Annotated in this window: 96 protein-coding genes and 2 pseudogenes; 49 read left to right on the top strand and 49 right to left on the bottom strand. The window is 70.2% G+C overall.

All coding sequences use genetic code 11. The features are described from left to right. Window positions 1-122: 122 nt before the first annotated feature. Complete coding sequence (locus tag LGR69_RS24085) at window positions 123-746, bottom strand: ribonuclease D (protein ID WP_230367584.1); 624 nt, start codon at window positions 744-746, stop codon at window positions 123-125. 77 nt (window positions 747-823) lie between these two features. Here LGR69_RS24085 and LGR69_RS24080 point away from each other — a divergent pair, with 77 nt between their 5' ends. Beyond that, on the top strand, window positions 824-1,252 hold the full coding sequence (locus LGR69_RS24080; protein WP_007567132.1) for a cupin domain-containing protein: 429 nt from the start codon (window positions 824-826) through the stop codon (window positions 1,250-1,252). Here LGR69_RS24080 and yddG read toward each other — a convergent pair. After that, window positions 1,249-2,163, bottom strand: coding sequence for an aromatic amino acid exporter YddG (gene yddG / locus LGR69_RS24075; protein ID WP_230367583.1), 915 nt, complete (start codon window positions 2,161-2,163; stop codon window positions 1,249-1,251). The two genes, LGR69_RS24080 and yddG, sit on opposite strands and share 4 nt — an antisense overlap. A 96-nt stretch (window positions 2,164-2,259) precedes the next feature. Between yddG and LGR69_RS24070 the strand changes: the two genes are divergently transcribed. Beyond that, complete coding sequence (locus LGR69_RS24070; protein ID WP_230367582.1) at window positions 2,260-3,486, top strand: glycerophosphodiester phosphodiesterase family protein; 1,227 nt, start codon at window positions 2,260-2,262, stop codon at window positions 3,484-3,486. A gap of 206 nt (window positions 3,487-3,692) precedes the next feature. Here LGR69_RS24070 and LGR69_RS24065 read toward each other — a convergent pair whose 3' ends face one another. The 5 genes from LGR69_RS24065 to LGR69_RS24045 all read right to left on the bottom strand — a co-directional run bounded on the left by LGR69_RS24065 (window position 3,693) and on the right by LGR69_RS24045 (window position 6,918). Continuing rightward, window positions 3,693-3,932, bottom strand: a complete 240-nt coding sequence (locus LGR69_RS24065) for a hypothetical protein (protein ID WP_122162258.1) — start codon at window positions 3,930-3,932, stop codon at window positions 3,693-3,695. A gap of 21 nt (window positions 3,933-3,953) precedes the next feature. Then, the gene (locus LGR69_RS24060) at window positions 3,954-4,247 is read right to left on the bottom strand and encodes a hypothetical protein (RefSeq protein ID WP_230367581.1); all 294 of its coding nucleotides are present in this window, start codon (window positions 4,245-4,247) and stop codon (window positions 3,954-3,956) included. A 9-nt stretch (window positions 4,248-4,256) separates the two neighbouring features. Continuing rightward, window positions 4,257-4,403 carry a hypothetical protein gene (locus LGR69_RS24055; RefSeq protein WP_230367580.1) on the bottom strand — a complete coding sequence of 49 codons (147 nt, stop codon included), beginning with the start codon at window positions 4,401-4,403 and terminating at the stop codon, window positions 4,257-4,259. A 485-nt stretch (window positions 4,404-4,888) separates the two neighbouring features. Then, window positions 4,889-5,617, bottom strand: coding sequence for an acetoacetyl-CoA reductase (phbB, locus tag LGR69_RS24050; RefSeq protein WP_007567122.1), 729 nt, complete (start codon window positions 5,615-5,617; stop codon window positions 4,889-4,891). A 116-nt stretch (window positions 5,618-5,733) separates the two neighbouring features. Further along, window positions 5,734-6,918 carry an acetyl-CoA C-acetyltransferase gene (locus LGR69_RS24045; RefSeq protein WP_007567120.1) on the bottom strand — a complete coding sequence of 395 codons (1,185 nt, stop codon included), beginning with the start codon at window positions 6,916-6,918 and terminating at the stop codon, window positions 5,734-5,736. A gap of 329 nt (window positions 6,919-7,247) precedes the next feature. Between LGR69_RS24045 and phaR the strand changes: the two genes are divergently transcribed. Next, window positions 7,248-7,850 carry a polyhydroxyalkanoate synthesis repressor PhaR gene (phaR, locus tag LGR69_RS24040; RefSeq protein WP_007567118.1) on the top strand — a complete coding sequence of 201 codons (603 nt, stop codon included), beginning with the start codon at window positions 7,248-7,250 and terminating at the stop codon, window positions 7,848-7,850. A 119-nt stretch (window positions 7,851-7,969) separates the two neighbouring features. Beyond that, window positions 7,970-8,284, top strand: a complete 315-nt coding sequence (locus LGR69_RS24035) for a hypothetical protein (RefSeq protein WP_007567115.1) — start codon at window positions 7,970-7,972, stop codon at window positions 8,282-8,284. A gap of 296 nt (window positions 8,285-8,580) precedes the next feature. Here LGR69_RS24035 and rpmF read toward each other — a convergent pair whose 3' ends face one another. Continuing rightward, window positions 8,581-8,769: a 50S ribosomal protein L32 gene (rpmF, locus tag LGR69_RS24030; protein WP_003601373.1), complete on the bottom strand. Its 189-nt coding sequence runs from the start codon at window positions 8,767-8,769 to the stop codon at window positions 8,581-8,583. A gap of 226 nt (window positions 8,770-8,995) precedes the next feature. Between rpmF and LGR69_RS24025 the strand changes: the two genes are divergently transcribed. Further along, the gene (locus LGR69_RS24025; protein WP_230367579.1) at window positions 8,996-9,355 is read left to right on the top strand and encodes a ComEA family DNA-binding protein; all 360 of its coding nucleotides are present in this window, start codon (window positions 8,996-8,998) and stop codon (window positions 9,353-9,355) included. 204 nt (window positions 9,356-9,559) lie between these two features. Here LGR69_RS24025 and LGR69_RS24020 read toward each other — a convergent pair whose 3' ends face one another. Then, window positions 9,560-10,183: a hypothetical protein gene (locus tag LGR69_RS24020; RefSeq protein ID WP_007567078.1), complete on the bottom strand. Its 624-nt coding sequence runs from the start codon at window positions 10,181-10,183 to the stop codon at window positions 9,560-9,562. Continuing rightward, a complete protein-coding gene (locus tag LGR69_RS24015; protein ID WP_007567076.1) occupies window positions 10,180-10,482 on the bottom strand; it encodes a hypothetical protein in 303 nt (100 codons plus the stop codon). The genes LGR69_RS24020 and LGR69_RS24015 overlap by 4 nt, the downstream gene beginning before the upstream one ends. A 107-nt stretch (window positions 10,483-10,589) precedes the next feature. Here LGR69_RS24015 and LGR69_RS24010 point away from each other — a divergent pair, with 107 nt between their 5' ends. Next, complete coding sequence (locus LGR69_RS24010; protein ID WP_230367578.1) at window positions 10,590-13,466, top strand: phosphoenolpyruvate carboxylase; 2,877 nt, start codon at window positions 10,590-10,592, stop codon at window positions 13,464-13,466. Window positions 13,467-13,783: 317 nt separating this feature from the next. After that, entirely contained in the window at window positions 13,784-14,167 is a 384-nt protein-coding gene (locus LGR69_RS24005) for a nuclear transport factor 2 family protein (protein ID WP_230367577.1), read from the top strand. A 173-nt stretch (window positions 14,168-14,340) separates the two neighbouring features. Here LGR69_RS24005 and LGR69_RS24000 read toward each other — a convergent pair whose 3' ends face one another. From LGR69_RS24000 to LGR69_RS23985, 4 genes are read right to left on the bottom strand one after another with little or no spacing between them, the layout of a single operon-like run. Further along, complete coding sequence (locus tag LGR69_RS24000; protein WP_230367576.1) at window positions 14,341-14,790, bottom strand: NfeD family protein; 450 nt, start codon at window positions 14,788-14,790, stop codon at window positions 14,341-14,343. Window positions 14,791-14,793: 3 nt separating this feature from the next. Then, window positions 14,794-15,768, bottom strand: coding sequence for an SPFH domain-containing protein (locus tag LGR69_RS23995; RefSeq protein WP_230367575.1), 975 nt, complete (start codon window positions 15,766-15,768; stop codon window positions 14,794-14,796). A 39-nt stretch (window positions 15,769-15,807) separates the two neighbouring features. Further along, window positions 15,808-16,548, bottom strand: a complete 741-nt coding sequence (locus tag LGR69_RS23990) for a molybdopterin-dependent oxidoreductase (protein WP_230367574.1) — start codon at window positions 16,546-16,548, stop codon at window positions 15,808-15,810. After that, a complete protein-coding gene (locus LGR69_RS23985; protein ID WP_230367573.1) occupies window positions 16,545-17,240 on the bottom strand; it encodes a cytochrome b/b6 domain-containing protein in 696 nt (231 codons plus the stop codon). The genes LGR69_RS23990 and LGR69_RS23985 overlap by 4 nt, the downstream gene beginning before the upstream one ends. 188 nt (window positions 17,241-17,428) lie before the next feature. On the opposite strand from LGR69_RS23985, the gene LGR69_RS23980 reads away from it, so the two are divergent. From LGR69_RS23980 to LGR69_RS23965, 4 genes are all read left to right on the top strand, one after another. After that, the gene (locus LGR69_RS23980; RefSeq protein ID WP_007567063.1) at window positions 17,429-18,523 is read left to right on the top strand and encodes a glycosyltransferase family 4 protein; all 1,095 of its coding nucleotides are present in this window, start codon (window positions 17,429-17,431) and stop codon (window positions 18,521-18,523) included. A 220-nt stretch (window positions 18,524-18,743) separates the two neighbouring features. Beyond that, window positions 18,744-19,838 (top strand): glycosyltransferase family 2 protein, encoded by a 1,095-nt coding sequence (locus tag LGR69_RS23975; RefSeq protein WP_230367572.1) that lies wholly within the window; start codon window positions 18,744-18,746, stop codon window positions 19,836-19,838. After that, window positions 19,835-20,878 carry a glycosyltransferase gene (locus LGR69_RS23970; protein ID WP_230367571.1) on the top strand — a complete coding sequence of 348 codons (1,044 nt, stop codon included), beginning with the start codon at window positions 19,835-19,837 and terminating at the stop codon, window positions 20,876-20,878. The genes LGR69_RS23975 and LGR69_RS23970 overlap by 4 nt, the downstream gene beginning before the upstream one ends. Before the next feature lie 251 nt (window positions 20,879-21,129). Continuing rightward, window positions 21,130-22,062: a MerR family transcriptional regulator gene (locus LGR69_RS23965; protein WP_230367570.1), complete on the top strand. Its 933-nt coding sequence runs from the start codon at window positions 21,130-21,132 to the stop codon at window positions 22,060-22,062. Between the two features lie 78 nt (window positions 22,063-22,140). On the opposite strand, the gene LGR69_RS23960 is transcribed toward LGR69_RS23965, so the two are convergent. Then, window positions 22,141-22,323, bottom strand: coding sequence for a hypothetical protein (locus LGR69_RS23960; protein WP_007567057.1), 183 nt, complete (start codon window positions 22,321-22,323; stop codon window positions 22,141-22,143). A 177-nt stretch (window positions 22,324-22,500) separates the two neighbouring features. Between LGR69_RS23960 and LGR69_RS23955 the strand changes: the two genes are divergently transcribed. The 5 genes from LGR69_RS23955 (at window position 22,501) to LGR69_RS23935 (ending at window position 28,645) form a co-directional block, all read left to right on the top strand. Beyond that, complete coding sequence (locus tag LGR69_RS23955; RefSeq protein ID WP_230367569.1) at window positions 22,501-23,811, top strand: efflux RND transporter periplasmic adaptor subunit; 1,311 nt, start codon at window positions 22,501-22,503, stop codon at window positions 23,809-23,811. Window positions 23,812-23,820: 9 nt separating this feature from the next. Then, entirely contained in the window at window positions 23,821-26,961 is a 3,141-nt protein-coding gene (locus LGR69_RS23950; protein WP_122162242.1) for an efflux RND transporter permease subunit, read from the top strand. Between the two features lie 85 nt (window positions 26,962-27,046). Beyond that, window positions 27,047-27,604, top strand: a complete 558-nt coding sequence (locus LGR69_RS23945; protein WP_007567051.1) for a DUF4337 domain-containing protein — start codon at window positions 27,047-27,049, stop codon at window positions 27,602-27,604. 117 nt (window positions 27,605-27,721) lie between these two features. After that, the gene (locus tag LGR69_RS23940; protein WP_007567050.1) at window positions 27,722-28,249 is read left to right on the top strand and encodes a phosphate-starvation-inducible PsiE family protein; all 528 of its coding nucleotides are present in this window, start codon (window positions 27,722-27,724) and stop codon (window positions 28,247-28,249) included. Window positions 28,250-28,315: 66 nt separating this feature from the next. Beyond that, a complete protein-coding gene (locus LGR69_RS23935) occupies window positions 28,316-28,645 on the top strand; it encodes a CCDC90 family protein (RefSeq protein ID WP_230367568.1) in 330 nt (109 codons plus the stop codon). 19 nt (window positions 28,646-28,664) lie between these two features. Here the strand turns inward: LGR69_RS23935 and LGR69_RS23930 are convergent, their stop codons facing one another. Then, entirely contained in the window at window positions 28,665-29,183 is a 519-nt protein-coding gene (locus LGR69_RS23930; protein WP_230367567.1) for a TspO/MBR family protein, read from the bottom strand. 138 nt (window positions 29,184-29,321) lie between these two features. Between LGR69_RS23930 and LGR69_RS23925 the strand changes: the two genes are divergently transcribed. The 4 genes from LGR69_RS23925 to LGR69_RS23910 all read left to right on the top strand — a co-directional run bounded on the left by LGR69_RS23925 (window position 29,322) and on the right by LGR69_RS23910 (window position 33,456). Continuing rightward, window positions 29,322-30,518: a trans-sulfuration enzyme family protein gene (locus tag LGR69_RS23925; RefSeq protein WP_230367566.1), complete on the top strand. Its 1,197-nt coding sequence runs from the start codon at window positions 29,322-29,324 to the stop codon at window positions 30,516-30,518. Window positions 30,519-30,608: 90 nt separating this feature from the next. Continuing rightward, on the top strand, window positions 30,609-31,094 hold the full coding sequence (locus LGR69_RS23920) for a hypothetical protein (protein WP_007567046.1): 486 nt from the start codon (window positions 30,609-30,611) through the stop codon (window positions 31,092-31,094). A gap of 94 nt (window positions 31,095-31,188) precedes the next feature. Further along, entirely contained in the window at window positions 31,189-32,118 is a 930-nt protein-coding gene (locus LGR69_RS23915; RefSeq protein ID WP_007567045.1) for an AEC family transporter, read from the top strand. 108 nt (window positions 32,119-32,226) lie between these two features. Next, window positions 32,227-33,456 carry an acyl-CoA dehydrogenase gene (locus tag LGR69_RS23910; protein WP_230367565.1) on the top strand — a complete coding sequence of 410 codons (1,230 nt, stop codon included), beginning with the start codon at window positions 32,227-32,229 and terminating at the stop codon, window positions 33,454-33,456. A 199-nt stretch (window positions 33,457-33,655) separates the two neighbouring features. Here LGR69_RS23910 and addB read toward each other — a convergent pair whose 3' ends face one another. The 4 genes and pseudogenes from addB to tcuA all read right to left on the bottom strand — a co-directional run bounded on the left by addB (window position 33,656) and on the right by tcuA (window position 45,720). Next, entirely contained in the window at window positions 33,656-36,832 is a 3,177-nt protein-coding gene (gene addB / locus LGR69_RS23905; protein ID WP_230367564.1) for a double-strand break repair protein AddB, read from the bottom strand. Window positions 36,833-37,131: 299 nt separating this feature from the next. Continuing rightward, window positions 37,132-43,479, bottom strand: a complete 6,348-nt coding sequence (locus tag LGR69_RS23900) for an autotransporter outer membrane beta-barrel domain-containing protein (RefSeq protein WP_230367563.1) — start codon at window positions 43,477-43,479, stop codon at window positions 37,132-37,134. Window positions 43,480-43,845: 366 nt separating this feature from the next. Next, window positions 43,846-44,125, bottom strand: a pseudogene (locus LGR69_RS23895) (hypothetical protein); the annotation flags it as partial. A gap of 98 nt (window positions 44,126-44,223) precedes the next feature. After that, window positions 44,224-45,720 (bottom strand): FAD-dependent tricarballylate dehydrogenase TcuA, encoded by a 1,497-nt coding sequence (gene tcuA / locus LGR69_RS23890; protein ID WP_230367562.1) that lies wholly within the window; start codon window positions 45,718-45,720, stop codon window positions 44,224-44,226. A 117-nt stretch (window positions 45,721-45,837) separates the two neighbouring features. Between tcuA and LGR69_RS23885 the strand changes: the two genes are divergently transcribed. After that, entirely contained in the window at window positions 45,838-46,491 is a 654-nt protein-coding gene (locus tag LGR69_RS23885; RefSeq protein WP_091858778.1) for a GntR family transcriptional regulator, read from the top strand. 224 nt (window positions 46,492-46,715) lie between these two features. Here LGR69_RS23885 and tcuC read toward each other — a convergent pair whose 3' ends face one another. From tcuC to LGR69_RS23840, 9 genes are all read right to left on the bottom strand, one after another. After that, window positions 46,716-48,023, bottom strand: coding sequence for an MFS transporter (gene tcuC / locus LGR69_RS23880; protein WP_230367561.1), 1,308 nt, complete (start codon window positions 48,021-48,023; stop codon window positions 46,716-46,718). Window positions 48,024-48,047: 24 nt separating this feature from the next. After that, window positions 48,048-49,430, bottom strand: a complete 1,383-nt coding sequence (locus tag LGR69_RS23875; protein WP_091858769.1) for a 2-hydroxycarboxylate transporter family protein — start codon at window positions 49,428-49,430, stop codon at window positions 48,048-48,050. A 271-nt stretch (window positions 49,431-49,701) separates the two neighbouring features. Next, window positions 49,702-51,303, bottom strand: a complete 1,602-nt coding sequence (locus LGR69_RS23870) for a porin (protein ID WP_230367560.1) — start codon at window positions 51,301-51,303, stop codon at window positions 49,702-49,704. A 508-nt stretch (window positions 51,304-51,811) separates the two neighbouring features. Continuing rightward, window positions 51,812-53,419: a porin gene (locus tag LGR69_RS23865; RefSeq protein ID WP_230367559.1), complete on the bottom strand. Its 1,608-nt coding sequence runs from the start codon at window positions 53,417-53,419 to the stop codon at window positions 51,812-51,814. A gap of 670 nt (window positions 53,420-54,089) precedes the next feature. Further along, window positions 54,090-55,706, bottom strand: coding sequence for a porin (locus tag LGR69_RS23860; RefSeq protein ID WP_230367558.1), 1,617 nt, complete (start codon window positions 55,704-55,706; stop codon window positions 54,090-54,092). A gap of 1,113 nt (window positions 55,707-56,819) precedes the next feature. Then, complete coding sequence (locus LGR69_RS23855) at window positions 56,820-58,469, bottom strand: porin (protein WP_230367557.1); 1,650 nt, start codon at window positions 58,467-58,469, stop codon at window positions 56,820-56,822. A gap of 407 nt (window positions 58,470-58,876) precedes the next feature. Next, window positions 58,877-59,557, bottom strand: coding sequence for a metal ABC transporter permease (locus LGR69_RS23850; RefSeq protein WP_230367556.1), 681 nt, complete (start codon window positions 59,555-59,557; stop codon window positions 58,877-58,879). A gap of 125 nt (window positions 59,558-59,682) precedes the next feature. Then, window positions 59,683-60,291 carry a HupE/UreJ family protein gene (locus LGR69_RS23845; protein ID WP_230367555.1) on the bottom strand — a complete coding sequence of 203 codons (609 nt, stop codon included), beginning with the start codon at window positions 60,289-60,291 and terminating at the stop codon, window positions 59,683-59,685. Between the two features lie 67 nt (window positions 60,292-60,358). After that, the gene (locus LGR69_RS23840) at window positions 60,359-60,931 is read right to left on the bottom strand and encodes a PilZ domain-containing protein (protein ID WP_230367554.1); all 573 of its coding nucleotides are present in this window, start codon (window positions 60,929-60,931) and stop codon (window positions 60,359-60,361) included. A gap of 378 nt (window positions 60,932-61,309) precedes the next feature. Between LGR69_RS23840 and LGR69_RS23835 the strand changes: the two genes are divergently transcribed. Then, window positions 61,310-62,911, top strand: a complete 1,602-nt coding sequence (locus LGR69_RS23835) for a gamma-glutamyltransferase family protein (RefSeq protein WP_230367553.1) — start codon at window positions 61,310-61,312, stop codon at window positions 62,909-62,911. 236 nt (window positions 62,912-63,147) lie between these two features. On the opposite strand, the gene prfB is transcribed toward LGR69_RS23835, so the two are convergent. Beyond that, window positions 63,148-64,276 (bottom strand): peptide chain release factor 2 gene (gene prfB / locus LGR69_RS23830; RefSeq protein WP_122162225.1). Its coding sequence is split into 2 segments (ribosomal slippage): window positions 63,148-64,206 and window positions 64,208-64,276, totalling 1,128 coding nucleotides; the frame shifts between segments, so codons are not numbered across the junction. Window positions 64,277-64,462: 186 nt separating this feature from the next. Between prfB and LGR69_RS23825 the strand changes: the two genes are divergently transcribed. Continuing rightward, entirely contained in the window at window positions 64,463-64,801 is a 339-nt protein-coding gene (locus tag LGR69_RS23825) for a DUF3140 domain-containing protein (protein ID WP_050734324.1), read from the top strand. A gap of 18 nt (window positions 64,802-64,819) precedes the next feature. Here LGR69_RS23825 and LGR69_RS23820 read toward each other — a convergent pair whose 3' ends face one another. The 4 genes from LGR69_RS23820 to LGR69_RS23805 all read right to left on the bottom strand — a co-directional run bounded on the left by LGR69_RS23820 (window position 64,820) and on the right by LGR69_RS23805 (window position 67,452). After that, on the bottom strand, window positions 64,820-65,173 hold the full coding sequence (locus LGR69_RS23820) for a hypothetical protein (protein ID WP_091858751.1): 354 nt from the start codon (window positions 65,171-65,173) through the stop codon (window positions 64,820-64,822). Between the two features lie 115 nt (window positions 65,174-65,288). Continuing rightward, a complete protein-coding gene (locus LGR69_RS23815; RefSeq protein ID WP_230367552.1) occupies window positions 65,289-65,501 on the bottom strand; it encodes a hypothetical protein in 213 nt (70 codons plus the stop codon). Window positions 65,502-65,708: 207 nt separating this feature from the next. Continuing rightward, a complete protein-coding gene (locus LGR69_RS23810) occupies window positions 65,709-66,926 on the bottom strand; it encodes an LL-diaminopimelate aminotransferase (RefSeq protein ID WP_039903877.1) in 1,218 nt (405 codons plus the stop codon). Window positions 66,927-67,050: 124 nt separating this feature from the next. Then, on the bottom strand, window positions 67,051-67,452 hold the full coding sequence (locus LGR69_RS23805; RefSeq protein ID WP_230367551.1) for a hypothetical protein: 402 nt from the start codon (window positions 67,450-67,452) through the stop codon (window positions 67,051-67,053). A gap of 234 nt (window positions 67,453-67,686) precedes the next feature. Between LGR69_RS23805 and phaC the strand changes: the two genes are divergently transcribed. After that, window positions 67,687-69,444: a class I poly(R)-hydroxyalkanoic acid synthase gene (gene phaC / locus LGR69_RS23800; protein ID WP_230367620.1), complete on the top strand. Its 1,758-nt coding sequence runs from the start codon at window positions 67,687-67,689 to the stop codon at window positions 69,442-69,444. A 298-nt stretch (window positions 69,445-69,742) separates the two neighbouring features. On the opposite strand, the gene LGR69_RS23795 is transcribed toward phaC, so the two are convergent. Next, window positions 69,743-71,056, bottom strand: a complete 1,314-nt coding sequence (locus LGR69_RS23795; RefSeq protein WP_230367550.1) for an OmpP1/FadL family transporter — start codon at window positions 71,054-71,056, stop codon at window positions 69,743-69,745. A gap of 414 nt (window positions 71,057-71,470) precedes the next feature. Between LGR69_RS23795 and LGR69_RS23790 the strand changes: the two genes are divergently transcribed. Both LGR69_RS23790 and bioB read left to right on the top strand, forming a co-directional pair. Next, a complete protein-coding gene (locus LGR69_RS23790) occupies window positions 71,471-72,355 on the top strand; it encodes a fumarylacetoacetate hydrolase family protein (RefSeq protein ID WP_091858742.1) in 885 nt (294 codons plus the stop codon). Window positions 72,356-72,439: 84 nt separating this feature from the next. Then, window positions 72,440-73,441: a biotin synthase BioB gene (bioB, locus tag LGR69_RS23785; protein ID WP_091858740.1), complete on the top strand. Its 1,002-nt coding sequence runs from the start codon at window positions 72,440-72,442 to the stop codon at window positions 73,439-73,441. A gap of 4 nt (window positions 73,442-73,445) precedes the next feature. On the opposite strand, the gene LGR69_RS23780 is transcribed toward bioB, so the two are convergent. The 4 genes from LGR69_RS23780 to mnmA form a co-directional block, all read right to left on the bottom strand. Further along, a complete protein-coding gene (locus LGR69_RS23780; RefSeq protein WP_370881398.1) occupies window positions 73,446-74,921 on the bottom strand; it encodes a sensor histidine kinase in 1,476 nt (491 codons plus the stop codon). Window positions 74,922-75,171: 250 nt separating this feature from the next. Further along, a complete protein-coding gene (locus LGR69_RS23775) occupies window positions 75,172-75,954 on the bottom strand; it encodes a TVP38/TMEM64 family protein (protein ID WP_091858737.1) in 783 nt (260 codons plus the stop codon). Continuing rightward, the gene (locus LGR69_RS23770; RefSeq protein WP_007569084.1) at window positions 75,951-76,604 is read right to left on the bottom strand and encodes a class I SAM-dependent methyltransferase; all 654 of its coding nucleotides are present in this window, start codon (window positions 76,602-76,604) and stop codon (window positions 75,951-75,953) included. The genes LGR69_RS23775 and LGR69_RS23770 overlap by 4 nt, the downstream gene beginning before the upstream one ends. 25 nt (window positions 76,605-76,629) lie before the next feature. After that, a complete protein-coding gene (gene mnmA, locus LGR69_RS23765) occupies window positions 76,630-77,784 on the bottom strand; it encodes a tRNA 2-thiouridine(34) synthase MnmA (RefSeq protein WP_091858733.1) in 1,155 nt (384 codons plus the stop codon). 722 nt (window positions 77,785-78,506) lie between these two features. Here mnmA and LGR69_RS23760 point away from each other — a divergent pair. The 8 genes from LGR69_RS23760 (at window position 78,507) to flbD (ending at window position 86,409) form a co-directional block, all read left to right on the top strand. Then, on the top strand, window positions 78,507-79,997 hold the full coding sequence (locus LGR69_RS23760; protein WP_230367548.1) for a flagellar hook-length control protein FliK: 1,491 nt from the start codon (window positions 78,507-78,509) through the stop codon (window positions 79,995-79,997). A gap of 72 nt (window positions 79,998-80,069) precedes the next feature. Continuing rightward, the gene (locus tag LGR69_RS23755; protein ID WP_091858726.1) at window positions 80,070-80,747 is read left to right on the top strand and encodes a flagellar hook assembly protein FlgD; all 678 of its coding nucleotides are present in this window, start codon (window positions 80,070-80,072) and stop codon (window positions 80,745-80,747) included. A 91-nt stretch (window positions 80,748-80,838) separates the two neighbouring features. Further along, window positions 80,839-81,114 (top strand): CtrA inhibitor SciP, encoded by a 276-nt coding sequence (sciP, locus tag LGR69_RS23750; protein ID WP_007569077.1) that lies wholly within the window; start codon window positions 80,839-80,841, stop codon window positions 81,112-81,114. A gap of 206 nt (window positions 81,115-81,320) precedes the next feature. Further along, complete coding sequence (gene fliF, locus LGR69_RS23745; protein ID WP_230367547.1) at window positions 81,321-82,946, top strand: flagellar basal-body MS-ring/collar protein FliF; 1,626 nt, start codon at window positions 81,321-81,323, stop codon at window positions 82,944-82,946. A gap of 24 nt (window positions 82,947-82,970) precedes the next feature. Next, window positions 82,971-84,017: a flagellar motor switch protein FliG gene (locus LGR69_RS23740; protein ID WP_007569072.1), complete on the top strand. Its 1,047-nt coding sequence runs from the start codon at window positions 82,971-82,973 to the stop codon at window positions 84,015-84,017. Then, window positions 84,014-84,625: a FliH/SctL family protein gene (locus LGR69_RS23735; RefSeq protein WP_230367546.1), complete on the top strand. Its 612-nt coding sequence runs from the start codon at window positions 84,014-84,016 to the stop codon at window positions 84,623-84,625. Before LGR69_RS23740 ends, LGR69_RS23735 begins: the two co-directional genes overlap by 4 nt. Window positions 84,626-84,634: 9 nt before the next feature. Continuing rightward, window positions 84,635-84,967: a flagellar motor switch protein FliN gene (gene fliN, locus LGR69_RS23730; RefSeq protein ID WP_007569068.1), complete on the top strand. Its 333-nt coding sequence runs from the start codon at window positions 84,635-84,637 to the stop codon at window positions 84,965-84,967. 80 nt (window positions 84,968-85,047) lie between these two features. Further along, window positions 85,048-86,409 carry a sigma-54-dependent transcriptional regulator FlbD gene (flbD, locus tag LGR69_RS23725; RefSeq protein WP_230367545.1) on the top strand — a complete coding sequence of 454 codons (1,362 nt, stop codon included), beginning with the start codon at window positions 85,048-85,050 and terminating at the stop codon, window positions 86,407-86,409. A gap of 158 nt (window positions 86,410-86,567) precedes the next feature. Here flbD and LGR69_RS23720 read toward each other — a convergent pair whose 3' ends face one another. Continuing rightward, complete coding sequence (locus LGR69_RS23720) at window positions 86,568-86,849, bottom strand: hypothetical protein (RefSeq protein WP_007569064.1); 282 nt, start codon at window positions 86,847-86,849, stop codon at window positions 86,568-86,570. A gap of 101 nt (window positions 86,850-86,950) precedes the next feature. Further along, on the bottom strand, window positions 86,951-88,264 hold the full coding sequence (locus LGR69_RS23715; protein WP_230367544.1) for a capsule biosynthesis protein: 1,314 nt from the start codon (window positions 88,262-88,264) through the stop codon (window positions 86,951-86,953). Between the two features lie 180 nt (window positions 88,265-88,444). Here LGR69_RS23715 and LGR69_RS23710 point away from each other — a divergent pair, with 180 nt between their 5' ends. From LGR69_RS23710 to LGR69_RS23685, 6 genes are all read left to right on the top strand, one after another. Next, window positions 88,445-88,894 carry a hypothetical protein gene (locus LGR69_RS23710; RefSeq protein WP_007569061.1) on the top strand — a complete coding sequence of 150 codons (450 nt, stop codon included), beginning with the start codon at window positions 88,445-88,447 and terminating at the stop codon, window positions 88,892-88,894. A 63-nt stretch (window positions 88,895-88,957) separates the two neighbouring features. Continuing rightward, the gene (locus tag LGR69_RS23705; RefSeq protein WP_230367543.1) at window positions 88,958-90,025 is read left to right on the top strand and encodes a flippase-like domain-containing protein; all 1,068 of its coding nucleotides are present in this window, start codon (window positions 88,958-88,960) and stop codon (window positions 90,023-90,025) included. A 5-nt stretch (window positions 90,026-90,030) separates the two neighbouring features. Further along, the gene (gene fliP / locus LGR69_RS23700; RefSeq protein ID WP_230367542.1) at window positions 90,031-90,801 is read left to right on the top strand and encodes a flagellar type III secretion system pore protein FliP; all 771 of its coding nucleotides are present in this window, start codon (window positions 90,031-90,033) and stop codon (window positions 90,799-90,801) included. A gap of 84 nt (window positions 90,802-90,885) precedes the next feature. Next, window positions 90,886-91,422, top strand: coding sequence for a TadE/TadG family type IV pilus assembly protein (locus LGR69_RS23695; protein ID WP_230367541.1), 537 nt, complete (start codon window positions 90,886-90,888; stop codon window positions 91,420-91,422). Beyond that, complete coding sequence (locus LGR69_RS23690; RefSeq protein WP_230367540.1) at window positions 91,422-92,204, top strand: TadE/TadG family type IV pilus assembly protein; 783 nt, start codon at window positions 91,422-91,424, stop codon at window positions 92,202-92,204. The genes LGR69_RS23695 and LGR69_RS23690 overlap by 1 nt, the downstream gene beginning before the upstream one ends. After that, window positions 92,189-93,637 (top strand): pilus assembly protein TadG-related protein, encoded by a 1,449-nt coding sequence (locus LGR69_RS23685; protein WP_230367539.1) that lies wholly within the window; start codon window positions 92,189-92,191, stop codon window positions 93,635-93,637. The genes LGR69_RS23690 and LGR69_RS23685 overlap by 16 nt, the downstream gene beginning before the upstream one ends. A 246-nt stretch (window positions 93,638-93,883) precedes the next feature. Here LGR69_RS23685 and LGR69_RS23680 read toward each other — a convergent pair. From LGR69_RS23680 to LGR69_RS23665, 4 genes and pseudogenes are all read right to left on the bottom strand, one after another. Beyond that, window positions 93,884-94,237: pseudogene (locus LGR69_RS23680) on the bottom strand (AAA family ATPase); the annotation flags it as partial. Window positions 94,238-94,244: 7 nt separating this feature from the next. Further along, window positions 94,245-97,589 carry a tetratricopeptide repeat protein gene (locus LGR69_RS23675; protein WP_230367619.1) on the bottom strand — a complete coding sequence of 1,115 codons (3,345 nt, stop codon included), beginning with the start codon at window positions 97,587-97,589 and terminating at the stop codon, window positions 94,245-94,247. A gap of 141 nt (window positions 97,590-97,730) precedes the next feature. Further along, window positions 97,731-98,402, bottom strand: coding sequence for an invasion associated locus B family protein (locus LGR69_RS23670; protein WP_230367538.1), 672 nt, complete (start codon window positions 98,400-98,402; stop codon window positions 97,731-97,733). A 102-nt stretch (window positions 98,403-98,504) separates the two neighbouring features. Beyond that, the gene (locus LGR69_RS23665) at window positions 98,505-98,681 is read right to left on the bottom strand and encodes a hypothetical protein (protein ID WP_163006179.1); all 177 of its coding nucleotides are present in this window, start codon (window positions 98,679-98,681) and stop codon (window positions 98,505-98,507) included. A 380-nt stretch (window positions 98,682-99,061) separates the two neighbouring features. Here LGR69_RS23665 and LGR69_RS23660 point away from each other — a divergent pair, with 380 nt between their 5' ends. Both LGR69_RS23660 and LGR69_RS23655 read left to right on the top strand, forming a co-directional pair. Further along, complete coding sequence (locus LGR69_RS23660) at window positions 99,062-100,507, top strand: homospermidine synthase (RefSeq protein WP_007569042.1); 1,446 nt, start codon at window positions 99,062-99,064, stop codon at window positions 100,505-100,507. A gap of 96 nt (window positions 100,508-100,603) precedes the next feature. Next, complete coding sequence (locus tag LGR69_RS23655) at window positions 100,604-100,927, top strand: TM2 domain-containing protein (protein WP_230367537.1); 324 nt, start codon at window positions 100,604-100,606, stop codon at window positions 100,925-100,927. Between the two features lie 12 nt (window positions 100,928-100,939). Here LGR69_RS23655 and LGR69_RS23650 read toward each other — a convergent pair whose 3' ends face one another. Together LGR69_RS23650 and LGR69_RS23645 are read right to left on the bottom strand one after the other, a co-directional pair. Then, entirely contained in the window at window positions 100,940-101,821 is an 882-nt protein-coding gene (locus LGR69_RS23650; RefSeq protein WP_230367536.1) for a transporter, read from the bottom strand. A gap of 173 nt (window positions 101,822-101,994) precedes the next feature. Continuing rightward, window positions 101,995-103,656 carry a Na+/H+ antiporter gene (locus LGR69_RS23645; RefSeq protein ID WP_230367535.1) on the bottom strand — a complete coding sequence of 554 codons (1,662 nt, stop codon included), beginning with the start codon at window positions 103,654-103,656 and terminating at the stop codon, window positions 101,995-101,997. A 440-nt stretch (window positions 103,657-104,096) separates the two neighbouring features. On the opposite strand from LGR69_RS23645, the gene LGR69_RS23640 reads away from it, so the two are divergent. Next, complete coding sequence (locus tag LGR69_RS23640) at window positions 104,097-106,619, top strand: PAS domain-containing protein (protein ID WP_230367534.1); 2,523 nt, start codon at window positions 104,097-104,099, stop codon at window positions 106,617-106,619. Here the strand turns inward: LGR69_RS23640 and LGR69_RS23635 are convergent. Together LGR69_RS23635 and LGR69_RS23630 are read right to left on the bottom strand one after the other, a co-directional pair. Then, complete coding sequence (locus LGR69_RS23635) at window positions 106,591-107,445, bottom strand: metallophosphoesterase (RefSeq protein WP_230367618.1); 855 nt, start codon at window positions 107,443-107,445, stop codon at window positions 106,591-106,593. The genes LGR69_RS23640 and LGR69_RS23635 overlap by 29 nt on opposite strands. 8 nt (window positions 107,446-107,453) lie before the next feature. Beyond that, the gene (locus LGR69_RS23630; RefSeq protein WP_007569030.1) at window positions 107,454-108,071 is read right to left on the bottom strand and encodes a cation transporter; all 618 of its coding nucleotides are present in this window, start codon (window positions 108,069-108,071) and stop codon (window positions 107,454-107,456) included. 178 nt (window positions 108,072-108,249) lie between these two features. Between LGR69_RS23630 and croR the strand changes: the two genes are divergently transcribed. The 6 genes from croR to LGR69_RS23600 all read left to right on the top strand — a co-directional run bounded on the left by croR (window position 108,250) and on the right by LGR69_RS23600 (window position 113,905). Beyond that, the gene (gene croR / locus LGR69_RS23625; RefSeq protein ID WP_007569029.1) at window positions 108,250-108,723 is read left to right on the top strand and encodes a 3-hydroxybutyryl-CoA dehydratase; all 474 of its coding nucleotides are present in this window, start codon (window positions 108,250-108,252) and stop codon (window positions 108,721-108,723) included. Window position 108,724: 1 nt separating this feature from the next. Next, window positions 108,725-109,570, top strand: a complete 846-nt coding sequence (locus tag LGR69_RS23620; RefSeq protein WP_230367533.1) for a TrmH family RNA methyltransferase — start codon at window positions 108,725-108,727, stop codon at window positions 109,568-109,570. A 115-nt stretch (window positions 109,571-109,685) separates the two neighbouring features. Further along, window positions 109,686-111,275: a phytoene desaturase family protein gene (gene crtI, locus LGR69_RS23615; protein WP_230367532.1), complete on the top strand. Its 1,590-nt coding sequence runs from the start codon at window positions 109,686-109,688 to the stop codon at window positions 111,273-111,275. Between the two features lie 71 nt (window positions 111,276-111,346). Further along, on the top strand, window positions 111,347-111,718 hold the full coding sequence (locus LGR69_RS23610) for a DUF2141 domain-containing protein (RefSeq protein ID WP_230367617.1): 372 nt from the start codon (window positions 111,347-111,349) through the stop codon (window positions 111,716-111,718). A gap of 4 nt (window positions 111,719-111,722) precedes the next feature. After that, window positions 111,723-112,703, top strand: a complete 981-nt coding sequence (locus tag LGR69_RS23605; protein WP_230367531.1) for an ABC transporter ATP-binding protein — start codon at window positions 111,723-111,725, stop codon at window positions 112,701-112,703. Beyond that, entirely contained in the window at window positions 112,700-113,905 is a 1,206-nt protein-coding gene (locus LGR69_RS23600) for an ABC transporter permease (protein ID WP_230367530.1), read from the top strand. The genes LGR69_RS23605 and LGR69_RS23600 overlap by 4 nt, the downstream gene beginning before the upstream one ends. The last annotated feature ends 319 nt before the right edge of the window (window positions 113,906-114,224 follow it).

The raw sequence follows: 114,224 nt of genomic DNA, 5'->3' as shown, positions 1-114,224 counted from the left end.
CGAGGAGGGCCTGGCCGGGACTCACAAGCCCCGGCGAAAGCAACCTAGCAGCGACCGTTCGCGCTGCGGTGACGGGAAAGTCTCAGGCCCTGCCGGAATCGCCCCGCGGCCGGCAACGTTGTTCACGTATGCGCGAAGATGTCGGTCTCGGGCCAACCGTCGAGGTCGAGCCGGGCGCGGGTGGGCAGGAAGGCGAAGCAGGCGGCGGCGAGATCGGTGCGGCCCTCCCGGGCCAGCATGGCGTCGAGCCGCTCCCGGGCGGCGTGGAGATAGAGCACGTCGGAGGCTGCGTAATCCTGCTGCGCCTGCGTCAGGGTCTCGGCCCCCCAGTCGGAGGATTGCTGCTGCTTCGACAGGTCGACACCCACGAGCTCGCGGACCACGTCCTTGAGCCCGTGACGGTCGGTGTAGGTGCGGGCGAGCTTCGAGGCGATCTTGGTGCAGTAGACCGGCCCCGGCATCACCCCGAACGCCTTGAACAGGACCGCCACGTCGAACCGGGCGAAATGGAAGATCTTCAGGATTTCGGGATCGGCGAGCACGCGCTTGAGCACGGCCGGCTCCGGGCCATCCTGGGGGATCTGGACCACGTCGGCCGTGCCGTCGCCGGTGGAGATCTGCACCACGCAGAGCCGGTCCCGGTGCGGATTGAGCCCCAGCGTCTCGGTGTCGATGGCCACGGCCCGCCCGGCGTCGTAATCGGCGGGCAGGTCGCCGCGGTGGAGGCGTACAATCGGGCTCGGCATTTTTTCGGGACCTTCCAACGATTTGGCCGGTACCATCGGCGCCGAGTGGCGGCAAGCGAAGGACGGAGACGCGAATGATGACGGCAGCCGAGGTGATCGCGACCCTGGGGCTGAAGCCCCATCCGGAGGGCGGGCATTACCGCGAGACCTTCCGCGACCCGCGCACGGTGGACGGCCGCTCGGTCGGCACCGCGATCTACTTCCTGCTCGATATCGGCGAGGCCTCCGCCTGGCACCGGGTCGACGCCACCGAGATCTGGCACTGGCACGCCGGCGCGCCGCTGGTGATCACGACCAGCCCGAACGGCCACGACGCCACCGCCCAGCATCTCGGGCCGGACCTCGCGGCCGGGCAGCGCCCGCAATGCGTGGTCCCGGCGGGGCACTGGCAGACCGCCACCAGCCTGGGCGCGTGGACGCTGGTCGGCTGCACGGTCTCGCCGGGCTTCGACTTCGCGGGCTTCGAGATGGCCCCGCCGGATTGGCGGCCGACTCCGCGGAGCTAGACCGCCTTCGGCGCCGCCCGCGAGGCGCGCACCGCCGTCAGCGCGCCGGCCACGATCAGCAGGCAGGCGAGCGCCAGAGCCGGCACGGGCTTGGCATAGCCGGTCGCCACCAGGATCAGGGTCGACAGGACCGGGGCCGCGTAGGCGGTGACGCCGAGCAGGCGGACATCGCCGCGCTTGCAGCCGATATCCCAGAGATAGAAGGCGGCCCCCACCGGCCCGATCCCGAGGAGCAGCACCGCGCCCCATTGGGTGGCGTCCGCGGGCCAGATCGTCGTCTCGAAGACGAGGTGGCAGGCCAGGCTCAGGGCCGCCGTGACCAGGCAGAAACCCGCGACGGCGTCGGTCGGTACCTCGCCGACCCGGGCGGACAACACCGAGTAGGCGGCCCACACGAAGGCCGCGGCCAGGGCGGCGGCGTAGCCCGGCAACGCCCCCGCGGCGAAATCGAGATTGCCCCGGCCGGCGAACAGGGCGGCCACGCCGGCCAGTCCCAGAGCCGCGCCCGCGACATGGCCCGCGCGCAGCCCGCCCGCCCCCGGCAGCCGGGCGGAGAACAGGACGATCAGCAGCGGCCAGAGATAGTTGATCAAGCCCGCCTCGGCCGGCGGGGCCAGACGCAGGGCGCTGAAATAGAGCGCGTGGTAGCCGAACAACCCGCCGACGCCGAGGAGCCAGACCGGCCAGGGCTGGAGCAGAGCCCGGGCCCGGGACGGCCGGGCGATCCAGGTGGCGCAGCCGCACAGGCCGCCGATCCAGAAGGTCATGGCGGCGAGCTGGAACGGCGGCACCGTGCCGGAGGCCGCGGCGAACAGGGCGAGCAGCGACCACAGCAGGATCGCCCCGAACCCCGCCACGGTCGCGGCCGAGCGCGCCCTGTCGCGGGCCGAAGATGACGCTGTCTGGCTCATGAATCGCAGCTATCATGCGCGCCTTGAGTCGGCGAGGCTGCTTCACGCCCCTGTCACGGTCGCGCTCTACGGGCGCTGCAACCGGGAGATCTGTCGATGCGCGCGATCCTTGCTGTCCTTGGGCTGCTGCTGACGGGAGGCTCGGCGCTCGCCGGCGAGGGCGTGCAGCTCGGACCGCGCCCGTTCTACCTCGTCGACCAGCTGAAGCCCGGGCCGCTGAAGGACCACCTGTCCGCCTGCGGCATCGACCGGCCCTACACGCCGAGAACCTTCTCGATCTCGCACCGGGGCGCGCCGCTGATGTTCCCCGAGCACACCAAGGAGGGGCTGCTCGCCGCCTATCGGATGGGCGTCGGGATCATCGAGTGCGATGTCGCCTTCACCAAGGACCGCCAGCTGGTCTGCCGGCACAGCCAGTGCGACCTGCACACGACCACCGACATCCTGGCCCGGCCGAACCTCGCCGCGAAATGCACCAAGGGGTTCGAGCCCGCCGACCCGGCCACCGGCCGCAAGGCGTCGGCCAAGTGCTGCACCAGCGACCTGACCTTGGCCGAGTTCAAGTCGCTCAACGGCAAGATGGACGCGGCCGACCCGGACGCAACCACGGTCGCGGCCTACATGAACGCGACGCCGCACTGGCGCACCGACCTCTACGCCACCACCGGCACGCTGATGTCCCACAAGGAATACATCGCCCTGGTGAGAGGGATGGGCCGCAAGTTCACCCCCGAGCTGAAGGCGCCCCAGGTGCCGATGCCGTTCGAGGGCAGCTACACCCAGGACCAATACGCCCAGCAGCTGATCGACGAGTACAAGCAGGCCGGGATCCCGGCTTCCGACGTCTATCCGCAGAGCTTCCAGCTCCGGGATATCCTGTACTGGCTGGAGAAGGACCCGGAATTCGGCCGCCAGGCGATCTTCCTCGACGACCGCGACGAGACCACCAAGGGCTTCGATCCGGAGAAGCCGGAGACCTGGAAGCCCGGCATGGCGGAGCTCGCCGCCAAGGGGGTCAAGATCCTGGCGCCGCCCCTGTGGATGCTGGTCCGTCCCGGTCCTGACGGTGCGATCGAGCCCTCGACCTATGCAAGGGAGGCGAAGAAGGCCGGGCTCGGCCTGATCGCCTGGTCGCTGGAGCGCTCTGGGCCGCTGAAAGAGGGCGGCGGATACTACTACCAGTCGATCAAACCGGTGGTAACCGGGGATGGCGACATCCTGCGGTTGCTGGACGTGCTGCACGGCCAGGTCGGCGTGCTCGGCGTGTTCTCGGACTGGCCGGCGACCACGACCTTCTACGCCAATTGCGTCGGCGCTCCGTAGCTCAGTCGGCCCAGAGGGCGACGAGCGAGAACAGGCCGGCCATCACGACGTTAACCAGGAGGACGCAGGCGAGCATCAGGGCGAGGGTCATGGCGATCTCGAGGGCGTGAATGCGGCGGCGATGATGCGGGCGTGACCGGCGAGCCTTCGACGGATTGGGCCGGTCGTCTCGGATTCCCTGCGCGTAGCCCGCGAAGGGAAGAGGATCAGTGCGGCGACAGCAGCCGCACCACTTCGAACAGGTCGTCGACCTTCAGCGGCTCCCAACCGAGCCAGCGCCGGACCAGCGCGTAACTGGCGGACAACAGGATCGCGCAGCCGAGGACGGCCAGGCAGAACAACCCGAAGTCGCCGGTCGCGAATCCGGTCGCGGCGCCGACCAGGGCGGTGGCGACGAAGATGAGCCGGCTCGGGTTCCGCGGGCCGCGGGCGATGAGATCGGACATAGGAGTCTCTCCGGATCGGGATCAGCGGGCGCGGCAGTTCGGGCCGAACCAGGTCATGGTCCGGCGGTCCATGCCGCCATCCGAGGCGGCGCCGCAGACGGGGAAGCGCGTGTCGCCGCTGCGCTGCAGGCTCATCTGCTTGTAGAGATCCTGCTGCGCCTCCCGGCGGCGGGTCTGCTCGGCGAAGTGGGACTGCCAGTACAGGTTCCGGTTGGCCTGGGTCAGCGCGCGCTGCTGGTGGAGATCCATCATGCACTGGGCGAAGGCGTCGGTGCGGGGCTCGAACCCGAACGCGTAGCACTGGTTGCCATCCATGGCGTGCCGCTACTGCGGGGTGACGCAGGCGGCGAGGCCGAGCGCGCAGGCGGCGGCAAGGCCGAGCTTGGCGAAGGTCGAGGCGCCACGCGCACGGATCTTCCGGTCGGCGGCAAGATCTTCACCGGCAGAGCGCATGGTGAATGTGGTGTTCATCGTGTCGGGGCCTTCGTCTGTGCTGGCGTGAACAACCACGCCCGGCTGGAACGAGACCTATCCGGGACCGCTCAAATTGTTCGTGCTCCGGAGCACCTGTGCGATTTCACGCGCCCGCTCCCGCAATGCACAGATCCACACGCATTCCGACAGGATCTACGGCGCAGGAACGGATTCGTCAGACTTGCGCGGCCTGCGAAGTCTTCTTTGCTCAATGGCGGCCATCGGCCGAACGGCTGGCTAAGGTTTTGCCTGCTCGGCGGGCTGTCCGGGATCGCGGTCGCTTCCGGAGTGCCCGTTCGGGGCCTCCGCTTCGCTTGGGTGCCCCTGGATGAGGGCGTTGGGGATCGGCCGTTTCGAAACTGAGCGGCGGCGCGCGACATCCAAAAAGAAACGCCGCGCGGCCCGGCGGGGCAACGCGGCGTCGGTGATGAGCACGGCGCCCCGGCGGAACCGGGCGCGCCCTGTACACCCTAAAAAAGCGGTCAGACGAAGTGCTGGCCGCCGTTCACGGTGAGCGTCGAGCCGTTGATGAAGCCCGCCTCGTCGCTCGCCAGATACTCGACCGCGTGGGCAATCTCCTCGGCCTTGCCGAGGCGGCCGGTCGGGATCGTGGCGATGATCTTGTTGCGGATCTCCTCCGGCACCGCCATCACCATGTCGGTGGCGATGTAGCCCGGTGCGATCACGTTGACCGTGATGCCCTTGGAGGCGCTCTCCTGGGCCAGCGCCTTGGCGAAACCGATCACGCCGGCCTTGGCGGCCGAGTAATTGGTCTGGCCGGCCTGGCCCTTCTGGCCGTTGATCGACGAGATGATGATGATCCGGCCGAAGCCGCGGTTGCGCATGCCCTCGATCAGCGGCCGGGTGCAGGTGAACATCGAGTCGAGGTTGGTCTTGATGACCGCCTGCCACTTGTCGAAGGTCATCTTGTGAAAGGCGCCGTCGCGGGTGATGCCGGCATTGTTGACCAGCACCTCGATCGGCCCGACCTCGGACTCGATCGCCTTGATGCCGGCCTCGCAGCTGGCCAGATCACCCACGTCGAACTTGAAGACCGGGATGCCGGTCTCGGCCTTGAAGGCCTGGGCCGCCTCGTCGTTGCCGCCGTAATTGGCCGCGACCTTGTAGCCCTTGGCCTGCAAGCCCTTCGAGATCGCGGCGCCGATACCGCGGGTGCCGCCCGTCACGAGTGCGACGCGTCCTTGAGCCATTGTTGTTTCCTCCTGTTCGCATCACGTGATGCCGCGTGCGGATGGCGTCCGCACGCGATTTTTTCTGAGTTAGGACTCAAGTCTATATTGGTGGACAGCCGGCCGTTACAAAAGGATCAGGGCCGCTCGACACACATCGCGACGCCCATGCCGCCGCCGATGCAGAGCGTGGCGAGGCCCTTCTTGGCGTCGCGGCGCTTCATCTCGTGCAGCAGGGTGACGAGCACCCGGGCGCCCGAGGCACCGATTGGGTGGCCGATGGCGATGGCGCCGCCGTTGACGTTCACCTTCGCATCGTCCCAGCCCATATCCTTGTTCACCGCCAGCGCCTGCGCCGCGAAGGCCTCGTTGGCCTCGATCAGGTCGAGGTCGGAGGGCTTCCAGCCGGCCTTCTCGAGGGCCTTGCGGGAGGCCGGGATCGGGCCGGTGCCCATCACCTTCGGGTCGACGCCCGCGGTCGCCCAGGACTTGATCTTGGCGAGGGGCGTGAGCCCGCGCTTCTCGGCCTCGGAGGCCGACATCAGCACGAGAGCGGCGGCGCCGTCGTTCAGGCCGGACGCGTTGGCAGCCGTCACCGTGCCCTCCTTGGAGAAGGCCGGCTTGAGCTTGGCCATCGCCTCAACGGTGGCGCCGTCGCGGATGTACTCGTCGGTGTCGACGACGGTGTCGCCCTTCTTGCCGGGGATCGTCACCGGCACGATCTCGTCCTTGAACCGGCCCTCCTTGCGAGCGGCCTCGGCCTTGTTCTGCGAGCGGGTGGCGAACTGGTCCTGCTGCTCGCGGGTGAGCTGGAAGGCCTGGGCCACGTTCTCGGCGGTCTGGCCCATGTGGTAGCCGTTGAAGGCGTCCCAGAGCCCGTCCTTGATCATCGTGTCGACGAGCTTGATGTCGCCCATCTTCTGGCCGCCGCGCAGGTACTGGGCGTGGGGCGACAGCGACATCGATTCCTGGCCGCCGGCCACGATCACGGTGGCGTCGCCGTTGGCGATCTGCTGCATGCCGATGGCGACGGTGCGCAGGCCCGAGCCGCAGACCTGATTGAGGCCCCAGGCGGTGGCCTTCTCGGGGATGCCGGCCTTGATGGCGGCCTGACGGGCCGGATTCTGGCCGGCGCCGGCGGTGAGCACCTGGCCGAAGATCACCTCGTCCACGTCCTCGGGGGACACGTTGGCGCGCTCCAGGGCGGCCTTGATCGCGGTGGCGCCGAGCTCGTGGGCCGGCACCGCCCCGAAGGCGCCGCCGAACGAGCCGACCGCCGTGCGCGCGGCCCCGACGATGACGATCTCTTCGCTGCCTGCCATGTGAACGTTCTCCTCTTACGAGCCGGCGCGCCTTCCTCGATCCGGGCGCGCTCTGAAGCCTGTCCCGCGATGAAGGGCCTCGGATCGGCGAAGTCAAGGATGACGCTCAAGCCTGAAAACGCCTCGATGACGCGGCTGAGAGACTAAAATGGTCTGTGCGCGGGCCCGCACCCGGCATTATTCTGCGTTGAAGAGGCGCAGTTTGCTGTTTTCTGCGCCCGTGGAAGGCTTTAAGGATCGTGTTGCGGGCGCGAAGACGATCCCCGCCGGGTCGCATCGCGCGAGCCTGAAACGCCCCTAGAGTCCCGAGTCCAGAAAGGCCGTTCCCGATGGCGGATACCGTCAAGGCCACCCAGACCGTCATCAAGAAATACGCCAACCGGCGCCTGTATCACACCGGCACCTCGACCTACGTGACGCTGGAAGACCTCGCCACGATGGTCCAGAACGGCGAGGATTTCGTCGTCTACGATGCGCGGGCGGGCGACGACATCACCCGCTCGGTGCTGACGCAGATCATCTTCGAGCAGGAGAACAAGGCCGGCGCCGAGAACCTGCTGCCGGTGGCGTTCCTGCGCCAGTTGATCCGCTTCTACGGCGACAGCATGCGCACCATGGTGCCGAGCTTCCTGGAATTCTCGATGGCGAACTTCGCCAAGGATCAGGACGGCCTGCGCGAGAAATTCGCCCACAGCTTCGGCCCGGCCGCGTTCCAGAACGCGATCGAGCAGTCGGTGCGGACCAACATGAACTTCTTCGGCGACGCCATGAAGATGTTCACCGGTTTCGCGCCGCCCGCCGGCGGGGCGCAGTCCCCGGCCCCGCAGGCGCCGCCGCAGGGCACGCCGGCCTATTCCGGCGGCGAGCTCGACGACCTCAAGCGGCAGATGCTGGAGATGCAGCAACGCCTCGAGGCGCTCGCCAAGAAGTGACATTGGCTGGCGAAAACCGGTCACGGGGGTGCGACTACGTGTTTCCGATAAGTTGACGAACCGTTAAGGCCAGTCCCACGTTGGCGACACGGGCACGGAAACGTGCGGAGGGTGTCGCCATGGCGCGGATCGAGAGAATCGGCCGGACCGGTGCAGCCTGGAGCGGGCCGGCCCACCCTGCGGCCGCCGCCAGCGGGTCGGTCGCGTCCACGGACGCGATCCCGCCGGTCCGGGCCCTGGTGGTTCTGGATGGAGGCCGGCCGGAGCCGCGCGCGACGATCATCCCGCCGGACCGATTCGGCACAGGTGGGGCGGCCGCGGGCTTCGTCACGCACCTGCTGACCGCCAGCGATCCGACCCTCAGGCCGTCGCGGCTGGAACGCACCCGGGCAGCCGCGGCGCGCTACGCGGAGGCCGCACGCCGGCTGGCGTGATGATTCTTGATCGCCTTGCCGTCATTTCGAGCGCAGCGAAGCAACCCGGCAGACCGCTACGGCCGCAGAGCGTGTGCCGCCCTGCATAGATGCGCTCGCGATCATGGTGCCGGGATGCGCGCGTCACGCACATCGCAAGCGTTCCCCTTGTCCTGAAGTGACCGCCTCAGCGGGCCTCGAGGGGGGCCAGGGATCTTTGTGTCTTCCGGAAGGATCTTCGAGGCGCCCGCTTCGCGCGCGCACCTCAGGATGAGGCCGAGACTGGGACGTCCCGGGCCCCGAATCGATCCCGAAGCTTACGCCTCGGCCGACTTCACCTTCAGCACCTGACGGCCGCGATACATGCCGGTCTTCAGGTCGATGTGGTGGGGACGGCGCAGCTCGCCCGAATCCTTGTCCTCGACATAGGTCGGCGCCTTGAGGGCGTCGGCCGAGCGGCGCATGCCGCGACGGGAGGGGGAAGTCTTTCGCTTCGGAACGGCCATGGCAGGGATCCTTCGTGATGCCGCGGGCAAAGCGGCGCGCGGGCGGCTCCTCGATCAAGGATCGCCTCGCACACCGCGGGATACGGATGAGGGCGCGCTTATAACGCCGGCGCCCGGCCGTGGCTAGAGGCGCAGCACCACAACCGTTAAGCCGGGGTTCAAGTCGCCGGGACCTAGATCCGGGCCACGGCACCGCGCAGCGGGCCGGCCCTTCGGGAGAACCGCCATGGCTTCCTCCAAAAAGACTTTTACCGCCCTCGCCCTGCTCTCGAGCCTGTTGGCGGCGCCCGCCTGGGCGCAGGCACCCCAGACGTCGAGCCCCGCGGCCCCGACCGCCCCCGCCAAGCCGACCGCCCCGAGCGCGCCCGTGGCCGGGTCGCCCAACGCCGCCAAGGGCGCCCTGCTCGACCTCAACAGCGCCAGCGCCGCCGAGCTCGATGCCCTGCCGGGCATCGGCGAGGCTCGCTCCGCCGCGATCATCAAGGGCCGGCCCTATCGCGGCAAGGACGAGCTGGTCTCCAAGAAGATTATCCCGAAGAACGTCTATGACGGGATCAAGGACAAGGTCATCGCCAAGCAGAAGTAGTTTTTCCGCGCGCGCCAACGGGTTGCGGCCGGCCAGCGGATGCGTTGTTCCAGGTTGACCGATGCCAGGCGCGACAGGCCCTCTCCCCCGTGCGGGAGAGGGTTGGGGTAAGGGACCGGCTCTCGCTGCGTCCCGTGCGACGGGGCAACCCGTGCCCCGTCCTGTAAGCACCATCCGCTGACAGCAAGAAGCCCCCTGCCCCGCCTACTCGGCGATCGCGCCCTGGGGCACGGAGAAGCCCGGGGGCGCCTTCTCGGCCGGCTTCGGGGCCGCGCGCTTGGCCGGGGCCTTCTTCTTGGCCTGGGGCTTCGGCGCGGCCTTGACCGCGGGGGGATCCTCGCAGGCGCGGAACGCCAGCTGCGCCAGGGTCGCCCCCTCCTCGGTGACGATGGCGATCGGGTCCGGCAGGGTCGGCAAGGCCGGTTGCCAGTGGATCGGCCCGCCCAGCATCGCCTCGATGGTGGCCGGGGCGGTGCCGCGCCGCAGGGTCGAGAAATCCGGCCCGTAGGCGGTGGCGACCTTGCCGGCGATCACGACCTGCAGGACCTCGTTCACCTCCGGGGTCAGGGGCCGGAGCGGATTGGTGGTGCGCACCTGCCCGGATCGGGTCACCACCATGGCGAACCCCTTGCCGCCCTCGTAGCGCGCCGCCCGGGCCCCGCAGGGCTGCTCCACCGGTGGGGCTGCGGCGGGAGCGGGCTCCGGCGCGGGCTCGGGCGGCGCGGGCGCCGTTTGGGCCGGAGGCTGCGCAGCCGGCGCCGACAGCGCCGCCGGGGCGGCCAGAAGGGCGAGCAGCAAGCCCGCCGCGCCGGGACGCACGGCCCTCATCGGCCCGATTCCGGCGCTTCGGGAGGCGGCGGCGCGATCCGCGCGGTCCGCTCGGGGGCTGGGATTGGTTTCAGGTCGAACGACTCCACATCCAGCAGGCGCGGGTCGAGCACCTCGGCCTCGCGGTCGATCAGGCTCTGCGACGGGCCGACCGTGCCGATCAGAAGGTGCTCGTCCTCGGCGTCGAGCTCGGAGCCCATGCGCAGCGGCGCGCGCCGGCTGCGGGCCGACATGCCGACCACCGCGACCCCGGCCACGACACAGATCAGCACGGCCAGGATGATCAGCAGGCGCTCCATGAGGCGGGAAGCTCTAGCCGCCCGCGGCGGCGCCGTCACCCCGTCATGCGTGGAACATGCCTTGCCTATAACAGTAGAGGCGAGACGACCGGAGCCGGGACGGATCCATGCAGCATGAGCCGAGCCGCGAGCCCGAGGAACTGGAGAGCCATCTCCTCGGCCTGATCGAGAGTGCCCGGGAGCAGGCCCGGGAGGACCCGTTCCGCAATCCGGTCCTGGCCGTGACGCTGGCGATCACCCGCCGGTTCGACCGCAACGAGATCGCGGCGGGGGACCTCGACGGCCTGTTCGTGCGGCTGCGCGCTGCGGCGCTCGCGGCCCGGGCCGAGCGGCTGCGCGCCTATGTCGGGCTCGAATCCGGGCCGGCCGACCCGCAAGCCGCGATCCCCGCGCGCCTGGTCGCCGCCGCCCCCGGCGGCCCGGACGGTCTCGCCGCCTTCGCGGCCTTCATCCACCGCACCGCCTTCGCGGTGGTGTTCACCGCGCACCCGACCTTCGGCATGCCGAAAGCCGTGGCGGGCCTTCTCGCCCAGGCCGCGAGCCTGGCGGACGCCGCCGCCCGCGCCGACCTGATCGCCCGCGCCGCCGCGCTCTCCACCCGGCCGGACGCGCCGATCACCCTGGATGCCGAGTTCGAGCAGGCCTGCGCGGCGGCCAATAACGGCCGCCTCGCCCTCGACGGGTTCAACGGCGCCCTGCTCGACGCCGCCCGCGCCCGCTGGCCCGAGCGCTGGACCGAGCTGACGCCCCGCCCCTTCGCCATCGCCAGCTGGGTCGGCTGCGACACCGACGGGCGCACCGATATCGGCTGGTGGGACACCCTGCGCTACCGGCTGATCTCCAAGCGCATGCAGTTCGACCGGGTGATGCGCGACCTGCCCGACAGCCCCGCCTGCCGGGAGGTCCGGGCGCTCGCCCAAGACGCGCTCGCCGCGGTCAACCGCCAGCTCGCGGTCGCCCCCCGGCTCGGCGACAAGCCGTCGCTGGAATCGGTCCACCGCTTCGCCCTGGCGCTGATCATCGAGCGCGAGCGCGCCCAGACCGATGCCGGCGCCCTGGTGGCCGGGCTCACCGCCGCCCTGGAAGCCGCCGACGAGGCCGACAAGCGGGCGATTGCGGTCCTGCGCTCGGGGGTCGCCACCCACGGCCTGTCGAACGCCCTGCCGCATTTCCGGCTCAACGCCAGCCAGATCCACAACGCCGTGCGCCGGGTGATCGACCTGGAGGGCGAGCCGACCGATTCCGCCCAGCGCCGCTCGCATCTGGCCACCATCCACACGCTCCTGAACGACGTCCGCCCGGTCGCGGTGGATTTCGGCGCGCTCGCCGCCGAGCGGGCCTCCGCCGCCCGGCTGATGATGACCATCGCCCAGATCCTCAAGCACGTGGACGGCACCCACCCGGTGCGCTTCCTCATCGCCGAGACCGAGACCGGCTACACCCTGCTCGCCGCCCTCTGGCTGGCGCGCCATTACGGCATTGCCGACAAGCTCGAGATCACGCCCCTGTTCGAGACCGCGAGCGCCCTGGAACAGGGCATCCGGGTGCTCGACGACGCCCTGCGCAACCCGCATTGGCGCCAGTACCTGAAGCGGATCGGCCGGCTCACCGTGCAATTCGGCTACTCGGATTCCGGCCGCTATGTCGGCCAGCTCGCCGCGACCTTCTGGATCGAGCGGCTGCGCCTGCGCATCACCGAGATGCTGGTCCAGAACGGCCTGGCCGATGTCGAGCTCGCGATCTTCGACACGCACGGGGAGTCGATCGGCCGGGGCGCCCACCCGACCTCGCTGCGCGACCGCCTCGCCTACCTGGCCCCCGAGGATGCCCGCGACCGCGCCCGCAAGGCCGGCCTGAAGGTGCGGCTCGAATCGAGCTTCCAGGGCACCGACGGCTACCTGCTCTACGGCACCGAGGCGCTGGCCCAGGCCAGCGTCGCCCGCATCGCCGAGCACGTCTACGCCCTCGACATCGCCGAGGACGACAGCTTTTCGGACTATGCCCTCAACGACAGCCAGCAGGGCCGCGACGCCAAGGACGACCCGATCTATTCGGAGCCGGATTTCGCCCTGGAATTCTTCACGGCCGCCCGCCAGGACATGGAGGCCCTGGTCGACGATGCCGGCTACGCCGCCCTGCTCGGCACCTTCGGCCCAAGCCTGATCGACCGCACCGGCTCCCGCCCGGTGGCGCGCCAGAGCGACACGGGCGGGCCGGCCCGGATCACCCATCCCCGCCAGATGCGGGCGATCCCCAACAACGCGATCCTGCACCAGCTCGGCTTCCTGGCGAATTCCCTCCACGGGATCGGCCGGGCCGCCCAGCGCGGCCCGGACCTGTTCCGCGACATGCGCCGGGATTCGGTGCGCTTCTCGCGGGCCTTCCGGCTGGTCCAGCACGCCGCCGCGGTGGGCGATCTCGACGTGCTGCGCGCCTATATCGACACTCTCGACCCGGCCGTCTGGCTGGAACGGGCCCGGCGCACCCAGAAGGACTTTCGCCGGGAGGAGCTGGTGGTGATCGCCGGCGCCCTGGAGCGCCTCGACCTCGCCGCCTCGTTACGCGGCCTGTTCGGCCGCCTGACCCGCGACTGGCTGGCGCTCACCACCGCCGCCCCCGACCTGCCCGGCATGTCGGCCCGGCTGACCCTGCTGCACGCCCTGCGGCTGGCGCTGATCCACCGGATCTGGTTCCTGGCAGTCCACATTCCGGGCTTCCGCCCGCAGGCCGGCATCTCCCGGGAGCAGCTGCTGGAGCGTTTCCTGCGCCTCGACATCGACGGCTGCCTGAAACTCCTCGACGAGATTTTCCCGGTCACCCCGGACCCGACGCTCGGCCTCAATTTCGGCGAGCCCGCCGGCCCCCGGGATGTCGGCACCTACGAGGCCGAGCACGCCAACCTGTTCCAGCCGATCCGCCGCCTGTTCGACCAGGTGCGGGAGATCTCGGGGATGATCCAGCATGAGGTCGGGGCGTTCGGGTAGAGTCTGTGAGTGGACGACAGCCTACCGCCCGGGCTCGACCGAGGAGTGTGGGACCGGGCGGTTCATCCATGCAGCGCGGCTGCTTGCAACGTTGGGTCGAGCCCTTACGCCGCAGGTTTCAGACGAGGTTGCTTTGGGTGGATTTCTGCCGGTCCGCTTTTGGACGGCGAATGCATCGAAGCCGACATCAACGCGAGGATTGCTCTCACCCATTGCAGGGGATAGAAACGTCCGCTTCCAAGCGCTTGGCTGCTCTCTCGCGGCGTGCTCCCTTTCATGAATAGCCGATGGCTTTCAGAGGGTTAAACGCAGACGGCATGCCAAATCTCGCACAGAACAAGGCGAACGTGATCGCGTTCTACGAGCTGATGTTCAACGATTGCCGTCCGCGCGAGGCTATCGAGCGTTATGCCGGCGCCACTTACATCCAGCACAACCCACACGTAGCCACAGGCAAGGATGGCTTCGTTGCCTATTTCGAGCGCATGTCGCGTGGGTGGCCGGGCAAGCGCGTAGACGTCAAGCGGGCAATTGCTGAGGGCGATCTGGTTGTATTGCACTCCCTTCAGCACTGGCCGGGTGATCATGACTATGCGGCCATCGATATTTTTCGCCTCGATGAGGACGGCCGGATCGTTGAGCACTGGGATATGCTGCAGATCCTGCCCGATGCCTCGGCCAATCCGAACGGGATGTTCTAGATCTCGGATGCCTCATGTGCGGCAGAAGTCCGCAATTTATTTCCCATCTTGAGCCGAAATTGCCGCAGGCCGGCGAATGGCTGCTTTAGAGAAGCGGCGACGGCGATCCGCGCGTCTGGGCTGGGCCGGGAGCAGTCCTCGACAAACCCACCCGGTAGCGCCCAGCGCGCCCCTCACACCGCCTCCACCCGCAGCACCGTCCCGGCGAGACCGATCACCCGCACGCGCGCACCGGCCGGCAGGTCCGGTCCTTCGATCCGCCACAGGGTGTCGTCGAAGCGGAGGCGGCCGGCGCCCTGGCGGATCGGCTCGGGCAGCACGGCCTCGCGGCCGATCAGGCCGCGGTCGGCGCGGTTGAGGGTGGCGTCGTGGCGTCCGGCGCGGCGGTGCAGGCGGGTGGCGAGACCGACCAGGACGACGGCGAGGGCGGCAAACAGCAGGGTCTGGCCCTGCCAGGGGATCGGGATCAGCGCCGTGGCGAGGCCGGTCGCGACGGCCGCGAGGCCGAACCAGATCAGGAACACGCCCGGCACGACGATCTCGGCGCCGGCCAGAACCAGGCCGGCGATCACCCAGCTCCAGGCCGGCCCGAGGGCCGCGAGGATCGCCAGCGGATCGGCCATGGGTCAGGCCCGCGGGGCGACATCGGGCGGCGAGCCCGTGCGCCGGGGCGGGGTCGCCTCGCCGAAGACCGCGCGTGTGAGCTCGCCGATGCCGCCCAAAGTGCCGGCGAGCGCCGCCGCCTCGATCGGCACCACCACGACGCGCTGGTTCGGCGCGGTGGCGAGCGCCCGCACCGCGTCGACGTATTTCTCCGCCACCAAAAAATTCGCCGCCGCGATGTCGCCCGCGACGATCGCGCGGCTGACCATCCCGGTCGCCGCCGCCTCGGCCTCGGCGGAGCGCTCGCGGGCCTCGGCGTCGCGGAACGCGGCCTCGCGGCGCCCTTCCGCCTCCAGGATCGCCGATTGCTTGCGCCCCTCTGCCCGCAGGATCTCGGCGGCGCGCTGGCCCTCCGCCTCAAGGATCGAGGCGCGCTTCTCGCGCTCGGCCTTCATCTGCCGGGCCATGGCGCCGGCGAGGTCGGCCGGGGGCACGATGTCCTTGATCTCGATGCGGTTGATCTTCACGCCCCAGGGCGCGGCCGCCGCGTCGAGCACCCGCAGGAGCCGCTCGTTGATCTCGTCCCGGTGGGCGAGGAGCTGGTCGAGATCCATCGAGCCGACCACGGTGCGGATGTTGGTCATGGTCAGGGTGGTCATGGCGAGGTCGAGGTTCGAGACCTCGTAGGAGGCCCGGGCCGCGTCGAGCACCTGGTAGAACACCACCGCGTCGATGGTGACGCCGGCATTGTCGCGCGTGAAGGCCTGCTGGCTCGGGACGTCGACCACCTGCTCCATCACGTTCACCCGCCGGCCGATGCGCTCGACGAACGGGATGATCAGGCCGAGGCCTGATTCGAGGGTGCGGGCGTAGCGGCCGAACCGCTCGACGGTGAAGACGTGGCCCTGCGGGATCATCTTCACCCCGGCCGCCAGCGTGATCACCGCCAGCGCCGCGGCGCCGATCGCGAACGTGCTCAGACCGATCGTGACATCCATGAGGCCCCCTCCCCGGCCGCATGGAGTCCCGCGGGCGGCTCAGATGCCAGCGTACCAGCTGAATCCGAGGCCCGCGACCATGCTGCCGCGGCCGTGGCCGATGCCGTCGACGCGATCCACAGCCTCGATGCTGGTGAGGTATTTCAAGGACTTATAGCCGAGCTGGCGCTCAACCCGCAGGCGAACCGGCGCGCCGTGGGCGACCGGCAGGTCGTCGCCGTTCATGCCGTAGGCCAGGATCGTCTGCGGGTGCAGGGCGTCGAACAGGTCGTAGCTGTCCCACCAGCCGTCGACGGTTCGGATCACCACGTAGCGCGCCTCCGGGCGCATCCCGGCGGCGGCGAGCACCCGGGAGAGCGGGACGCCTGTCCACTGGCCGATCGCCGACCAGCCCTGCTCGCAGGAATGGAGCGTGATCTGCGTGCGCGCCGGCATCGCCTTCAGCTCGGCCAGCGAGAACGACCCCGGCCGCGCGACGAGGCCGGTGACCGGCAGGCGCCAGTCGGAGAAGCCGAGCGCCTTCGAGCGGCGATAGGCCGGATCGTCCGGGTCGGTGGTGTTGATCGTCGGGAACACCGCCGAGATCGCTTCGGGGCCGAATTCCCGGGCGAGCGGCTGGCGCGCCAGCAGCAGGCGCTGCCCGGCGAAGGTCAGCCAGTCGCTCAACCCGTAGGGGTTGGGGCGCAGTTGCGGCGCGCCGGGCTCGCAGCCGCCGACGAGGCCGGCCGCGCCGAACCCGGCGGTCCCGAGGATCAGGCGGCGTCGGGTCAGCGCGCTCATGCGGTCTCCTCGCCCTTGCCGCCCGATCCCACGATCATGCCGCGCATGAGCGCCAAAGGCCGGTTGGCCAGCACCTGCCAGATGTGGATGGCGAGGAACGCGACCATCGCGAAGGCCGCCAGGAAATGGATCGTCCGGGCCGATTGCCGGCCGCCGAACAGGGTGAACAGCTCCGGCCAGGCAGCGGTGATCCCGGGCGACATGGTTAGGCCGGTGAGCAGCATCAGCGGCGCCAGCACCAAGAGGACGACCAGATAGGCGATCTTCTGCAGCGCGTTGTAGCGGCCGGTGGGCGGCGCCCCGCCGCGCAGGCGCAGATGCGCCCTTATCTCGCCGGCCAGCGCCCGCGGCCGGATCTCGGCCGGCTCCGGCAGGAGACGGCGGCGCAGGTGCCCGCGCAGCAGCGCGAGAGCGAGGTAGACGGCACCGTTCAGGACGAAAATCCAGGCGGCCAGGAAATGAAGGTTGCGGGCCCAGCCGGTCTGCTCGAGATCGACCGGAAGCGGCAGGGTGATCCAGGCCGGCGCGTCGTTGGCCCCGGTCTCGCCCCAGAACAGTTTCGGCAGGGCCAGCAGGATCCCGGTGCCGCTGACCATCAGCGCCAGGGTCGCGGCCGCGCCGGTCCAATGGGTCAGGCGTACCCAGGCCGGATGGCGCACCCGGCTGAATGGTCGACCTGTCGTCTCGATCATCATCGGTTCAGACCGCGGCCCGTATGGAGGTGGGAACGCGCTGCGTCCCTCGTCGCTCCCGGCCTCGATGACGCAACGCTTGATGAAGAAAAGATGGGCATGATACCCGCCACGCTCGCTGCGGACGAAAGTCCTCTCGCCCCGCTGCGGCCGGCAAAGATCCCCACACAACCGGATGCGGTGCGCGCGTGAAGATCGCTGTCCTGGCACATCTCAAGTACCCGATCGGCCAGCCCTATGCCGGCGGTCTGGAGATGCACACGCATCTCCTCACCGTCGCGCTGAAGCGGCACGGGCACGACGTGACCCTGTTCGCCAGCCGGGGCTCGGACCCGGCGCTCGATCCGGTGATGCTCTGCGACCCGACCGGCGACGCGCTGGCCGATCCCGAGCGCGAGGAGGCGATCGACAAGGCCGAGCACGACGCCTATCGGCGGATGATGGAGATGGTCGCGGCCGGCGGCTTCGACCTGGTGCACAACAATGCGCTGCACGCCCTGCCCCTGCAGCAGAGCGCCCGGCTCGGCCTGCCCTGGGTGACGGTGCTGCACACGCCGCCCTTCGACGCCCTGGTCTCCGGCGTGGAGGTGGCCGATCCCGACATGGCCTTCCTGGCGGTGTCGCCCTCGCTCGCCCAGGAATGGGCGACGCTCGTGCCCGGCGCCCAGGTCGTCGATAACGGCGTCGACCTCTCGACCTTCGCGTATTCCGATACGCCCGACGATCCGCCCTTCGCGTTCTGGTCCGGCCGGATCGTGCCCGAGAAGGGGCTGCACCTCGCCATCGACGCCGCCCGCGCGGCCGGGCTGCCGCTGCATTTCGCCGGGCCGAAGCTCAATCCGGGCTACTGGGCGGCAGAGATCGCGCCGCGGCTCGGGCCCGACCTGATCCATCTCGGTCATCTCTCGCACCGGGAGCTGGCGGAGCATATCGGCCGCGCCCGGGTGGCGATCGTCTCGCCGCGCTGGGAGGAGCCCTTCGGCCTGGTCGTCGCCGAGGCGCTGGCCTGCGGCACGCCGGTGGCGGCCTTCCGCCGGGGCGCCCTGCCCGACATCCTCGACGCGCAATGCGGCCGCCTGGCGCTGCCGGACGATTCGCAGGACCTGTCCGTGGCGATCCGCGAGGCCGCCGGCCTGTCGCGCCGCGCCTGCCGCGACCGGGCGGAGGCGCTCTACGACGCCGCCGCCATGACCGAGCGCTACCTGGAGACCTACGACGCCGTGATGGCGCGCTGCGCCGAGCGGGCGCGGCCGACCCTGCGGGTGGCGGGGGGACGGGCGTAAAGGACATCAGCGGACGCGGCCCTTCGCCGGTGGGTCCAGGATGGTCGCACCCCGCTTTGCCGGGGCCGCGACGCGCCCCCTCTCCCGAGCGGGAGAGGGGACCGCGCATCAGCTTGCGAACGTGTATGCGCGCCAAAACCCATAACGCTCGTTCCCTGGCGATAACGGGACAGACGCTGCGGCTCGTGTGTTCGCGACGATGAGGTTGAGAAGAACCGCTATGACCCTCGCAACCGCCGCCCCGCTCGCCCGGCCCTGCGTGGTCTGCATCCCCGCGCGGAACGAAGAGGAGCGGCTGCCGATCCTGCTCGCCTCGCTGGCCCAGCAGGAGGGATTCTCGGCTGAGGCACCGCTGCGGGTCGTGATTCTCGCCAACAACTGCACCGACGGCACGGTCCCGGCCATCTGCGCCCTGGAGGACGCGGGCGCGCTCGCGAGCCTAACGCTGCGGGTGATCGAGGCGGCGCTGGAGGGCACCGAGGCCCATGTCGGCACCGCCCGCCGCATGGCGCTCGATGCCGGCGCCGCCTGGCTCGAGGCCGAGGGCGCCCCGGACGGAATCCTGCTCACCACCGACGCCGATGCCCGCCTGCCGGCCGACTGGGTCGCGGCGAACCTGCGGGCGCTGCGGGCGGCCGACGTCGTCGGCGGCCGCCTGGTGATCGACGCGGATGGCGCCGCCGATCCGCGCCTCGCCGAGCTGCATGCACGGATCGAGCGCTACTGGGCCGGCGTGCGCCGCCTGGAGGACATCCTCGACCCGCCGCCCCACGATCCGGCCCCGCGCCACGGCGACCATACCGGCGCGAGCCTCGCTGTGCCGGTGGCGCTCTACCGCGCCGTCGGCGGCCTGCCGCCCCTGCCCTGCGGCGAGGACAACGCCCTCGTGAGCCTGCTTCGCGAGAGCGGCGCCCGCCTGCGCCACTGCCCGGACGTGCGCGTCATGGTCTCGGCCCGCCACCAGGGCCGGGTCTCGGGCGGCATGGCCACCGAGATGGCGCGCCGCGCCCGGGTGCTCGACGGCGAGCCCTACCTGCTGCCCGAAGCGGCGCATTGGCAGGGCCTGATCCTGCGCCGGGCCGCCCTGCGGCGGGCGTTCCACCTCGTCGGATCGGCCCGGGCCGAGGCCTGCGCGCGGCTCGGCCTCGGCCCCGACGCATGCGCCGCGCTCGAAACCTGCCCCAACGACATCGCCTTCGTGGAGCGGGCCGACCGCATCCTCGAATCGCGCAGCCCGCCGGCGCGGGAATGCCCCCTCGACCGGGCGCTCGCCGACCTCGACGCCCTCGCTCTGTCCCTGCGGGAGGCCGCGTGACCCGCGGGATCGGCTGGTACGTCCACCACCAGGGCGCGGGCCATCTGCAGCGCGCCCGCGCGGTCGCCGCCGCCCTGCCCCGGCCCTGTACCCTGATCGGCACCCTGGCGGCGTTCGACACGAATGGCCTCGACGCGCTCGACCTGCCCGACGACCGCCCGCTCGGCGGATCGGACTTCGACGGACGGGACGGCGAGGCGGAACGGCCGGAGGCGCTGCACTACGCGCCCCTGAACCATCCGGGCGTGCGCACCCGGATGGCGCGCATCGCCGAATGGGTCGAGCGGACCGACCCGGCGCTGATCGTTGTCGACGTCTCGGTAGAGGTCGCGCTGCTGGCCCGGCTCCTGTCGGTCCCGACCCTGGTGGTGCGCCTCGCCGGCACGCGGACCGACCAGCCGCATTGCGAAGCCTTCCGCAGCGCCACGCGCCTGCTCGCGCCCTTCCCCGAAGCCCTCGACGGCGCCGGCGTGCCGGACTGGGTCCGTGCCAAGACGCATTATGCCGGCTTCCTCGGCGCACCGGCGCAGATCGGCGCGGAGGTGGGGGACGCTATCGTCGTGGTGTTCGGCCGCGGCGGCGCGGGGGGTGATCTCGCCGACCTCGCCGCCGCAGCCCGCGCCGTGCCCGACCGGCCCTGGCACGTGCTGGGCCCCGTCTCGGGCACCGGCGAAGTCCCGAAAAACCTGCACCTGCACGGCTGGGTCGACGACGTCGAGGTCCGGATCGCCCGGGCGGCCCTGCTGGTCGGCGGGGGCGGCGACGGCCTCGTGGCGCTCGCCGCCGGTCAGGGCAAGCGCTTCCTGTGCCTGCCGGAGGAGCGAGCCTATGGCGAGCAGACCGAGAAGGCCGAAGCCCTGCAAAGGCTCGGCGCCGCGATCGTCCATCCGGGCTGGCCGGCCGCCGAATTGTGGCCCGGGCTGGTCGCCGCCGGCCTGGCCCTCGACCCATCGGTGATCGCCGGCCTGCACCGGCCGAGCGCGATCCCGGATTGCGCGGCCATGATCGAGGCGCTGGTTCGGCAGCTCGGACGCGCGTGAGGCGCGGCCGTTTCCAAGATCATCGCTCCGCCGACCAACCCGCTCCGTCATTGCGAGCGCAGCGAAGCAATCCAGAGTGGCGCGCGATCTCCTGAAGTGACGGATCCCTGGATTGCTTCGCTGCGCTCGGAATGACCGTGATGGTCGCCCGAAGGCCTTCACAATCCTCGGGCGCCGCGCTCGCGCCCCGATCCCGGGCAACTCGCATCGGCCTTGACCCTCCACTGGGTGGAAGCCGTAATCGAGTCGCCATGGGAGCGAAGACGTACACGATCGGCGATCTGGCGCGCCTCTCCGGGCAACCGGTGCGGCGGATCCGGTTCTATTCGGACAAGGGACTGCTGCCGCCAACCCTGCGATCCGCAGCGAACTACCGGGTCTACACCGACGAGGATGTCGCCAAGCTCGACCTCATCCACGCGCTGCGCGAGGCCGGGGTCGGGCTCGACATGATCCGGCGGTTACTGGCGCGTCGCCTTTCGCTGCACGAGGTGCTGCGGACCCGCCTGGAGATCCTCGAAGCCGAGATCGCGGCCAAGCACCGGGTGGCCACGATCCTTCGTGCCACGCTTCGCATCCCAAACCCTGCCGATGGTGATCTGAGGAGGATTTGGACCATGAGCATTTTGAGCAATCAGCAGATGAAGGATCTGGCAGAGCAGTTCGTCGACGCTATCGCGGCGGGGACGGCGCTCGAGGGGCCTTGGCGGCGGCAGATTCTCGCCATGAGCGTGCCGGAACTGCCGGAGGACCCTACGCCGGACCAGATCGCCGCGTGGGACGAACTCTCGCGGCTGCTGGCGGATCCGACCTTCATCCGCGAGGTGCAGGAGGGGACCAAGGCATTCTGGACCGACGCGTTGGATCCGGGCAAATACCAAGTGGCCTCGCGCCTGGCCTATGAGAAAGCGGCCGACGCAACCGCGAGGGATCTGTCGCCGCGGAGTCCCGAGGCCCAGGCCATCGCGCGCACCTGGCTCGCGGACTCGGCCCATGCTCTCGGACGAACGCCCGACTCCGCATTCCGGGATTGGCATGTCGCGCAATATGAGCGGAATGCCGGGCGCCTCGGTCGATACCGCGAACTTCTGGGCGTGCTGGGTAAGGACTTCCCTATCGCCTTCGACCGTATGGTTTGGCGCTGGCTGAACGATGCTCTTACTGCCCTTCAGCTTCTGCAATGATTGTCGCCGAGCGAGCATGAAAAAGGCGCCCGTCCTGCCGGACGAGCGCCGATCTGCTGGGGCCAGCGACCGGCTGACTTAGGAAATCAGGTCCAGCTTGGCCGCCTTGAGCCCGTTGGCGCGGATCGTATCCGGCAGGGCCGAGAAGTCGCGGTATCCGGCCTCGCGCGCCATGGCGTCGAGCGCCGTCTGCTCGTCGTCGGCCGCACCGGTCCAGATGACGGCGCCGCTCTTCGTCTGCTTGATCTGAAAGATGCTCATGGACCGCTCTCCGGTGGTACGAAGACCATCGTTCTAATAACGGCGTCTTGCGCGGTCGGTTGCAGGACAATGGACGTATACCCCGACTCTTTTGAATGACCTGCGACCTGCGGCCCACGGTCCGGCGACGGAACCGCGCCGAAGCGCTATGCTGGCTCCGTCGCCTCGGCCCGCGCCATGAAAACGCCGATCTGCCCAGCGACGGAGAGACAAGACCAATACAGGGCCGCCAGAGAGGCTTCCGTTTTGCCGACTTTTTCCGGGCGCGCGTCCCGCCTCTGCCTCCTATGCGGGTTTGCGATCCTCGCCGCTTCTCCCACGCGCGCCGTGGAGACGGCTGCGGTTCCTGATGCCGCCGCGATCGCGCCGGCCGTCACCGTGGTCCCGGCCGAGCGCCGCGAGATCGTGGAACGGGCCGTGGTCACCGGCACGCTGGTCCCGCGGGACGAGATCCTGGTCGCCCCCGAAGTCGAGGGCCTGCGCATCACCGAATTGCTGGTTGAGGAGGGGGACCGGGTCACCAAGGGTCAGGTGCTCGCGCGCCTGTCGCAGGAGATGATCGTCACCCAGGAGGCCTCGAACGTCGCCGCGGTCGCCCGGGCCGAGGCGGCCATCGTCCAGGCTAAGAGCCAGATCGTCCAGGCCGAGGCGGCCAATATTGAGGCCAAGCAGTCGCTGGAGCGCGCCCAGTCGCTCGCCAAGACCGGCAACGCCACCGCGGCCGTGCTGGAGCAGCGCGTCTCGGCGGCCCAGGGCGCCGAGGGCCGCCTGGCCGCGGCACGGGGCGGCCTGCAATCGGCCCAGGCCGATCTCGCCACCGCGCGGGCGGCCGGATCCGAGATCGCCCTGCGGCGCGCCCGCACCGATATCCGCGCCCCGGAGGCCGGCATCGTCAACCGCCGCACCGCCCGGGTCGGCGCCTCCGTCACGGCGGCGGGGGAGCCGCTGTTCCGGCTGATCGCCCGCGGCGAGATCGAGCTGGAGGGCGAGGTACCCGAGACCTCGCTGGCGCGCATCACGGTCGGCGACCCGGCGAGCCTCGATCTCGACGACGGCCGCCAGCTGCGCGGCAAGGTGCGCCGGGTCTACCCGGAGGTCGACCGGGCGACCCGGCTCGGCAAGATCCGCATCCGCCTCACCGACGATCCGGTCCTGCGCATCGGCGCCTTCGCCCGCGGCACCGTCGAGGTGGCGCGCCGCGAGGGCATCGCGGTCCCGGTCTCCAGCCTGCTCTACGCCGCGGACGGCCGGGCCAGCGTCCTGGTCGCCAAGGACGGGCGCGTCGAGGCACGCACCGTGACCACGGGCCTGTCATCCGAGGGATTCACGGAGATCCGCTCGGGCGTCGCCGCCGGCGAGACCGTCGTGGCCCGGGCCGGCAGCTTCCTGCGTGACGGCGACCGGGTGCGGGCCGTTCCCCGCCCGAGTGCCGGCACACCCATGAGCGCTCCCGCGAGCCCGCCCATGGCCGACGCGGCCCCGCGGTAGGACAGAGCCATGCGCCTCAACGTCTCCGCCTGGGCGATCCGGAAGCCGCTGCCTTCGGTGGTGCTGTTCCTGGTCCTGATGATCCTTGGCCTGGTCAGCTTCCGGGCCCTGCCGATCACTCGCTTCCCGAACATCGACATCCCGATCGTCTCGGTGACGATCACCCAGTCGGGCGCGGCGCCGGCCGAGTTGCAGACGCAGGTCACCAAGTGGGTCGAGGATTCGATCGCCGGGGTGAAGGGCGTCAAGCACATCCTCTCGACCATCACCGAGGGCATCTCGACCACGACGATCGAATTCCGCCTGGAGGTGAACCAGGATCGGGCGACCAACGACGTCAAGGACGCCATCGCCAAGATCCGCCAGAACCTGCCGCGCACCATCGACGAGCCGATCGTCTCCCGGGTCGAGATCGCCGGCCTGCCGATCATGATCTACGGCGCCTCCGCGCCCGCCATGACCCCCGAGGATCTGTCGTGGTTCGTGGACGACGTGGTCGCCCGCGGCCTGCAGAGCGTGAAGGGCGTTGGCGGCGTCGAGCGCCTGGGCGGCGTCGCCCGGGAGATCCGGGTCACGCTCAAGCCCGACCGGCTGCTGGCCCTCGGCATCACCGCGGCGGACGTGAACCGGCAGCTGCGCCTGACCTCCGCCGACATGGCGGGCGGGCGCGGCGAGGTCGGCGGGCAGGAGCAGTCGATCCGCGCGCTCGCCGCCTCGGCGAGCCTCGAGACGCTCGCCAAGACCTCGATCGTGGTGCCGGGCAACCGCAAGGTCCGGCTCGACGAGTTGGCGACCCTGTCGGACACGGCCGAGGAGCCGCGCACCTTCGCGCGCTTCAATGGCGAGCCGGTGGTGGCCTTCGCGGTCTCCCGGGCGAGCGGCGCCAGCGACGCCGACGTCTCGGTCGGGGTCGCCAAGAAGATTGCGGCGCTCCACGCGGCCAATCCGGACGTGCGCTTCGACCTGATCGACACGAGCGTCGTCAACACGATCGGCAATTACCACTCGGCCATGATGGGCCTGATCGAGGGCGCGGCGCTCGCGGTCGTCGTGGTGCTGCTGTTCCTGCGCGACTGGCGCGCGACCCTGATCGCCGCCGTGGCGCTGCCGCTCTCGGTGCTGCCGACCTTCTGGGTGATGAGCGCGCTCGGCTTCTCGCTCAACGCCGTGAGCCTGCTGGCGATCACCCTGGTCACCGGCATCCTGGTGGACGACGCGATCGTCGAGATCGAGAACATCGTCCGGCACATGCGGATGGGGAAATCGCCCTACCGCGCCTCGCTGGAGGCCGCCGACGAGATCGGGCTCGCGGTCATAGCCATCACGGCGACGATCATCGCGATCTTCTCGCCGGTCTCGTTCATGGGCGGCATCGCCGGCCAGTATTTCAAGCAGTTCGGCCTGACCATCGCGGCCGCGGTGTTCATGTCGCTGCTGGTGGCGCGGCTGATCACGCCTCTGCTCGCCGCCTATTTCCTGCGCGACCACGGCCCCGACCACACCAAGGACGGGCTCGTGATGCGCGGCTACACCCGGCTGGTGGCCTGGTCGGTCAGGCACAAGTTCATCACGCTGATCCTCGGCATCGCGTGCTTTGCCGCCTCGATCGCCTCCACGGGCCTGCTGCCCGCGGGCTTCCTGCCGGCGGAGGACCAGGCGCGCACGCTGTTCGTGCTGGAACTGCCCCCGGGGGCCCGGCTCCCGGATACGGTGAAGCTCAGCGACACGATCGAGCACAAGATCCGGGCGCTGCCCGAAGTGAAGAGCGTCTTCGTCGATGGCGGGCGGCAATTGCCCGGCAAGAAGGAGGTGCGGCTCGCGACGCTGACCATCAACCTCACGCCGAAGAACGCCCGCACGCGCACCCAGAAGCAGGTCGATGCCGAGGTCGCCGCGATCCTGCGCGAGGAGCCGGATATCCGCTTCTGGGCCCTGCGCGAGAGCGGCCAGCGCGACATGGCGCTGATCATTGCCGGCCCCGACAAGGCCGTGGTGGCCGATGTCGCGGCCAAGCTGCAGCGCGAGGCGGCCCAGATCCCGCACCTCGTCAACGTCATGTCGACGGCGCCGCTGGACCGGACCGAGATCCGCATCCGCCCGAAAGCCGGCGTGGCGGCCGATCTCGGCGTCTCCACCGACACGATCGCCGAGACCGTCCGGGTCGGGACGATCGGCGACATCGGCATGAACCTCGCCAAGTTCAACGCCACCGACCGGCAGGTGCCGATCCGGGTGCAGCTGCCCGAGAGCCTGCGCGGCCGCCTGTCCGAGCTCGAGACCCTGAAGGTGCCGGTGAAGGGCGGGGCTGCGGTGCCGCTGGCGACGGTGGCCGATATCAGCCTTGGCCAGGGCCCCACCGGCATCGACCGCTACGACCGCGCCGTGCGCGTCGCCATCGAGGGCGACATGCAGGGCACCGACGCGCTGGCCGAGCTGATCAGCCAGGTGATGAACCTGCCCACCGCCAAGAACCTGCCGCCCGGGGTCACGATCAGCCAGACCGGCGATGCCGAGGTGATGGGCGAGGTGTTCGAAGGCTTCGCCCTGGCCATGGGCGCCGGCCTGATGATGGTGTTCGGCGTGCTGATCCTGCTGTTCGGCAACTTCCTCCAGCCGCTCACCATCCTGTTCTCGCTGCCGCTCTCCATCGGCGGCGCGATCCTTGCGCTCCTGATCTGCCACATGCCGATCTCGATGCCGGTGGTGATCGGCATTCTGATGCTGATGGGCGTGGTCACCAAGAACGCGATCATGCTGGTCGACTTCGCGGTCGAGCAGATCCATGCCGGCGTCGACCGCACCACCGCCATCGTCGATGCCGGCCGTAAGCGGGCGCGGCCGATCGTGATGACCACCATCGCGATGGCCGCCGGCATGGTGCCCTCCGCCATGGCGTTCGGCATCGGCGGCGAGTTCCGCGCCCCGATGGCGGTGGCGGTGATCGGCGGCCTGATCGTCTCCACCGTGCTGTCGCTGGTCTTCGTGCCGGCGATCTTCGTGCTGATGGACGATCTCTCGCGCCTGCTCGGGCGGCTGTTCGGCCGGTTCGTGGGCGAGCGCGACGACCCGCTGGACGAGCCGGGCTACGGCGAGGCGGCGCATCCGGCCAACGATGGCCGCGCGCTGCCGCCGCGGATCGCGGCGGAATAGCATCGGGCGGGCGACGCGGCATTGCGCGCCGGGCCCGGATGGGCTGTGAGTCGCGCCCGAGGAATCAACGGGGAATCGGGAAACGATGTCGGGTGGTCACGGGGCGATCGAGGGTTCGAACAAGCGCGTGGCGCTGCTGATCTCGATCCTGGCTTTGTTCCTCGCCTTCAGCGAGACCCTGGGCAAGGCGGCCCAGACGGATTCCATCGGCTCCAACGTCGAGGCCGCCAACCAGTGGGCCTATTTCCAGGCGCGCACGATCCGCTCGACCGTGCTGAAGACCGCCGACGAGGCGCTGGCCCTGGTGCCGCCCGGCCCGAACCAGGACGCGATCGCGGCCAAGCGCGCCGAATGGGCCAAGACCCTGGCGCGCTGGGAATCCGAGCCCGCCACCGGCGAGGGCCGCAAGGAGCTCACCGCCAAGGCCCGGGCCTCCGAGGAGCGGCGCGACCTGTCGCTGCTGCGCTACCACCATTACGAGCTGGCCTCGGCGGCCTTCCAGATCGGCATCGTGCTGGCCTCGGCCGAGGTGATCACCGGAATCGCCATCCTGGTCTTCGCCGGCGGGTTCCTGGGGCTGGCCGGCGCGGCGCTCCTCGGCTTCGGCTACCTGGCGCCGCACGCGCTGCCGTTCTTCCACTAAAGCACCGTCCCGTACGGGGGTGACCGGCCCCCGGTTTGATGCTCTGACTCCGTGACGGACGCGCGTTCGGCCCGAGGCCCGCCCGCCGTCACGGCTTCACCGGGGGGATGCAGCGCGATGGCCGAACAGGACGACGAGCAGGGGCGCCTGACGCGGCTCGCCAGCGGGATCTTCCTGCACACCGAGCACGCGATCTACGCGGCGTTGGGCCTGCTCCTGGCGGTCACCGCGCTCACCGCGCTGATCGACGCCGCCGGGCTGACCTGGGAGGCCCTGCGGGCGCTCGGGGGCGCCGAGAAGATCCTGGAGGTGATCGACCGGCTTCTGTTCCTGCTGATGCTGATCGAGATCCTGCACACGGTGCGGGTCTCGATGCGGTCCGGCAAGCTGACCTGCGAGCCGTTCCTGATCGTCGGCCTGATCGCCTCGATCCGGCGGGTCCTGGTGATCACCCTGCAATCCTCGGAGATCACCCACGCCAAGGATTGGTCCCCGGAGAAGCAGGCCCTGTTCAACGCGTCGATGATCGAGCTCGGCGTGCTGGCCGGCCTTATCATCACGATGGTGCTGGCGATCTTTTTGCTCCACCGCGCCCGGGACGACGGCAAGCCGGCGGGCGACGAGACGACCAGCACCGGGCGCTGACGGCGACGCGAGGACTCGACAGCGAATCGACTGCAAACGCGCGACCCGCGTGATATCGTTGATTCCATGAGCCTCGTCTCTCTCGACACGCTGGCGATCGCACGGAAGCTTCAGGCGGCCGGTTTTTCGGACGCCCAGGCTGAAGCTATGACCGGTGTCTTGCGTGATGCTCGGGAAGCCGACCTGTCGACGCTGGTGACGAAGGTCGATCTCAGTTCCGAGATTGCGCTTGTTAGGTCCGATTTGAAGGCTGAGATCGGTTTGTTGAGATCCGACCTCAGAACTGAGATTGCCGACACGAAGTACGAAATTTTGAAGTGGGTGCTTTCGGCGATCGGCTTCCAGACCATTGTGGTCGTCGGTGCCATCGTGGCGTTGACAAAAGGCCTCCACTGAGCCGTCCCGCCCCCCTCGCTCAATTCAACCGCAGGATCGCCGCGTTGAGCAGCGTCGCGAAGGCGACCCATCCGGCGTAGGGCACGAGCAGCCAGGCCGCGAGCCGGTCGAACCGCCAGGACAGGCGGATCGTCCACAGCACCATGACCAGCAGCATCGCCACCACGATCAGCCCGGTGCCGATCGCGTGGGCCGTGAAGAACACCGGGGTCCAGGCGGCGTTGAGGGCGATCTGGACCAGGAAGGCGATGAGCGCCAGCCACCAGCCCTCGCGGCTCGGCCCGGTGCGCGGCATGGCGCCGAGCAGCCGCCAGAGCGAGATGGCGATCATCGTGTAGAGGATGGTCCAGGCCACCGGGAAGACCCAGTTCGGCGGGTTGAAAGACGGCTTGGTCAGGCCCGCATACCAGCCCGGGATCTCGGCCTGGGTCGCGGCCGAGCCGATCGCCGCGGTGACCGCCACCGGCACGATCGCGGCGGCGAGCCGCAGCCAGCGCGGCAGAGCCGGGCCCTCGGGGACGTGAAGCGCGGCAGGCATGTCGGTTCGTTCTCCGCTCAAGCATCGGCTTGAAAGATGGGGGCCGGCTTTCGGCAAAGAGGAGGCCGGGTCAAGGCACAGGTTGCAGGCGCGCATGCGCCGTGGCACGCGCCTGCCTCCATCCGCCGGAATCGCCAGATGTCAGAGCCTAACGCGCCGCAACGGGATACGGATACCGGCACGCCAGCGGGCTTCTCGCGCCGCAGCCTCGCCGCGCAGGCGATGGGGCGGATCGAGCCCGAGACCCGCGCGGTGGTGATGCCGCTGCACCTCTCCACCACCTTCATCCGCGATCCCGACAACGGCTATTCCTCGGGCTACTGCTACGCCCGGCCGGACAACGCCACGGTGCGCGAGGCCGAATCCGTCCTGGCGATGCTGGAGGGCGCCGAGGCCGGCGCCCTGCTGTTCGGCTCCGGCATGGCGGCGGCCACCGCCGTGTTCGGCGCGCTGGAGCCGGGCGACCACGTCGTCGCCGGCACCGTCATGTACTGGGCGCTCAAGCGCTGGCTGCGCGAGGAGGCGCCCCGGCGCGGCCTGACCCTGACCTTCGTGGAAACCGACGATACCGAGGCCCTGCGCGCGGCGATCGAGCCCGGGCGGACCAAGCTCGTCTGGATCGAGACCCCCGGCAACCCGCTCTGGACCGTGACCGACATCGCGGCCGCCGCCGAGATCGCCCATGCCGCCGGAGCCCGGCTGGCGGTGGATTCCACCGCGGCCTCGCCGGTCCATACCCGCCCGCTCGAGCTCGGCGCCGACATCGTGATGCATTCCGGCACCAAGATCCTGAACGGCCATTCCGACGTGGTGGCGGGCGTGCTCGCGGGCGCCAAGGCGGACGCGTTCTGGGAGCGGATCCGCGGCATCCGCGCCGGCAGCGGCGGCATCCTGGGGCCGTTCGAGGCCTATCTGCTGATGCGCTCGCTCCGGACCCTGCACCTGCGCGCGGCCGCGCAATCGGCCGGCGCCCTGCGGCTCGCCGAGCGTCTGAGCCTGCACCCGCATGTGAGCCACGTCCTCTATCCCGGATTGCCGGACGATCCCGGCCACGCGGTGGCGCGCCGGCAGATGCAGGACGGCTTCGGCTTCATGCTGTCGATCCGGGTGGCGGGCGGCGAGGCCGGGGCGATCGCCACCGCGGCGCGGGTGCGGCTGTGGAAGCGCGCGACCTCGCTCGGCGGGGTCGAGAGCCTGATCGAGCACCGGGCCTCGGTCGAGGGCCCGGGCAGCCCCTGCCCACCGGACCTGCTGCGCCTCTCCACCGGCATCGAGGATACCGGCGACCTCTACGACGACCTCGACCAGGCCCTGCGCGGCGCGCACGGCGATTGATCGGCGCCGGCGTGGTGCCGAAGGCCGTCCTGGCGCGTTGTGCCGGCAACACCGCCGGCGCACGCGCCCCAGACTGCGAGTCTCACCACCATGAAGGCCCACCGGACCGCCCATTTCCGCGCGCACCTCGCCGGCACGCTCGCGCTCCTGGCCCTCGGGTCCGGATCCGCTTGGGCCGACACGGTGCCGAACCTCGACGTGGAGACGACCTGCAAGTCGGCCCAGGTCGCCAACACGTCGATCAGCGACAAGGCCAATTACGACGGCTGCCTCCGCTCCGAGCGGGAAGCCAAGCGCGAGGCCGAGAGCCACTGGGGCAGCTACACCAACGCGGCCAAGCGCCAGTGCGAGAGCCAGTTCAAAGCGGGCGGCTATCCGTCCTATGTCGAGATGGTGACCTGCCTGGAACTGGCCTCCGGCACCGTGCCGACCCAGTCCGGCCAGGGCGGCACGGCGGTCGGCGGTCCGGGCTCTCCGAAGGACGTCAAGGCGCAGCGGGAGGGCGGTGCCAACCTCACCAAGGAGCCGCCGGCCAGCCAGCGCACGAACCCAATGGAAGTTCTGGAGAACAAGTAGCCCAGAAACCCGCCCCCGGATTCGACCCGGGGGCGCAAAAGCCGGCATCGGCATGCTATGCGCGGGCCTCCACGCCCAGAGCCCCGCCGGATCCGTGAACGCCCTCGCCATCATCGCCCCGATCTTCGGGATCGTCCTGATCGGCTGGGGCGCGGCGCTCACCGGGCTCCTGTCCGACAAGGTCAGCGACGGCCTCTCGGAATACGTTTTCGCGGTCGCGGTGCCGGCCCTGATCATCGCCACGCTGACCCGGCCGGGCATGACCGGCGAGGTCGCCTGGAGCTACTGGATCTCGTATTTCGGCGGCGCCGGCCTGTCCTGGTTCGTCGGCACCCTGATCGCCCGGCGGCGCGCCGGGATCGAGCGGCGCGGCGCGATCCTGCACGGCTTCGCGGCGAGCCAGTCGAACACCGTGTTCGTCGGCGTGCCGATGATCCTGCAGGCCTATGGCGAGGACGGCGCCTTCCCGCTGTTCATGCTGCTGGCCGTCCACCTGCCGCTGATGATGGGCTGCGCCACCTTCCTGATCGAGTCCGATTCCGGCCTGCCGGTCCTCGCCCGGATCCGCGGCCTCGCCCTGGTCCTGCTCAAGAACCCGATCTTCGTGGCGCTGATCATCGGCATGGCGATGAAGAGCCTCGGCGTCACCCCGAGCGGCATCCCCAAATCGCTGATCGACGCCTTCGCCGGCACCGCCTCGACCTGCGCGCTGGTGGCGCTGGGCGCCGGGCTCAAACGCTACCGGGTGCTGTTCGATCTCAAGGGCGCCCTGGTGATCGCGGCCCTGAAGAACCTGCTGCACCCGCTGGCCGTGTGGCTGCTCGCGTTCCACGTCTTCAGGATGCCCACCGCCTATGCGGGCGTCGCCACCCTGTTCGCCGCCATGCCGGTGGGGATCAACGCCTACCTGCTGGCGGCCCGCTACCGGACCGAGACCGGGATGGTCGCGGCCTCCGTGCTGGTCTCGACCCTGCTGGCGCCGCTGACGACGCTCCTCTGGCTGACGATCCTCGGCCGGGCGTGACGCCGCGGCCCCGGCGTCACTGGGCGCGTTGGACGGCGGGGCGCATGGGTCTAGGGTAGCGCCAAGCGCGGGGCCGAAGCCCCCATATCCTGTAGGCGAGGAAACCCCATGAACGCTCCGATGCGCCCCCCGGGCAGCGCCTCCCCGTCGGCCCCGGCCTCGGCGCGCTTCGTCTGGGAAGACCCGTTCCTGCTGGAGGACCAGCTCACCGAGGACGAGCGGGCGATCCGCGACGTGGCCCAGAGCTTCGCGCAGGAGCAGCTCCTGCCCGGCATCGTCGCGGCCTATGCCGAGGAGAAGACCGATCCCGGCCTGTTCCGGAAGATGGGCGAACTCGGCCTGCTCGGCGTGACTCTGCCGGAGGAATACGGCTGCGCCGGCGCCTCCTACGTCGCCTACGGGCTGGTGGCGCGGGCCGTCGAGGCGGTGGATTCCGGCTACCGCTCGATGATGAGCGTCCAATCCTCCCTCGTCATGTACCCGATCCACGCCTACGGCTCGGAGGAGCAGCGCCAGAAGTTCCTGCCGAAGCTCGCCTCGGGCGAGTGGATCGGCTGCTTCGGCCTGACCGAGCCGGATGCCGGCTCCGATCCAGCCGGCATGAAGACCAAGGCGGAGAAGATCGACGGCGGCTACCGGATCTCGGGCGCCAAGATGTGGATCTCGAACGCCCCCTTCGCGGATGTGTTCGTGGTCTGGGCGAAGTCCGACGCGCATGAGGGCGCGATCCGCGGCTTCGTCCTGGAGAAGGGCATGAAGGGCCTCTCCGCCCCGACCCTGAAGGGCAAGCTATCTTTACGCGCCTCCACCACGGGCGAGATCGTCATGGAGGGCGTCGAGGTCGGCGAGGACGCGCTGCTTCCCAACGTCTCCGGTCTGAAGGGTCCGTTCGGCTGCCTCAACCGGGCGCGCTACGGCATCTCCTGGGGTGCCATGGGCGCGGCGGAGGATTGCTGGCACCGGGCGCGCAACTACACGCTGGAGCGCAAGCAGTTCGGCCGCCCCCTCGCTCAGACGCAGTTGGTCCAGAAGAAGCTCGCCGACATGCAGACCGAGATCACGCTGGGCCTCCAGGCCTCGCTGCGGGTCGGGCGGCTGATGGACGAGGGCAAGATGGCCCCCGAGATGATCTCGCTGATCAAGCGCAACAATTGCGGCAAGGCCCTCGACATCGCCCGCACCGCCCGGGACATGCACGGCGGCAACGGCATCATGGGCGAGTACCACGTGATGCGCCACGCCCAGAATCTCGAGACGGTCAACACCTACGAGGGCACCCACGACGTCCACGCGCTGATCCTGGGCCGGGCCCAGACCGGGTTGCAGGCGTTTTTCTGAGACTTGCTTCTAAGACTTGGGGACGGAGCGCCTCCCCCACCCCCCTCATCCTGAGGTGCGGCGCAGCCGCCTCGAAGGAGGCCTCCAGGGATCGCGCGGCCGGCTGGAGGGCTCCTTCGCGGCCTCCGCTGCGCTCCGGCGCCTCAGGACGAGGGCCGGGGGTCGGGGGTCGGATGGATCGGTGTCGGCAGGAACGCCGCTACTCGCCACCCTCCTCCCCGCCGAGCGACCATTCCAGCACCCGCGCCAGGTGGTCATACGCCCCGTACTGGCTGGCATATTGCGGGTAGGGCCGGGCCGTGTAGGCGGCCTCGCCGGTGAGGAAGCGGGCGATCAGGCCCTTCAAGCGGGTGGCGTGCTCGGCCACGATCGCCTCGACGCTGCGCTCCTCGCCCCGGGGCGGCTTCACCGGGGCCGGGACGAACGGCTTCCGCCCGCCCGAGGCGTGGACGTAGAGCAGGTCCGGCGTGGTCCTCACCGCCGGCAGGCCGTCGAAGGCGCCGTGCATAAGCATCGCCGCCTCCAGGGTGAGCTGCGGCGAGAAGCCGGAAAAGATCATCTTGGCCGAGGGCGGCGTGCCGGTCTTGTAATCGACGATGCAGGCGCTGCCGTCCGGGCGCAACTCGATCCGGTCGGCCCGGGCGCGGAGGGTGAAGCTCTCGCGGCCCATGGGGATCACCCAGCGCCCGGAGACCTCCGGGTGGATGCGCCTGAGGCCCGGTCGGCGCTCCGCCTCCCAGGCGAGATAGGCCGCGGCCATGCGCTCGTAGCGCGGCCACCACTCGGCGTAGAGCTCCGGATAGGTGTCGGCGATCTCACCGAAGGCGTTGGTGGCGATGGCGAAGAGATGCTCCTCCGGCCGGCGGGGCAGGCCCTCCGGATGGAGCCGGGCGAATTCCGCGAAGATGTCGTGGACGAGCGAGCCGCGGGTGGCGACGCTCGGCACCGCGGCCAGCGGCTCCAGGGGATCGAGCCCGAGCACGTGGCGGGCGAAGATGCTGTAGGGGTCGCGCACCAGCGTCTCGATCTCGGTGACGCTGAGCGAGCGCGGGAACAAAGCCGGGTCCGGCTTCGGCGCCGGGCGCTTCAGCCGCTTCTCGGGCGGGGCGGCGTCGAGGCGGGCGGTGAGGCCGGTGAAGCGCCGTCCGGCTTCCAGCACCGTCTCCCAACGGGCATCGCCGGACAGCGCGCGCAGGCGCTGGATCAGGCGGGACGGCACGGTCGGCGAGCCCTCGCGCTTGAGCGCCCGGGTGATCACCGCGTCGCGGCAGCCCAGCGCCTGCACGAAGTCGTGCGCCATCTGGCCGATGCGCCGCTCGGGCGGGTTGAGGCCGACCCGCTCGCGCATCGGCCGGTTGAGGAAGGCGTCGGTCAGGGTCCGCACCGGCCAGACGCCCTCGTCGAGTCCGCCGAGCACCACCCGGTCCACCGACAGCAGCCGCGCCTCCAGCAGGCCGAGGATGCGCAGGCGCGGATACGGCGCCTCGCCGGAACAGCCGACCAGGCGCTCCCGGGCGAGCGAGGTGAAGAAGGTCGCGTAATCGTCGAACCGCCCCGGCATCAGGCCGGGTTCGGCCATCTCCAGATCGTCGAACAGGGCGTCGAGGCAGGACAGGGAGCCGTCCTCGATCGCCTCCGGCGCGTCCTCCGGGCCGGCGATCAGCCAGTCGCAGGCGGCGCGGTGGAGCGCAGCGACGGCGACGAGATCGCAGTCGCCGGCTCCGTCCGGGCCGGGAAACGCGGCGAAAACCTGGTCCAGCCGTTTGAGCAGGTCTTCGGCGAGGTCCCAGTCGATATCCTTCAGGCGGCGCTTGGCCCGGGGGCGGCGCTCCGGCGGGCCGACGCGCTCGGCCGCTAAGGCATTCCGCAGCCCGGAAAAGCCCGGGGCTGGGACGGGGCCGCGCAGCAGCCCGATCTCCAGGGCGGCCGCGCCGCGCACCACGTCGGACCGGGGCAGGCCGAGGCGGACCATCGGGTGCGAGAGCAGCGCGATCAGCCGGGCCGGAATCGCGTCGGCCTGGTTGCGGGCGAGGTCGGCGGCCAGCTCCGCGGTGAGCCGGGCGAGGCGTCCGGCGGGGCTCCCGGCAAGCGCCAGCCCGGCCGAATCCTCGGCGACGATGCCCCAGCGCAGCAACTCCACCGCGACCCGGCCGGCGAGCCCGCGATCCGGGGTGACCAGGGCCGCGGTGGCGCCGGGCACCTCAAGGGTCGCGCGCAGGGCGAGCGCCGCGACCAGGGCCTCCTCGCGCTCGTCGGCGGCCTCGGCCAGAGCGAGCCCATCGAGGCCGCGCTCGGCGATCGCGTCCCGCTGGCCCGGGTCGAGATCGGCCCAGGCGTCGGTGGTGTCGGCCGGGCGCAGGGCCTGCGACAGCAGCATGGACCGGGCCGCCTGGCCGGCATCGGGATCGCCCAACGCCACGATTTCCGCCCGCGACAGGGCGAGGTTGTCCGGCCCGAGCAGCCGGTGCAGCACCGCCTGGGGATGCCCGTGGGCGATCACCCGCGAGAATCCCTCGCCGGTGTCGATGCCGGACCAGCCGGCCTCGTCGAGGTCGAGATCGAGACCGGGCAGCACCACGGCGCCCCGGGGCAGCTTCGCCACCGCCGCGATCAGCCGGGCCGTGGCGGGCACGGAGCCCAGCGAACCGGCGACGATCACGGGATCCGTCGGCGCGGTCCGGGCGAGGCGCTGGCCCTCGGCGAGGACGAGTCCCCGGGCGCGGGCCACCGGGTCGGACAGGCCGCGCTCGGCCAGGAGCTTCGGCCAGTTCTCGGCGGCGATCTTCACGAAATCCAGGGTCAGGCCGAAATAGCGCGAATACTCGGCCTCCACGGCGGCGCCGATCTCCGACCAGGGCAGGCCCTCGACGGTGAGCGCATCCATCAGCCGCTCGAGATCGCCCGCCAGCCCGACCGCGTCGGCCGGCGAGGACGGCACCAGGAACGGCACCTCGGCATCCAGCGGCAGCAGGGTGCGGTCCACGGTCTGCGCCCAAGCCTGGACCAGGCGGGCGAGGATCAGCCGCCGCTCCAGGGGCGGCATCGGCGTGCTCAGCGGATCGTTGTCCTCCAGCTGCGGCTCGGAGGCGAGGTCGAGCTCGGCCTCGTCGGCCTCGCCCAGCGGGATCATCCGGGGCAGCAGGGCCGCGTAGCCCGGCGCGCCCCTCTCATGCGCCCGCCGACCGAGCCGGTCGGCCAGGATCGCGCCGAGCGCCCGCGCGGCGCGGCGGGTCGGCAGGTAGATCGTGACCGCGGCGAGCGCCAGCGGATCCTCCGCCACCGGCCCGACCAACCGGCCGGCCAGCAGCGCCTCGGCGAGCGCCGGCAGGAACGGGACGCCCCGGGTGATGGTGAAGACGGCCTGCCGGTCTGACATGGGGCGCCTTGTACGCGCGCGCGGCGGGCCGGGACAGGGGCGTGCGACGCTGGCGAGGGGCGACCTGCACCGTCATCGCGAGCGCCCAGAAAGCGGACAGGCCCAAATTCTGCTCAGGGCCATGTTCGACCGTCGAGCCGAATTGAGGTGCATGCCCGCGTTCCGGCAGCTCGCACAGCAACCTGTACGAGTGGGTCGGGCCGCTTTTCGCCAGCCTGCCTTCAAGCAGCCGAGCTGGAGAAGCAGGCGGCCGCCGGAGACACGACATCGGCAGCCTGGCGCCCGACCATGCAGGCTCCTCAGAAGCGTAGCTGCATCCGGGCGGTCCCGGCATGCGAGAGGAAATGGTCGCCGACTTGGCCCTGATACTCGCCGGTCACCTCGATGCCGCCGCCGAGGCTGATCTGGAAACCAAGCCCCAGCTCGCCGAGGCGGTCGGGGATGGCCGATTCCGTAGAGAACAGCCCGAGCGCGCCGGTGCCCTGGAAGCTCGCCTTGCCGGTGAAGTGGTCGTCCGAGAGGAGCGTGACGCCGAAGGTGCCGAAGGGCCGGATCCAGCGCCCTTCGTCGAGGTCGATCCGCCCGCCGATCTCCAGCATCGGGCTGAACGCCACCAGCGTCTTGGCGACGGGGCGCATGTCGAGGTTGAACCCCGGGGCGCCGGTCTCGGAATAGGCCGGGCTGTAGCTGTAGAGCAGGTCGAGATCGGCATAGGGCTTGAGGTACCAGTCCCCGAACAGGACCTGATAGCTCGCCCGCAGCCTGCCGCCCGCGGTCAGGATCCCGGACTTGCTGCGCGCCGTGGCGGTGGTGCCGCCGAAATCGATCAGGCGCTTGTTGTCGGCCCAGGCATAGCCGAGATTGGCCGAGGCCGCGAGGAGCCAGGGGCCGATCTGGTGCTTGAGCGCCGCCGAGACGTCGCCGGCATCGCTCGTCGTCCCGGTGATCCGGTCGGGGTCGCTCTGGAGCGCGCGGGTATAGGCGCCGGTGAGGCCGAAGAACCAGTCCGGGGCGAACTCGGTCTGGAGCCCGCTCTGGTAGCTGAGGGCGCTCTGGTGGTAGCCGACGTCGTCGGCCGTCGCGGACTGGGTCGTGTGGGCGCTGGTGATGCGGCCCCAGACGCACTCGCCCTCGCGCAGGAGCGTGCCGGTGCCGGTGAAGGCCGGGCAGCTCATGGCCCGCTGGAGGCCCTTGCGGGTGTCGAGGGTCCGGTCGGTGAGGTTGTCCTGATTGGATTCCGGCTTCAGCTCGTCCAGGGCGGCGGCATAGGCCTTCTGGCTGTCGACCGAGAGGAAGCGCCCGTAGAGGGTTCCGAGCTTGGTGGTGTTGCCGTCCCAGGCATCCTGCAGGCCCTGGGCGACGCTGCGCTGGTCCGAGGTCAGCGTCACGCCCGTCGGCTCCGTGAACCGGGCCCTCGGGACCAGCGAGAGGCTGTCACCCGATGCAACGATCGACCAGGAGATCGGGACCGCGCCGGAATGGATACTGCCGCCGGTCGCCATGGCACTGCTCTCCATGATCCGGCCTGCCCGCAGGAAGGTGTACTGGCCGGGCAGCAGCCCGCCGATCAAATGTGGCTCGACCACGCCCTTCAGGGAGGCGGTGCCGGTCACGGTCAGGAGATCGGCGCGCAGGGCGCCCTCCGGCGCCAGGGGGGCGACGTCGACCAGCAGACGCCCGTACTCGCTCTGTGCGAAGCTGCCGGTCACCGTCGCGCGGGCGACCCGTCCGACGCCGCCAATGTCCAGGATGGCGCTGTTGTGCAAGCGGCCGTTCGGCCCCAGGGCGATGACGCCGTCGGGGCCGGTGCGCAGGATCGCCGAGGTCGCAGTCGTGTTCTGGAAACCGCCGTTGATGAAGGTGACGCTCCCCGCCTGACCGGCGGCAAGGTCCACGTCGCCGATCACGGTGCCGTAATTGTTGATCTCGCCGGCGGAGAATGCGCCGACGATGGCCCGGCCCGAAGCCGCGCTGACCACGGCGCGCCCGCCGATCACGATCGTATTGTAGCGCCCGCCGTCGATGTGGATCGCCGCCCCGGTGCCGCTGCCACCTGTGACGAGATCGTTCACTCGGAGGTTGATCCTACCGCCCCGCTCCCGGTCCGGTTCGAGGCTTCCGTCGGTGCGCTGGACGCCGGATTGGGCGAAGATCGCGTTCGCGTCGAGGCCCGACGCGATGATCGATCCGGACGCGTCGATGGTGATGTCGCCGCCCTTGCCGGTGGAGTTGGGACGGTTCTGGCCCGACGCCCCGGCGGCCGGGCCGGTCAGATCCAGGATCAGGCCGCCGCCACCGCCGAGGCTCTGGGTGAAGACGCCGTGGGACTGGGCGCCGGTCGTGCGGATCGCGCTGCCGTCCTCCAGCGTCACCCGGATGTCCCCTCCATCCCCGTTGGAGCCGTCGCGCAGCGCGTAGGGCACCGCGTAGCCCATCACCTGATGCGCGCCGCCATAGCCGCCACCGCCGCCGATCGATTGCAGCAGCAAAGCCGGTGCCGCGTCACCGGTGGTGGAGACCTGGGCACCCGCGGCGAGGCTCACCGTGACCGGACCGCCATTCCCCGAGGCGCCGCCCGCTCCGCCGATGCCGAACGTGTATTTGTGGCCGCCCGGGCCGGCCGCGACCGAGGCGAGCCCGCCGCCGCCGCCGATGCTCTGAGCCAGGATGCCGACGGCGCCAAAGCCGCTCGTGGCGATCGTGCCGGATTGCACCACCGTGACGATGCCGCCGTCGCCCGCCATGCGTCCGGAGCCGCCGAGCGTCAGACTTCCGGATTTCTCCGACACCTGGGTTGGCTTCTCCGGAGGGGCGATCCGCTCGATATCGAGCGCCGAGAGCAGGGCATCCGCGAGGGCCTGGGCGTCGCTCTTGCCCCCGCTCTTCTTCGCAGCGCCGGTCTCGGACTTGCCCTCGGACGCGCCCTTGGCGGAAGCCGCGGTTCCGTTCTCCGCGGCGGCCGTATCGGTCTTCTCGTCGTCCGTGCCGGCGGATGGCACGGAGAAGCTGCCGCCACCGCCGCCGATGCTCTGGGCGACCACGGCGTGGGCCTCGGCCCCGGAGGTGGTCACCGAGCCGCGGTTCTCGACCCGAACCCATCGGCCATTCGCCCCGGTTCCGCCGGAGCCTCCGACGGTGAGATTCAAGGTCAGGCCCTTGTTCGCGCTGCTGTTGGTGACGCTGCCGGCCACACCATTGCCGCCGCCGCCACCGATGCTCTGCGCATAGAGACCGTAGGCGGCGTCCTCCAGGGTGGCGACACTGCCGGTATTCAGGATCTTGACCGTGCCACCGGTGTTGCCGCTGCCGCCCGTGCCGCCGAGCGTCGCCGTCAGATTGGTCTTGTTTGTCGCCTCCGCAAAGGAGAGCCCGCCCTGGCCGCCGCCGCCGCCGATGCTCTGCGCGAGGATGCCGTGCGAGCCGATGCCCCGCGTCACGATGGTGCCGCCGTTCTCGACCGAGACGGCACCGCCGTTCCCGCCCTCCGCGCCGCTCCCGCCGAGCGACAGGGTGAACGAGGCGTCGGGCAGCTTGTTGGCGCCCTTCTTCTGCGCCTCCAGATAGTTCGAGACACCGGTGCTGTAGGACTTGAGCGCCTTGCCGAAATCGGAATTCTTGAGCTCGTCCGCCAGTTTCTTGTACGTGTCGCTGGTCTTGATGTCCTTCAGGAATTGATCGAGATCGTCCTTGTTTGTCTTGTCTTTCGCCCATTCCTCGTAGGCGGTGATGCCAATCGTCTTCTTGATCTGCTTCCAGATCGCGCCCACGGTGTCGGGGTTGGAGATGTCACGCGCCGCGACGCTGCCGCCCATGCCGCCGCCGCCGCCGATGCTCTGCGCGGCGATCCCGTGTGAGCCGTCACCGCTGGTCGCGATCACGCCGCCGGCGGCGTTGGTGACGGTCACGTCGCCGCCACTGCCGCCGCGGCCGCCCTTGCCGCCGAGCGTCAGGTTGACGGCGAGCTTGCCCACGGCCGATCCGGACACGGTGCCGCCATTGCCGCCGCCCCCGCCGATGCTCTGAGCCTCGATGCCGTGAGCGTTCGACCCGCCGGTCGTGATCGCGCCCCGATTCGTCACCGTCACCAAACCGCCGGCGTTGCCTTTCCCCGTCCCGCCGCCGATCGTCTCCGTCACCGAGAGGGAATCGGCGATCGGGAGCTTACCGACGAGGCTGTTGAGGGTCGTGTCGAAGGAGAAGCCGGGGGCCGCGAGGCTCGAGGCGTTGCCGCCGTTGCCGCCGCCGCCGCCGATGCTCTGCGCGAGGATGCCGACCGCGTCGGCTCCCCCGGTGGTGACGCTGCCGGACTGCGTGACCGTGACCGCGCCGCCGATCCCGGCAACGCCCGCGGTTCCGCCGATGCTCCGCGATACCGTGACGTTCTGCTTGAGGCTCAGGCTGTTGCTCGTCGCGGTCGCGCCGCCGCCATTGCCGCCGCCGCCGCCGATGCTCTGTGCCGCGATGCCGATGGCGCCGTCCCCGGAGGTGCGCACCACCCCGCTATTCTCGGCCGTCACCGTGCCGCCATTGCCGCCGCCGCCGCCCGTACCGCCCAGCGTCGAGGACGCTGAGACGGCCGTCTGGCCCGGCGGCGCCACCGCCAGCGCGTAGGCCGCCGCATCCCCGCCGATACCGCCGCCGCCGCCGACGCTGAGGGCCAGGAGGCCGATGGCGGAGTCGCCGTAGGTCGTGACCAGGCCGGAATTGATCACGCCCGCCACGCCGCCGTTGCCGCCATCCCCGCCCGAACCGCCGATCGCGGTGGAGAAGGCGAAGCTCGGCAGCGCCTGGCCGCTCGGCGTGACCAGGGGCGCCGTGATCGCCGTCGCGCTGGCGAGGCCGCCGACCCCGCCCCCGCCGCCGATGCTGAGGACGGACAGACCGTTCGCGCCGTAACCCGAGGTCGTCACGGTCGTGCTGCTCTCGATCCGGGCCTCGCCGCCGTTGCCGCCTTTCCCGCCGGATCCGCCGATCGCCCAGGACGCCGAAATCACCGCGCCGACCGCGATGCTCTTGACGTCGCCGCCCACGCCGCCGCCGCCGCCGATGCTCTGCACCAGCACGGCCGTCGATCCGTCCCCGGCCGTCTCGACCAGGCCACCGATACCGGTGAAGCGTGCGAGGCCGCCATTGCCGCCGCCGCCCCCGCTGCCGCCCAGGCCGACCGAGAAGAAGGCTCCCGCCGGGAAAGAACCGCCGCCGCTGCCGCCACTGCCGCCGATGCTCTGTGCCAGGACGCCGAAGGCCGTCGAGCCTTCCGTGAGGACCCGGCCGCCTTCGTTGATGATCGTGGCAGTCCCGCCCGCGCCCCCCGTGCCACCGGTACCGCCGCGGCCGAACCAGTACGAGATGCCCCCGGCGCCGCCGCCGGTGGTCTTGGGTGCCACCTCGAGGGCCGTGAGCGGCAGTGCCGAGAGCGCGCTGCCGCCGCCGATGCTCTGGGCGACCAGGCCGGTCGCGCCGGCGCCAGAGGTCGTCACCGTGCCGCTGTTGGTCAGGGTCACCGTCCCGCCCGGAGCGGCGTCGCCACCGCTGCCGCCGCCGAAGACGCCGCCGCCGCCCTGGCCGCCGGGGCCGCCGACCGATTGCGCGACGAGGCCCAGGGCGTAGTCGCCCTCCGTGACGACCGTGCCCCGTTGGGTCACTGTCACGGTGCCGCCGTCACCGCCCCGGCCCCCGGGTCGGCCGCCGGCATCGGGCTGGCTCCCGCCGTTGCCGCCGATGCTCTGGACGAGGCCGCCGAGGGCATAGTCGCCGGAGGTCCGGATCGTCCCGGACATGTCCAGGCGCGCGGTACCGCCCGCGCCACCCTGCGTCACGAACGGGTTGCTGAACGCAGTCCCGGACCCGCGGATCGAGCCCGCGCCGCCGATGGACTCGACGATCACCGCCGTCGCTCCGACACCGTCGGTGATCACCTGGCCGGACCGCGTCACCGTGAGCGAGGCCGGGCCGCCGGCACCGCCGCGTCGGGACGCGGTCTGGTCCGCGTCGGTGCCCCCGGCGCCGGCATTGCCGCCGATCGCGCTGACCCGGACCCCGAGGAAGGCCTGCCCCTCGGTCGATACGCGGGACGACAGGGTCAGGCTGGCCGGCCCGGCATCGCCGCCGCCGCCGACATCCTTCTGGGCGTCGCCACCGTTTCCACCTCTGGAATAGACCCAGAACCGGGGGATCGGCTTGAAATCGAGCTCGGAGACGCCGTTCCGCGTGACATAGCCGACCTGCTCGCCCTGCCCGGTCACGTCCTCCGCCAGCGTCGCGGTAACGGCACCGCCGCGTCCGCCCTGGGCACCCGGGACGGACGCCCAGGCGCGCGTGTCGCCCCGGCCGCCCCGGCCGCCCTTCGATCCGATCGCGATGGTTGCATCCGCATCGCGTCCTGCGGATGCGGGATCGACATCGATCAAACTCAAGTCGCCGCCGTTCTGGCCGGGCGTCGCCTCGACATTCGACAAGACAGCGTTGGCTTGTCCGTTCCAACCGTCCGCGCCGACCGTCACCTGCGGAACCGGTCGTTCGGCAGCGCGCGCCGGCATCGCCGCGATCAGAGCCAGGACGGCAACGGACGAGACCAGGAGCTGGCGCGGGTCGCAGGCATTCTGGCCGCAGGCCGGGACACGCAGCTGACCGTAGAAGGGCGGCATCGAAACAAGTCTCTTTGCCCGCACGGCCGTGCGGGCGCACGCATCCATCGGCGGGTGGGTCAGGGTGTTCGGCGGACCGGATCGCCATGCGTCGACGGCACTTCGACGCGGTATCGATTTCTCATCGGGATGGTTAATGAAATCCTTATGACAAAGATTCCGGCCCGCAAACGTGGCTCAAAAATACGCCCCTGCGATGCGCAAAATTCTGGTTCGCGTGAAATTATTGGCTTTAAAAACGTAAATACAACTTGTAGAACTTTAATACGATAAATCATACGAATTATTCTGGCGTCTTATCTGCTGAACGCCACATTATTCGCCGCATCCGCCCTGATGTCCTTAATGAATCGACTGCGCCCGCCCTCTTTTCGTCCCGGCCGCCTTCTGACGTGCGCGCATGGTGGTGCCGTGGAGAACCACCATGCCTTGCCGAACGCCGCGCTCCCTGCACGCGGCCGATCAGAGGTTCCCACAGCGCACCGCGCGACCGGGTGAAGATCGGCGCCGCACGCCACCACGGCCCCAGGTCTTGTAGGATCGCGCGCCATTTGGCACCGATCTGACGGCGCCACAGGATCGCCGGGCGCGTGCGCCGCAAGTCCTGCCGCAGCGTTTCCGCCTTCGGCCGCAAAGCCTTACCCAGCGACTCCGGAACAACTCAAAGCGCGTCGTTCCGCATCGTCCCTCCTCGTCGAGGGCAAAAAAGCCTCCTGAATCGGAGGATTCAGGCGACGACAGGCCCTAACCCCGCGCCGCCGCGGCAGCGCCATAACCGGCCCGGCGGCCGAAGACGACGCCGGAGGTCAGGCCCGAGCCGCCGGGATAGCCGTTGAAGAACACGCCGCCGACCATCTCGCCGCAGGCGTAGAGGCCGGGGATCTCGCTGCCGTCCTCGCGGCGGACGCCGCCGCCCTCCCCGACCTCGACGCCGCCATACGTGAAGGTGATGCCGCCGGTGACCGGATAGGCCTTGAACGGCCCGGTCTCGATCGCCTGGGCCCAGTTCGACTTCGGCAGGGGGAGCCCCTTGGTGCCGCGGCCATCCTTGATGGTCGGGTCGAACGGCACGGTGTCGTCCACGGCCGCGTTGAAATCCGTAATCGTGCGCTTGGCCGCCGCGCGGTCGATGCCGTCGAGGTTGTCCAGGAGCCCGTCGAGGGTGTCGGCCTCGACGAAATGGGCGTCGTGGAACCGGTACTCGCTGTAGAGCAGGTGATCGACCTTTGCGTCGAAGATCTGCCAGGCGACGTGGCCGGGCTGCTCCATGATCGAGCGGCCGAACTGGGCGTAGGTGTAGTTGCGGAAGTTCTTGCCCTCGTCGACGAACCGCTCGCCGTTCGCATTGAGCATCAATCCCAAAAAGTAGCAGATCTTGCGGTAGTGCTTCCGCTCGCCGTGGGGCAGGCCAAGGTTGCCGTAATCGGGGGTGTGCAGGTCCATCGGGGTGGCGTGGCAGCCGCCGTAGAAGCCATGCGGCTTGGCGCCGAGCGCCAGCGCCATCTCCAGCCCGTCGCCACGGTTGTGCGGCGTGCCGCGCACCCGGGCCTTGTCCCAGCCTGCGCCGATGAAGCGGGTGCGCAGTTCGGGGTTCGATTCGAAGCCGCCGCAGGCCAGGATCACGGCCTTGGCCCGGAACGCGCCCTGGGGCGTCTCCACGCCGACGACGCGGTCCGCCTCCACGATCAGCCCAGTGGCCGGACAGCCGTAGCGGATCTCGCCCCCCGCCTTGGTGAAGGCCTCCAGCTCGGCCCGGGCGAGGCCGAACCCCTCGTCGTGGGTGGCGAGCGTCAGGCCGCCCCAGAACACGAAGCGCCCGTCCTTCTCGAAGGATTGCCGAGAATAGATCGGCTCGAACTTCACGCCCTGGGTCGAGAGCCAGCGCAGGGCCGCGCCGCTCTCGTCGATCAGGATGCGCTGCTCGCGCGAGAGCGGCCGTCCGTCGTTGAAGCCGAGGAGGTCGGATTCGAAGGTCTCGGCCGTGTAGGCGCCGAAATCGGTGCGCGGCAGGCGCGCATCCTCCGGGTCGGCCAGCAGCGGGATCAGGTCGTCGTTGCCCTGATAGACGAACCGCATGGCGCCGGCCGTGTAGGCGGTGTTGCCGCCGGCCAGATCCGGCTCCGCCTTCTCGATCATCAGCACCGAGGCGCCGCGCTCCAGGGCGGCGAGGCCCGCGCTCATGGCGGCGTTGCCGGACCCGACCACCACGACGTCCCAGGATTCCGCGCGCCGCTCCTGCATCCCCGCCTCCGCTCCGTGATCTCGATGTCCTTAATTGTATACGCTCGCATGCAATATCCGACAAGCGTTCCGGACGTTCCGGTTTCGCGCTAAGGCCCCGATCGAGGAGAGCCGGACATGAAGGCGAGCGAGTCGGAGCGCTCCAACGGCGCCGCGGCCTATGAGCGGCTGCTGCGGGCGATCGAGGAGGGCGAACTCGCCCCCGGCAGCCGCCTGCGCGAGGCGGAGCTGGCCGAGCGGTTCGCGATCAGCCGAACGCCGGTGCGCGAGGCGCTGGGCCGGCTGGAGGCGCAGGGCCTCGTCGCGCACGAGCCGCACCGGGGCGCCAGCGTGGCGCAGCTCGATTACGGGCAGGTCAGCGAGCTCTACGACATGCGCGAGGTGCTGGAGGGGACGGCGGCCCGGCTCGCCGCGATCCATGCCAGCGCGGTCGAGACCGAGATCCTGGAGGAGATGATCGCCCGCGACCGGACGCTCACCGGAGACGCGGCGGCGCTCGCGCGCAACAACCGGCTGTTCCACCGGCAGATCCACGCGGCGGCGCGCAACCGCTTCCTGCAGGGCACCCTGGAGACGATGCGCCTGTCGCTGGTGCTGCTGCCCGGCACCACGACGCTGGCCGCCCCGGAGCGCGCCGGCGAATCCCTCGACGAGCACGCCGCGATCATCGCGGCGATCCGCGCCCGTGACGGCGACCGGGCCGAGGCGGCGGCGCGCGCGCATATCCGCGCCGCCTTCAAGGCGCGGATCCGGATCTGGCAGGGGGTGTAGTCCGGCGCCCTGAGAGGCCGTGAGAATTTAGCGTGTTCGACCCGTGACATGCCCCCCTCCCGTGCGGGAGAGGGGTGGGGTGAGGGATGCGCCCCATCCGGAGGAACCTGTCCCCTCACCCTGTCCCTCTCCCGCACGGGAGAGGGGACCCGCGACCCATCCGGAAGCGCAGGTCACTCCGCGGCTGCGGTAGCGCTCCCCAGCGTGGGTCGATGGATAGCCGCTCAGGCGTGTGCCGGGACCCGGGCCTCCCGCGGGCCGCCCCGGAACAGGGCGAGCGTGGCGACGATCCCGCAGGCGGCGGCCGCCATGAGCCAGTAGCTCGGCGCGGCGCGGTCGCCGGTCTGGTCGATCAGGTAGGTCGAGACCATCGGGGTGGCGGTGCCGAACAGGGCCGTGGCGAGGCTGTAGGCCAGGGAGAAGCCGCTGGCCCGGACATGGGCCGGCACGACCTCGGACAGCGCGACGATCATCGCGCCGTTATAGACCCCGAAGAAGAACGACAGCCACAGCTCGACCCCGAGCATCTTGCCGAAGGTCGGATCGGCCACGAGCCAGTGCAGGGCCGGATAGGTGGTCAGCAGCGACAGGACCGAGATCGTCAGCAGCACCGGCTTGCGCCCGACCGCGTCCGAGAGCGCCCCGCCCACGGGTAGCCAGATGAAGTTGGTGATCGCCACGCACAGGGTGACGATCAGGCTGTCGGTCTCGGTGAGCTTGAGGACGTTCTTGCCGAAGGTCGGGGTGTAGACGGTGATCATGTAGAAGGTCACCGTGGTCATGGTCGACAGCATCATGCCGAGCAGCACGGTCCGCCAATTGGCGGCCACCGTGGTGAGGATCTCGCGCGTGCTCGGATGATGGGTCCGCCGGGCGAATTCCTGCGTCTCTTGCAGGGAGCGCCGGATGAAGAAGATGAACGGCACGATCAGGCAGCCGATAAAGAACGGGATCCGCCAGCCGAAATCGCCGATCTGCTGCTTGGTCAGGTAGGCGTTGAGCCCGTACCCGATCACGGCGGCGAACATGATCGCCACCTGCTGGCTCGCCGACTGGAACGCCGTGTAGAAACCCTTCCGCCCGGGGGTTGCGATCTCGAACAGGTAGATCGAGACGCCGCCGATCTCGACGCCGGCGGAGAAGCCCTGCAGCAGGCGCCCGGCCAGCACGATCAGCGGGGCGGCGAGGCCGATCGTCCCGTAGCTCGGGCAGAAGGCGATCAGCACCGTGCCGCTCGCCATGATCGCCAGGGTGACGATCAGCCCCTTCCGGCGCCCGATCCGGTCGATATAGGCGCCGAGCACGATCGCCCCGAGGGGCCGCATCAGCGCGCCAAGCCAGAAGGTCCCGAAGGTCAGGAGCAGCTCGGTGGTCTCGTTGCCCGAGGGGAAGAACGCCCGCGAGATGTAGCTGGCGTAGAACCCGAACAGGAAGAAGTCGAACATCTCCAGGAAGTTGCCGCTCGTCGAGCGGAGGATCGCACCGATCCTGGATTGCAGGTTCGCCTCCACGGCACCCGGATCACCGGCCATGACGCAACGCTCCGGAGTTCAAGGTCATACGCCGATCCATTTCATCGCGATGATCGTCCCGGTCACGGTGAGCGCGCCGCCGATCCGGGTGGCGATCTGGGCGAACGGCATCAGCGCCATGCGGTTGGCCGCAGTGAGGATCGCCACGTCGCCGGTGCCGCCCTGGCCGCTGTGGCAGGCATTCACGATGGCGGTCTCGATCGGGTACATCCCGAGCGCGCGGCCGACGAAGAAGCCGGTGACCATCAGCGTCGATACGGTCGACACGATGGTGATCAGGTTCACCAGGGTGAAGGCCGCCATCAGCTCGTTCCAGGGGGTGAGCGCCACCCCGATGGCGAAGAGCAGCGGGTAGGTCATCGAGACCTGGACGAACTTGTAGACCACGAAGCCGCCGGCCTGGAGATGGGGCGACACGGCGCTGCCGAGCTTGGCGAACACCGCCAGGAACAGCATCGCCACCGGCGCCGGCAGGCCGACGAGGTGGTGGGCGATCACCCCGAGCAGGTAGAGGGTGATGGCCGTGAGCCCGGCCGCGCCGATCGTGGCGGCGTCGATCTGGCCCCGCGCCGCCTCGGAGCGGGCCTGCGCGTCGCTCGATTCCATGCCCTCGTGGCCGGGCTGGAGCCGGCCCTCGCCGGTGAGGTGCGGATAGCGCTTGCCGACGGCGTTGAGGGTGCCGGAGAAGATGATCGCGGTGAGCGAGCCCAGCATCACCGGCGGCAACACCTGGGCGAAGACCACGCCCTGTTGCTGGCCGAGGATCGCGGCGTAGCCGATGGAGAGCGGGATCGCGCCCTCGCCGACGCCCCCGGCCATGATCGGCACGACGATGAAGAAGAAGGTCTTGTAGGGCCCGAGCCCCAGGGCCGTGCCGACCAGGGTGCCGACGATGGCGGCCGCCACAGAGCCGGCGGCCAGCGGGGCGAAGATCTTGAGGAAGCCCTTGACCAGGACGTCGCGATCCATGCCGAGGATCGAGCCGACGATGATCGTGGCGATGTAGATGTAGAGGAAGTTGGTGAACTTCGTGAAATCGAAGATCGCCTTCTCCATCTGCGGCGGGATCAGCTTGTAATAGACCAAAGCCGAAGGGATGAAGGTCGCGAAGATCGCGCCTGCGCCGATGTTGCGCAGGACCGGAAGCCGCTTGCCGATCTCGGCGCAGGTGAAGCCGCCCATGACCAGGACGGCGATCATGGTCGGCCCGTCCGGCTTGACCTCGCCCTCCTGGACCAGGACCACAAGCAGGATCGCCAGGATGACGTAGAGCGGCAGCGGGATGATGCCGATCTTCATGTCGACCAGGCGCCACCAGCTCTCGGGCCAGAACCGGCCTGCGCGGCGCGCGGCGCTCACGGTCTCAGCCGGCGCCGGCACGGGGCTGGTCGAGGCGGAACTGGTCATCGGCTTCCTCCGGACTTCCGACCACGAACGGGCCCTTCCGGCCTTCGCCGCGCGGCCCCGGTCGCCCCGACGGTCGCGACCTGGGCCGCGCGGTCGGCGGAGATAAAGTCGAATCCGGCGTATCAGCGCCCGCACAGGGCGGCAACGCGATCAACGGAACAAAGCGCGCCACCTGTATTGGGGACGGGGATTAAACCGGCACCTCCTTTCGTCGCCCGGACATACGCTCGAGACCGGCGCCGGGCTCGAGGCCCCGCGCCGGCCTGTCGGATCAGAAGTCGCGCTGCACGCGGAAGCGGACGTGGGTCATCGAATCATGCGTCGCGGTGCGCGGCACGAACGTGCCGGCGTTGATGCCAGCGACATTCGCGTAGGCGGTCGGGCTCTTGTCGGCGTCGATCACCCGGCCGCTCCGCACGCCGATCTGGGTGTAGAAGGCCTCCACGCCGATATCGAGATCGGTCACCGGCGACCAGATCAGGCTGCCGCCGAGCACGAACTGGTAGGTGTCTCGCAGGGCCTGGCTCAGCTGGTAGAACCGGGTGCCCGGGACGCCGACGGCGTTGCTGCCGAACACGGCGGTGCTGCTCGGGCTCACGAGGCTGTAGAGCGCGCCCTGGGCCAGGCGGGCACCGGCCGAGAAATCCTGCTCGCCGTAGGAGCCGAACAGTGCCGAGCGCCATTCCGGCGACCAGTAATGCAGGTACGACGCCACCGCCGAGAAGCTGGTCGAGGTCTGGAGCTGGCCGGTGAACGGGTTGATCGACGCGTCCGCGAAGTATTGCTCGAACTTCTGGGTATCGAAGCCGGTGTTGGACTGCCGGTAGCAGCCGGCGATCATGCAATAGCCGGCGTAGCTCTGCGCGCCGTTGGCGTAGGCACCCTGCAGGTAGAGGGTATCCCCCGGGGCAATCGACGGCAGATTGAACTTCACGCCCCCCTGCACGGCCCAGCCCTGGACCGCGTTGGTGTGCGGGATCCCGGTCAGGACGCCGCCGGTCCCCGCGGCCGGCGCGGTGCTCAGGTTGCCGACATTGATCTCGTGCGTGGCGGCCGAGAGCTGGGCCGAGCCCCAGTCCTGGTCGATCCGCAGGACCCCGACGAAATCGGGCAGCCGCGAGCGCTGGATGGTGTCGACGTTGCCGTAGCGGGACGGCACGCCGTTGGTGTAGCCGACGAAGACGGGCGTGACCGCGGCGGCGTTCGTGAACGGCGCGAAGACCGGCGAGCGGGTGAAGACCGGATCCTCGATCGACACGGTCGCCGACAGGCCGTTCCCGAAGGTGCCCGTGTAGGCGAGCAGGTTGGTCGACGCATTGTCCGAGCCGGACGTGGCGCCGTAGAACTCGAAGTCGTGCGCGTAGAAATCGTAGAACGACGAGGCGCGACCGGCGGTGAGGCCGGCGAACTGGATGAACGCCTTATCGACGTTCACGTATTGCTGCACGCGGCCGGCCTCATCGACGCCGGTGGCGCCGTAGGCCTGTCCGATGCGCAGCATCGTGCCGGAATGGATGACGCCCGTGCGCGAGGCGGCGTCGAGGCGCGCGAAGGCGCGCAGGGTGCCGTAGGCGGTCTGGGTGCGGGCATCGAGGTTGAAGCGCGCCAACCCCCGGTAGCCCGACGTGTCGCCGGCAGCGCCCGGCTGGCGGCTGGACGAGGTCTGGTAGGCCCCCTCGAACCGGGCCCGGCCCGAGATGCGCAGGCAGGTATCGGTCCCCGGGATGTAGAAGAAGCCGGCCCCGAAGGCGGAGCAGACCCGGACATACGCGATCGGGGCCGCCTTCTTGACCGGCAGGTCGGCGGCATGGGCGGATCCAGCCGCGGCGAGCGCGGCGGCAGAACCCAGCAGGGAACGCTTCAACACATTCATCAAGACCCCCAGAAGTTTGAAGCCGAGGACGGCAACGCTTCCCGTTTTCCCTGCCGAACGCAGGTTTGATTTGATTTTCTTATGTGAGATGGAAGATTTTTCCGGAGCAAAACGCCCGAGACTCATCTTTCGCGGATCATTCTGCGATCCGTTCTTTTAGCTAGCAACGTTCATTCCACGACCGGCACACACATTCATCATCTTGTTGCGGATCTGCAACAAAATACATATGGCTTCTTGTTCGAAAATATTCGACATAATTCGAAAATAATGGGTCAGTTCGCGTCGAATGCGAACTTATATATCTTAGAACTATGCAATAACGCTCGCGCGATATTCGGATGACATTCGGCCGACGCACGGGCACGCCCGCCCATCGCAAAGGCCAGCCGAGCCCGGCCGGCGACGGAGCCAGGTCTGGGCGGACGCTCAGGCGGACCGGATCCGCGGACGGGGGCCGCGCGAAGCGGCCCCTCCGGCGAAGAAGGCCCGGCGCTGAGGGATCGAATCAGAAGTCGCGCTGGACGCGGAACCGGATCTGCGAGACCGAGTCCTGGGTCGCGGTGCGCGGCACGAAGGTGCCGGCGTTGATCGCGGCAATGTTGGCCGCGGAATAAGCCGTCGGGCTCTTGTCGAGGTCGATCGCCCGGCCGCTCTTCAGGCCGATCTGGGTGTAGTAGCCTTCGAGGCCGATATCGAGGTCCTTCACCGGCGACCAGATCAGGCTCGCGCCGGCGACGAACTGGTAGGTGTCCCGCAGGGCCTGGCTGAGCTGGTAGAACCGCGTGCCCGGCGCGCCGACGGCATTGGCGCCGAAGGGGTTGCTGCCGGCGAGCGTGCTCGCGACGTTGAAGGCCGCGCCCTGGGCGAGACGGGCGCCACGGCCGAAGCTCTGCTCGCCGTAGGAGCCGAAGACGGCCGAGCGCCAGTCCGGCGACCAGTAATGCAGGTACGACGCCACCGCGGTGAAGCTCTGCGAGGTCTGCAGCTGGCCGGTGACCGGGTCGATCGTCGCGTCGGAGAAGAACTGCTGGAATTTCTGGCCCTGGATCGTCGCGGGGCTCTGGCCGGCCGAGCCGCTGAAGGTCGAATAGCCGGTGTAGAATTGTGCGCCGTCGGCATAGGCGCCCTGCAGGTAGAGGACGTCGCCCGGCGCGACGAACGGCGCGTTCAGCTTCACACCGCCCTGCACCGCCCAGCCCTGGACGCTCTTGGTGTGCGCGACGGCGGCGTTCGCGCCGGTGCCGAGCGCGATGTTGCCGACGTTCAGCTCGTGCGTGGCAGCCGAGATCTGGGCCGAGCCCCAGGCCTGATCGAGGCGCAGGACGCCGACGACATCGGGCAGACGCTCGCGCTGGATGCTGTCGATGTTGGCAAAGCTCGACGGAACGCCGCGCGTGTAGCCCACGAAGACCGGGGCGACCGGCGACGTGCCCCCCGATGGCGCGAAGATCGGCGTACGCCGGAAGACCGGATCTTCCACCGACAGGGTCGCCGACAGCCCGCCGCCGAAGGTCGCCGTGTAGGCGAGCAGGTTGGTGGAGGCGACATCCGAGCCGGCGGTCGCGCTGGAGAGCTCGAAATCGTGGGCGTAGAAGTCGAAGAACGACGAGGCGCGGCCGGCGGTGAGCCCGGCGAACTGGATGAACGCCTTGTCGACATTCATCACCTGCTGCACGCGGCCGTTCTCGTCGACGCCGGTCCCGATATAGGCCAGGCCGAGACGCTCCTGGGTGCCGGAGCGCCCCACGCCGGCCGCCCCCGCCCGGCTGCCGGCATCGAGGCGCACGAAGGCGCGCAGGGTGCCGTAGGCGGTCTGCGTGCGGGCATCGAGGTTGATGCGCAGCAACCCCCGATAGCCCGACGTGTCGCCGCTGTTGGTGCCGGCCTGGCGGGTATAGCTGGTGATGTAGCCGCCCTCGAACCGGGCGCGGCCGGAGACCCGCAGGCAGGTATCGGTGCCCGGGACGTAGAAGAAGCCGGCGCCGTAGGCCGAGCAGACGCGGACATACTCGATTGGCCCGGCCTTCCTGACCGGCAGGTCGGCCGCACGGGCGGATCCGGCCGCCGCGCAGGCGACAGTCGATCCGAGCAAAGCATACGCCACCAGTCTCATCAACGACCCCAATATTTTCACGTCGAACGCGTGTTGCTCCGGCCGGGCCCGCGGGTGCACGCCGTTATTCCAGCGCCACCCACGCAGGTCATGATCCAACGATGGGGATTTTCACGCCCATTCCATGATGGGCGAGACTTGTACGACAAATATCGTTTGGACAACTGTCGCAAGGAAGCTAGTCGAAATGCATTTGAATGTGTTGCAGCAAAACAACTTTTGTCTAACTGATCGTAAATTAGATAATATATATTGCTTTAATGCTCAAAACGACGCTATGCGGGATAAATCAACCCGTTATGCGATCGATTATGAGCGCTGCAACCGATATTACTGGTCTCGGCTGTCATGATCGACTTGGCGCGAAAATCCGACCTCCGTTCTGCTGCCGGAGGACCCGCCCTATCCGATCCGGGTGCGGTGAACCGAATCGGGTCGACATCGTTGCGAATGATGGCGACGCAGGGCGCGGCCGGGGCGATGCACGGCAGGACGGCTCGCGAAGCCGGTGACCGCCCGCGATCCAGCGATGCCAGGGCCGCGGGATCCGGCACGCTCAATCGCCGCCGCGATGCCGACGTAAAAAAAGCCCGGCACAGGGCCGGGCCTTGAAAGTCGAGATGCACGAGGACGGGTGCCGAGACCGAAGCCTCGGCACCGATATCGCGGACTAGAAGTCGCGCTGGACGCGGAACCGGATCTGCGAGATCGAGTCCTGGGTCGCGGTGCGCGGCACGAAGGTGCCGGCGTTGATCGCGGCAATGTTGGCCGCGGAATAAGCCGTCGGGCTCTTGTCGAGGTCGATCGCCCGGCCGCTCTTCAGGCCGATCTGGGTGTAGTAGCCCTCGACGCCGATATCGAGGTCCTTCACCGGCGACCAGATCAGGCTCGCACCGGCGACGAACTGGTAGGTATCCCGCAGGGCCTGGCTGAGCTGGTAGAACCGCGTGCCCGGGACGCCGACGGCGTTGGTGGCGTAGGGGTTGGTGTTGGTGAGCGTGCTCGCGACGTTGAAGGCTGCGCCCTGGGCGAGACGCGCCCCCTGGGAGAAGCTCTGCTCGCCGTAGGAGCCGAAGAAGGCCGAGCGCCATTCCGGCGACCAGTAGTGCAGGTACGACGCGACCGCGGTGAAGGTCTGCGAGGTCTGCAGCTGGCCGGTGAACGGGTTGATCGTCGCGTCCGAGAAGTACTGGACGAACTTCTGACCCTGGATCGTGGCTGCAGTCTGCTGGTAGGAGCCGCTGAACGCCGAGTAGCCGGAGTAGAGCTGCGCTCCGTCGGCATAGGCGCCCTGGAGATAGAGGGCGTCGCCCGGCGCAACGAACGGCATGTTGATCTTCAGGCCGCCCTGCACCGCCCAGGCCTGGACGCTGTTGGTGTGCCCGAGATTGATGCCGGTGCCGCTGCCGGTGGGTGCACCGAGCACGATGTTGCCGACGTTCAACTCATGCGTGGCAGCCGAGATCTGGGCCGAACCCCAGGCCTGGTCGAGGCGCAGGGCGCCGACGAAATCGGGCAGGCGCTCGCGCTGGATGGTGTCGATGTTGCCGAAGGCGCTCGGAGCGCCCCTGGTGTAGCTCACGAAGACGGGGGCGACCGGCGCGGTGCCCCCCGACGGCCCCAAGATCGGGGTGCGGCGGAAGACCGGGTCTTCGACCGACAGGGTCGCCGACAGGCCGTTCCCGAAGGTGCCCGTGTAGGCGAACAGGTTGGTCGACGCGTTGTCCGAGCCGGCGGTGGAAGCGGTGATCTCGAAATCGTGGGCGTAGAAGTCGAAGAACGACGAGGCGCGACCGGCGGTGAGCCCGGCGAACTGGATGAACGCCTTGTCGACGTTCACGAATTGCTGCGCGCGCCCGGCCTCATCGACGCCCGTGGCGTTGTAGGCTTGGCCGATACGCGCCTGGGTGCCAGAGGTGCCGATGCCGGAATAGCCGGTCCGGCTGCCGGCATCGAGGCGCACGAAGGCGCGCAGGGTGCCGTAGGCGGTCTGCGTGCGGGCATCGAGGTTGATGCGCATCCGGCCCTGGTAGCCCGACGTGTCACCGCCATCACCGCTTCTGCGCGAGTTGCTGGCCATGTAGCCGCCCTCGAACCGGGCGCGGCCGGAGACGCGCAGGCAGGTGTCGGTGCCCGGGATGTAGAAGAAGCCGGCACCGTAGGCCGAGCAGACGCGGACGTACTCGATCGGCGCGGCCTTCTTGACCGGCAGGTCGGCGGCATGGGCTGCCCCGACCGCCGCGAAGGCAGCGGCCGAGCCGAGCAGCGAGCTCTTCAAGAGCTTCATAGATATCTCCAAAGCTTCGAGACCAAATAACAACTACGACCCCGACTTATCCGGTCATCGCAGCGCTGATTTTTGTTTCGATCTGCAATTCTGATGGCAGATTTTAGAGATATCTCGCGTCCGAGATTCCTCTATGCCGTTTCATATGATGGAATGAGCCTTATATGGGCAACATCGATTTCATATCGCCCCGATGTTTGCTTTATGTTGTTGCAGCTTCGCAACGTCATGCAAATGTTTTGCTTTATTATTGTAGCAATTATTGCGATGTATACTAAGAGCGAATCGGATAATTATCTCTGCCGATCTTCGACATGTATCCGCGGCCGGTGATTTCGAATTCGACGACCTGTGGCAAAGGTGCGGATACCTGGCGGACGCCAATGCCGGCCCATATCGGCGCGGCGCCATCGCCTGCGGCCCGCACGAAGCCGCCTGCCTCCCGATTCCCCAGCGCTCGAATGCGGTGCGCAAAGGCCGGCGCGGCCGTGATTCGGGCGAATCGGTTCCGCGATTCGGGCGGCGCGCATCGACCCGGCAGCGCGACAGCGCGCGAGGCAGGGCCGGCACATCGCTTCGATGGAATCGCATGCCGGGAGGCGGCCGGCGTGCGGATGCCGGCCGCGCGGGGGCGGCCTCGGCCAGAAAAGGCGCTCGGGAGCTTGGGGAAGGTGGCGTCGCGACGGGTGCCCCGGGCAGCCGCTTCGTCGGCCTTCGGGTCCCGTGAGGCCGCGCGATCCTTCACGATCCCGGGGCACGCAACAGGCGGCCGACCCCTCGTGGCGTGTCAGGAGCCGGGACGGTGGCACCGCAGCCGGCCGGCTGCCGGCGGCAGAAGGTGGCTCTCAGGCTGGGGCGTATGCGCGGCGATCGCGTCTCGGAGCCGAAGGGGTCCGGATCCAGGGCGCCGGAGCCTCGGCTCTTTGCTTCGAGGCGCGCGCTGGAATCGGCCAGTGCCGCGATCGAGCTGGCGCGGCGGTAGCGGTTGCCTGGCGGCGCATCTGTTCCGCACGCCTGTCGACAACGAAAAAGGCCCAGCCGAGGGCCGGGCCTTGAGATCCGTGGAGCACGGGGTTGGGCGCCGGGCTTGGTCCCCGGCGCCGATGGAGCGGATCAGAAGTCGCGCTGGACGCGGAAGCGGAACGACGACACCGAGTCAGCCGTGGTGGTGGCAACTGCACCACCGGCGTTGATCGCGCCGACGCGGGAATAGGCGGTCGGATCCTTGTCCTTGTCGATCACACGACCGTTCTTGACACCGATCTGGGTGTAGTAGCCCTCGACACCGATATCGAGGTCCTTCACCGGCGACCAGATCAAGCTCGCACCGGCGACGAACTGATAGGTATCGCGCAGGGCTTCGCTGAGCTGGTAGAACCGTGTGCCGGGCACGCCGACGGCGTTGGCGGCGAAGCTGTTCGTCCCGTTCGGGTTGATCACTCCGAATGCCGCACCCTGAGCAGAGCGAGCACGCTGGGTGAAGTCCATCTCGCCGTACGACCCGAAGACGGCCGAGCGCCACTCCGGCGACCAGTAGTGAAGGTACGAACCGACAACCGTGAAGCTCGTGGACTGCTCCAGCTGGCCCGTGAACGGGTTGACGCTGGCGTCGTTGAAGAACTGGTTGAACTTCTGGCCCTGGATCGTCGCGGCGTTCTGCGAGTAGGAGCCGCTGAACGAGGAGTAGCCGGTGTAGAGCTGGGAGCCGCTGCCGTAGGCACCCTGCAGGTAGAGCGCATCACCCGGGGCGATGAACGGCGTGTTGATCTTGAGACCGCCCTGCACGGCGTAGCCATACGAGTTGTTGGCGTGCGGGATGCTGACGTTGGAGCCGGTTCCGGTGCCGACACCGTTCTGGACGTTTCCGACGTTCAGCTCATGCACCGCCGCCGAGATCTGGGCCGAACCCCAGGCCTGATCGAGGCGCAGGGCGCCGACGACGTCGGGCATCCGCGAACGCTGGATCACATCGACCTGGCTGAAGCGGGTCGGCGTGGCACCGGTGTAGCCGATGAACACAGGGGCCGGCGAGTTGTTCTGCGCGAAGTTCGCAATCGCCGCGTTGACGGTGACACCGCCCGGGTTGTTGGACGGCGAGTAGATCGGGCTGCGGCGGAAGACCGGGTCTTCGGCCGAGATCGTGGCTGACAGGCCGTTGCCAAGGGTGGCGGTGTAGGCGAGCAGGTTGGTCGAGGCGATGTCCGAACCCGCGGTGGCGCCGGCGAGCTCGAAATCGTGGGCGTAGAAGTCGAAGAACGAGGAGGCGCGACCGGCGGTCAGGCCGGCGAACTGGATGAACGCCTTGTCGACGTTGGCGAACTGCTGATCACGGCCGAAGCTGTCGATGCCGAGGCCCGGATAGGCCTGGCCGATGCGCTGCTGGGTGCCGGAGGTGCCGACGCCGGAATAGCCGGTGCGGGCGCCGGCATCGAAGCGCACGAAGGCGCGCAGGGTGCCGTAGGCGGTCTGGGTGCGGGCATCGAGGTTGATGCGCATCCGGCCCTGGTAGCCGGAGGTGTCGCCGCCGTTACCGAACTGGCGCGAGTAGCTGGTCATGTAGCCGCCCTCGAACCGGGCGCGGCCGGAGAGACGCAGGCAGGTATCGGTGCCGGGGATGTAGAAGAAGCCGGCGCCGTAGGCCGAGCAGACGCGGACGTACTCGATCGGGACCGCCTTCTTGACCGGAAGGTCGGCGGCGTGTGCGGCTCCGATCGCGACGAACGCGGTGGCGGAACCGAGCAGTGAGCTCTTCAAGAGCTTCATAGACATCTCCAAAGCTTCGAGACCCAATGATGCGGACATGCCCGGTTTTCCGGATCTTGCCGCACGTCTTGTAGGTTTGGCCTGCGTCTTAGGTGGCAGGCTCCTGCGGGCTCTCGCTTGGCGATGCCCCCGTGCACCATCACCATGTGCGAACGGGTTTCGCCGATCAATCAGATTTCAGCTCGGCTAAATTGGTTCCTGTGCGATGTTGCCGCCCGGCAACAATATCAGAACGCCTTAGCCGGCAACAGCTTGCCGGATGTAATGATATGCTTGCTGAGGCAGCACGGGTGCTGTCGAACCGGGCACGAACCGGCCGCCCCGGCCGCGTGAGAAGGCCGGGGCGTACGGGCAGGATCCGTGATTTGGATTCATGCGGTTTCCGGAGCGATCCGCCCCGGCTCGCCTCACATGGGCGGCGTCAGGCCGTCCTTGCCGACCGCGACGCGGCGCGCCGTGATCGTGCCGTCCTCGCCGCGCGCGGCCACCACGAACGCCTTGGCGCCGGCGGAGATCGCGGCCGCATCGGCCGGCTCGAAGGTGACCACCGGGGCCTGCGGCGGGACCAGGATCTTCATCGACTGGCCTTTGCCGTAATCCACCGTGAGCGTGCGCTCGGCGCCGGTTCCGCTCGCCTTCACGGTGCCGTTGGTCATCGCGCTCTTCACCCGGGGAGCGTCCGACGCGGGCGCGGCCGCCTTCACGGTGCCGTTGGTCATCGTGCTCTTCACCGCCGTGCCGCCGGTGTGGTCGGGGATCACGTCCCAATCGTAATGACCCTCGCCGGTCCCGCGCATCGATTCCGGGAACAGTACCACCTCCAGGGCCACCGGGGGCTCGCCCTTGGTGGCGGTGCCGATGAACACGCCGTCCTTGATGTGGTCGAGCTGGGCCGGGACGACCCAGGACACCTTGGCATCCGGCGCGAGGGTCACCCGCTCGCTCTTGCCGTCCAGGGTCTTAAGGGTGAAGCCGCCGCTCTCGACGGCCTCGATCGTGCCCCGCAACCGCTCGGGCGGTGCGGCGGCCTGGGCGGCGGCACCGAGCGTCAGCAGGCTCGCCAAGGCGAGTGTCGGAAGTCTTGCCATGCAGAGGTCCTCTCGCCGCCGGAACGATGGCGGCGTGCATGACCTGGGACTCGGCACGGCCGTGTCACCCCGGCCGGCCCGTGACATCAAGCCCTCGCGAATGGATGTAACCGGGGCGGTTCCGCTCAGGCCGGAAGCGCCAGCAGGGCCAGACCCGCTGCCGCGACGCAGGCGCCGAGCGCCGGTGCGGCCCGGGCCGCGTCGAGCCGTGCCGCGGCGATGCCGAGGCCGAGGCCAGCGGCGTGGAGCAGCGCGGTCGCCGCCAGGAAGCCGAAGCCGAAGGACAGGCCCGAGGCGGTCTCCGGCATCTCGGCGCCGTGGGCGTAGCCGTGGAATACCGCGAACACCCCGACCAAGCTGGCGAGCAGCGCCACCGGCGCCCGCAGGCCGACGATCGCGGCGACGCCGAACACCACGATGGAGAGCGCGATCCCGGTTTCCGCATAGGGCAGCGCCACACCGGCCATGCCGAGGCCCGCGCCGGCACTCATCAGCACCAGGAAGGACAGGGGCAGAGCCCAGAGCGCCCGTCCGCCGCGGAGGGCGGCCAGCAGGCCGACCGCCACCATCGCCAGGACGTGGTCGGCCCCCATCAGCGGGTGCAGGAAGCCGGCCTCCGCGCCGATGGCAGCGCCGTGGCCGGGATGGGCCAGAGCCGCCTGCGGCAGCAGCGCGAGCGCGGCGGGAAGGAGGGCCAGGGACGAGACGAGGGGAGCGGCGAGCAGGCGCTTCATCGGAAATCCTTCGCGGGTTCTGCGCAGGATGTAGCGCCGATCCCGCGGCTCCGCGAGGGCCCGCGGCTCAGAGGGTCATGGCCGCGTGGACCGCCTCCGGCGCGAACGGCTCCAGGAAGGCGGCCCCGATCCCGTGCTCGAACTGGCGGACGACCCGGGCGGCCCGGGCGCCGACCCGGATCGTCTCGCCGAGCTCCAGCGCCCGGTCGAGCAGCAGGCCGATGCCGGACGCGGAGACGTTGAGGACGTGCCCCGGGAAGGCCAGGCCGCATTCGAGCGTGATCTCGACGGTCTTCTGCGCCGGCACGATGCGGTGATGCATTCGGACCGGCTCCGGATGGCGGTTCTGCGCGCGCGCCAGCGTCATGAACTCCCGGGCCAACCCGTTGAGCGCCGCGCGTCCGCCCCGAACCCGGACGACGAAGTCCGGGTTCGCGACCTGGGTGATCCGCACCTCCAGCAGGCCGATATGGCGGATGCTGCAGGTCAGATCCTCACCGGCCGCCACGCGGGCCGAGGAGCGCAGCCGGATACCCTCCGGCGTGACGTCGGCGGTGACCGCGTAGAAATCCGGCCTGCGGACGTTCCAGCAGAGCGCCGGCAGCACGATGACGTGTCGCTGGCTCGTCGCGGCTGTCATCGGTGTTCGATCCATCGGCCCGCTTCTGCGCCGTGGAGGCCTGCGAAGGTCTTCAAAATTCCGATAAAATTGACTCGTCCGCCGGGCTCCATCCAACGGAGATTTTCGGCCGCAACGCCTGCGTGCATGGCCTATGCGAACACACGGGCCCTGGTCGGCCGCCCGGCACGGGATGTTCGTCCGCGTGACGATCCCCACCCTGCGATTGCGCGGGCACGGAGCCTGCATCGGCGCGCCTATCCGGCGCTGCGGCCCTCTTGAATACATGATACAGCGTCAACCCGCGCCGGGAGGGCGAGGCTTGGGGGCGCGCCGCCGCCTCTCCGGCCGCGCGGCGCAGAACACCGCGCGGCTCGATCGCACTGGACAGGATTTCCCGTGAGAGATTTCTCCGCACCCGGGCGCTCCCCGGTCTACGCCGCCAACGCCGCCGTCGCGACCTCGCACCCGCTTTCGACCCTGGCGGCTATCGAGGTCCTGCGCGCGGGCGGCAACGCCGTCGATGCCGGCATCGCCGCGGTGGCGGTGCAATGCGTGGTCGATCCGCTGATGACCGGCATCGGCGGCGATTGTTTCGCGCTCTACGCCCCGGCCGGCGCCAAGACGCCGATCGCGCTGGACGGCTCCGGGCGGGCACCCGCCGCGGCCACGCCCGAGTGGTACGCCGAGCACGGCGTCGCCATCACGCCGACCTCGCCGCACGCGGTGACGGTCCCGGGGGCGGTCGGGGCCTGGGACCTGCTGGTGCGCCAGCACGGCTCGCGCTCGCTGAGCGAGCTGCTCCAGCCGGCGATCGGCTATGCCGAGGACGGCTTCGTGATCCAGCAGCGCGTCGGCTGGGACTGGCAGCGCAACGTCGCCAGGGTCGCGGGCGATCCCCACGCCGCCGCGACCTACCTGCCTGGCGGGGCGGCCCCGGCGATCGGCAGCGTCTTCCGCCTGCCGAAGCTCGCCGCCACGCTCCGGCGCATCGCCGAGGAAGGCCCGCGCGGCTTCTATGAAGGGCCCGTGGCCGACGACATGGTCGGCCGGCTCACCGAGCTCGGCGGCCTGCACACCCGGGACGATTTCGCCGGGGCCCGACCGGACGTGGTCACCCCGGTCTCGACCCGTTACCGCGGCTACGACGTCTACGAGTGCCCGCCCGCCGGCCAGGGTCTGGCCGCGCTGATGATGCTGAACGTGCTGTCGCATCACGATGTCGGCGCCCTGTCGGACCTCGACCGGCTCCACCTGTTCGCCGAGACCTGCAAGCAGGCCTATCACCACCGGGACGTGCTGTTCGGCGACGCCGACCTCGCCCGGGTGCCGGTGGAGCACCTGCTGTCGGATGCCTGGAAGGCCGCCGCCCACGGGGCGATCGACATGAGCCGCGCCCAGCCGCCCGAGATCTATCCCGAGATCGCCCGGGAGATTGCAGAGGAGCGGGCCCACAAGGATACGGTCTATCTCTGCGTGGTCGACCGGGACGGCAACGCGCTCTCGCTGATCAACTCCGTGTTCCAGGGCTTCGGATCGGGCATCCTGGCGCCCGAGAGCGGCGTGCTGCTGCACAACCGCGGCCTGTCGTTCCGCACGGAGGCCGGACACCCGAACAGCGTCGGGACCGGCAAAAGGCCGATGCACACGATCATCCCGGGCATGCTCATGAAGGACGGCCAGGCCGTCGCACCGTTCGGCGTGATGGGCGGCCATTACCAGGCGATGGGCCATGTCGAGCTGCTGTCGGGCATCCTCGACCGGGGCCTCGACGTGCAGGCGGCCCTCGATGCCCCGCGCAGCTTCGCCTATGGCGGCAGTTTGGAACTGGAGGGCGGCATCTCCGACGCCGCGATGGCCGGCCTGATCGCGCGCGGCCACCCGGCGATCCGCGCGCCCCTGCCCCTCGGCGGCGGCCAGATCATCTGGATCGACCGCGCGGCCGGCACGCTGGTCGCGGGCTCCGATCCGCGCAAGGACGGGGCGGCGTTGGGGTATTGAGGGGCGGGCGAGCCACGTTCGCGGCCGCAAGAGAAGTCTCTCCGAGGCCGACACGCGTCTCCCTCCCCCGCAGAGGGGGGAGGGAGACGCGCTTGGGGTTGGCCTTGGTCCTTATCCGGCAGCGATGTGTGAACATCGTAGCTCGCACGGCAGAGGGGGGCACGTCGCGGCTCGCATGGACCGGTGTGTAAGCACCGGCGCTCCTCCCTGTCAGGACGAGCGCCGATCGCAAAACATCAATCGATGTCCTCGACCTCTTCGCCGCCGCCATAGACCCGCTGGGCCAGGGAGGCCTCCATGAACGGGTCGAGGGCGCCGTCGAGCACCGCGTCCGGATCGGTGGACTGGGTGCCGGTGCGCAGGTCCTTCACCAGCTGATAGGGCTGGAGCACGTAGGACCGGATCTGGTGGCCCCAGCCGATATCGGTCTTGGCCGCGGCCTCGGCGTTGGCCTTCTCCTCGCGCTTCTTCAGCTCGGCTTCGTAGAGCCGGGCGCGCAGCATGTTCCACGCCGTGGCGCGGTTCTTGTGCTGCGAGCGCTCCTGCTGACACGCCACCACGATCCCGGTCGGATTGTGGGTGATGCGCACCGCCGAGTCGGTGGTGTTGACGTGCTGGCCGCCGGCGCCGGACGACCGGTAGGTGTCGATCCGGCAGTCGGATTCCTTGATCTCGATCTCGATCCGGTCGTCGATCACCGGGTAGACCCAGACGCTGGCGAAGCTGGTATGCCGCCGGGCGCTGGAATCGTAGGGTGAGATCCGCACCAGCCGGTGCACGCCGGACTCGGTCTTGAGCCAGCCATAGGCGTTGTGGCCCTTGATCAGGAGCGTGGCGCCCTTGATCCCGGCCTCTTCGCCGTCCGACCACTCGACGATCTCGACCTTGTACTTCCGGCGCTCGGCCCAGCGGGCGTACATGCGCTGGAGCATGTTGGCCCAGTCCTGGCTCTCGGTGCCGCCGGCACCGGCATGGACTTCGAGATAGGTGTCGAAGGCGTCGGCCTCGCCCGAGAGCAGGGTCTCGACCTGGCGGCTCGCGGCCTCCTTCTCGACGGCGAGGATCGCGGCCTCGCCCTCGCGGATCGAGGCCTCGTCGCCCTCCATCTCGCCGAGCTCGATCAGCGTCGCGCCGTCCTCGAGGTCGCGCTCCAGCTTGCGGATGGAGGTGACCGCCTCGTCGAGCTGCTGGCGCTCGCGCATGACTTTCTGCGCGGCGTCGGCGTCGTTCCACAGGTCGGGGTTCTCGGACGCCGCGTTCAGCTCCGCGAGGCGTTTATCGACGGTATCCCAGTCAAAGATGCCTCCTCAGCAGCCCTATAGACTGCTTGGCGGCATCCGAGGCTTGCTCGATCTCGGCGCGCATTTGGTTTTTCGGAACTTGGGGTGAAGGGTCGGGCCGGGGTGATACCGTCCGGGGGCCGCCCTGTAAACGGCGGGGGCCCGCCGATGACCGAAGCGTGCGGCGCCCGACCGCAGGGATGCGTGCGAGCGACCGCGCAGGCCGCGCGTTGTCCGCCACGGATCAGGCCGGAACGCGGAGGCGACCAGGATGGCGGACGACGATCACGCGAAGACGTGGAGTGAATTCAGCGAAGCCGTCAACATGACGCCTGCGGCCCTGCGCAAGCATCTCGACGGCGCGGCGAGCCAGGCGGTCGGCCAGAAGAAGGACGGCGATGAATCGACCGGCCACGAGATGGGCCGGCGCATCCTGGCGATTAAGGACAAGAAGAAGGCGGATCTGACCGACGACGACTACGCCGCGATGCGCAAGGTCGTGGGCTACGTCCACCGCCATCTCAAGCAGGGCGGCGAGGCCCGCAAGGACCCCGATTCCCCGTGGCGGATGTCGCTGATGAACTGGGGCCACGATCCGCACAAGGATTGAGGCCCCGGCCGGGCCGGCTCAGTAGCGCGGCGGGACGATGTAGGACGGGGCGATCACGAACTCCTTCGGGCGCCGCTGCGCGCCGAACCGGCCCTCGGTGATCTGGTCGTTGTAGTAGTCGAACCCGGAATAGCCGAATCCGCCGCCGTTCATGATCTCGGCCACCGGGACCGGCGGCACAGCGAGATCGGGGCGGCCCGGCGGCACGATCACCTGGCAGCAGCCGTCGGCCTGCAGGACCGAGGGGCCGTTGGGCGCGGTGAACACGTAGGCGCGCGGCTGCGGGACACCCGGCGGGAAGGCCGGCTCGGCGGCGGCGCCCTGGGCGACGAGGCCGAGCAATCCGGCGGCGATCAGGGTCTTGGTGCTCACGCGATGCTCCGTCACGGGGCCGGCCGGGCCGGCGTCAGGCCTACACTCTAGCTTATCGCGGACGGCCTGTCCGGCGCTTGCGGGCCGTCCGGTTACCGGAACCTGGAGCGCCGGCTCAGCCGCGGGCGCGCAGGACGACCTGCGGGCTCGCCGGCACCGGCCGGCAATCCGACATGAAGGCGTTGACCGGCAAAGGCTTGGAATCGCAGGCGTAGACATCGGTCGAGCCCGGAGCCGGCACCGGATCCCGGGCGATGATCGGGTTCGGCGCACAGGCCGAGGCCGCGGCGGCGAGCAGCAGGGCGGCGATGAGGTTCAGGCGGCGCATGCAACTCTCGGGACGCGGGAGGACCCCCGCGCCGGACCCTGCGCATCGCGATCCGCTCTGACAAGCGCCGGCGGGGGATGGGCGGCCCTTTGACGGGGCCTGTCGCACGGCGGCAACAATCGGGCTGGAGGCGCTCGCAGCCGAAGCGGACATCGGTTCGGCTGCGAGCGAGCTTGTGAAATCAAGGCCTTGAAGCCGTCCCCGATCTCAGACGGCCCGGGCCATCGGCACGACGTTGTGCAGGGTCTTGTCGCCGCCGTCGAAGAACCGGCGGATGTTGCGGGCGGCCTGCCGGATCCGCTGCTCGTTCTCGACCAGGGCGATGCGGACATACTCGTCGCCGAACTCGCCGAAGCCGATGCCCGGCGCCACGGCGACGTCGGACTTCTCGAGCAGCAGCTTCGAGAATTCGAGGCTGCCCATCTCCCGGTAGCGCTCGGGGATCGGCACCCAGGCGAACATCGAGGCCGCCGGCGCCGGGATGGTCCAGCCGGCCTTGCCGAAGGATTCCACCAGCGCGTCGCGGCGCTTGCGGTAGGTCGCCCGCATCTCGTCGATGCAGTCGTCCGGGCCGTTGAGGGCCGCGGTGGCGGCGACCTGGATCGGCGTGAAGGCGCCGTAATCGAGATACGACTTCACCCGGGAGAGCGCCGCCAGCAGCCGCTCGTTGCCCACCGCGAAGCCCATGCGCCAGCCGGCCATGGAATAGGTCTTCGACAGGGAGGTGAACTCCACCGTGCAGTCGATCGCGCCCGGGACCTGCAGGACGGAGGGCGGCGGCTTGCCGTCGAAATAGACCTCCGCGTAGGCGAGGTCCGAGAGCAGGATCAGCTCGTGCTGCTTCGCGAAAGCCACGAGGTCCCGGTAGAAATCGAGGTCGGCCACGTAGGCGGTCGGGTTCGACGGGTAGCAGACCACCAGGGCGACCGGCTTCGGGATCGAGTGGCGCATCGCCCGCTCGAGGGCCGGGAACATCGCCGGGGTCGGCTCGGCCGGGACGGAGCGGATCACGCCGCCGGCCATCAGGAAGCCGAAGGCGTGGATCGGGTAGCTCGGGTTCGGCACCAGCACGACGTCGCCCGGGGCGGTGATCGCCTGAGCCATGTTGGCGAAGCCCTCCTTCGAGCCCAAAGTCGCCACCACCTGGGTGTCGGGGTTGAGGCTCACGCCGAAGCGGCGCTGGTAATAGCCGGCCTGGGCGCGGCGCAGGCCGGCGATGCCCTTGGAGGCGGAATAGCGGTCGGTCCGCGGACGGCCCGCCGTCTCGCACAGCTTGGCGATGACGTGCTTGGGGGCGTCGAGGTCCGGGTTGCCCATGCCGAGATCGATGATGTCGGCGCCCTGAGCTCGGGCGGTTGCCTTGATCCGGTTGACCTGCTCGAACACGTAGGGCGGCAGGCGCTTGATGCGGTGGAAATCGGTCATCGGCGTGTCCATCGGCGCGTCCCGAATCTGGCGTCTCTCGTTCATGGCGGGCGCGCGAACGAATCGCTCTATCAGAGATGCGCGCCGCCGCCGACTCACAAAAATCCGAGCCGGATCGGCCGTGTTATTGCGCCGCGGCGGGGGCCGGCTTGATCGTGGCCGCCGCCCCGCGCCCGGCGCTCTCGGCGGCGCGGCCGCGGCTCTGGTTGCGGCCGCGGGCGCCTTCGAGCTCGGCCTCCAGCGCCTTCTGCCCCTCGGCCGACTTGGCCCGGACGGGGCGCTTGGGCGCATCGACGCCCACCGGCATGAAGGCCGGCGGCTCCTTGCTGCGCGACTCGGTCACGAAATCCGGCGCGGCCACGACCCGGGGCCCGTAGCCGGCATCGGTGGCGAGCGTGCGCACCGCATCCCCCGAGCATGCAGCGAGCGGCGCCGCCAGCAGCGCGACGACGAGCAGCCGGGCCGGTGCCGGCGCGCCGGGCAGCCAGGCGATCGATGGGGCGGGGTTCAGGAAGGCGCGGCGCATGGGCACAAAGGTATGAGAAGAACGCGCGGATGTTTCGGCGACATGCGCGGCCGGGCTGGTGCAACCACTCGCTCGCTCCCTAATTTGTCGGAAACGAGGCTCATGCTCAGTCGAGCCGAAACACCACACAGGGAGGCACGCGTGACGAGCCCGCGGACGCAGGCGCCGGACCAGGCTGCCGCTCGGACTTCCCTGACCAACGGCGCCCTGCCGGAGGGCATCCCCACGCCTCCGATGCCGGATATCGAGGCCCTGTCGCGCAACGCGGGGCAATTCGTGGAGGCGCTCGGGCGCAGTGCCGCCCGCATGCTCACGCCCGAAGCCCAGGCCAACGGCCCGACCGGGGAGATCAACGAGGCGATCAAGACGCTCGGCCAGGTTGCCGAGGCGTGGCTCTCGGACCCGAACCGCAGCGCCGAGGCCCAGGCCAAGCTCTCCCAGGCGTTCCTGACGCTCTGGGGCACGACCTACCTGCGCCTCCAGGGCCAGAAGGCCGATCCGGTGGCGGTGCCCGAGCCCCGGGACGGCCGGTTCAGCGACGCGGAGTGGTCGAGCAACCCGTATTTCGACTTCATCAAGCAGGGCTACCTGATCGCGACCCGCTGGGCCGAGAGCCTGGTCGACGAGGCCCAGGGCATCGACGAGCACACCCGCCACAAGGCGCAGTTCTACCTGCGCCAGCTCACCAGCATGCTGTCGCCCTCGAACTTCCTGCCGACCAACCCGGAGCTGATCCGCCACACCCTCCAGGAGAGCGGCGCCAACCTCGTGCGCGGCCTCAAGATGTACGAGGAGGATCTGGCGGCCGGCGGCGGGCAGCTGCGCGTCCGCCAGACCGATCCGAGCGGGTTCGAGGTCGGCCGCAACATCGCGGTGACCCCCGGCGAGGTGGTGTTCCGCAACGACCTGATCGAGCTGATCCAGTACGCGCCGACCACCGAGACCGTGCTCAAGCGCCCATTCCTGATGGTGCCGCCCTGGATCAACAAATACTACATCCTCGACCTCAACCCCCAGAAGAGCTTCCTGAAATGGATGGTCGATCAGGGGCTGACGGTATTCTGCATCTCCTGGGTGAACCCGGATGCGCGCCATGCCGACAAGGACTTCGAGTCCTACATGCGCGAGGGCATCGAGGCGGCGATCGACGCGATCGGCGTCGCCACGGGCGAGAGCGAGGTGCATGCGGCCGGCTACTGCGTGGGCGGCACCCTGCTCTCCGTGACGCTCGCCATGCAGGCCGCCACGGGCAACCGGCGGATCAAGAGCGCGACCCTGCTGACCACCCAGGTCGACTTCACCCATGCGGGTGACCTCAAGGTGTTCGCCGACGAGGAGCAGATCCGCCAGATCGAGGCCCGCATGGCCGAGCGGGGCTACCTGGAGGGCACCCGCATGGCCAACGCCTTCAACATGCTGCGGCCGAACGACCTGATCTGGCCGTACTTCGTGAACAACTACATCAAGGGCAAGGCGCCGACCCCGTTCGACCTGCTGTACTGGAACTCGGACGCCACCCGGATGCCGGCGGCGAACCACGCCTTCTACCTGCGCAACTGCTATCTCGAGAACGCGCTGGCCAAGGGCCGGATGGTGATCGGCAACGTCCGGCTGGACCTGAAGAAGGTCCAGGTGCCGGTCTTCAACCTGGCCACCCGGGAGGACCACATCGCTCCGGCGATCTCGGTCTTCGAGGGTTCGAAGACCTTCGGCGGCAAGGTCGATTACGTCCTGGCCGGCTCCGGCCACATCGCCGGGGTGATCAACCCGCCGTCCAAGCCGAAATACGGCTACTGGACCGGCGGCCCGGTCAAGGGCGCGCTGAAGGACTGGATCGCGGCCGCGGTCGAGACCAAGGGCTCGTGGTGGCCCTACTGGTTCCAGTGGATCGAGGCCCAGGCCCCCGAGCGGGTCCCGGCTCGCCAACCGGGCGGCGACGCGCTGCCGTCGCTGGGCCCGGCCCCCGGCACCTACGTGCGGATGCGCGCCTGAGGGGAACCCGCCGGGCAGGTGCAAGGGCCGGACACGATCTCACGCGCCCCCGGCCGCGCGGGCGAGCGGATTCACACGGCTCCGGACGAAGCGCTGGTCCCCTCTCCCGGGCGGGAGAGGGACAGGGTGAGGGGTGCGCCGTATCCGGAAAGACCGGATCCCTCACCCCAACCCTCTCCCGCACGGGAGAGGGGGCACCCCGCGGCCGTCACGAGCCGATGTGTGATCACCGCAGCCGGCGCGGGCGTGGCGCCCTGCGCTCTCCGCCCGCGATGATATGGGAGGCCGAACGCCCCGCTCAGTACTTCCGGATCAGCGGCGCCGGTGCGGCCGCGGGCGGGGCGCCGAACATGTAGCGGAAGCCCACCGAGACGATGTCGGCGCTGGAATCGACCACGCCCGCGAAGGCGATGTTACTGACGTTGTAGTCGCGCCCGACTCCCGCGAGGATGCGCGAGCGGTCGAGGAAGAAGTGCGAATAGGCCAGGTTCAGGGTCAGGCGCTCGTTCCAGCGGTAGCTCGCGCCCACGGAGGCGATGTAGCGGTCGCCGTCGGGCAGCCGCACCGAGCGGTTGCGGAAGTCGATCGGCGAGGATTCGTAGGCGAAGCCGGTGCGCAGGGTCAGGTTGGGCGCCGCGTCGTATTCGGCACCGATCGAGTAGGTGTAGCCGTCCTTGTAGTTCAGCGGCAGGTTGCTGACCGGCAGGCCGAGGCGGTTCGACACGATCCCGATCGTGCCGAGCCTGGACCATTGATCCCATTCGAAGCCGAGATTGAGCCGGGCGACCGGCGAGATCGCCTGGACGAGGCCGACGCTGAGCTTGTCCGGCGTGTTGAGCTTGGCGCGGACCTGGCCGGCGAGCGGCGCCAGCGCCACCAGCGGCACGCCGATCGACCCGTCGATGTCGTGATGCACCGACGAGCGGTAGCCGATGCCGATCACGGTCCCGTCGCGGGGCGTCAGGGTGGCGCCCGCCGTGAAGCCGACGCCCCAGGATTCGCCCTTCAGGAACGAGCTCGGATACAGGGTCGGCGCGATGCCGGGGATCGGCAGCGCCTGCCGCAGGGTCAGCCGGAAATACTCGATGTTCGGGCCGGCCGCGAGCGACAGCCACTCGTTGACCTTGAAGCCGATCACCGGATTGAACGCCAGCGTGAAGATCCGGGACGAGCGCCCGTAGACCTCGCCGGCCCAGACCTGGTTCGGCTTGGTGACCAGGCCGAAGGGCGCGCCCGTGGAGAGGCCGAGCCACAGGCGGTCGTTGAGCTGGTAGGAGGTCGCGCCCGCGGGCACCACGGCGCCCTGCCCGATATCGCCGGAGCCGCCCAGACCCGCGAAGCCGGGATTGGTCCCGGGCGCGGTCCGGATCTCGGAGGAGAGACCGATATAAGTGAGGTTCTGCTCCGCGACGAAGCCCGGGTTCATCGTGATGGTGGCGGGGTTCCAGAACATCGACGAGACGCCGCCGGAACCGGCGGCCGCGCCCGCGAAGGACAGGCCCTGGGCCTGGGTGCTCTGCTCTCGGATGCCGAACGCTCCGGCCCGGGCCTCCCCGGCGCCGAGCGCCGCCACAGCAGCCGCGAGCACCACCGCGCGCATTGTCCCGCTCATCTGTCCCCCCGAACCGGTTGGTTTGCCCGGGCGTCCTGATTCGACCTTGTGTCCCGGTCCGGCGCCCTTTCCGACATCGTGCCGGTTTCCCCGGGTCGATCGCAATGACGATTTCTATTCGGACCGGCGCCAAGGCCATTGATGAAGCGAAAATCTGCAGGGCGATTTATTGCGCGCCGTCATATCGAATTCTGACTTCTCACCGGCCCGACAGTTGTTCGCGGATTCACCGGGGCAATGAACAATAAATCTATCGCCGTTGGAACCTGCACTTTTTTGCCACGATGTGACCAAGTTGTGACACCCCGTGCGGGCATCTCCGGATCCGGCGGCGCTTGCACCGGCGGTCCTGCCCGGCCATGGTCCCGGCGCCCGGCGTAGACCGGTTCCAGGGAAGGATGAGGAGTCGCGGCGATGAAGCTCTTCCGGCACGGCCCGAGCGGCGACGAGAAGCCCGGCCTCGTGGATGCGCAGGGGGGCCTGCGCGATCTGTCGAGCATCGTGCGCGACATTGCCGGCCCGGCGCTGGCGCCCGAATCGCTCGCCCGGCTGCGGGCCCTCGATACCGAGAAGCTGCCGAAGCTGCCGGACGACGTGCGGCTCGGCCCCTGCGTCGGCGGCACCCGCAACGTCATCGCGATCGGCCTCAACTTCGCCGACCACGCCGCCGAGACCAACTCGCCGATCCCGGCCGAGCCGATCATCTTCAACAAGGCGCCGTCCAGCCTGTGCGGGCCGAACGACACGGTGATCATCCCCAAGGGCTCGGCCAAGACCGACTGGGAGGTGGAGCTCGCCGTGGTGATCGGCCGCCGGGCGAGCTACGTCCACGCCAACGAGGCGCTGAACTACGTGGCGGGCGCCTGCATCTGCAACGACGTCTCCGAGCGCGAGTGGCAGCTGGAGCGCGGCCCGACCTGGACCAAGGGCAAGAGCGCGCCGACCTTCGGGCCGCTGGGCCCCTGGCTGGTGACGCTGGACGAGATCCCCGATCTCAAGAACCTCGCCATGAGCCTCGACGTGAACGGCGAGCGCCGCCAGACCGGCTCGACCGCGACCATGATCTTCGACGTGCCCCAGCTCGTGGCCTACGCATCGCATTTCATGCTGCTGGAGCCCGGGGACGTGATCACCACCGGGACCCCGCCCGGCGTCGGCCTGGGCATGAAGCCGCCGCGCTACCTCAAGGCCGGCGACGAGATGGTCCTGCGCATCGAGCGCCTGGGCGAGCAGCGCCAGAAGGTCATCGCCTTCGACGACTGGACCGCCAAGGTCTCGGCCGGCGAGCCGACGCACTGACGCGGGCGCCGCCGCCTCCGCACCGGATGGCGGCGGCCCGCAGGGCGCTTGATTTTGGCCACCGATCCCACTCAAGAAGACATCATGAGCCAAGCCGCCGACCCGCACGCCTCCGATTTCCGCCACGACTGGAGCGTGGCCGAGATCCGCGCGATCCACGATTTGCCGTTGCTTGATCTGGTGTATCGGGCCGCAGGCGTGCATCGGGCCCACAACGACCCCAGCGACGTCCAGCGCGCGAGCCTGCTCTCGATCAAGACGGGCGCCTGCCCGGAGGATTGCGGCTACTGCTCGCAATCGGCCCACCACAAGGGCACCGGCCTGCCGCGCCAGCGCCTGATGCCGGTGGAGACGGTGCTGGCCGAAGCCGCCGCCGCCAAGGCCAACGGCGCGACCCGCTTCTGCATGGGTGCGGCCTGGCGCAGCCCGCGGGACGGCGCGGAATTCGACTCCGTGCTGGACATGGTGCGGGGCGTGCGCGGCCTCGGGATGGAGGCCTGCGTCACGCTGGGCATGCTGACCGCCAGCCAGGCCGAGCGCCTGGCCGAGGCGGGGCTCACCGCCTACAACCACAACCTCGATACCGGGCCGGACTATTACGACAAGATCGTCTCGACCCGCACCTACGCGGACCGCCTGAATACCCTGGAGCGGGTCCGGGAGGCCGGCATCGGCGTCTGCTGCGGCGGCATCATCGGCCTCGGCGAGGGCGTCGGCGACCGGGTCGCGATGCTGCAGGTGCTGGCCAACCACGCGCCGCACCCGGAGAGCGTGCCGATCAACGCCCTGGCGGCGGTCCCCGGCACGCCGCTCGGCGACACCGCCACGCCGGTCGATCCGTTCGACATGGTGCGGATGTGCGCCACCGCCCGCATCGTCATGCCCAAGGCCCGGGTGCGCCTGAGCGCCGGGCGCAAGGCCCTGAGCCGGGAGGCGCAGGCCCTGTGCTTCCTCGCCGGGGCCAACTCGATCTTCTACGGCGAGCGCCTGCTCACCACCGCCAACAACGAGGCGGATTCCGACGCGGCCCTGCTGCAGGATCTCGGCATCCGGGTCGCCGAGCCGATCCTCGCCGCGGCGGAATAGCGTCTCACGCTTCCGCCAGCACGATCCGGAACCGGGCCCCGCCCTCGCCCGGATCGAGGGCCAGGCTGCCGCCGTTGATGCCGATCAGCTCGGCGGCGATCGGCAGGCCGAGCCCGGTGCCGCCCGAGCGCACCGAGCCCTGGAACGGCGAGAACAGGTTCTCCCGGGCCCGCGCCGGCAGGCCCGGGCCGTTATCGGTCACCAGGATGGTCACCCGGCCCGGCTCCTCGCGGGTGGCGGCGACCCGGACCTCGGCGTCGGGCATTCCGGCGCCGTCGAGCGCCTGGACCGCGTTGCGGACCAGGTTGGCGAGCGCCCGGGCGAGCTGCTCCGGATCGGCCTGGACGCGGCATTCGCCGGCCGCCACGGTCACGCGAACGGGATGCGACGCGAGCGCGGCGAGATCCGGCAATTCGGCGAAGAGCGGTGCCAGCGGCGTGCAGCTTAACTTCGGCGCGCGTTCAGACACGCGCCCGTAGGACAGGCTCGCTTCGCAGAACCGGATCGCCCGGGCGATGGCCGCGACCAGCCGCGGCGCCACCCGCTGAACCATGGGGTCGGCGGTATCCTCCAGCCGATCGCCCAGGAGTTGCGCGCCGGTCAGGAGGTTGCGCAGCTCGTGGCTGACCTTGCTGACCGCCAGCCCCAGCTCGGCGAGGCGCCGCTTCTGCCGGAGCTGGTCGGCCAGGATCCGCTGCATCCGCCCGAGCGCCAGTTCCGCCTGGCCGATCTCGTCGCGGCGGCGGGACGGCGCGATGATCCGGCCGGCATCCTCCGGGTTCTCCGCGAAGGCGGTGATGCTGGTGGCCAGCCGCCGCACCGGGCGCACGATCAGCACCTGCAGGACCACGAAGACCAGCCCGGCCGCGGAGGCCGCGATGATCAGCGAGGAGACCAGCAGCCGCAGGGCGTAGTCGATCATCGCGGCGCGCAGGGGCGCCTCGTCGAGCAGGACCTCGACCCGGTCGAAGCCGATGCCCCCCTCCCCGATCACCCGGATCGGCTCGCGCACGGGCGCGATCAGGGTCCGCCAGGCGCCCCGGATGGTCGACCAGGCGGTGACGTCGCGCAGGTCGACGGTGTCGGCGACCGTCTCGGGCACCGGCTCGATGGCGAGCAGCCGCTGGGCGCCGCCGCCCCGCACCGCGATCGCCCGGGCGTTGACCCCGGCGAGCAGCCGGCTCTCCACCGCCTCCGAGACCGGCTCGCCGGTGCGGCCGTCGAGGACCAGGGCGGCGACCTGCGCGGCCGCAACCCGGTCCGACATCCACTCGATCCGATAATTGGCGACCGCCGGCACGTAGGTCAGCACCTCCGCCACCACCACGAAGGCGACGGTGACCAGGAACAGACGGCCGGACAGGCCCAGGCGCGCCGGGGGCCGCTCGGGCACCTCGCGCGACGCGGCGGAAGCCGGGGTCGCCGCAGCCGCGACCGTGTCGGATTCGACGGCCACGCTCATCACGCTCCGACCGGACATTGCGGCGGGCGGGCGACGTAAGGACCGTGAAAGCTCGAGCCGTTTCCGGCCTTCGCGCGGGACATGTTCGGGACGCCATCACTTCGAAGGCGGGAACACAGGCGCATTCCCACGCGCACTATACGAGCACGATGACGCTGAGGTTGCATGTACCTTGGAACACCTCGAAGAACGTCCACGGCCGAGTTGGCGGCCAAGCGGGCGGGCACCCCGAGCGGCGCCTCGTCCTGGCGTGCCGCTCAATCGCCCCTCACCCCCTTCGGAACCGCCGGCTCAGCACCATGCTGCCCAGGGCGAAGACCGCCAGCATTCCCAGGCCCGCCACCATCTTGGGCGTGATCAGCGCCCGCAGGGTCAGGGCCTCGTCGCAGCCGGGGGCGCCGGAGGCCAGGCAGGCGGCCCGGGCGGCCTCGTGGGCGGCGACCACGTCGTCGATCCCGGCCCCTGTGGTGGCGTAGACGAGGGCACCCGGCAGCAGGCCCAGGAAGGTCGCGAGCACGAAGACCCGCATCTTCACCCCGCAGGCGGCCGGCGCGAGGTTGGTCATCCAGAACGGGAACAGCGGCAGCAGCCGCATCACCGCGATGTAGCCGAAGGCGTCGCGCCGGAACCCGTCCGTGAAGGCGGCGAGCCGCGTCCCGCCCATCCGGCGCAGCAGGTCGGCCCCGGGCCCTTTGCCGATGGCGAAGACGATCGCCGCCCCCGTGGTGGCGGCGCAGACCGCCGTGAGCGCCCCCGGCACGATCCCGAACAGGAAGCCGCAGATCATGGTCAGGATCAGCGTGGCCGGCACCGAGACCACCACGGCGGCGACGTAGACCAGGTAAGCCGCCACCAGCGCGCGCGCGTATCCGGCCTCGACGAAGCCGTGCAGCCAGGCCCGCGAGGCGAGCAGCCGGTCGAGGCTCAGGAGCTGCGCCACCCCTGAGACCAGCACGATCGCCGAGATGCACAGCAGCAGCCCCAGCGGCAGCCAGCGCCGCAACCGCTTCCAGCGCCCCTCCGGAGCGGACGCGAGCCCGGCGTCGCTCACCCGGGCTTGCGCATCCGCAGGATCTTGAAGAAGCCGCCCGGGAAGGTCGGCTTCAGCCCCAGCACCTCGACGCCGTTGCGCCGGGCCCAGGCCTCGATCCGGGTGGCCTTGAAGTCCGACGACCAGCCGATCTTGGTGCAGAGCGGGGCGACGACCTCCTCGACCCGGGCCAGCGGCCCGTCGCTCTGGCCGAAATGGTTGGCGAGCACGATGCCGCCGCCGGGCCGGACCACCCGCAGGAACTCGGACATGGCAGCCTCGGGGTCGGGCACCAGGGTGATCAGGAACTGGGCCACCACGGCATCGAAGCTCGCATCGGCGTAGCCGAGATGGCAGACATCCATCACCTGCAGGCCCTTCACATGGGACAGGTTCCGGCGCTTCACCTTGGCGCGGGCGCGCTTGAGCATGTCCTCGGAGAGGTCGACCCCGCAGACGAAGCTCGCCTTCGGGTAATAGCCGAGCGCCAGCCCGGTGCCGACGCCGGCCTCCAGGATCCGCGGCCCGTGCTCGGCCGCGGCCTCGACCGCGGCCCGGGCCGCGGGCTCGGTCAGCTTGTCGTAGACCACGTCGTAGACGGGGGCCCAGCGGGCATAGGCCTTGCGCATCAGGGCCGTGCTCGGCCCGGCCATCTGCGGCTCGCTCAGCATCGTTCAGACTATCCAGAAAGTGAGATCAGGCGGCTTCTCGGGGCCGGGCCGACAACGCGTCGACCCGGCGGATGGTGCCGCCGCCCAGCACCCGGGCCCGGGGGCCGTCGTCGCCGTAGATCGCGCAGGCCTGGCCCGGGGACACGCCGTCCTCGGGCTCGGTCAGCACGACCTCGGCGGCGCCGTCCGGCCCGATGGTCAGCGTCGCCGGGCGCGGCGGCCGGGTCGAGCGCACGCGGACGGCCACTTGCAGGTCGCGCACCGACTCGGCCGGGCCCTCGCCCAGCCAGTTCAGGTCCGAGAGGCGGATGCGGGTCGTCGCCAGCGCCGTGCGCGGGCCGACCACCACCCGGGCGGTGTCCGGCTCCAGGCGCACGACGTAGAGCGGCTCGGAGCCCGACAGGCCGAGGCCCCGGCGCTGGCCGACCGTGTAATGGACGATGCCCTCGTGCCGACCGAGGACGTGGCCGGCGAGGTCGACGATCTCGCCGGGCCGGGCCGCGTCCGGGCGCAGGCGAGCGATCACGTCGCTGTAGCGGCCCTGGGGCACGAAGCAGATATCCTGGCTGTCCGGCTTCTCGGCCAGCGACAGGCCGAGATCCTTGGCGAGCGCCCTTGTCTCGGTCTTGGACATCTCGCCCAGCGGAAAGCGCAGGAACGCGAGCTGCTCGGCCGTGGTCGCGTAGAGGAAGTAGCTCTGGTCCCGGGCGGGATCGAGCGCGCGGTGGAGGGCCCGCCCACCATCCGGCAGCGCGCGGCTCGCCACGTAGTGGCCGGTGGCAAGCGCGTCGGCGTTCAGGTCCCGGGCAAGCCCGAGCAGGTCGCGGAACTTCACCGTGCGATTGCACTCGACGCAGGGGATCGGCGTCTCGCCGGCGAGGTAGCTCTCGGCGAATTTCTCGATCACCGCGTCGCGGAACCGGTCCTCGTAATCGAGGACGTAATGCGGGATGCCGAGATGCTCGGCGGCCGCACGCGCATCGTTGATGTCCTGGCCGGCGCAGCACGCGCCCTTGCGATGGGTCGCGGCGCCGTGGTCGTAGAGCTGGAGCGTGACCCCGACCACGTCGAAGCCCTGCCGCTTCAGCAGCCCCGCGACCACGGAGGAATCGACGCCGCCCGACATGGCGACGACGACGCGCGTCTCGTGGGCTGGCTTGGGAAGGTCGAGGGCGTTCATCGCACGGGTCCGCCGCCGCCGGCTGAAAGGCGTCTCGGCTGCACGGCCCGTCTATAGCGGGAGTCCGGCCGGCTTTCCAGGGTTGGGTTTTCTGGGCGCCTGCGATGGCGACGCATCGCCCCGTGCGTGGCCGGAGACGCCCCCGGCGCCGTCACTCCGGTTCGCCGCAGGCGAGTTCGGACTCCAGAACCACCGGCAGTGCAAGAGCTTGGCGCCCCGTCATCCCGGGCTCCGCTGCGCGGCCCCGGGATGACGGGGCGTGGCGGCACCGGTCCAGCCTGGGGCTGCACAACGAGACCGAGCGTTCCGCGGTGGAGCGCGATGAATCGTCCGGCCTGTGTCACTGATGGCGGGTGCGGGAGCGGGCACCCGGCCAGACCCGGGGTTGCGTAGGCTTACCAGCCTCCGCTGGAATCAACCTTCGTATCACTGCTGTCTGCGCTTCACCTTGCAACCAGATCCAGACACTGGGCGCCCGGCAAATCCTGCCTGGCGCGCGGCAGGTTCGGCCCCGGGGGAAGCCCAGGCCTACGCGCACCTTAAGAAAAACCTTTTTTGTTCAGCCGCTTACTGGGACACGTTGATGGCCTGGCCCTTGCTCGATCCGCAGCGAGAGGAGCCTCACCATGGCGAGCGGCGCAGCGGATCGGTTGGATGTCAGCGGGTGGATTCCGGCCGCCCGCACATCGTCCACCCCGCGATCGAGCTGGGATGCGGCGGGCGTGGCGGCCCGGGCCGGCGACTCGTCACAGGACCGCTTCGGCGCTGCGCTGAGCGCGGCGCGGGCCCGGGATGATGCGGCGGCGAGCCGCGCCCGCGTGGACGCCCGGCGCGATCAGGCCGATGCGGCCCGCACCACCTCGGAGCGCGCGCGGGATGCGGCCGACACCGCCAAGGCGCGCGCCGCCGCCCGTCCGGAGGCCCGCCCCACCAATCCCGCGAGGCCGGCAGAGCCCCGCGTCGAGGCTCCGATCCTACCGCCGGCCGAGGCGCGGCCAGCCAAACCGATGGCCCGCACCGAAACGCAGGGTCCGGCGAAACCGTCGGATCCCGCCCCCGCCGCCGGCCCCGGCCGGAACACCGATCCGACGGCACAGCCGGCCTCCTCCGACGCCGCCGGCACGCCGGTGCGGGAGGCCGCGTCAGACGCGACGGCCGCCGATCCGGCCAAGGCCGACGCGGGTGCAGCCGATCCGGCCGCGCCCGAGGCCGCGCAGGCCGAGGCGGTGCCGAGCGAGGTGCCGGCCCAGGCCGCGACTCAGCCGACGGCCCCGGCCGTGCCCGGCACGGTGCAGGCCCTGCTGGCCGAGTTGATCAAGGGCGCTCCCGTCCAGACCAAGGCAGCCGATGGCCAGGACGGCGAAGTCGGCGTGACCGGCACCGCCGCATTGGGGACCGCGCTCGCGGACACCTCGGCTGCCGCGACGGAAGCCGCAGGCGGGAAACCCGGCCTCACCATGATTGGGGCCAAGACCGGCGCAGCGCCGATGGCGAAGGCCGCGGGTCCTGGTGCGAGCCCGGTCGAGGCGGTCAAAGCCGGCGAGGCCGAGCCCGCGGGTGCGGAAGCGGCGTCGGGCGCGCAGGCTGGCCCGGATTTCCTCGCCGCCCTGGCGGAGGCCGGGCAAGGCGGCGGCGCGTCGGCCGGATTGCTGGCGCCTGCCCCGGCCCCGCCTCATGGCGGCCCGGACCCGTCCGCCCTCGCCCCGCAGGCCGCGGTCGGGACCAGTCCCGGCGCGACGCAGGCCGCCGCGCCCGCTCCGAATCCGATGCAGGCGCCGCCGGATCCGGCGGTGCCGATCGGCCAGGTGCCGATGACCATCGGGCTGCGCTCGCTCGCCGGGTCGAGCGAGTTCCAGATCCGGCTCGATCCGGCCGAGCTCGGGCGGATCGACGTCAAGCTCGAGATCGACAAGGCCCGCGGCACGGTGACGACCCATCTGGTCGTCGAGCGGCCCGAGACCCTGGCGATGCTCCAACGCGACGCCGGCCAGCTGCAGCAAGCCCTGTCCCAGGCCGGGCTCGACCCGTCCGGGGGCGGCCTCAACCTGTCGCTGCGCAGCGACGGCAACGCCCAGGGCGGCGCGGGCGGCGGCCAGGGCGATGCGCCCCGGAACGGCCAGGCCGCCTGGGCGCAGGATCGGGCCGAGGCGCCCCAGGAGACCGCCCCGACGCGCTGGCTGCGCGGCTACGGCGGCCTCGACATCCGAATCTAGCGCGATGCGCGACTGCATCGAACCATCACCCGTCCGGGCTGTCCGCCCCGACGCGCCACGGGAGCGAGCCGCATGACCTCCGGCATATCCGGCGTTACCAACACATCATCCACAGCGACGAGCGTCAGCGGCAATGCCAGCGAGATCGCCGGCAATTTCACGCAGTTCCTGACGCTGCTGACCACGCAGCTCAAGAACCAGAACCCGCTCGACCCGATGGACACCAACCAGTTCACCCAGCAGCTGGTCCAGTTCGCCGGCGTCGAGCAGCAGCTCAAGTCCAACGACCGCCTCGACAGCATCCTGACCGCGTCGAAATCGGCGAGCTCGGCCTCGGCCACGAGCTATATCGGCAAGAGCATCACGGCCGACGGCAGCAGCTCGCAGCTCTCCAACGGCTCGGCCTCCTGGACGCTGACGCCCGCCCGGGCGGCCCCCAAGGCGGTGGTGACGATCCTCGATTCGAAGAACAACGTGGTGGCGACGCAGACCACGTCGCTCACGGCCGGCAGCCAGACCTACAGCTGGAACGGCAAGACCTCGTCGGGCCTGACCGCGCCCGACGGCACCTATTCGATCAAGGTCTCGGCCGCCGACACGACCGGGACGAACGTCGCCGTGGACACCCAGCTGAACGGGACCGTGGACTCGGTCGACCTCAGCGGCACGGCGCCGGTCCTGATGATCGGCTCCCAGAAAGTCCCGCTCAGCAGCGTCCAAAGCATAGGGTTGTCCACAAGTGGCACCTGACGAATCATATCCGAGTGATCCGCTTCAACATCTCTTAAGCGGGCGCAAGTACCTTCAACGCTCGACAGGTCAGTCGAGTGTAGAGCGTATCATGACCGAACCCAGCCGCCCGAGAGTCAAATACGTGATCGGGCCCGACGGCAGTCCTCTGACCATCGCGGATCTTCCGCCGCCGAGCACCCGCCGATGGGTGATCCGGCGCAAGGCAGAGGTCGTCGCCGCCGTGCGCGGTGGCCTCCTCAGTCTCGAGGAGGCGTGCAAGCGCTACACCTTGACCACCGAGGAATTCCTGAGCTGGCAGTTCTCCATCGACCAGCACGGCCTGGCCGGGCTGCGGACGACCCGGATCCAGCATTACCGGCACTGAGCCGCGATCGCGCCGAACGGCCCGATCCCCGGAAACGACACCGTCCGAAGCCGCGTCCGCATCCCGGATGCGGCTTCGTTCCGTTCCGGGACCCAACTTTACGCCCGTCCCGCGCCCGGCATTAACGCCCCGCTAACCATGGGCTGGGCAATTTCTGCCGGGCGGGGCGTCGGGCTCCGTCAGCGTCAGAGTGCAGCGAACCGCCCGTGAAGCCGGTCCTCGATCTCGTCACGAAGCTCGGACCGGCCCGGATCGCCGCCATGGCGGCGGTGACGCTGACCCTGATCGGCTTCTTCGCGTTCATCATCCTGCGGGTGTCGCGTCCCGATATGGGCGTGCTGTTCTCCGACCTGTCGATGCAGGATTCGGCCGCCGTGATCCGCGAGCTCGACAGCCGCGGCATCCGCTACGAATCGAAGGGCGATACCGGGCAGACCATCATGGCGCCCCGGGCCGACCTCGCCCGGCTGCGCATGGATCTGGCCGGCAAGGGCCTGCCGGTCCAGGCCGGCGTCGGCTACGAGATCTTCGACAAGGGCGACGCGTTCTCGTCCACCAACTTCGTCCAGAACGTGAACCACCTGCGCGCCCTGGAGGGCGAGCTCGCCCGCTCGATCCGGGCGATCGGCCGGGTCCAGGCGGCCCGCGTCCACCTGGTCCTGCCCGAGCGGCGCCTGTTCGAGCGCGACCGGGAGACCCCGAGCGCGGCGATCGTGCTGAAGCTGATGGGCGAGCTCGATGCCGGGCAGGTCCGGGCGATCCGCCATTTGGCGGCTTCCGCCGTGGAGGGCCTGAAGCCCGAGCGGGTCTCGATCGTCGACGAGCGCGGGCGCTTGCTCGCCGACGGCGCCAAGGATGCCGACGCCAACGGCGTCAGCGGCTTCGAGGACCGGCAGATCGGCCTGGAGCGGCGCCTGCGCGGCCAGATCGAGGACGTGGTGGCCGGCATCGTCGGCCCGGGCCGCGCCCGGGTCCAGGTGAATGCCGAGCTGGACCTCAACCGGGTCGAGAGCCGCTCCGAGACCTTCGACCCGGAGAGCCGGGTCGTGCGCTCAGCCCAGACCCGGACCGAATCCGCCGTCACCGGCAATGCCGACGGCCAGGTGACCGTCGGCAACGAGCTGCCCGGCGCCAATGGCGGCGACAAGCCGCCGGCCCCGAAGGACGCGACCAACAAGAACGAAGAGACCACCAACTACGAGATCTCCCGGGTCACCAAGACCGAGATCGCCGAGGGCGGCCGGATCAAGCGCCTGTCGGTCGCCGTGGTGGTCGACGGCGTCTACGCCACCGCCCCCGACGGCAAGCAGACCTACGCGCCCCGACCGCCGGCCGAGATCGAGCGGATCACCGCCCTGGTCCGCAGCGCGGTGGGCTTCGACAAGGCCCGCGGCGACCAGCTCGAGGTGGTGAACCTGCGCTTCGCCGAGGCGCCGAGCGTGCCGCAATTCAGCGAGCCGACCCTGATCCAGTCGCTGCTGGCGCCGACCAAGGACGACGTCCTGCGCATGGCCGAGCTCTCGGTTCTGGCGCTGCTGACCCTGATCGTCCTGCTCACGGTGGTGCGTCCGCTGGTGCGGCAGGTCCTGGCGCCGGTGCCGGCCGCCCCGGCTCTGGCCGGCCCCGCGACCCTCGCCGAGGCGGCCGCCGCCGCGGCCTCGGGTGCCACGGTCACCATGATCGAGCGCGACAACCCGACCGCCCGGCTGATGGAGTTCGCCAAGATCAACGGCCAGATCCAGGCCGACACGGTCCAGCGCGTCGTCGACATGGTCCGGGCGAGCCCGGCCGAGACCGTCGAGGTGCTGCGCACCTGGATCCAGGAAGAGTAGCGCGTCGAGGATCGGGGACGAACGATGGCGGCAGGACTGGCGGCGAATCTGACGAGCGAGGGCAACAGCGCCTTCGCGGCGATGCCCGGCCCGCAGCGCGCGGCCGCGCTGCTGCTCATGCTCGGCGAGGCCGAGGGCGCGCCGATCTGGCAGATGCTGGAGGAGGAAGAGGTCAAGAAGGTCAGCCACGCGATGGTCCAGCTCGGCACGCTGGAGGTCGCCACCGTCGAGCGGCTGATCATCGAGTTCGTGACGAAGCTCAGCAACAGCGGCGGCATCTCGTCGAACTTCGAGCGCACCGAGGCGCTGCTGCTGAAGATCTTCCCGTCCGATCAGGTCTCGCTGATCATGGCCGAGATCAAGGGCGCGTCGGGCAAGCGCGTCTGGGCCTCGATCGCCCAGGTCGATCCGGAGATCCTGGCCTCGTTCCTGCGCAACGAGTACCCGCAGACCGTGGCGGTGGTGCTGTCGCGGGTGCGGGCCGACTACGCCGCCAAGGTGCTCACCATCCTGCCCGAGGAATTCGCGATCGACGTCCTGAACCGGATGCTCCGCATGGAGACGGTGCAGAAGGAGGCCCTGCGCCACATCGAGGAGACCCTGCGGGTCGAGTTCGTCTCGACCATCGCCCAGACCCAGCGCCGCGACGCCCACGAGATGATGGCGGATGTGTTCAACGCCTTCGACCGGCAGACCGAGGGCCGGTTCCTCGCGGCCCTCGACCAGGCCAATCGCGGCTCGGCCAAGCGCATCCGCGAGCTGATGTTCACCTTCGAGGATCTGCTGAAGCTCGATCCGGGCAGCGTCCAGACCCTGCTGCGCGGTATCGACAATGAAACCCTGTGCCGGGCCCTGAAGGGCGCCAACGAGCCGACCCGGGCCTTCTTCATGCGGCAGATGTCGACCCGCGCGGCCAAGAACCTCACGGACGAGATGGCCTCCCTCGGCCCCGTCCGTCTCAAGGAGGTCGATGAGGCGCAGGCGAAGATGACCGAGATCGCCAAGGATCTGGCCGAGAAGGGCGAGATCATGATCGCCAAGAACAGCGCCGAGGAGGAGCTGGTCTATTGAACGTCTCGTCTCCCCAGATCGCGAAGCCGTTCCTGTTCGAGACCGACTTCCGCAGCCCGCGCCCGAGCGCGGCGGCCCAGCGCGCCGCCGAGGCGGCCGCCCGCGCGGAAGTCGAAGCCCATGCCCGCGGCGTGCAGGAGGGCCTGGTCCAGGCCGAGGCCCGGATCCAGGGCCGGCTCGCCGACGCGCTGAGCCACCTGGCCCAGGCCGCCACCGCCCTCCTCGCCCGGGCCGACGCGCAAGATGCCGCGCGCGAGGCGCAGGCGGTCGAGGTCGCGGTGCTGATCGCCCGCAAGGTCGCCGGCGAGGCGCTCGATGCCGCCCCGCTCGCCAGCATCGGCGAGGCCGCCCGCACGGCGCTCCAGCACCTGCGCGGCGTGCCTCATCTCGTGGTCCGCGTGCATGACGGCCTCGTCGAGGACGCCGAGGCGCTGGTGAGGACGCTCGCCCGCGAGCGCGGCTACGAGGGCCGCCTCGTGGTGCTGGGCGATCCCGACATGCAGGCGGGCGACGCCCGCATCGAATGGGCCGACGGCGGGATCGTGCGCGAGCGCGCCCGCATCGAGGCCGCCGTCGCCGACGCCCTCGGCCTGCCCCCGACCCCGTAAGGAGCCCGGATGTCCGACGATTTCAGCCTGCCCCAGCTCGGCGACAACGATCCCGACTACGCCGCGGGCTCGATCCGGGACGCGCCCACCACCCCGAAGACCGCTGCCGACCTCGAGCAGCTGTTCGACGTGCCCGTGATGGTCTCGGCGGTGCTCGGCTCCTCCCGGATGCCGATCGGCGACCTGCTCCGCCTCGCCCCCGGCGCGGTGCTCGAACTCGACCGGAAGGTCGGCGAGGCGATCGACGTCTTCGTCAACAACCGGCTCGTCGCCCGCGGCGAGGTCGTCCTCGTCGAGGACCGGCTCGGGGTGACGATGACCGAGATCGTCAAGGGCGAATAGTTTTCTGGACCTGTGCCGGTAGCGCCCGCCCCGCTGAGGCGGCGCCCCATCAGCGCCACGACGTTTGAGAAGGACGAACCATGCGGCTCCTGATGATCGGGCGGCTCAACGGCGAGCTGATCACCGCCTCCAAGATCGCGATGCGGCGCGGCGCCTCCGTCACGCAGGCGGACGCCATCCCGCAGGGCCTCAACGTCCTGCGCGCCAAGGGCGCCGACCTGATCATGATCGACGTGTCGCTGGCGGTGCGCGACCTCGTCGACGCCCTGGAGGCCGAGCGCATCCGCACCCCGGTGGTGGCCTGCGGCGTCTCGGCCGATGCCCAGACCGCGGTCGCGGCGATCCGGGCCGGCGCCAAGGAATACATCCCGCTCCCGCCCGATCCCGAGCTGATCGCCGCGGTGCTCGAGGCGGTCGCCTCCGACCGTGCCGCCTTCGTCTGGCGCGATCCGTCGATGGAGCGGGTGGTCAAGCTCGCCGAGCAGGTCGCCCCGTCCGAGGCCTCGGTGCTGATCACCGGCGAGAGCGGCACCGGTAAGGAGGTGCTGGCGCGCCACGTCCACCTGAAGTCGAACCGGGCCAGCAAGCCGTTCGTCTCGGTCAATTGCGCGGCGATCCCCGAGGCCCTGCTCGAATCCGAGCTGTTCGGCCACGAGAAGGGCGCGTTCACCGGCGCGGTCGCCCGGCGCATCGGCCGGTTCGAGGAGGCCAATGGCGGCACGCTCCTGCTCGACGAGATCTCCGAGATGGATGTGCGCCTGCAGTCGAAGCTGCTGCGCGCCCTCCAGGAACGGGTGATCGACCGGGTCGGCGGCACCGCGCCGGTGCGGGTCGATATCCGCGTGCTCGCGACCTCGAACCGCAACCTGATGGACGAGGTCCGCAAGGGCACGTTCCGGGAGGACCTGTTCTACCGGCTCAACGTCGTCGCGCTGAAGCTGCCGGCCCTGCGCGACCGGCCGGCCGACATCCTGGAACTCGCCGCCCATTTCGCGCGGAAATACGCCGAGGTGAACGGCGTGCCGGCCCGCCCGCTCAGCGCCGAGGCGCGGGCGCTGGTGCTGAAGAACCCCTGGCGCGGCAACGTCCGCGAGCTGGAGAACACCCTGCACCGGGCGGTGCTGCTGGCCTCCGGCCCCGAAATCAGCCCCGACGCGATCCTGTCCCCGGACGGCGAGTCGATCGCCACGGCGGGCCCGGCCGGCCGCGCCGTCCAGGCCGCCGAAGCCGCCACCCGCGGGCTGGTCGGCCGGACCGTGGCGCAGGTCGAGTGTGACCTGATCCTCGACACCCTCGACCATTGCCTGGGCAACCGCACCCATGCGGCCAAGATCCTCGGCATCTCGATCCGCACCCTGCGCAACAAGCTCAACGAGTACGTCTCGGCCGGCCTCGACGTGGCCGAGCCCGGCGCCGTCCGGGCGAGCGCGGCCTACGGGTAGGACGAGAGCGCCCGACGGCCTTCCCACCCATCTCCCTTATCCTGAGGCGGCGTAGCGAAGCGGCCGCGCCTCAGGATGCGGGGAGTTTCTGGGATATGCGGCCGCTCCTCACTGAGCTGTCGGCGCACACGGGAGAATCGCCCCGGGCCGCGGCTCCGTCAGCGCCCGTTGCGGGACGCCTTGTTGGCCTCGTTCTGGGCCGCGAAGGCCGCGTCGAGCTTGCGCAGGGATTCGTAGCGGGCGACGTCGCCCTCGACGTCGCGGATCGTCTCCTCGACGAGGTGGCGCTGAAGCGCGACGCGCGGGTCGTCGGGAGGCAGCGCCTCGCGCTCTTGCAGGCGGAGCACGGCCTGCCGCACCACGGTGTAGACCGCTTCGCGCTCCGCCCGGCTCATCGAGGGCTGGATCGCCTTCGCGACGAGATCGGAGAAATCCGACATGGCGTGTTAGACTTCGCTGATCGATCGGGAGAGGCCCGGGGTGCCGGGTCGTCTCCCTCTACAGACCGCGCGGCGCGGGATCCAGACCCCGCCCCGCCGGCTCACATCCGCTGGTCGCGGATGCCGGCGATCAGAAGCGAGGACGAACTCCAGAGCACGAAGAAGCAGAAGAACGCCACGATCAGGGTATGGCCCCGCTCGGGGTAGAGGCTGTCGGTCGGCAGGACCGGCGGCACGAAGGTCGCCAGGAAGATGTGCTGCTTGCTGGCCGAGATCCGGGCCCGGTCGAGCAGCATGTTGGCCGATTCCTCGAGCTTCTCGGCGATGGTCCGCTCGACCAGCAGGCCCTCGTACTGGAGCAGCGCCTCGGTCAGGTTGGCGCCGCCGCCCGCGGCCGCGCCGGCATTGGTCAGCTCGTCCTGCAGCGTCTTCATTTGCTGGTCGATGGCCGCGATGTTGGCAACCAGCGTCTGGATCGAGCGCGAGCGCTCATCCAGGTTTGAGCTGCGCAGGACCTGAAGATCGGTCTCGAGCTTGAGCCTCTCCTTGCGCAGGAGCGTCAGCGTGGTGAGCGTCCCCTCGGCGGTCTTGATCGGGTCGATCACGCCCCACTGGTTCCGGAAGCTCTGCACCCCGAGATGGGCCTTGCGCAGGCGCTCCTGGGCCACCGTCGCGTCCGCCTGGGCCTGCTTGACCATGTCGGCCTGGGCGCGCTTCGAGATGTCGTTGATCAGCGCCTCGGACCGGCTCACCACCTCGCGGGCGATGGTCAGGGCGTCCTCCGGCGTGAAGGCGCGTACCGACAGGCGGATCACGCCCGAGATCGAGTCGATATGCGCGTCGACGTGCTTGCGCCAATATTTGGTCAGGTCCTCGATCGGGTCGCTCGGATCGAACCGGGCCCAGAAATCCGCCTCGGACCGGGAGAACATCTTCGAGATGCCGATGCTCTTCTCCAGCGCCTCGACCAGCGTCTGGCTGGCGATATAGTCGCGGACGATGAAGCTGTCCTGGCTGTTGTGCTTCTGAATCAGGTTCGTGTACTGGCCGAGCGAGATGTTCTCCATTGGCTCGACGTTGCCGCGCACCGCGAACTGGGCCTCGGCGATGTACTGGTTGGAGGCGAAGGCGAACAGGTACAGGCCGACCACCAGGGTCGGCAGCAGCACGAACATCCCGACGCGGCGGATGATCCGCGCACCGTAGCTCGACGTGTCCTCCCGGCGACGGCCGAGACCGGGCAGCCGCGTCCAGTCGAGGCGCTCCCGCGCCGCGGCCACCAGCGCCCGGGCGCCGCGCTTCTCCGGCACCGGACGGATCGTCTCCGCGCCGTGGCGCAGCTCGGTCATCGTCGATGGGGCGAACGTCACGAGCTCGCTTTCGCGCGTGTCGTCCTTGACGTCGTCGAAGCTCATCCGCTCACTGTTCCTGGGTCTGCGCCGGATCCGCCACCGCGAAACCGGCCGGAGGACGGCCCGTGCGCAGCGCCGGAATCCCGTTCTTTTCGGCCCTTTTTAAGGCACCGCCCCGGCCGCTGCCGCACCGCGGCGACGGGCAACGTAGCCGGCCCCGGTATCGCGCCGTACAATCTCCCGATGATGACACTCCCTCGCGTCGCCCCCGAACCCGGAGACCGCCCGGCCGGTCGCCCGGCCCGGACCCAGTCGGCCAAGACCAAGATCGCCGAGGTGGTGGTGGTCTGCACCAAATGCGCCAAGCGCCAGGGGCTGCGCCCGCGCGAAATCCGGGCGCTCCTGAAGGGTGCGGCCAAGCAGGCGGTCAAGGACGGGCTGCTCACCGGGCGGACCAAGCTCTGCATCGTCGAGTCGGGCTGCCTCGGGCCCTGCCCGAAACGCGCGGTGGCGGTGGCCACGGGCGCGAGCCTGGCGGAGGGCCGCGTCGTCCTGCTCGATCCCGATGCCGCCCCCCAGGAAGCCCTCGCCGCCGTGCTGCGCCCCGTGCTACCGCGGCGCCGCGCCCCCGAATTCGGCCCCAATACATCCCTAGCGGCGGTGCCACCTGCCGAATCGCCGCCGGCTGCTTGACTGGCGCAACCTGGAGCGCTCGCCCTTGCCCGCCATCTGGCGCACCTCATCCGCGGGCCGACCGTGAGCGGCGACCGCGACCCCCGGCCCCACCGGATCGGCCTCGCCGTGCTGCGCCGGCTGCCCCTGATCGGCACGCTGATCGGCCTCGGCCTGGCGGTCTGGCTCGTGGCGACCAACGATCTCTCGGCGGTGGCCGCGGCGTTCGGGCGGATCGGGCTCGTGGGCTTTGCCGGCGTCACGCTGGTCCGCGCCCTCGTGGTGCTGGCCTGCGGCTTCGCCTGGGCGCGCATCCTCGACGGGCTGTCGCCCGCACCGGCCTCGGCCTGCCTGATCCTGCGCTTCGTGCGCGAGGGCATCAACGTGCTGCTGCCGGTGGCCTCGGTCGGCGGCGACGTGCTCGGGGCGCGGCTCCTGACCTTCTGGGGCGTGACCGGCACCCTGGCGGCGGCCTCGGTGCTCGCCGACATGCTGTTCCAGGTCGGCACGCTGGCGCTGTTTGCCGCCCTCGGCGCCGGCCTGCTGAGCCAGGTCGAGGGCCCGGCCGCCGCCGAGCTCGCTCACTGGACCCTGCGGACCCTCGCGGTGGCCGGCCTGGCGGTGGCGGCCTTCTTCGCCTTCCAGCGCACCGGGATCGTGCGCGTGGTCGAGGACCGCATCGCGGCCCTGGGCCGGCGTTTCGTGCGCGAGACGGAGGCCCGCCCGGAGCCGCCCCAGCGGATCCAGGGCGCGCTCGACACGGTCTGGGCGACGGAACGGCGCGGCCGGCTCGTCCAGTCCTTCGCCCTGCACGCGCTCGCCTGGCTGCTCGGCGCCGCCGAGGTCGCGGTCGTGCTCACCTGCATCGGCGTCGAGAGCATCAGCCTGTCGGAGATCCTGGTGATCGAGGCGCTGAGCCAGGCGATCAAGGCCGCGGCCTTCCTGGTGCCGAGCGGGCTCGGCGTGCAGGAGGGCGGCCTCGTCCTGGTCTGCGGCCTGTTCGGGATCGATGCCGGCACGGCGATCGCCCTCTCGCTCGCCCGGCGCGTCCCAGATGTCGTCCTCGGCCTGCCGGCGCTGCTGGTCTGGCAGAACCTCGAGGCGCGGCGCACGGGCGTGCGCCCGGCCACACCCAGCTGCGACCGCACGTGACCCCGATGCCCGTGACGACGAATGCGCCGACAGGCCGCCCGGTCGGGACCCGCTGCGTCCCGATCCTCGCCGCGCTGATCGGCACCCTGCTGGGTGCCGGACCGGCCCTGGCCCAGAGCCTCAGCGTCGATCTCGGCGCGGGCGGGACCACCGAGCGGGCGCTCCAGCTCGTCGCGCTGATCACCGTCCTGGCGGTGGCGCCCTCGGTGCTGGTGATGGCCACCGCCTTCACGCGGATCGTCGTCGTGCTGTCGATCCTGCGCTCGGCGCTCGGCACCCAGACGGCACCGCCGACCGCGGTGATCGTGAGCCTGGCGCTGTTCCTGACCGCCTTCGTGATGGCCCCCACCGGCCGCGCGGCCTACAGCGCCGGGATCGAGCCCCTGGTCGCCGGCCGGATCACTCAGGCCCAGGCCTTCGAGCGGGCCTCGGCGCCGTTCAAGACGTTCATGCTCAAGAACGTGCGCGAGAAGGACCTGAAGTTGTTCCTCGATCTGGCCAAGGTGCCGGTGCCGAAGGGGCCGGAGGATGTTGGCCTCGAGATCGTGACCCCGGCCTTCATGATCTCGGAGCTGCGCCGCGCCTTCGAGATCGGGTTCCTGCTGTTCATCCCGTTCCTGATCATCGACCTCGTGGTCGCGTCGGTGCTGATGGCGGTGGGCATGATGATGGTGCCGCCCGCCACCGTCGCCCTGCCGTTCAAACTGATCTTCTTCGTGCTGGTCGACGGCTGGACCTTGGTGGCCGGATCGCTGGTCCAGAGCTACGGCGGATAGATTCACTTAGGCAAGTCTATAGAGTTTCGAAGGGCGTTTTAACTCAGGTTTAGCAATCTCTCGCTAACAGAGCGCATGTTCTTCATGCGCCACTACGTTCGCGATCGAGGAGGGGCGGCAGCGGTCGAGTTCGCGCTGGTCGCGATGCTGTTCATCCTGAGCCTTCTGTTCATCATGACCGTGGCCACGATCCTGTTCATCAATCAGGCGCTGGACTACGCCACGACCCGCGCGGCCCGGCAGATCCTCACCGGCGCCGCCCAGGCGAACGCCCTCGATCAGGCCAGCTTCAAGGCCTCGCTGTGCAGCAACCTGCCGGCGACGCTGAAATGCAGCAACCTCATCGTCAGCCTGTACGTGGTGCCGCCCGGGAGCTCATCCAGCGGTTACTACACCTACGTGAAGTCCGACCTGAGCGGCCTGGCGATCCCGCCGCTGACCCCGGGTTCCGGCCAGTACACCCTCGGCACTCGCGGGCAGTTCCAGTATCTCCTGGTAATCTACCCGATCACCTTCCTGCCCTCCGCCTTCGCGTCGATGCTCGGCGGCGGCGCGACCTTCAACGGTGCCCCGGCCTACCTGACGGTCTCGACGGCGGCGTTCCGCAACGAGCTGTTCTGATGGCGCCCGGGATGCGCGGAGCATCGTCCCGTAAGGCGCGCCCCGGCTTCCGGGATGATGCGGATCGACAGGCTCGTGCGGCCTGCCGGTTCCGGGCGGCGCGCTTCCTGCGGGACAGGCGGGCGGTCTCGGCGATCGAGTTCGCCCTGATCCTGCCGGTGCTGCTGATCCTTATGCTCGCCGGGACCCAGCTCGTCACCTACGTCAATGCCAGCCGCAAGGTCGGGCTGGTCGCCCAGTCGATCAGCCAGATGATCTCGCAGGCGATGCCGCCGGCGGGCTCGACGGTGGCGACCGTCAACGCCACCGACCTGCATTTCAGCTTCGATTCCGCGCTCGTCCTGTTCCCGTACCTGATGAAGGACGGGCCGCGGCAGGGCCTGCAATGGTGGCAGGACATCGCCATCACCTACGCCGCCGTGGCGTTCACCCAGACGGCGTCGAACTGCACCGGCGGCGACCTGAGCGCCTGCTACACGGGTGCCGTCGTGTGGACGAGTTCGGGAACGACCGGGGGGAATTACCGGCCTTGCACGGTCCCCCAGCTCCCGGCCGCCGATACCGCCCCGCCGAGCCGCACGACCCTGCCGCGCTCAGTGTTCGGGCCCGGCTCGATCGTCGCGGTCGACGTGGTCTTCAACTTCAAGCCGACTTTCGGCGCGCGGTTCATCCCCGCAGTGCGGATCGCCCGCTCGATGTACGTGCAGCCGCGCTACGCCACGCTGGTCAATTTCGACCCGGCGGGCAACGATGGGATCGCCGTGAAATGCCCGGGTTTCTGAACCGCGCGCGCCGCCTCGTCGCCCGGGCGGCACCCATTGCCGGCGCGCGCTCCGGCAACGTGACGATCCTGTTCGCCCTGAGCCTGCTGCCGATGGTCGGCCTGATCGGCTACGGGGTCGATTACGGCGTGGCGATCACCGACAAGGCCAAGCTCGACGCTGCCGCGGACGCGGCCGCCGTCGCGGCGGTGGCCACCGCCAAGGCCTACATCGCCGCCAATCCGGGCCAGGCGAACGTCACCGCCAACGCCATCGCGGCCGGTATCGCCCAGGCCTCGAAAGCCTTCACGGTCAATGCCGGCACCGTGCCGTTCGCCCAGGTGCAGCTTCAGACGCCGCAACTGGAGCGCACCAGCCAGACCCTCAGGTCGACGGTCGTCTACAGCGCCACGGTGAAGAACAATTTCGGCCAGATCTTCCGGACCCCGACCACGACCTTCTCCAACACGGTCAAGGCCTCGGCCGACCTCGCGAGCTATCTCGATTTCTACCTGCTCCTGGACGTGTCGGGCTCGATGGGCCTGCCGGCGACGACGACCGGGATGAGCAAGCTCGCAAGCCAGAACAACGACATGAGTAACGACTACAAGCAGGGCTGCCAGTTCGCCTGCCATTACCCGGGCAACAACGGCTGGACCTTGGCCGCCGGCAAGATCCAGTTGCGCTCGGACGCCGTCAACAACGCGGTCTGCTCGCTAATCCAGCGGGCCGCCAATCCGTCCGTGACCAGCCAGTATCGCGTCGGCCTGTACCCGTTCATCAACCAGCTTGGCACGCTGGCCGACATCAACAGCTCGATCGCGACCCTGAACACCGCCGCCCAATGCGCCCAGTCCTGGCCCCTCGCCCTGACCGGCCTGCTCGATACCGGAACGACCCAGCTCTACACAAACAACGACCCGAGCACCGGCATCGGCTCCGGCGGCACGCATTTCGAGGTCGTCCTGCCGCAGATGAAGACCACCATCACCAATGCCGGCGGGTTCGGCGACGGCTCCAGCATCAGCGCCCGCAAGCCGTTCGTGTTCCTGATCACCGACGGGATGCAGAACGGCCAGCACTATTATATCTACAAGAACAACAAGTACTACTACCCGGGCAACCCATCCAAGTTCTCGGGCTACGGCAGCGCCGACTTCGATACGTCGACGCCCTCGCAGATCGATCCGTCGCTGTGCACGGCGCTGAAGAGTGCCGGGGCGACGATCTCGATCCTGTACATCCCCTACAACATCATCAGCTTCAAAGATTACGGCGGGATCGTCGCCGGAGAGAACAAGAAGGTGAATGCCTTCAGCCCGACCCTGGCGACGCCCCTGCAGAATTGCGCCTCGCCGGGGTATTTCTACACGGCCAACAGCCCGGACGACATCACGAACGCGCTCACCGCGATGTTCGACAAGGCGCTGCAGGTCGCGCGGCTGACGCAGTGAGGGCTGATTTCTCCAAGTCACCCTCACCGTCGTTGCGCGCGCAGCGAAGCAGCCTCGGGAAGCGACACCTTCGGAGATCGCGCGCCGGGCTGGGTTGCTTCGCTGCGCTCGCAATGACGGGTGGAGCGATTGAGGCCCAGGATCAGGCCTCGACGATGCGCACGTCCGAAAACCCTCGCCGATCCCAGGCGGCTCGAACAGGCGCGCGACCGAGCGGATGCTCGCCTCCGGGACGAACCGGTCCGCCCGCCGCTGCCGGTTCCGCTCCAGGGCAAGGTCGAGCGGCACGCGGATCCAGACGGCCTCGACAGGAACGCCGTGGTTGCGCGCGATGGCGATGAGCGGCGCCCGGTGCCGCGCCCCGGGAAGGGCGGCATCGACGTAGACGCGGCCGGCATCGTCGTGCTGCCTGGCGATCCAGGTCGATTTGCCCGCGCCCTGCAAGCCGCAGACGATCACGACCCGCGCGATGCCCCCGCCCGCCAGAGCCCGGTCCAGCGCCGCATGGGCCAGGCGCCACGCCTCGGCGTTGCGCTCCGGCGTCCAGTGGCGGCCGGATCCGGTCTCGAGGAAGCTGTCGGGGTCGATCACCAGGGCCATGGCGGGCTCAGCCCGGCGGCGTGCCCGGGGTCTCGACGCTGCTCTGGCGCTCGGCCGCCGCCGCCGCGCCGCGCTCGGGCAAGGCGGTCTCGGGGTAGCGCTTGCGGTACTCGGCCAGGAAGGCCGACAGGGTCTCGGCCTTGGTGGCGCGGGCCGCGATGGCGCGGAATTCCGGCGTCTTCGTCGGGTTGGCGCCGGTGAGCAGCGCGAAGCTGCGGGCGTCCGGGCTCTCGGCCATCGCCTCCGAGAACTTGGCCTTCAGCCGCTCCAGCCCGATCGCCTCGCCGGCGAGGTCGTAGGCGATCGCGGCGCGGATGGCGTCGGCCCGGGCCTGCTCGTCCAGGGGCCGGCCGGCGCGCCAGGCATCGCCCAGCAGCGCCTCGTGCGACTCGCCGGCCTCGCGCCAGCGGCGGGCGCCCCAGTAGATGTCGGCCCGCAGGCGCTCGATATCCGAGCCGGTCTCGCCCTCGATCGTCTCCAAGGCGAGGTCGGTGCGGGTGAGGTCCGACAGGGCGCGGGCGCGGACCAGGGCGCGGGCGCGGGTCAGCTCGCCGGGCAGCTCGGGCAGGTTGGTGGCGTCGAGCACCTGCAGCGCCCGCATCGGCTTGTCGTCCATCAGCCGGATCGTGGCGAGCCGGGCCGCCACGGCGGAGCGGGCCGGGCCGGTGAGCCGGTTGTCGATCTGGTACTGGAGCAGGTCGGCGGCCGAATCCAGCAGGTCCAGCCCGACCAGCCGGTCGGCCAGCCGGCGCACCACCTCGTCGCCGCGCCGGCCGATCGGGGCCAGCTCGCGGAAGTCGAAATACAGCGCCACCGCGTCGACGCCGGAGAGCGTGTCGCCCTTGTCGGTGAGGTAGAGGTTCTCGAAGGCGGTCCGCACCTCGCGGGCGAGCGCCTGGGTGGCCGGGTCGTTCGGCGCGTAGGCGTTGGCCCGGCGCAGGACCGTGAAGGCCTCGCGCCAGCGTCCGGCGCCGAGATAGAGCCGCGCCAGGCCGACCGAGATGCCGGTCTCGGTCGGGCCGCCGTGCCAGGTCATGGCCAGCCGCTCGAGCCGGTCGAGCGCCGCATCCGGCTCGAGCTTGCCGGAGGCGCGGGCGAGCAGCGTGCCGCGCAGCTGCGCCTCGGCCGCCACCGGCCGCTGGCCGACCTGCTCGAGGCGGGTATAGGCGTCGAGCGCCGCATCGACCTGGCCGGTCGCCTCCGAGACCCGGGCGCGGACCAGGGCCAGCCGGTCGCGGATCCAGGGCGGCAGGCCGGGCGCGTCCTCGGCCCGGGCCGCGGCGGTCTCGGCATCGCCGTTCTCGATCGCGGCCTCCGCGGCCCCGGCGCGGATCTGCTGGGCGAGGTCCGGGGGGTAGCTGTCGGCGACCGGCAGCGCCTTGAGGAAGCCGGCCTCGGCCGATTTCCAGTCGCCGAGCCCGGCAGACGCCATCGCGCGCCACAGGGCCGCTTCCGGATCGGCGGCGAGCTGGGGCACCGACAGGGCCTTCAGGGCCTCGGCGTTGCGGCCGCTGCGCGCGAGCGCCAGGCCGCGCAGGATCGCGACGTCGCGCTGGGTGGCCAGCAGCGGATCCTCGGCGGCCGCCGCCTCGAGAACCGCGAGGCCCTCGGGGTCGAAGCCGTTGGCGATGTTGGCGCGGGCGAGCGCCAGGCGCGCCGGGCCGCGCTCGGCCGGCGGCACCATCGCGGCGGTGTCGGCGAGCGTCCGCAGGGTCTCGCGCACGTTCCCGGCCCGCGCCTGCTCCCAGGGCTGGCGCGCCACCGCGAGGGTGCCGGCCTCGGCCAGGGCGGGGTCGGCCCTGCGGGGCGCCGTGGAGGCGGCGAGCCCGCCCTCCCGGCCGATCGTCACCGCGTCGAGCTGGGGGCGGACCGCGAGGTCGTCGGCGCCCGCCAGCACCGCGAGGCCGTGCCGGCTCGGCAGGATCTCGAAATCCACGAAGCGGCGGCTCTTCGGATTGCCCACGGCGCGCTGCGCCGCCGAGGTGACCACCGCGATGCGCTCGCCGTCGCGGTCGAGCCAGGTGACCGATCCGGGCCGGGCCAGCGCCAGGGCGACGGTGATCCGACCCGACGGGTCCGGCTTGCGCACCGGGTCGAGGGTGTCGCTCGGGCTCAGCGTATCGCCGGCCGACAGCTCCCAGGCCGAGCCGGTCCCGGTGGTGACGGCGGCGAGATCGACCAGCCGGCCCGGCGGCACCGCGAAGCGCAGGACTGTGACCGGCCCGGTCCGCGTCGGCGCTCCGACCGGGGTCAGTCCCTGGCGGCCCGCCGGCACGGTCACGGGCTCGGCACTCTCGAACACCAGGGTGGCGATGCCGCCGCGCTCGAACAGGGCGGCGGGCGGCAGGGTCTGGAACGGGAAGACCAGGCCGGCGCCGGCCTGGCGCTTCGGCGGCGCGTCGAGCGCAGCCTCCGGGACGGGCGGCGATTCGGCCGTCCGGACGGGGGCCGGGACCGGCGCGGCCGGCCTGGCGGCGTCCGGCTCGACCGGGCCGGGCACCTCGGCGGCCTTGGACTTGGCGCCCTGGGGCGGCGTGCGGGGCACGACGTCGATCGTGTAGGCCCCGTCCTCGCGCTCCGTGGTGAGGGTGAAGCCTTCGGCGGGCGTCACCAGGATGCTGGCCGAGCCCTCGTCGGATTCGGTGGCGAGCTTGGCGATGCCGGGCCGCGGGCGGCCGCGGGCCTCGTTCGAATCGATCGTCCAGGCGCCGGCCACGCGCAGGCGGGTGGTCGGGCCCTCGGCGGCCACGGTCGCCACCACGTCATCGGGCAGGCGCAGCGACAGGCGCGTCAGGGTCGGCAGCCGGGCGAGTTCCAGCGCGAGGGGCTTGCGCACGGGCGGGAGCGTGCGCGCCTTCAGCGCCTCCTCGGCGATCCGCGCCCGGCGGGCGAGTTCGGCCACCACCTCGGGGGGCAGCGGCGGCGGCAGGCCCGACCATCCCTCCGGCAGCAGGTCGACGAACACGCGCTCGCCGGCGGGCTGGACATTGGCCCGGAACGGCCGCTGCAGGGCGACCCGCAGGCCCGACCCGTCGGGATCGCGCCGGACCATGGACACGAAGGCCGGCATCTCCTCGGCGAGATGCTCGGGACCGGGCGCGACCCGCTCGCCGTAGCCGAGCAGCAGGATGCCGCCCGCGAGCTTCGCCTTGACGGTGACCGGCTTGTCGAAGGTGAGGACGATCCGCCCGTAGCCGCCGGGGCCGGTCCCGGCCTCGCTGCCCTTGGCGCCGATCAGCCGCGCGGCGAGCGCCGGGTCGATCGCCGCCAGGAGGGCGAGCGCGGGCAGCGACACGCGCAGCAGGGCGCCGCCGTATCGGCCGATCCGGGATCGCCTGCCCTCCGCGCCCATCGCCTCGCCGATCCGATCCCGGCGCGCGGCCCGCCCGGGCCACGGCGCCCGGCGCCACACATCGGAGGCATCCTGCGGCATCGCGGCTAACGCTGGCTTAACCGTAAGCCGGGGATTGGCGGGATCGCGGCCCGGACGGCCTCAGCCGCTGAGGGCGACGGCCCGGTCGAGGGCCTGCGGGAAGCCTTCGAGGGGCACCGTGATGGTGGCCGGCTCGCTGCCGCTCGCCTTCTGGCCGGTCACGAACAGCTTCTTGGCGTTGCGCATGCCGTCGAGCGCCACGGTCGGGAAGCCGATCGACACCAGGCAGCCGTCGGAGACGCACATCGTGTAGGGGGCGCCCTTGCCGAGAACCTGCTCGTCGAGCTTGAAGGTCACGCCGGCCTCGATGGAGAGACCGAAGGGCATCAGCACGAAGCCTTCCGAGCGGCCGTCATTCGGGGCCTGCAGTTCCACGCCGAACTTGCGGCGCCCGGTCTGCGAATCACCCTGGGACTGGGCGACGATGCAGGTCACCTTGTCGTTCGGGCGGGTGCAGGTCATCGTCCAGTCGCCGTAGCTCTCGGTGACCATGCTGGCGCCGGTGGGCCAGGGCGCGTGCGATGCGGCCGGCGCGGCGGCGGCGGCGGCCGGCTTGGCCGCAGGCTTCGGCGCGGGCGGCTTCGGCTTGGGTTTGGGCTTGGCTTTGGCCGGCGCGTCGCTGGCGGCCGGCGCTTCGGGCTCGGCATCCTGGGCACGCGGCGACGCGCACGGAACGGCAAGCAGCAGCGTCGCGATCAGGTTGAGGCGAACGACCGCTCGTAACGTCGACATGGAATCACGATCCCCCGGGGCCATTTGACGGCAAAGCCGCCTAACGTCCCAATCGGGGTGAGGCAATCGCCCGGCGACGCAGGTCCGCGCTGCCGTGACGTCTCAGAGCGGGCTGGGTCCGCCGGCGGCCAGCGCGAGGGCGCAGCGGCGGGCGAAGGCGGTCTCGGCCCCGTTGCGGACGGCGCGCGCCAGGGTGAAGGCCAGGGTGAGGATGCCGGGATCGCGGTCGGCGGTCTCGGCGACCGGGCCGGGGATGCGGGTGGCGATGAAAGCGAGCATAACGACTCCGAGGATCAGGATCCCGGACGTTTCCTCGGCCCCGATCGGCTTGTTGATCTTGTCGGAAGGCCTTTGCTGCAATGCAATATGAGCCATGCGACGACCGCCTGCCACTCGTCGCTGCGCGCGGGCCACATGCGCTGCGGACATGCTGCGGCCAGCGCGCTGTCAAGGGCGCCTTAACCGTCCATGCTGCAGCGCAGTTGACCGCCGGCGGGGGAGCCGCCATTGAGCGGCCTTCTCGACGACGGGAATCGACGAACGCGCTGGCGCAGGCCGCGCGGCGCGTGCTCTGTCGCCCCACTGTCACACGCGCGCCATAACCCGCCCGCGAGCCTCAAGAGCGGACCTCAGGCGTCCGCCAGACAAGGACCTATCGCATGACCGACCAGCCGACCCGTCACCCGATCCATGGCCGCATCAGCGGTCCCATCGTGATGATCGGCTTCGGCTCGATCGGCCGGGGCACGCTGCCCCTGATCGAGCGGCACTTCGAGTACGACCGCGCCCGCTTCACCGTGATCGATCCGGTCGACACGCACCGGGCGCTCGCCGAGAAGCACGGCCTGCGCTTCGAGAAGGTGGCGCTGACCCCGGAGAACCTGCGCACCGTGCTCACGCCGCTCCTCACCGAGGGCGGCGGCCAAGGCTTCTGCGTGAACCTCTCGGTCGACACCTCGTCGCGGGCGATCATGGAGCTGTGCCGCGAGCTCGGCGCCCTCTACATCGACACCGTGGCCGAGCCCTGGCCGGGCTTCTACTTCGACAAGAGCCGCGGCCAGGGCGACCGCACCAACTACGCCCTGCGCCAGGACATCCTCGACGCCCGCGCCCAGAAGCCGGGCGGCACCACGGCGGTCTCCTGCTGCGGCGCCAATCCCGGCATGGTCTCGTGGTTCGTCAAGCAGGCGCTCCTGAACATCGCCAAGGATACCGGCGTCACCGCGCCCGAGCCCAAGTCCCGCGCCGAGTGGGCCGCCCTGATGAAGACCCTGGGCGTGAAGGGCGTGCACATCGCCGAGCGCGACACCCAGCGCGCCAAGAACCCCAAGCCCCGGGGCGTGTTCGTCAACACCTGGTCGGTCGAGGGCTTCGTCTCGGAGGGCAACCAGCCGGCCGAGCTCGGCTGGGGCACCCACGAGACCTGGAAGCCCGCCAATGCCCGCGAGCAGGAGAAGGGCTCGCGCTGCGCGATCTACCTGCTGCAGCCGGGCGCCGACACCCGCGTGCGCACCTGGGTGCCCACCGCCGGCCCGCAATTCGGCTTCCTGGTGACCCACAACGAGGCGATCTCGATCGCCGACTATTACACGGTGCGCGAGGGCGATCAGGCGGTGTTCCGGCCGACCTGCCACTACGCCTACCACCCGGCCAACGACGCCGTGCTCTCGCTACACGAGATGTTCGGCAACGCCGCTAAGGTGCAGGAGCAGCACCACATCCTCGACGAGAACGAGATCGTCGACGGCATCGACGAGCTCGGCGTGCTGGTCTACGGCCACGCCAAGAACGCCTACTGGTACGGCTCGCAGCTCTCCATCGAGGAAACCCGGCGGATCGCCCCCTACCAGAACGCCACCGGCCTGCAGGTGACCTCGGCGGTGCTCGCCGGCATGGTCTGGGCCCTGGAGAACCCGGAGGCCGGCATCGTCGAGGCCGACGAGATGGATTTCCGGCGCTGCCTGGAGGTCCAGACCCCGTATCTCGGCCCGGTCGTCGGCGTGTACACCGACTGGACCCCGCTCACCGACCGCCCGGGCCTGTTCCCGGAGGATATCGACACCAGCGACCCCTGGCAGTTCCGCAACGTGCTCGTGCACGCCTGAGGTCGACCGGGCCGGCGGGTCATCCCGCCGGCCCAACCTTGCTTTCGGCAACACCCTGTCTCAAGCTTAGCCGTCTCGACGGAGGGTGCAGGACAGATGGAACCGACGACGCAAGAGAAGATCCTGATCGAGCAGCGCGTGACCAATGAAGGGCCAAGCATCGTCCTGGCCTACGTGCTGTGGTTCTTCCTCGGCGCTTTCTCCGCGCACCGATTTTATCTCGGGCGCACCGGCACCGCGATCCTTCAGATCCTCCTCAACTGCATCCTCGTCGGATTCATCTGGGTCGTCCTCGACCTGTTCCTGATCCCCGGGATGGTGCGCGCGAAACAGGCCAGCCTGCGCGCCCGCCTGACGCGGGACCTCGGGCCGTCCCTCCGCGCCGCCAGCGCGGCCCTGGCCCCGCCGGCCCGCATGTGAGCCTCGCCGCGGCTACTCGGCCTGGCGGCGGGTGACCAGGGTGCGGTTCGGCTCGACCTCGTCCTTGTCCTGGTAGAGCGGCACGATCACCCGCAGCCAGCCGCGGGTCTCGCGGCCGCGGTAGTTGCGCTGGACCACGTCGCGGGTGAGGTAGGCCTGCAGGTTCACCGGCCCGAAATTGTACCCGACCAGGCCGCCCACCGCGATCTGCCCCTGCGGCCGGTAGCTGGACACGCCGGTCGGAAGATCGCTCGAGCCGAACGCGACTGCGCCGACCTGCCACTTGCCGAACCTCTTCGCCGCGGTCAGGTCGAGGTTCAGGTAGTCCGGATAGAGGGCGCCGAAAGGCGAGCGCGTCTCCAGAAAGATCCCGTGGAGCAGGTTCGCCGTCAGGTTCCAGTCCTGGCCGGTATAACTGGCTGCGAAGCGGTGGGTCAGCGAGGCGGATTGGGTCAGGAAGCGCGTCTCGATCGGCAGGTAGCCGCCGAAAAAGTAGCTGACACCGACATCGTGGCCGAGATCCCAGGCGAGCTGGGCGGCGAGCAGCGGCTGGCCGATGCCGCTCTGATAAGGCGCGCCCTGGAGCGTGGCGGCCACGACCGGCTGGGTGACGAAGAATTGCAGGCGCCCGCCCGCGATGTCCCAGGGCGTGGACCAGGCGAAGGTCGGCAGGTTGACGTTGGTCGAGGTGTCGCCCGGCCGCGCGCTGCGCGTACCGAAGCTCGACAGGTTCACGAAGTACAGCCCGACGGGGAGCTGCGCGCCCACCGGCAGGCCGATGGTCTGGCCGGGCTGGGCCGCGGACGCCGCATAGGCCGAGGTTGTGGGACCCGCAGCGTATAGGGCCAGTGCAGCCGACGCGATCCCGCGTAATCCCAGGCCAAATCCGGTCATGAGAACCCCGATCCAGAGCCCCGGACTTCGGAGCTGATCAGAGGAGGACGCTCCGTCGACGCGCCCTCATCCGGGTTCTACGGCCAAGCTGTGCGGAACGACACGCCCTCGACATCACGAGCGTGCCGGCCGGGACTAATCCGGCCGACGCCCTCCAGTCCGCGCGCCGCCGTTCAGCTGCGCGGCGTCGACAGGGCCCGGCCGGCGGGATTCCAGGCCAGCAGCCGCGCCTCGACCAGATCGACCTCGCGGACGAGCTGGCGCAGGACCACGTCGTCGATCGCCCGCGACCGGCGCAGGCGGTAGAGCGCCTGGCGCTCGGCCTCGATCCCGGCGAGCCGCAGACGCCTCTCAGCGATGGCCAGCTGCCGGGCGCGGCCGCCGCCTTCCCGGCCGTCACCGGTCGGAGCCTCCAGGCCCTCGTAACGGTCCATGGCCCGGGCGCCGGCCTCGACCGCGATGGAGGCGTCCTCCTGCTCCTGGACCAGGCGATGTTGCAGGGCCTCGATGGCCGTCACGGCGTCGTGGCGCGCGGCGGCGCGGGCGGAATCCTCCTCGGCATCGTGGCTCGAATCGGCGGGCAGGCGCAGGCCCCGCAGCAGCGGCGGCAGGACCGTGCTGGCCAGCAGCAGCGAGGTCATGATCACCCCCATCGCCAGCAGGATCGCGAGATCCCGGGCCGGGAACGGCGTGCCGTCCTTCAGGGTGAGCGGCAGGGTCAGGATGCCGGCCAGCGTGATCGCGCCCTTCACGCCTGCGAGCGTGGTGGCGGCCACGAGCCGCCAGGTCAGGCCCTCGCGCCGCTCGCCCCGGCGATGCGCCTTCACCAGGACGAAGTGGAGCGAGACCCAGACCCAGGCGAAGCGGATCGCCATCAGGCCGGCCGTGATGGCCAGAACCCAGGCCACCAGCCATCCGGCGCCCTGCACGTCGGCCTGCTTGACCGCGTGGCCGAGGACCTCGGGCAGCTGCTCGCCGAGCAGGACGAAGATCGACCCGTTGGCCGCCAGCGCCACCGTGTCCCACACGGCCGTCCGGCGGACCCGGGTGGTGCCGAGGCTGCGCCCCTGGATCTCGACATAGGTCATGGCGATGCCGGCCGCGACCGCGGCCAGGATGCCCGAGGCGTGGACGTGCTCGGCGGCGAGATACGCCCCGAACGGCGTGAGCAGGCTGAACAGGATCTGCAGCCCGGGATCCTCGCCGGTCCGCCGCCGCAGGAGGTCCTGCGCGCCCATGAGCACGAAGGTCGTGGCCGCGCCGATGCCGAGGCCGCCGAGCGCCAGCCAGACGAAGGTGGTCGCCGCCTCCGACAGCGAGAAGGTCCCGGTGAGCGCCGCCGCGATGGCGAAGCGCAGGCAGACCAGGCCGGTGGCGTCGTTGAGCAGCGCCTCGCCTTCGAGGATGTGCATCAGCCGCCGCGGCACCGGGGCCTGGGCGGCGACCGACGAGACCGCGATCGGGTCGGTCGGGGACAGGACGGCCGCGAGCGCGAAGGCGACGGCCAGCGGGATGCCCGGGATCATCGCGTGGATCAGCATGCCGATGCCCAGCACGGTCAGCGCCACCAATCCCAGCGCCAGCGCCAGCACCGTCCGGCCGTTGCGGAACAGGTCGCGCTTCGGGATGCGCCAGCCGTCGAGGAACAGGAGCGGCGGCAGGAAGACGAGGAAGAAGATCTCGGGGTCGAGGGTCGTGCTCGGAAGCGGCCCCAGCGCCAGGGCCACGCCGATCACGATCTGGATCAGGGGCAGCGGAAGCGGGACCAGGCGGCCCAGGGCGCCGCTCACGAGCACCGACAGCAACAGGGCCAGGACGACGGTGACGCTTTCCATGCGTGTCTTTCAAACGAGGGGCCGCGGTCCCGTGAGGACAATGGACCGGGTGATGCGCGGGGGCCGGAAGCGGGCCTTGTAGCACCGGCCCTGCGGCGCGGTGCATCTCCGACCGATGGCGGACAGAACGGCCGCGAAGACCTGGGCTCCAAGTCAAGACGCGCGAAGGCCGGTTCAGGTCCTTCGGAGATCTCGTCGCGTCAACGGCGGACGTCGCGCGTATGAGGGTAGAAATCCAAGACCCTCATCGACTGGAAGCTGCATTCTTCCGCCGATCAGGCCCGGTGTTTTGACAGTCCCTGGACCGCATGCGACGGGCAAGCGATGTCGAGCGCCCCGATCCGCAACACCGCGCCGCCCCGCGTCCCGGACGGCACCTGCCTGTGCCGGGGCGCCGGCGGGCCGAAGGCGCGCGCCGAAATCCGGGTCGCAGCCATCCGATGAGCACGCCCGCCCCCGGCCCGTCCCTGCCGCAGGATATCCAGGCCGACCTGAGCGCCGTCGACGGCATCGCGGCGGTCCCGACCATGCTCAACGTGATCTGCCAGACCACCGGCATGGGCTTCGCGGCCGTCGCCCGGGTGACCGAGGACCGCTGGATCGCCTGCAGCGTCCGGGACGACATCGCCTTCGGCCTGAAGCCCGGCGACGAGCTGCAGATCGCGACCACCTTCTGCGACCAGATCCGGCGGAGCGCCGCGCCCGTGATCATCGACCATGTCGCCGAGGATCCCGCCTTCCAGCAGCATGCGATCCCGAAGCTGTACGGCTTCGAGAGCTACATCTCGGTGCCGATCACGCTGCCCGATGGCAGTTTCTTCGGCACGCTCTGCGCCATCGACCGCAAGCCGGCCCAGGTGAACCGGCCGAACATCGTCGGCATGTTCCGGATGTTCGCCGACCTCATCGGCTTCCATCTCGACGCGCACCGGCGCCTGGCGGCCGGCGAGGCGCTCCAACGCAGCGAGGCCTTCGTCAAAGGCGTGCTGACGGCGAGCCCGGATTGCGTGAAGGTCCTCTCCACCGAAGGCCATGTCGAGTTCATGAACGCGCGCGGCCTGGAGCTGAACCAGATCGATTCGGTCCAGGATATCCTCGGGCAGGAATACGCCGCGCTCTGGCCGGATGAGGAGCGCGCCAAGCTCCGCGACGCGGTCCGGCGGGCGAAGGCCGGCGAGGCGTCCCGGATCGAGGGTTTCGCCCCGACCGGCAAGGGCGAGCCGCGCTGGTGGGAGGTGAGCTTCGCGCCGTTCCTCCCCGAGGAGGGCGGCCCGCTCAAGCTGGTCGGCATCTCCCGCGACGTGACCGAGCGCTACCACGCCGAGCGCGCCCAGCGGGCTGCGGCGCAAGCCCTGCAGGATCTCAACGAAAGCCTGGAGAAGCAGGTCGCGGCGCGGACCGCCGAGCTGCGGCTGTCGCGCGACATCCTCGAATCGAGCGCCGCGCCGATCTGCGCCTTCGACACCGCGTATCGCCTGATCGCCTTCAACCGGGCGCACAGCGACGAATTCCACCGCATCTTCGCCCACCGGGTGGAGATCGGCGAGGTGTTCTACGACCTGTTCCCGCCGGACCAGGCCCCGATCATGCGCGGCTTCATGGCCCGCGCGCTCGACGGCGAGAGCTTCACGGTCACCCAGGAATTCGGCGACCCCGACCTCGCCAAGCCTTGCTGGGAGGTGTCCTATTCGCCCCTGCGCGACGAGAAGGGCGCGATCATCGGCGCGTTCCATTACGCCAAGGACATCTCCGAGCGCCTGCGCGCGGAGGCCGAGCTCGCCAACACGCAGGAGGCGCTGCGCCAATCGCAGAAGATGGAGGCGGTCGGCCAGCTCACCGGCGGCGTCGCGCACGACTTCAACAACCTGCTCACGATCATCCGCTCGTCCGTGGACTTCCTGCGCCGGCCCGAGCTGCCCGAGGAGCGCAAGCGCCGCTATCTCGACGCCGTGTCGGACACAGTCGACCGGGCCGCGAAGCTCACCGGCCAGCTCCTCGCCTTCGCCCGGCGCCAGGCGCTCAAGCCGGAGGTGTTCGAGGTGGGCGAGCGCCTGCGCAGCGTGTCCGAGATGGTCGACACCGTCACCGGCGCGCGCATCCGCCTGGTGGTCGAGACCCCGGGCGAACCCTGTTTCGTGAAGGCCGATCTGAGCCAGTTCGAGACGGCGCTGATCAACATGGCCGTGAATGCCCGCGACGCCATGGCGGGGGAAGGCACGCTCACCCTGCGCCTCGTCCGGGAGAGCAAGCTGCCGCAGATCCGCGGCCATGCCGGGACGCACACCGCCTTCGCGGCCGTCTCGCTCAGCGATACCGGCACCGGGATCCGGCCCGATCAGCTCGGCCGGATCTTCGAGCCGTTCTTCACCACCAAGGAGGTGGGCAAGGGGACCGGCCTGGGCCTCAGCCAGGTGTTCGGCTTCGCCAAGCAATCCGGCGGCGACGTGGACGTGGAGACGCAGCTCGGCCACGGCACGACGTTCACGCTCTACCTACCCGAGATCACGGTCGAGGCGGATGACCGGACGCTCGGCGCGGCGCCCGCCGAGATCAGCTCCCCCATCGGGGCGGGCCAGAGCGTGCTGGTGGTCGAGGACAACCTCGAGGTCGGCCGGTTCGCCACGCAGATCCTCGAGGATCTGGGCTACCGGACGACCTGGGCGGTCAATGCCGAGGACGCGCTCGAGAAGCTGGGGCCCAGCGGCAACGGCTTCGATGTCGTGTTCTCGGACGTGGTCATGCCGGGCATGGGCGGCATCGCCCTGGCGAAACGCCTGCGCGAACGGCTGCCCGGCCTGCCGGTGCTGCTCGCCTCCGGGTACAGCCACGTCCTGGCGCAGGACGGGACGGAGGGCTTCGAGCTGCTGCACAAGCCGTACTCGGCCGAGCAGCTCGGGCGCATTCTCCGTCAGCTCACCGCCAACCGGCCGCCGGCTAGCGTCCCGCCCCGACCGGCAGGCTGAAGTCGGCCCGGTAGCTCTTGCCCTCGACGGGGTTCGACACCCACCGGCAGCGGCCGACCCGCAGGTCGTGCCCGGCGTGGAAATGGCCCGAGATCCACAGATCCGGGCGCTCGGCATCGGGCAGGTCGTCGAGCGCGGTGCTGGCGTAGAAGGCCGGCACCCACCACGGCACGCCGGGCTCGTCCCGGTAGCGGTCCGCCGCCAAGGGGCTCGCCGGGTGATGGGTGACCACCACGGTCGGGCCGTCATGGCGCATGCGGAGCGCCTCGTGCAGCGCCTCGCGCTCGGCCGCATGCGCCGCCATGGCGTCCGCGGGCTGCCACGCCGCGCCGTCGGGTTTGCGGATCGATCCGAGATATTCGCGCGAGCCGGTGACCGGGTCGGTCATGCGCGCGGCGGCATAGGCCACCGGATCCTCCGGCCGATCCGGCGTGTCCGCGGCGAGCCAGCGCCCGGCCAGCCGCCAGTCGCTCCACAGGGTCGTGCCGACGAAGCGCACGCCGTCGATCACGCAGGCCTGCGCCCCCTGAAGCAGGTGGATGCGGGCGCCCAGTTGGTTCACCCGGGCGACTTCCGCCTCAAGGGCCGCCAGCAGCTCCGGGGCAGTGCGCGGGTCGCCCGTCGGGGCGTAGCGCTCGTGGTTGCCCGGCACCAGCACGATCGGTTTGCCCTGCGCCAAGTGGACCAGGGCCGCGAGCCCCCGCTCGGGATGCCCCTCGTAGAGGTCCCCCGGGCAGGCGAGGACGTCGAACGGCGCCGTGGGCAGGGCGATCAGGTCGAGCCGCCGCCGCTCCAGATGCAGGTCCGAGATCGGGAAGATGCGCATCGACATGCCTATTGTGCGGCCCGGCGCTCGGCCGCGGCGGCCCGGAAGATGTCGGCGGCGGAATCGGCGTTGAGGATCGCGATGCCGGCCGCCGCGACGAGATCCGGCCAGGGGCTGGGATGGAGGGCGGTGACCAGCCCGGCCGCGATGATCGCCAGGTTGGCGTAGGCGTCGTTGCGGGCCGAGAGATAAGCCGCCCGGGTCAGGCTGCCCGAGCCGGACCGGTGCCGGGCGAGCATCAGCGCGCAGGTGAGGTTCACCGCCAGCGCCCCGAGGCCGGTCAACGTCAGGGGCAGCGCCGCCGGGGGCACGAAGTCGGCAAACTTCTCATAGGCGGCGTAGGCCGTGGCCAGGGCCGGCACGAGCAGGATGAACGCCATGGCGGTGCCGAGCCGCGCCCGGTTGCGCGCGCTCCAGGACAGCCCGGCGAAGATCAGCAGGTTGATCGCCGCGTCTTCGAGAAAATCGAGGCTGTCGGCGATCAGCGCCACGGAGCCGATGGCGAGGGCCACCGCGATCTCGATGCCGAAATAGCCGAGGTTGAGCGCCGCCACGCGGGCGACGACCGGGCGCAGGGCGGGCGGCTCGGGACGGGCGGCAGGGTCAGCGGTCACGGGGCGCGTCATCGCCGAGTGCGGCGCGCCTGTCGAGCCGTCGTTGAGAAAACCCTGTCCGCGCCTCAAGAAAGTTCAAGGATCTTGCGCCTTTGTCCGGGTGGATTCGGCGGCGCGATCGTGCGACGCGGTCTTGTTGAGGCGGCCGCGCCAGAGTTGCGACCGGCCGGAACCGGAGGTCTGCCGAGCCATGCTGCCCGAATTGCGCGTGCTCTATTTCGAGGATCTCGAGGTCGGGTTGTCGGAAACCCTCTCGAAGACGATCGCCTCCTCCGACGTGGTCGGATTCGCCGAGATCACCGGCGACCGCAACCCGATCCACCTGTCCGAGCACTTCGCGGCGCGCACGCCGTTCGGCACGCGCATCGCCCACGGCCTGTACACGGCCGGGCTGATCTCGGCGGTGCTCGGCACCCGCCTGCCGGGCCCGGGGGCGGTCTACATCTCGCAGACCCTCAACTTCCGCGCGCCGGTGCGGATCGGCGACATCGTCGACGTGACCGTCACGGTGGCCGAGCTGATGCCGGAGCGTCGCCGGGCGCGGCTCGCCTGCCGCTGCTCCGTGGCCGGGGAGACCGTCCTCGACGGCGAGGCGCTGGTGAAGGTGCCGACCAAGGCCGAGGCCGACCCGCTGGCGGTCCGCACCGAGCGCCAGCAGAGCTGAGATGGGCCACCGCGAGGAGACGGTCGCCGCGGAACCGATCGCGGATCCCGACGACCCGCGCCTCGAACCCTATACCCGGATGCGCGAGCGCGACCTCGTCGGCCGCACCCGGCGCTTCATCGCCGAGGGCGAGGTCACCCTGCGGCTTCTGCTCGACCCGCGGGCCCGGTTCCGGGCGGAATCGATCCTGCTCGCCCCGGAGCGCTGGCCGGGCCTCGCCCCGGACGTGGCCGCCTGCCGGGACAAGCCGCCGGTCTACCTGGCCGACAAGGCGGTGATGAGCGCCGTCACCGGCTTCCCGATCCATCGCGGGGTCCTGGCGGTGGGCCGGCGCGGGCCGGAGCCCGACCCAGCGGCCCTCGTGCCGCCCGCCCCAGCGCCCGCCCTGGTGCTCGGCCTCGCGGGCCTGACCAACCACGACAATGTCGGCGCCGCCTTCCGCAACGCGGCGGCTTTCGGGGCCGATGCGGTGTTCCTCGACGCCACCAGCTGCGATCCGCTCTACCGCAAGAGCATCCGGGTCTCGGCCGGCGCCGCGCTGATCCAGCCCTTCGCCCGGCTCGCCCCCGGGCAGGACTGGCTGACGCTGGCCCGGGCGCTCGATCTCGAGGCCTTGGCGCTCAGCCCCGGGGCGGCCGAATCGCTCGACGATCTCGCCACACCCAAGCGGGTGCTGCTCATCCTCGGGACCGAGGGGCCGGGGCTCGACGCGGCCACGCTCGGCCGGGCCCGCCCGGTGCGGATCCCGATGGCCCCGGGCTTCGACTCGCTCAACGTCGCCACCGCGGCGGGGATCGCCCTGCAGGCGATCGCCTACGGCCAGGGACGGCTCGCAACCGTCGGTTAAGGTCATCCCTTTTCGTCCGCTGCCGAACGCGCGACAAAGGGCTGCAATTGCCCTGGGGCGTTGCGAGCCTAGCTTGGCCGGTAGGGTTCGGGGGTTGCGAGGGGAGTCGGCGGCGTTGCTTCAGTCTGGGGATGGTTTGCGAGCGCTGACCGGACGCCGGGTGGCCGTGGTCGGTGCCGGTCCCGGCGGCCTGGCCTCGGCCCTGCTCCTGGCGCGCGCCGGGATCCACGTGACGTTGTTCGAGAAGGACGCGCAGGTCGGCGGCCGCACCAAGACCGTGACCGCGCCGGGCGGCTACAAGTTCGATATCGGCCCGACCTTCTTCCTTTATCCGCAGATCCTCGCGGACATCTTCACGAGCTGCGGCGAGCGGCTCGAGGACCACGTCAAGCTCGAGCGGCTCGATCCGCAATACCACCTGGTGTTCGAGGGCGAGGACGGGATCACCGGCACGATCCGCGCCACCGGCGACATCGCTCGCATGGAAGAAGAGATCGCCCGCCTGGCGCCCGACGACGCTAAGAACGTCAAGACCTTCTTCACCGAGAACCGGACGAAGCTCGACTACTTCAAGCCGATCCTGCAGCAGGCCTTCCACACCCTGCGCAGCATGGCGAGCCCGGCGATGTTGGCCGCCCTGCCCCATCTGCATCCCGGCCGCAGCGTCGACCGCGACCTGAAGCGCTACTTCGCCGATCCGCGGGTGCGCCTCGCCTTCTCGTTCCAGACCAAATACCTCGGCATGTCGCCGTTCCGGTGCCCGAGCCTGTTCACGATCCTGTCGTTCCTCGAATACGAGCACGGGGTCTATCACCCGGTCGGCGGCTGCGGCGCGGTCTCCGAGGCGATGGCGGGCCTGGCTGGCCGCATGGGCGTCGACATCCGGCTGAACGCGAATGTCGAGCGTGTCGTGTTCGACGGCAAGCGCGCCAGCGGCGTCGTGGTGGATGGCGAGACCTTCAACGCCGACGCGGTGCTGATCAACGGCGACTTCGCCAAGGTCGTGCGCGCCCTGGTGCCGGAGCGGAACCGCCCGCGCTGGCGCGACGCCAAGATCCACAAGGCCCGGCTCTCCTGCTCCACCTTCATGCTGTATCTCGGCATCGAGGGGACAGTGCCCGACAGCCTGGGGCACCACACGATCCTCCTGGCCGACGGCTACGAGCGCAACATCCGCGAGATCACCGAGGGGACGCTGCCGATGCAGCCCTCCCTCTACGTCCAGCATGCGGGCTATACCGACGGCGGCATGGCGCCGGCCGGCCACACCGCCCTCTACGTCCTGGTGCCGGTGCCGAACCTCAAGGCCGGGATCGACTGGGCGGCGACCCGGGAGAGCTACCGCGCCCTGATCCTGGAGCGGCTGAAGCGGCTGGGCCTCGAGGACATCGAATCCCGTATCCGCTACGAGCGGATCATCGACCCGACCCAGTGGGAAGAGGATTTCGCGGTCCACGAGGGTGCCACCTTTAACCTCGCCCACGACCTGATGCAGATGCTGTATTTCCGGCCGCACAACCGCTTCGGGCCGGGGCTCTACATCGTCGGCGGCGGCACCCATCCGGGCTCCGGCCTGCCGGTGATCTACGAGGGCGCCCGCATCTCCGCCCGGCTGCTGATCGAGGAGCTGGCCGGCGCCCGCGCCGCGTCCCAGGCCGGCATCCCCGACACCGCGCCGCTGGCGACCTCCGGCGAGGCCTCGTGATCGGCGCGCCGGGCCGGCTGGCGCTGACCGCCGGCCTCGGCGTCCTCGCCCTGCTGTCCGGCTCGGGCGCGATGGCCGCGACCCTGAAGGTGGAGGTCGACGGGATCGAGCCCGGCGCCGGCCCGGTCCGGGTGGCCCTGTGCCAGGGCGGCCTGTCCGAACCGTTCTGCACCCGCGGCGACGAGGCGCCGGCCTCCGGGAGCCGGGCGTCGTTCACCTTCCAGGACGTGGCCCCGGGCGCCTATGCGGTGGCGGCCTTCCAGGATGCCAACGGCAACGGCCGGCTCGACAGGACCGGGCTCGGCCTGCCGCTCGAACCCTACGGCTTCTCCGGCGCCGTCGCGCGAAGGGGCCGGCCGGACTTCTCCGACGCGGCCTTCGCGCTGCAGGAGCCCGGCGCCGCCGTGCGGGTGCGGCTCGCCCGCGCCCTGCCGCGGCGGTGACGGGGTGGAGGATCCCCTCGTCAGGATCGCGGGTGTCGGCCTGGACCTGCGCGGGCGGCGGGTGCTGGAGCAGGTCGATCTCGACCTCGACGCGGCCGAGACCTTGGCGCTGCTCGGCCCGAACGGGGCCGGAAAATCTTCGCTGATGCGACTGGTGGCGGGCCGCCTCGCTCCCAGCGCCGGGACCGTGCGGGTGGCCGGCGCCGACCCGTTCCGATCCGGCAGCGCCCGCCGAAGCATCGGCTGGGTGCCCCAGGAGATCGCCCTCTACCCGCGCCTCACGGTCGCCGAGAATCTCGGCGTCTTCGGCCAGCTCGCGGGCGTGGCCCGGCGCGACCGGCGCGCGGCCGTCGCGGCCGCCCTGGAGATGGCCGACATCGCCGATGTGACGCATCGTCCGGTCGGGATCCTGTCCGGCGGCTACCGGCGCCGGGTCAACATCGCGGCGAGCCTGATGAACCGGCCGCGCCTCGTCCTGCTCGACGAGCCGACCAGCGGCGTCGACCTCGCCGCCCGGGCGGCGATCCACGCGGTGCTGGACCGGCTGAAGGCCGCGGGCACCGCGATCCTGATCGCCACCCACGATTTCGCCGAGGCCGAGCGCCTCGCCTCCCGGGTCGCGTTCCTGGCGCAGGGCCGGATCGTGCGCGAAGGGCGCCTCGCCGACCTGCTGGCGCAGCTGCGGGTCGGCGCGCCGGAGCGGGAGCTGAGCCTCGCCCTGCCGGCGGATGCGGCCGCGGAGACGGTGCTGCGCCGCGGCGGCTTCGTGCCGGCCGAGCCGGACGGCCTGGTCTGGCGCTCGGTGGAGCGCTCCGGCCTCGACGGTGCGGCCTTGCTCGGGGCGCTGCGGGCCCAGGGCGTGCCGGTGGCCGAGGTGCGGGTCCGCGCTCCGCGGCTCGAGGCCCTGTATCTCGACGCGATCCGGCCCCGGGAGGTCGCGGATCGCGGAGCTTCCGAGCCGCGCCGGGCGGGGGCCGCCGGATGATCGGCGCCGCGTTCCGGGTGATGGCGCTGAGCCTCCTGCGCGACCGCGCCGCCCTGGTAATGGCCTTCGTGCTGCCCACCGTGATCTTCGTCATCTTCGCGGCGATCTTCTCCGGGGCGACCGGCGACCGGATCCGCATCCATCTCGGGCTCGCCGACTTCGCCCGGACGGCGGCCACGCAACGCCTCGCCGACGCCCTGGTGGCCGACCCGTCCCTGCGGGTCACCCGCCTGCCGGCGACCGACCTGGCGGCGGTGACCCAGGCGGTCCGCGCCGGCGCGGTCGACGTGGCGCTGGTGCTCCGGGGCGACCTGATCGCCGCCCCGGCGGACGCGCCGCCTGGACCGGCCGACCAGCCGGTGGTGCTGGTGGAGAACCCCGCCAAGGCGCTCGCCACGCCGATCGCCCTCGGCCAGCTCCAGCGCGTGCTGAACGAGGCTCTGCCCGACGTAGTGCTCTCGCGCATCGTCGCGGATGTCGAGCGCACCGGCAAGATCGGCCCGGACGAGCGGCGCTTCCTCGACGAGGCCTTTGCCGAGCAGCGGGCCAAGAAGGAGCCGTTCAGCTTCGCCGCGCTGGTCGAGCGCCAGAGCACCGCCGCCGGCACCGCCAACGCCCGGGTGAGCTACTACGCCGGCGCGATCACCGCGGTCTTCCTGCTGTTTGCCGCCATGCAGGGGGCGCTCTCGCTGGTGGAGGAGCGGGAGACCGGCATCGCCGAGCGCCTGATGGCCGGCCCCGGCGGCCTGCCGGTGGTGGTGCTCGGCAAGTTCGGTTTCCTGACCCTCCAGGGCATGGTCCAGGCCGGGCTCATCTTCCTGGCCGCCGCGCTGCTCTACGGCGTCGAGATCGGGCCGCACTGGCCGGCCTTCCTCGCCGCCTGCCTGCTGGTCTCGGCCATGGCCGCGGGCCTCGCGCTGGCCGCCTGCGCGCTGGCCGCGTCCCGCCAGCAGGCCCACCTCGCCTCGACCTTCGGGGTGCTGCTGCTCTCCGCGGTCGGCGGCTCGATGGTGCCGCGCTTCCTGATGCCCCCCTGGCTGCAGCAGGCCGGCTGGCTCACACCCAACGCCTGGGCGATCGAGGCCTATCAGAACGCCCTGGGCGAGGGCTTCGCGGCTGCTGGGCCTGCGTTTGGTGTCTTGGGCTGCGTTGCATTATTAAGCCTGTTTGTAGCATTGCGTATCAGTAATAGATTTTCTTAATCTACATCATTTTCAGATCTCATTAGACCCAAGTTCTAGTGCCGATCTATTGATATGGCTATTCTCGGCCAAGCTTTGGATCAAAATCTCGAACATATCTAGCTGCTCGGCCTGAAATTGTTTTTCGCGGCGCCATCTTACAAAAAATAAGAATGCCGGCTCAATGATATATAATATTTCTTCGCTGGGACGCCACTCAAGAAGCTCAATACTACGGCGCTCTTGAAACTTCTTCAGCGCTCCTAGAGCACTTTCGGTTTGGGCTGAGTCGGATGCCTGGGGTTCACGCGGGGCTGTTGGGCTGATTCATTGCGCACTC

It is taken from the genome of Methylobacterium brachiatum (assembly GCF_020523825.1).
Classification (GTDB): domain Bacteria; phylum Pseudomonadota; class Alphaproteobacteria; order Rhizobiales; family Beijerinckiaceae; genus Methylobacterium; species Methylobacterium brachiatum.
The sequence above is the reverse complement of the archived record's forward strand: the minus strand, read 5'-3'. Positions and strand labels throughout refer to the sequence as shown.

Bases quoted from the DNA above. Each gene is read 5' to 3' on its own strand.
- LGR69_RS24085 (WP_230367584.1), bottom strand. From the start codon at position 746: ATGCCGAGCCCGATTGTACGCCTCCACCGCGGCGACCTGCCCGCCGAT.
- LGR69_RS24080 (WP_007567132.1), top strand. From the start codon at position 824: ATGACGGCAGCCGAGGTGATCGCGACCCTGGGGCTGAAGCCCCATCCG.
- yddG (WP_230367583.1), bottom strand. From the start codon at position 2,163: ATGAGCCAGACAGCGTCATCTTCGGCCCGCGACAGGGCGCGCTCGGCC.
- LGR69_RS24070 (WP_230367582.1), top strand. From the start codon at position 2,260: ATGCGCGCGATCCTTGCTGTCCTTGGGCTGCTGCTGACGGGAGGCTCG.
- LGR69_RS24065 (WP_122162258.1), bottom strand. From the start codon at position 3,932: ATGTCCGATCTCATCGCCCGCGGCCCGCGGAACCCGAGCCGGCTCATC.
- LGR69_RS24060 (WP_230367581.1), bottom strand. From the start codon at position 4,247: ATGGATGGCAACCAGTGCTACGCGTTCGGGTTCGAGCCCCGCACCGAC.
- LGR69_RS24055 (WP_230367580.1), bottom strand. From the start codon at position 4,403: ATGAACACCACATTCACCATGCGCTCTGCCGGTGAAGATCTTGCCGCC.
- phbB (WP_007567122.1), bottom strand. From the start codon at position 5,617: ATGGCTCAAGGACGCGTCGCACTCGTGACGGGCGGCACCCGCGGTATC.
- LGR69_RS24045 (WP_007567120.1), bottom strand. From the start codon at position 6,918: ATGGCAGGCAGCGAAGAGATCGTCATCGTCGGGGCCGCGCGCACGGCG.
- phaR (WP_007567118.1), top strand. From the start codon at position 7,248: ATGGCGGATACCGTCAAGGCCACCCAGACCGTCATCAAGAAATACGCC.
- LGR69_RS24035 (WP_007567115.1), top strand. From the start codon at position 7,970: ATGGCGCGGATCGAGAGAATCGGCCGGACCGGTGCAGCCTGGAGCGGG.
- rpmF (WP_003601373.1), bottom strand. From the start codon at position 8,769: ATGGCCGTTCCGAAGCGAAAGACTTCCCCCTCCCGTCGCGGCATGCGC.
- LGR69_RS24025 (WP_230367579.1), top strand. From the start codon at position 8,996: ATGGCTTCCTCCAAAAAGACTTTTACCGCCCTCGCCCTGCTCTCGAGC.
- LGR69_RS24020 (WP_007567078.1), bottom strand. From the start codon at position 10,183: ATGAGGGCCGTGCGTCCCGGCGCGGCGGGCTTGCTGCTCGCCCTTCTG.
- LGR69_RS24015 (WP_007567076.1), bottom strand. From the start codon at position 10,482: ATGGAGCGCCTGCTGATCATCCTGGCCGTGCTGATCTGTGTCGTGGCC.
- LGR69_RS24010 (WP_230367578.1), top strand. From the start codon at position 10,590: ATGCAGCATGAGCCGAGCCGCGAGCCCGAGGAACTGGAGAGCCATCTC.
- LGR69_RS24005 (WP_230367577.1), top strand. From the start codon at position 13,784: ATGCCAAATCTCGCACAGAACAAGGCGAACGTGATCGCGTTCTACGAG.
- LGR69_RS24000 (WP_230367576.1), bottom strand. From the start codon at position 14,790: ATGGCCGATCCGCTGGCGATCCTCGCGGCCCTCGGGCCGGCCTGGAGC.
- LGR69_RS23995 (WP_230367575.1), bottom strand. From the start codon at position 15,768: ATGGATGTCACGATCGGTCTGAGCACGTTCGCGATCGGCGCCGCGGCG.
- LGR69_RS23990 (WP_230367574.1), bottom strand. From the start codon at position 16,548: ATGAGCGCGCTGACCCGACGCCGCCTGATCCTCGGGACCGCCGGGTTC.
- LGR69_RS23985 (WP_230367573.1), bottom strand. From the start codon at position 17,240: ATGATCGAGACGACAGGTCGACCATTCAGCCGGGTGCGCCATCCGGCC.
- LGR69_RS23975 (WP_230367572.1), top strand. From the start codon at position 18,744: ATGACCCTCGCAACCGCCGCCCCGCTCGCCCGGCCCTGCGTGGTCTGC.
- LGR69_RS23965 (WP_230367570.1), top strand. From the start codon at position 21,130: ATGGGAGCGAAGACGTACACGATCGGCGATCTGGCGCGCCTCTCCGGG.
- LGR69_RS23960 (WP_007567057.1), bottom strand. From the start codon at position 22,323: ATGAGCATCTTTCAGATCAAGCAGACGAAGAGCGGCGCCGTCATCTGG.
- LGR69_RS23955 (WP_230367569.1), top strand. From the start codon at position 22,501: ATGAAAACGCCGATCTGCCCAGCGACGGAGAGACAAGACCAATACAGG.
- LGR69_RS23950 (WP_122162242.1), top strand. From the start codon at position 23,821: ATGCGCCTCAACGTCTCCGCCTGGGCGATCCGGAAGCCGCTGCCTTCG.
- LGR69_RS23945 (WP_007567051.1), top strand. From the start codon at position 27,047: ATGTCGGGTGGTCACGGGGCGATCGAGGGTTCGAACAAGCGCGTGGCG.
- LGR69_RS23940 (WP_007567050.1), top strand. From the start codon at position 27,722: ATGGCCGAACAGGACGACGAGCAGGGGCGCCTGACGCGGCTCGCCAGC.
- LGR69_RS23935 (WP_230367568.1), top strand. From the start codon at position 28,316: ATGAGCCTCGTCTCTCTCGACACGCTGGCGATCGCACGGAAGCTTCAG.
- LGR69_RS23930 (WP_230367567.1), bottom strand. From the start codon at position 29,183: ATGCCTGCCGCGCTTCACGTCCCCGAGGGCCCGGCTCTGCCGCGCTGG.
- LGR69_RS23925 (WP_230367566.1), top strand. From the start codon at position 29,322: ATGTCAGAGCCTAACGCGCCGCAACGGGATACGGATACCGGCACGCCA.
- LGR69_RS23920 (WP_007567046.1), top strand. From the start codon at position 30,609: ATGAAGGCCCACCGGACCGCCCATTTCCGCGCGCACCTCGCCGGCACG.
- LGR69_RS23910 (WP_230367565.1), top strand. From the start codon at position 32,227: ATGAACGCTCCGATGCGCCCCCCGGGCAGCGCCTCCCCGTCGGCCCCG.
- addB (WP_230367564.1), bottom strand. From the start codon at position 36,832: ATGTCAGACCGGCAGGCCGTCTTCACCATCACCCGGGGCGTCCCGTTC.
- LGR69_RS23900 (WP_230367563.1), bottom strand. From the start codon at position 43,479: ATGCCGCCCTTCTACGGTCAGCTGCGTGTCCCGGCCTGCGGCCAGAAT.
- tcuA (WP_230367562.1), bottom strand. From the start codon at position 45,720: ATGCAGGAGCGGCGCGCGGAATCCTGGGACGTCGTGGTGGTCGGGTCC.
- LGR69_RS23885 (WP_091858778.1), top strand. From the start codon at position 45,838: ATGAAGGCGAGCGAGTCGGAGCGCTCCAACGGCGCCGCGGCCTATGAG.
- tcuC (WP_230367561.1), bottom strand. From the start codon at position 48,023: ATGGCCGGTGATCCGGGTGCCGTGGAGGCGAACCTGCAATCCAGGATC.
- LGR69_RS23875 (WP_091858769.1), bottom strand. From the start codon at position 49,430: ATGACCAGTTCCGCCTCGACCAGCCCCGTGCCGGCGCCGGCTGAGACC.
- LGR69_RS23870 (WP_230367560.1), bottom strand. From the start codon at position 51,303: ATGAATGTGTTGAAGCGTTCCCTGCTGGGTTCTGCCGCCGCGCTCGCC.
- LGR69_RS23865 (WP_230367559.1), bottom strand. From the start codon at position 53,419: ATGAGACTGGTGGCGTATGCTTTGCTCGGATCGACTGTCGCCTGCGCG.
- LGR69_RS23860 (WP_230367558.1), bottom strand. From the start codon at position 55,706: ATGAAGCTCTTGAAGAGCTCGCTGCTCGGCTCGGCCGCTGCCTTCGCG.
- LGR69_RS23855 (WP_230367557.1), bottom strand. From the start codon at position 58,469: ATGAAGCTCTTGAAGAGCTCACTGCTCGGTTCCGCCACCGCGTTCGTC.
- LGR69_RS23850 (WP_230367556.1), bottom strand. From the start codon at position 59,557: ATGGCAAGACTTCCGACACTCGCCTTGGCGAGCCTGCTGACGCTCGGT.
- LGR69_RS23845 (WP_230367555.1), bottom strand. From the start codon at position 60,291: ATGAAGCGCCTGCTCGCCGCTCCCCTCGTCTCGTCCCTGGCCCTCCTT.
- LGR69_RS23840 (WP_230367554.1), bottom strand. From the start codon at position 60,931: ATGACAGCCGCGACGAGCCAGCGACACGTCATCGTGCTGCCGGCGCTC.
- LGR69_RS23825 (WP_050734324.1), top strand. From the start codon at position 64,463: ATGGCGGACGACGATCACGCGAAGACGTGGAGTGAATTCAGCGAAGCC.
- LGR69_RS23815 (WP_230367552.1), bottom strand. From the start codon at position 65,501: ATGCGCCGCCTGAACCTCATCGCCGCCCTGCTGCTCGCCGCCGCGGCC.
- LGR69_RS23810 (WP_039903877.1), bottom strand. From the start codon at position 66,926: ATGACCGATTTCCACCGCATCAAGCGCCTGCCGCCCTACGTGTTCGAG.
- LGR69_RS23805 (WP_230367551.1), bottom strand. From the start codon at position 67,452: ATGCGCCGCGCCTTCCTGAACCCCGCCCCATCGATCGCCTGGCTGCCC.
- phaC (WP_230367620.1), top strand. From the start codon at position 67,687: ATGCCGGATATCGAGGCCCTGTCGCGCAACGCGGGGCAATTCGTGGAG.
- LGR69_RS23795 (WP_230367550.1), bottom strand. From the start codon at position 71,056: ATGAGCGGGACAATGCGCGCGGTGGTGCTCGCGGCTGCTGTGGCGGCG.
- LGR69_RS23790 (WP_091858742.1), top strand. From the start codon at position 71,471: ATGAAGCTCTTCCGGCACGGCCCGAGCGGCGACGAGAAGCCCGGCCTC.
- bioB (WP_091858740.1), top strand. From the start codon at position 72,440: ATGAGCCAAGCCGCCGACCCGCACGCCTCCGATTTCCGCCACGACTGG.
- LGR69_RS23780 (WP_370881398.1), bottom strand. From the start codon at position 74,921: ATGTCCGGTCGGAGCGTGATGAGCGTGGCCGTCGAATCCGACACGGTC.
- LGR69_RS23770 (WP_007569084.1), bottom strand. From the start codon at position 76,604: ATGCTGAGCGAGCCGCAGATGGCCGGGCCGAGCACGGCCCTGATGCGC.
- mnmA (WP_091858733.1), bottom strand. From the start codon at position 77,784: ATGAACGCCCTCGACCTTCCCAAGCCAGCCCACGAGACGCGCGTCGTC.
- LGR69_RS23755 (WP_091858726.1), top strand. From the start codon at position 80,070: ATGACCTCCGGCATATCCGGCGTTACCAACACATCATCCACAGCGACG.
- sciP (WP_007569077.1), top strand. From the start codon at position 80,839: ATGACCGAACCCAGCCGCCCGAGAGTCAAATACGTGATCGGGCCCGAC.
- LGR69_RS23740 (WP_007569072.1), top strand. From the start codon at position 82,971: ATGGCGGCAGGACTGGCGGCGAATCTGACGAGCGAGGGCAACAGCGCC.
- fliN (WP_007569068.1), top strand. From the start codon at position 84,635: ATGTCCGACGATTTCAGCCTGCCCCAGCTCGGCGACAACGATCCCGAC.
- flbD (WP_230367545.1), top strand. From the start codon at position 85,048: ATGCGGCTCCTGATGATCGGGCGGCTCAACGGCGAGCTGATCACCGCC.
- LGR69_RS23720 (WP_007569064.1), bottom strand. From the start codon at position 86,849: ATGTCGGATTTCTCCGATCTCGTCGCGAAGGCGATCCAGCCCTCGATG.
- LGR69_RS23715 (WP_230367544.1), bottom strand. From the start codon at position 88,264: ATGAGCTTCGACGACGTCAAGGACGACACGCGCGAAAGCGAGCTCGTG.
- LGR69_RS23710 (WP_007569061.1), top strand. From the start codon at position 88,445: ATGATGACACTCCCTCGCGTCGCCCCCGAACCCGGAGACCGCCCGGCC.
- fliP (WP_230367542.1), top strand. From the start codon at position 90,031: ATGCCCGTGACGACGAATGCGCCGACAGGCCGCCCGGTCGGGACCCGC.
- LGR69_RS23695 (WP_230367541.1), top strand. From the start codon at position 90,886: ATGCGCCACTACGTTCGCGATCGAGGAGGGGCGGCAGCGGTCGAGTTC.
- LGR69_RS23690 (WP_230367540.1), top strand. From the start codon at position 91,422: ATGGCGCCCGGGATGCGCGGAGCATCGTCCCGTAAGGCGCGCCCCGGC.
- LGR69_RS23685 (WP_230367539.1), top strand. From the start codon at position 92,189: ATGCCCGGGTTTCTGAACCGCGCGCGCCGCCTCGTCGCCCGGGCGGCA.
- LGR69_RS23675 (WP_230367619.1), bottom strand. From the start codon at position 97,589: ATGGGCGCGGAGGGCAGGCGATCCCGGATCGGCCGATACGGCGGCGCC.
- LGR69_RS23670 (WP_230367538.1), bottom strand. From the start codon at position 98,402: ATGTCGACGTTACGAGCGGTCGTTCGCCTCAACCTGATCGCGACGCTG.
- LGR69_RS23665 (WP_163006179.1), bottom strand. From the start codon at position 98,681: ATGCTCGCTTTCATCGCCACCCGCATCCCCGGCCCGGTCGCCGAGACC.
- LGR69_RS23660 (WP_007569042.1), top strand. From the start codon at position 99,062: ATGACCGACCAGCCGACCCGTCACCCGATCCATGGCCGCATCAGCGGT.
- LGR69_RS23655 (WP_230367537.1), top strand. From the start codon at position 100,604: ATGGAACCGACGACGCAAGAGAAGATCCTGATCGAGCAGCGCGTGACC.
- LGR69_RS23650 (WP_230367536.1), bottom strand. From the start codon at position 101,821: ATGACCGGATTTGGCCTGGGATTACGCGGGATCGCGTCGGCTGCACTG.
- LGR69_RS23645 (WP_230367535.1), bottom strand. From the start codon at position 103,656: ATGGAAAGCGTCACCGTCGTCCTGGCCCTGTTGCTGTCGGTGCTCGTG.
- LGR69_RS23640 (WP_230367534.1), top strand. From the start codon at position 104,097: ATGAGCACGCCCGCCCCCGGCCCGTCCCTGCCGCAGGATATCCAGGCC.
- LGR69_RS23635 (WP_230367618.1), bottom strand. From the start codon at position 107,445: ATGCGCATCTTCCCGATCTCGGACCTGCATCTGGAGCGGCGGCGGCTC.
- LGR69_RS23630 (WP_007569030.1), bottom strand. From the start codon at position 108,071: ATGACGCGCCCCGTGACCGCTGACCCTGCCGCCCGTCCCGAGCCGCCC.
- croR (WP_007569029.1), top strand. From the start codon at position 108,250: ATGCTGCCCGAATTGCGCGTGCTCTATTTCGAGGATCTCGAGGTCGGG.
- LGR69_RS23620 (WP_230367533.1), top strand. From the start codon at position 108,725: ATGGGCCACCGCGAGGAGACGGTCGCCGCGGAACCGATCGCGGATCCC.
- LGR69_RS23610 (WP_230367617.1), top strand. From the start codon at position 111,347: ATGGCCGCGACCCTGAAGGTGGAGGTCGACGGGATCGAGCCCGGCGCC.
- LGR69_RS23600 (WP_230367530.1), top strand. From the start codon at position 112,700: ATGATCGGCGCCGCGTTCCGGGTGATGGCGCTGAGCCTCCTGCGCGAC.